This is a genomic window from Clostridium pacaense, assembly GCF_020709765.2.
GTDB lineage: Bacteria > Bacillota > Clostridia > Lachnospirales > Lachnospiraceae > Enterocloster > Enterocloster hominis.
Genome location: NZ_JAJFEB020000009.1, coordinates 57,672 through 173,014, shown reverse-complemented (window position 1 = coordinate 173,014; position 115,343 = coordinate 57,672). Strand labels below are relative to the sequence as shown.

Here is a 115,343-nt window from a genome sequence, read left to right as displayed (position 1 = left end):
AAGGCAGATATATATATCAGAAGCTTTATTGGAGGAAGCTGGCCATGTGGAACAGCCCCAAATGCTTAAATACGTGGGAAGCATGGAATTTGTGGATGGCGGATTTAAGGGCTTTAGGAGGAGGTAAAAATGGGTGCAATTCTGAAAATCGAACATTTGTCCAAGTCATTTGGCGGATTAAAGGCGGTCAGTGATTTTTCCATGGATGTTGAGCAGGCCTCGATTCATTCCCTGATTGGTCCCAACGGCGCCGGGAAAACAACCATTACTAATTTAATTTGCGGGGAAATCCACCAGAATGAAGGCAATATATTTTTTAGGGATGAAGTGATTGATAAGTATAAGGTTTACCAGCGGGCGGGAAAAGGCATTGGCCGGACCTACCAGAATATCAGGCTTTTTGATACCTTGACAGTAATGGAAAATCTGAGCATAGCGGCTAAGGTGACAAATAATTATGGGATGCTTCAAACCATGTTTGTCCCCCGTCTGAACCGGGCGGAACAGAAAGAACGGGATGAGAAGGCTATGGAAACATTGGACTTCATAGGCCTTGGGCATCTTGCAAATGAAAAGGTACACAGTCTTCCTTATGGGAACAGGAAGGTATTGGAAATCGGGCGCGCCCTGGCTACAGACCCTGACCTGATTCTTTTGGATGAACCGGCTGCCGGATTAAACCCATCTGAGCGCAAGGGCCTTACTGATATTATAGGGAAAATTCATGAAAAAGGCATTTCCGTATTTATGATTGAACACAACATGGATGTAATCATGGCAATCAGCAGCAGAATCACAGTCCTTAATTTTGGTAAGAAGATTGCAGAGGGAACCCCGAAGGAAATCAGGGACAATCCTGAGGTCATAAAGGCGTATCTGGGTGATAGGTATAAGGTAAAAGAGGTGTAACCATGCTGGAAATCAGTAATTTGAATGTGTTTTATGGTGAGGTACAGGCCTTAAATGATGTGAGCCTGACAGTGGGGGATGATGAAATCGTGTCCATCATCGGAGCCAACGGAGCAGGAAAATCCTCCCTGATGACAACGATAATGGGAGACAACAGGCCGAAATCAGGGCAGATCATATATAATGGTAAGGATATTACCGGCATGCATACCCACAAGATAGTGGAGGAGGGAATTGTATACGTTCCGGAAGGCAGGAGGATTTTTTATGAGCTGACGGTACAGGAGAACATAGAGATGGGGGCTTATTCCAGAAAGCTGTCATCCAGGCAGCTGAAGGATGAAATGGATGGGGTGCTGGACATATTTCCACGTTTGAGGGAACGGCTGACCCAGGCAGGCGGGACTTTGTCAGGCGGGGAACAGCAGATGCTGGCCATAGCCAGGGGACTGATGTCCAATCCCAGATTACTGATGTTGGATGAGCCGTCCCTGGGACTTGCGCCTATTATTGTGGATGAGGTTTTTGAGGTAATCCAGTCAGTGAACAGCCAGAGGAAAATTCCGGTAATCCTGGTGGAACAGAATGCCTTCATGGCGCTGAATACATCCAGGCGTACGTATATCCTGGAATTGGGACATATTACTGCGTCCGGTTATAGCAGGGAATTGCAGCAGAGCGATGAGGTGAAAAAATCATATTTAGGAGGCTGACATGAGACAGTTACAAAGTATATTCCGCGAGAAAAAACCCATAATCGGCATGGTACATCTGAGACCGCTTCCAGGTTCACCCATGTATGACCCTGCATCCATGGATATGACGAAAATATTGGAAATAGCGGTTGATGAAGCAAAAAAACTACAGGATGCGGGAGTTGACGGGGTTCAGGTGGAAAATATGTGGGATATACCCTATAACCGGCCTGAAGATATTGGTTATGAGACAGCGGCAGCCCTTGCGGTAGGGATTTACGAAGTAGGGAAACATGTTTCCATACCGGTGGGGGCTGAGTGCCATATGAATGGTGCCGAATGTGCCATGGCGAGCGCTGTTGCAGCAGGGGCCAGATGGATCCGGGTGTTTGAATGGTGCAACGCGTTCATTTCCCAGTCAGGGTTTGTGAATGGGGCAGGGGGAAGGGTGTCCAGGATGAGGGACCGGCTGAAAGCGGGGCATATCCTGGCTTTGTGTGATGTGAACGTAAAACATGGGAGCCACTATATCATCCATGACAGGAGTGTAAAGGAACAGGCAATGGATATAGAAGCCCAGGGCGGGGACGCGGTCATTGTTACCGGCTTTGACACAGGAATGCCTCCTACGGTAGATAAAGTCCTGGAATGTAAAGCTGCAATCGGGATTCCGGTCCTTCTTGGAAGCGGTCTGGCAGAGGAGAATATTACGGAATTGCTGTCCGCTGCCGATGGGGCGATTGTGGGCAGTACGTTTAAGGCGCAGGGAAAGTGGCAGAACCCTGTGGATTATTACAGGACAAAAGCATTTATGGACCGGGTGGTAAAACTGAGGGATACATTGTAAACATGACCTAGAATGGGGATGGGGATATATGGCAACAAAGGTTATAAATATAGGAAGCGCGAATATAGACGAAATCATGTCCGTGGAACATTTTCCTCTTGTGGGGGAAACGAAATACACACCATATTTTTGTAAAAAGTTGGGAGGGAAGGGCGCCAACCAGGCGGTTGCGGCGGCCCGGGCAGGCGGTCATTGTTTCTTTCTTGGCAGTGTGGGCATGGACGCGAACGGAGGGATTATCAGAAAGAAACTGTCAGACAATGGTGTGGACATAAACCACCTCCTTTGCATGGAAGGGCAGGAAACAGGCATTGCACAGGTTTGGGCTGACGGTGAAGAAAAGAATATGATTATCTGCTTTCCGGGAGCCAGTCTGGGAAATGAGGCAGAACAGCTGCAAAAACTGGAAGAGATTGCGGGCAATGGGGATATATTCATGATAACGCTGGAATACGGCAAGGCGTTCATTGCATCAGCCATAAAAACTGCCAGGGAAAAGGGTTGCACAGTGGTAGTTGACCCTTCCGGGGATTTAGACATATTAAAGGATAAAGGGATTGCCGGATACATAGATATCGTAAAGCCTAATGAGGTGGAGACAGAACAGCTGACAGGAATTGGGGTAACGGATCAGGAATCGGTTGTGGAAGCCCTGGTGGTATTGGAACACATGGGGTTTAAAATACCAATCATTTCCCTTGGCGCCAGGGGATGCTGTGCCAGAATCCATGGGGAGATTACCTTTTTGGGAACGGATGAGATAAAGGCTGTGGATACTACCGGAGCAGGCGATGCATTCCTGGGGTATCTGGCCGCAATGCTGTCCAAGGGGGAAACACTTGCAGCGGCACTGAAGACAGCTAATAAGGCGGCTGCCATCAGTACCACAAAGCTTGGTGCAGCAGAGTCTGTTCCATATATAAACGAAATCTGCCGGTAAGGCATTGAGTGATTGGAGATTTGAAATGAAGATTACAAGTGTGGATGTAATTAAGGTCGTGAAGGCAAGAGGGACGAATCCATCTGTTTTCACACCTATCTGTGTCAGGATTAATACAGATGAAGGAATAAGCGGCTATGGGGAAGCCGGACTTACATATGGTGATGCGAACCAGGCAGCGTTTGGTATCTGTCAGGATTTCTCCCGGCTGATTATTGGAAAGGACCCGTTTGATACGGAAGCTATTTGGGAAAGTCTGATGCGCCTTACATTCTGGGGAATGGGAGGGGGAAGCGTTATCTGGGCCGGCATCAGTGCCATCGATATTGCACTGTGGGATATCAAGGGTAAAGCATTAGGAGTGCCCTGTCATAAACTGCTGGGAGGGAAAACCAACCGGAAACTTAAATGCTATGCAAGCCAGATCCAGTTTGACTGGAGTCCGGTCAGCAGGGCAATGATTATGCCTGAGGACTATGCCCAGGCAGCATCCAAGGCCATGGAAGAGGGGTATCAGGCTGTAAAGGTTGACCCCATTGGCTACGACCTGGAAGGTAATTGGCTGAAGTCCACCAAGACAGGTTTCCTGTCCTCATCGGAACTGGACCTGGCTTACCAGCGTGTGAAGGCAATCCGGGAAAGGGGCGGAAGGGGGCTGGAAATCATCATAGAACTCCATGCACTGACAGACACAAAGTCGGCTGTCCAGCTCATTGAAAGATTGAGGGACCTGGAATGCAGTTTCGTGGAAGAACCCACCATGCCGCTGAATCCTAAATTAATGAAAAAGATATCGGACCAGACAGCCATGCCATTAGCTGCCGGTGAACGCATTTACACACGCTGGGGGTTCAGGCCGTTTATAGAAGATGCATCCCTACAGGTGTTACAGCCGGATATGGGGAATTCAGGCGGGTTTACGGAGACTAAGAAGATATGTGACATGGCCCATGTATACGATATCGGAGTACAGCTTCACATCTGTGGAGGCCCCCTGGCTACGGCGGCAGCGCTTCAGCTGGAGGCAGCCATACCGAACTTTGTTATCCATGAGCACCATGCGGTGGCGCTGATTGACGACAATATCAAGCTCTGTAAATACGATTACCAGCCAGTTGACGGTTATTTTGATATACCTGAACTGCCTGGAATCGGTCAGGAATTATCAGAGTATGCGCTGGAAACATCTGATATCGTAAGGATTGAGTGAAAATGGTGATATGAATGAAGAAGCGGATTATTTTAGGTGTGGACACGGGCAGTGACGATGCGGTGGCGCTTATGTATGCCTGCATGTCACAGGAGTTTGAGGTTCTGGGGGTAATGGTTTCTTATGGGAATCAGCCCCTTGCATATACGCTTAAGAATACATTGAAAATCAGGGAATTAATCGGCGGTAGTTTTAAGGTTTATAAGGGCAGTGCAGGCCCTCTGGTGGCAGACCTTCTCCCGGGCAGCCGCCTGAACACGGATATACAGTCTTTTGAAGGAATCGTTGATGGGAAGGCCGTGGCTGTGCATCAAAAGGAGTTTGACCTGCCTGAACCGGAAGGAAGGGAAGAAAGGACTCCGGCAGTCATCTGGCTGATTGACACATTGATGAATAGCAGGGAACCGGTTACATTGGTCCCGGTCGGCCCTTTGACGGACATAGCGCTTGCCCTTAAGATTGAACCGGGAATCTGCAATCAGATACAGGAGATTGTCTGTATGGGAGGCGGCGTACATGTGGCCAACATGACACCCTGTGCGGAAATCAACTTCTATAATGATCCGGAGGCAGCCAAGATCGTATTGGAATCAGGAATCAAAACAACTTTGATAACATTGGATGCCACCCACAGTTCCTGGTTTGGCTATGAGGAAGCTGGGAGGATAAGGAAGACCGGGAGCCTGGCCGGTGCATTTGCCGCTGATTTATTGATTAACCGGATTGATGCAGCTAACCGGTTGGGGGCCAGGGCCGTAAAAAAGAGTGCACTCCACGATGTGCTGGCTGTCATGTACGTGAGTCATCCGGAAGTGGTGACGGAAGTGGTGCGCCAGAAGTGTGATGTTGATGTGGGACATGGTTATGCCAGAGGCGGACTGTTTACGGATGACCGGGCGTCAGCGTCAGCAGAAAATCCGGTTTATATCGCGTACCGGGCTGACAGGGACAGGATGTGCAGTCTGCTGGAACAGGCGCTGGTGCGCGCTTGAAAGTCCGGTATGGTTAATGGGTTCAATATGGTTAATGGGTTTAATAAAGACAACCGGCCGGCATTGCTGCCGGCCGGTCAATTATATATAATTATAAAAAAGAAGAGGGAGCATTATTTATTCTGTGCAATCTCGTTTCCCATATCAGCCTTTGAAACAAGACCAACGGACTTCCCGACAATCTGGCCTTTCTTCATATAAAGAAGGGTGGGGACGCTCATTACCTGGAAACGGGATGCCAGGTCAATCTCCTCGTCGATATCAACCTTGTAGAAATGTACTTCCGGATGTGTCTCAGCCATGCTTTCCACAACCGGGGTAAGCATCTTACACGGACCACACCATGTTGCGAAGAAATCAACTACTACCAGATCCTCACCAGCGTTTACTGCCTGATCAAATTCACTTTTAGATAAATGTTTTACTGCCATAATAGAACCTCCTGATTTATATTCATTAATATTATTTCTTATATTGGTTATAGCATACCACATTTTGGCGTATAGTTATGTGACAAAGGTCACGAAACATTCATTCTTAAATCTAATATATTATTATCTGCTGTTAAGCTTGACTTATGAAAATATGGATTTTAGTCCTCTGTCACTGTTTCATAAGGCCAATCCACAATGCCTCCGAAATCATAGACATTCTTATATCCGATTTCCAGCAGCTTATCCGATGCCTGTTTACTGCGGACTCCGGTACGGCAGTGGACCAGAAGGACTGCGTCTAAATCCGGAAGTTCCTCGGGCTGTGTGTCCCTGATTCCTTCATTGGGAACAAGGATGCTGCCTGGTATGTGTCCGGCCGCATATTCGTCTTCCCTGCGTACATCAACCACGGTCACGCCGCCTTTATCCATCATCGCTTTGGCTTCTTCTGCTGAGATTTTATGATAGACGCTTTCGCCCTGTGTGGCCATATTACCCTGGCCTGGTGCTGCGCCGGCACTGTTGGATGTGCTGCAGGCTGTCAATGCCGCGGTACAGAGAAATGCCGCCGCTATGAGATAGGTCCATTTCGTCATTTTACGCCTCCTCTTTCTGTAATTAATTTTGATACAGTTGTTACTGTAACTATAGTATATACAGTTGCATTTGTCAATAGGTAATCCTTAACTTTTTTTGAAAAATATTGTTAGAGGTATAAAAATCCCACATTCTATGCTATACTTATGCCTAAAGTGGAAAAGTATGCAGTATTAGGATGGAGACAGTTATGCCAGATAGAGAAAAGGACAGTGAGTACGCCATTAAGGTCGCGGACGTGACCAAGGTATACAGATTATATGAGAAACCCATTGACCGTCTGAAAGAATCCATGAGCATTTCCCATAAGAATTACCACAGGGATTTTTATGCACTGAACCGGCTTTCCTTCCATGTGAAGAAGGGGGAGACAGTGGGAATCATCGGAACCAACGGTTCCGGCAAGTCCACTATATTGAAAATCATTACCGGGGTATTGACGCCCACCACGGGAGAGGCCAGGGTGGACGGTAAGATATCGGCCCTTCTGGAGCTGGGCGCTGGTTTTAATATGGATTATACAGGAATTGAAAATATATATATGAACGGCACCATGATGGGATACACGAAAAAGGAGATGGACGCCAAGCTTCAGGATATCCTGGACTTTGCGGAAATCGGGGATTTTGTGTACCAGCCGGTCAAGACTTATTCCAGCGGTATGTTTGTACGGCTGGCTTTTGCGTTAGCCATCAATGTGGACCCGGAAATCCTGATTGTGGATGAGGCATTGTCCGTTGGCGATGTTTTTTTCCAGTCCAAGTGTTACCGCAGGATGGAGGAGATACGTAAGAAGGGAACCACCATCCTGATGGTGACCCACGATATGGGCAGTATCATCAAATACTGTGACAAGGTCGTGCTTCTTAATAAAGGGGAATTTGTGTCGGAAGGCGCTCCCGGACATATGGTGGATTTATATAAGAAAATACTGGCTGGCCAGCTGGATTCGCTGAAAGCGGAACTTGAGAAGAAAAACGAAGTGGAAATGTCTGATTTTTCCGGCGGCATGGAGATGGGGCAGGAAGGCGCAGAGGCCGGAGGGAAGCCGGATGGCTCCGGACGGAAAGGGACGGGCGCCCGGCAGGACGGCAGTGCCGCACATGGCAAAGGCCTTATGAAGGACCAGCTGACCATTAATTATGACAGGACGGAATACGGGGACGGCCGGGCTGAGATTTATGACCTGGGCCTGTTTGACGAACGGGGCAATCTTACCAATCTGCTGTTAAAAGGGGAAACCTTCACCATCAGGGAATGCATCCGTTTTAATACGGATATCCAGGCCCCCATTTTCACCTACACCATCAAGGACAAGAAGGGCAGCGACCTGACAGGGACCAATACCATGTTTGAAGGCGCGGATATAAAGCCGGTGAAGCGCGGGGACGAATACACGGTGGAATTTTCCCAGAAAATGACGCTTCAGGGAGGGGAATATCTCCTGAGCATGTCCTGTACGGGCTTTGAGCACGGAGAACATGTGGTCTATCACCGCCTGTACAATGTGACGAATATTACGGTCATCTCCAATAAGAACACGGTGGGTGTCTATGATATGGAATCCCAGGTGAAGGCGGAGAAGAAAAGCTGTGGCGGAGGACATTCATGAAGGATATCAGTTATGAAATCTTAGATCTGTTCAAGACATATGGCAGTACCCGGGAAGGCATGGACCAGGCCCTGGAACAGGATGAACGCCCACAGGTGCTTCACGCCCTTTCGCCAATCCGGGAAAACCTTCTGGAATGGCTGGATCTGACCGGGCAGGAACAGGTCCTGGAGATCGGCTCGGGATACGGCGTGTTTACCGGGCTTCTGGCAGAGCGCTGCGCCCACGTGACCGTGGTGGATGACAGGGATGAGAACCTTTTAGTGAACCGGGAACGGAACCAGGCAAGGGGAAATATAACTTATGGGCTGGAAGCCGGGGAAGGCCTGCCGGACAGAGGAGACCTGCCGGACAGGGGAGACCTGGAAGGCCGGGAGTCATTGTATGACTGGGTTTTCCTTGTGGGACCCGGACGTGAGGAACCGCTTGAGGAAACGGTCCGCAGGGCCGCAGGATATCTGAAGGACGGAGGCAGGCTTGTATTTGCCTGTGAAAATGCAATGGGCCTCAGGTTCCTGGCGGGCGGTGACCATGACGGCGAGGAGGCATCCTATACAAAGGGCCGCCTTTTGTCTGCATTTCATGAAGCCGGTTTTACAAGTATGGAATTTTATTATCCCATGCCGGATTACCGCCTTCCTGTATCCATTTATTCGGACCGGTATCTTCCGGGCAAGGGCGACATCGCCCATATGGACGTATCCTATGACAGGCCCAGATATGCCTGCCTGAATGAGGAAGAAGTTTATGACATGCTTTTGGAAGAGGGGGATTTCCCCAGGTTTTCCAATGGCTTCCTTTTGATTGCGTCAAAGGAAGCGCCTCTCCAGAAGACGGTTTATGTAAAATATAACCGCACCAGGAAGCAGGGCTTTCAGATACGCACCAGCATTCTGGAAGAAAATGGAACACGGTATGTGGAAAAGGCGGCCCTGGACAGCGAGGGAAGCTGGCATATCCTTTCCTTTGCAAAGAAATACGCCCAGCTGAAGGCATTTAACCCGTCGGTCCGTGTACTGGAGCCGCTGCTGGCAGAGGACGGCATGACGGTGCGGTTCCGGTTCCTTCGGGGGATTACCCTGGCAGAGGAGCTGGGCAGCCGGATCAGGAACGGAAAGGCTCCGGTGGAGGATATCCGGGCGGCCATGAAGGTGATTTTTGATGTGGACAAGGACCAGACCATGCCATTTGCCGTGACACCGGAGTTTACGGAGGTCTTTGGGGAAATACCGGATATAGACGACATTTCCTATAAAGTAAGTAATATAGACGGATTGTTCGAGAACCTGATGCTTGTGAAGGGGGATGCGGATGACCGCGGACCGGCTAAACAGGCTGGTCCGGCAGGGGATGAAAGTCTCTGCTGTCTGGACTATGAGTGGGTATTCGATTTCCCGGTCCCGGCCCATTTCGTACAGTACCGCAACCTTGCCTACTTCTATTATAAATACCAGGGGCTGCTTAAGTACCCGGGTCTGGAGGGATTTCTGGAGGAATTTTCCATATCCAGGCAGATGGCGGCGCTGTATGCATCCATGGAAGAAGCCTTCCAGTCCTATGTGCACGGGGATGGCAGCCAGGGATATCTGGCAAGGTACAGCCAGAAGGTTACAGGCCTTAATGAGTTAAAGAAGACAGATGGAGAGCTTACCAAGGCCAGGGACAGGATAAACGCGCTTCAGGCAGAGGTGGAGGAAAAGAATTTCCAGATACGCAAGGAGCAGGAAGTGCAGCGCCTTACCAACAATCATGTTGCCAACCTGGAAGTGATGATTAAGGATTTACGCCATGAGATTGAGGAACTGGGCAAGCTGGCCACTTATTTAAACGGACATGAGGCCCTGATATTCAAGGCGCGCCGCAGGCTGGGCACCCAGGTCAATAAGGCGTTTCCAAAGGGGACGAAAAAGCGCAAGGTCCTGAATTACTGCTTTAATACGGTTAAGCATCCAATCCGCTATGGCAGGCTTTACGCCACCAGCTCAGGGCGCAACCAGATTGACGGGGATTTTAAGATAGGAGAGGACTATCTTAAGTATGGCAGGCTTATATTCCCGCAGGTGCCGGGACAGGGCGGGGAAGGCCCGGATGGCTGGGACGGACCTCTGGTTTCCATTATAATCCCATGCTATAACCAGGTGCATTATACCTATGCGTGCCTTCAGTCCATCCTGGAATTTACAAAGGATGTGACCTATGAGGTGATTATTGCGGACGATGTGTCCACGGATGCCACGGCCCGTCTGGGGCAGTATGTGGAAGGCCTGGTTATCTGCCGCAATGAGACCAATCAGGGCTTTTTGAAAAACTGCAACCAGGCGGCCAGGGCGGCCAGGGGCAGATACCTCATGTTCCTGAACAACGACACCAAGGTGACTGTGGGGTGGCTTTCCTCCCTTGTGGACCTGATTGAATCGGATGACACCATCGGAATGGTGGGATCCAAGCTGGTTTACCCGGACGGGCGTCTCCAGGAGGCGGGCGGGATCATCTGGAGTGACGGTTCCGGCTGGAACTATGGGCGTCTGGATGATCCGGACAAGGCAGAATACAATTATGTAAAAGATGTAGACTATATATCAGGCGCAGCCATCCTTTTGTCCACCGCGCTGTGGAAGCAGATAGGAGGCTTTGACGAACGGTATGCCCCTGCGTACTGTGAGGATTCAGACCTTGCCTTCGAGGTGAGGAAGGCGGGATACCGGGTCGTGTATCAGCCCCTTTCAAAGGTAATCCATTTTGAGGGAGTGTCCAATGGCACGGATGTAAACGGAGCCGGGCTGAAACGCTACCAGGTGGAAAACAGCAGGAAGCTTAAGGAGAAATGGGCGGAGGAATTGAAACAGCAGTGTGTCAATACCGGCAATCCCAACCCCTTCAGGGCAAGGGAGCGCAGCCAGGGAAAGGAAATCATCCTGGTGGTGGACCATTATGTGCCCACGTTTGATAAGGACGCTGGTTCCAAGACCACGTACCAGTACCTGAAAATGTTCCTGAAAAAGGGTTTTGTGGTAAAATTCCTGGGAGACAACTTCCTCCATGAAGAACCATACTCCACCACGCTCCAGCAGATGGGCATAGAGGTTCTGTACGGGGATGGATATGCAGCCGGCATCTGGGACTGGCTTAAGACAAATGGGGACGAGATGGACTATGCATATCTGAACCGACCGCATATTGCCACCAAGTATGTGGATTATATTAAGGATTATACGAAGATGAAGGTCATCTATTACGGACACGACCTTCATTTCCTCAGGCTGGGCAGGGAGTATGGGCTGACCGGGGATATTAACATCAAGCGGGAGGCGGATTACTGGAAATCAGTGGAGCTGACCATGATGCATAAGGCGGCGGTTTCCTACTATCCGTCCTATGTGGAGATAGATGCAATCCATGCCATTGACGGAAGCATCAACGCAAAGGCCATTACCGCATATGTCTATGACACGTTCCTGTCCGGTATACAGGATGACTTTGCTAAGAGGGAAGGCCTTCTGTTTGTGGGTGGCTTTGCCCATCCCCCCAATGCGGATGCGGTTTTATGGTTTGCAAAGGAGATATTCCCTGCCATCCGGGAACGGATCCCGGGCATACGGTTCTATGTGGTAGGCTCGAAGGTGACAGAGGAGATACAGGCGCTTGGCCAGGAAGAGGGGATCATCATAAAGGGCTTTGTCAGCGAGGAAGAGCTGGAGGCGCTTTATTCCACCTGTAAGCTGGTGGTGGTCCCGCTGCGTTACGGCGCAGGGGTCAAGGGCAAGGTGGTGGAAGCCATTTATAACGGCGCCCCCATTGTGACCACATCCACGGGTGCGGAGGGGATACCGTTTGTGGAGACCGTGCTGGAGATTGCGGATGAGCCGGAAGCATTTGCGGACCGGGTTGTGGGGCTTTACAATGATAATGGGCGCTGCCGGGAATTGTGCCGCAGGACCCAGGATTATATTAAGAAGCATTTCAGCATGGACGGCGCCTGGAAGGTGATTGACGAGGACTTCCGGGTGTGATTGTGAGGATGGACCGGTGTGGCTTTCAGTCTGAAAGCCAGGAATCCCATGTTCAGCTGTACAGCTGTACACATCACAGGAAGAAGGAGGAGTATGATGCAGGCAATACTTTTGGCCGGAGGCCTTGGGACACGGCTTCGCAGCGTGGTAAGCGACCGGCCCAAGCCAATGGCCCTGATTGAGGGACGGCCTTTCATGGAATACGTTACCAGGGAACTGGTGCGCAGCGGCATGACGGATATCATATTTGCCGTTGGATACAAAGGAACCATGGTGGAGGAGTATTTTGGGGATGGGGAGCGGTTTGGGTTTCACGCCTCCTATGCCTATGAGGAAACCCTGCTGGGGACGGCGGGCGCAATTAAGAACGCGGGACGCTTTGTCACGGAGGAAAGGTTCTTTGTGCTGAATGCGGATACATTTTACCAGATTGACTATACACGCCTGAAGCGGCTTCAGGACTCGCTGGATCTGGACATGGCCCTGGTGCTGCGGGAGGTGCCGGATGTGTCCAGATACGGCCAGGCCATCCTGGATGGGAAGGGATTCCTGACTGCATTTAACGAGAAAACAGAGGAAACCAGGATGGGCACCATCAACGGCGGCATTTACCTGATGAGGCGCAGCCTTATGGATACCATACCCGAGGGCAAGGTATCGCTGGAAAATGACATGATCCCAAAGTGGTTAACAGAGGGGAAAGGCCTGGGAGGTTTTGTCAATGACGGATACTTCATTGACATCGGGATCCCGGAGGCATACCGCCAGTTCCAGGAGGATGTGAGGAACCAGGTGGTGGTTTAGCCTATGTAATTGCCGGGAAACCCGGTATGTTCATATACGGAAGGTATACGGAAGGAGAAACATATGGTAATCAGAGGAAGGGCGCCTCTCAGGGTAAGCTTTGGCGGAGGCGGGACGGACGTAGCGCCATTCTGCGTGGAGCAGGGAGGCGCCATCATCGGCAGTACAATCAATAAATACGCGTACTGCTCCATTGTTCCCAGGGAGGATGACCAGATTATTGTCAATTCCATTGATTTTGACATGACGGTCAAATATAACACCAATGAGAATTATGTCTATGACGGAAAACTGGACCTTGTGACAGCGGCCCTTAAGGCCATGGATATCAAGCAGGGATGCGAGGTATACCTCCAGTGCGACGCGCCTCCGGGTTCCGGCCTTGGAACCTCATCCACCGTCATGGTGGCCATGCTGATGGCCATGGCCCGGTGGAAGGGAATCATGATGGACGCGTATGCCATGGCTGACCTGGCTTACCAGGTGGAGAGGATTGACCTGGGCATAGACGGCGGATACCAGGACCAGTATGCGGCTGCATTTGGCGGCTTTAATTTCATTGAGTTCCATGGGCGCAATAATGTGGTGGTGAATCCGCTGCGTATCAAGAAGGATATCATCCACGAACTCCAATACAACCTGCTGCTGTGCTACACGGGTAAGATACACGTGTCTGCCAACATCATCAAGGACCAGGTGCAGAACTATGAGAAAAAGGACAGCTTTCAGGCCATGTGCGAGGTAAAGGCCCTGGCCTATGCCCTGAAGGATGAACTTTTAAAGGGCAACCTTCACAGCTTTGGGAAGCTTCTGGACTATGGATGGCAGAGCAAGAAGCGCATGAGCGCCAAGATCACGACGCCCCAGATTGATGAGCTTTACGATGAGGCCCTGAAGGCAGGGGCGCTGGGCGGTAAGCTTCTGGGCGCTGGCGGCGGCGGTTACCTGCTTATGTACTGCCCGTATAACGTGCGCCACAAGGTGGCGGCCAGGATGGAACAGGTGGGCGGTCAGCTGGCTGACTGGAACTTTGAACTGCGGGGCGCCCAGAGCTGGGTCATGGACGATGACAGATGGCAGTATGATCAGGTCAGTGTCCATATGCCGGATGGGGAATATAAGTTTGACATATAAAGGACGGTTAAAAGCCATGGAACGGGTTGTTTTTTTAGACAGGGACGGGACGCTGAACGAAGAGGTCTGCTATCTCTACAAACCGGAGGACCTGCACATACTCCCGGGGGTTAAAGAAGCGCTGAGGATGTTAAAAGCGGCGGGATACCGTCTGGTGGTGGTGACCAATCAGGCGGGTGTGGCCAGGGGTTATTACAGGACGGAGGACGTAGAGAAGCTTCACCTGCATATGAACCAACTGCTGGAGCGGGACGGGGCCGGTATTGATGCATTTTACTACTGCCCCCATCACCCGGTGCATGGAATTGGACCATATAAGATACAGTGCCGGTGCCGCAAACCCGGAACCGGGATGTTTGAGATGGCCGAAGAGCGGTTTGACGTGGATAAGGCCCGCTCCTTCATGGTGGGCGATAAGCTGCTGGACGTGGAGGCGGGGAAGAATTATGGCCTTACATCCATCCTGGTGGGAACCGGATACGGCAGGGAACAGCACGAAAAGGACATGCGCACAGGGGTAAGCCCGGCATATGATTTTTATGCGGAGGACCTGCTGGTTGCTGCCCGGTGGATTGTAGAGAAAGGACAGGTGTGAATCCCATGAGGGAAATGGAATATCTGGAGGAACTGACCGGAAGGTATCCGGTGCTTGATGCGGTGAAGGCGGATGTCCTTGCTGCTTATGAGATGATGAAGGAATGCTATGAGCATGGGGGAAAGGTCCTCATTGCGGGAAATGGTGGAAGCTGTGCTGACAGTGAGCACATCGTGGGGGAGCTGATGAAGGGATTTGTCAAGCGCCGTCCGGTAGCCGGGGAATTTGCTGACGCATTGAGGGCAGCGGACCCGGTGCGGGGCGGGGAACTGGCGGCACATCTTCAGGGAAGCCTTCCGGCCATTGCGCTTACCGGGCATATATCCCTGTCCACTGCATTTTCCAATGATGTGAATGGGGAACTGACCTATGCCCAGCAGCTTTACGGTTACGGCAGGCCCGGGGATGTGTTCATAGGAATCTCCACTTCGGGCAATGCTAAGAATATCATGTATGCATTGGCGGTGGCAAAAGCTGCGGGCATCAGGACAATCGGCCTTACGGGCAAGGACGGGGGAGAGCTTGGCAGGGCCAGCGATGTGTCCATCGTGGTGCCGGAGCAGGAGACATTTAAGATCCAGGAATTACATCTGCCGGTTTACCATACCCTCTGCCTGATGCTGGAGGAACATTTTTATGAAGTATAAGCATGTGTTTTCCATATGCGCTTACAAGGATTCGCCCTATCTGGAACCGTTGATCCGCTCCCTGGTTTCCCAGAGCGTACCCAGCCATATCATACTGTGCACCTCCACCCCCAGCCCATACATAGACGGACTGGCGTGGAAATACGGCATCCAGGTATTCGTAAGGAACGGCGAAAGCAATATAAGGGATGACTGGAACTTTGCATATGAAATGGCGGACGGTGAGCTGGTCACCATTGCCCACCAGGATGACATGTACCATAAGGAATACGTGGAGCGGCTTCTGGCCGCCTACAGGGCATATCCTGACATGACCGTGTTCACCACGGACTATGTGATTGTGAAAAATGGACGGCTGATCACAGGTGACGCCATGCTGTGGGTGAAACGTATCCTCCGCCTTCCGCTGCGGGTTCCGGCCCTGAATGACCGGGCATGGATTAAGAAAATGTCCCTGATTTTCGGCAATCCCATCTGCTGTCCTGCCACAACCTATCAGAAGAAACTGCTGGGCACACCCCTGGTGCGATCGGAATACAGGTTTGCCCTGGACTGGGATAATTTATATCAGCTGGCCTGCGAAAAGGGACGGTTTATCTGTGACGAGCGTCCGCTTCTGTATTACCGGGTCCATGATGAAGCCACCACCAAGGCGTGTATCGTGGGGGGCAGGAGGGCAGAGGAGGAGGAGGCCATGTTCAGGCGGTTCTGGCCCGGGCCGGCTGCCCGGCTGCTGATGCATTTTTATAAAACTGCTTATGGTGAATATGAGTGATGAAAAAAATTAAGGATTCTGAATATGAAGGGTAGCAAAAGGGGGAATCTGCTTCTGGCAGTGCTGTTGGGGCTGACAGGAGCGTTTCTTATCATATCGTATTACAAAGTGATGGCCGGGCCTTTAAGGAGTGTCCTGGAGTCAAAAGCCACATGGATCATGTTTGGGGAGGTTGCGCTTGTATTTGCATGGAACCTGTTCTGGCTCAGGAAGGCTTATGGCGGGAATGGGAAAGCAGGCGGCAAAACGGGTGGGAATGGAAACCCGGTCGATAAAATATCCAGAGCCGGGAATACAGGAAACTCCAGAACCTGCTGGCTTTGTGTGGCTGGCGGCGCGGCGGTTTTTACCTGGTGCCACCAGATCCTGGTGCCGATTGCCGTATCCGGCCTTTATGTGGCGGTCCTGATTCTCTGGGGAAGATGGATCCACCGCTTATTTGCTTGGAAAATCCGGCAGTCATCTGTTGAGGAACTGTCCATGTCCCTGGTGACCGGAAGCGCGTTCTGGATGGTGATTGTGTGTCTCATATCCCTGACAGGCCATGGCGGGATCAAGCTCTGGCGTGTGCTGGCGCTGGTTCTGGGCGGTGCGGCAATTGGGGCGGAGGCGTATCTGGCTGTCCGAAGAGGCCGGATTGGGCAGAAGATGCCGGGAATGCCGGAGGTGCCAGGTATGCCGGAGGTGCCGGGTATGCGGGGGACTTCGGGTATGCCGGGGATGCCAGGGACGCCGGGATGTCTGCGGCGGCAGTCCGGTAAGACCTATCCATGGCTTCTGGCATTTATCATCACCATGGTCCTGATTCAGGCCGGACGTCTGAATATAGAGCTGGATTATGACTCCCTGCATTATGGGCTGCGCTCGGCATTCGTGCTGGACAATGGGAAGGGGATTTATGAAAACCTGGGTATGATTAATCTGGTCTACACCTACAGTAAGGGACTGGAGGTGCTGGCCCTTCCATTGAGCGGCACGCCTACCTATGGATTTGTGCTGGCGTTTTCCCTGTGGATGACAATTGCGGTCCTGGTACTGGCAGCGTCTATGGTAAGGCGCAAAAGGGGGCTGGGAATGGGGCTTTTTGCGGCGGCTGTGCTTTCCTCCATCCCGGGAATCATGAACATGGCTGCCACGGCCAAGAGCGATATCATCACATTGCTGCACCAGCTGATCATATATGACTTCCTGTGCCGTGCATTTGAGAAAAAGGAAAGGACGCCATGGCTTCTCATGGCGGTGGCAACCTATCTGCTGACCCTGGTATATAAGCCCACGGCCCTGGTATTTTCAACCGCCCTTGGGGGAACCGCCCTTATCTGTCTCATGGCCACAGGCAGGTTCAGTCTGGGAGATAAAAAGGGATGGCTTCTGCTTCTTTTTCCAGCAGGCGCCGCAGCCGGGTTATGGTATCGCACATGGCTCATGACCGGGGTTCCGGTGACTTCCATATTTGCCGGCTTTTGTGAGCGCTTGGGATGGAAGGTCAGATACCCCTTCTCCTTCAGCCATGTGATTGGGGACCCGTCCATGCTGACAGCCGGGGAAAAACTGGCCCGCCTGGGCAGGCGTCTTGGGGAAATGCTTACGGCTCCTGTCTCCGTGGACATGGACCATGTGGTCATTGCCTGGGGAACCGGACTTGTGACACTGTTCCTGTTTATATGGAGTGTTTCTGCCATAAGGGGCAGAAAGGCGCGGACGCCCTTGGAAGTATTTGACAGGGTTTTGATGGCTGTCATGACACTGGGATGTATTGCCAGCATTTACACACTGTCCCAGGTGGATGGCAATTATTTCATCCTGTTTTATTCCCTTTTGGTCATCATTTCCATGAGGATGGAAGGAAGCCTGTTGGGCCGTGGTACGGCTCCTGACGGAATGCATGGACTGGGACGTGGGATCGGTATGGCGGTCATCTGTTTCATGATAGTGAATGTCCCGCTTACATGCCTGACCAGCTGGGCCGGGCAGCCTGGTTTTACGCCGGTGCGTTTAAAGCATATGGGATATTATGACCACCGGAGGGAGGCGCGTCAGCGCGACCTGGAAATAGGGTGCATGAACCTTGTATCCGGCTTTTCACCAAGGACAAGGGTGCTGGCGTTCGGGAACCATCCGGATGTCCTGGATATATCCTGCAGTGTACAGAGTTATTACGATGTCACTGGCAGCGGAGGCAATGTATATCTGGTGAAAAGGCTTAAATATTTTGAGGAATTCCTGGAATATGCGGGCACAGAGTATTTTTTTGTGGAAAAAGGATATCTGGCAGCGCAGCCCCGTGCCCTTGAGATGATAGAGGATATGATAGAAGAGGGCAGCCTTACGGACCTTAAATATGAGTGGGGCAATCTGTCGGCCAGGGTCACGCTGCCGCCGGTATTGCCTGCGGATCCGGAGGCGGCGGTAGGGGATTTCCGCAATAATTACAGTTTTTCATCGGACTGAAGTCATGACCATGTTCCGGCGTAGTCCTTTCCGGGCGGCACTGACATGGACACCGGAGAATTTACGCAGAAGGTACTGCAAAGGAGGCATAAGCTGTGGAGACAAAAGAACGGTCAAGAACCAGGATTGGTTTCTCCAGGATGGAGAAGAAATATGAGTGGAAAGACCATGTGATTTTCATGGGAATCCTGTTGGCCATGGCAGTGTGGGTGAACAGGAATATTGAAATCAAAGGGCTTTATATGGATGACCTGTATTTCTGGTCCTGTTATGGCGAGCAGGGCTTTCTCCAGTATGTGTTCCCTTTGGGAAGCACCAGGTTCCGTTTCCTTTACTATCTGGCGGCCTGGCTTGAGATGGCGGTGGTCGGTAACCATGTGAACTGGTTCGTGCCGTTTAACATCCTGTTGAACACGGCTGTTGCCTGGTCGGTCTACCTGATTGGAAGACGGCTTTCGCGCTCCAAGGGAATCGGCTTCCTGTGCGGCTTCATGTATCTCATAAGCCGGATGGCTTATTACCAGATTGGCCAGGTCCTGGGGCTGATGGAAACCATGGCGCTCTGGATGGCCATTGGCATCCTCTGGTACCTGTACCGTTACATGAACGGGGAGGACGGTAGGAAGTATTATTATCTGTCCTGCGCCCTGTATTTCGGCGTGTGCTTTGTACATGAACGGTATATGGTATTGTTTCCGCTCCTGCTCCTTGTACTGCTTATCAAACGGTCTAAGAATCTGGCGGAATGGGCCGCCGGCCTGGTGTCCTTCCTGCTGGTCCAGGTAATCCGCGCATTTACCATCGGAAGCGTCCTGCCTGCGGGCACCGGAGGGACCCTGGTGGCGGATACCTTCAGCCTGGCAGATACGGTCCGCTATGGGCTGAGCCAGATTGCGTATGTGTTCGGCATGAATGCAGGCCCGGAACATCTCAACGGCTGCCCGTGGGGACAGAGCCCCCTGTCAATCAGGATCCTGGTCCTGCTGGCTGACGTGGCCATCGCCGTTATTGTATTGGGCTTCCTTATAAAGGTCATAAAGGATAAGAGGAAGGACGTGAAGGGGAAGGTACTATGTAACCTGGCCCTGTTCCTTTTATTCATCGGGGCCTGTATCGCGTCCTCCAGCGTGACCATCCGGGTGGAGATGCGGTGGGTCTATGTTTCCCTGACAGCAGCCCTTCTGCTTCTGGCGTACATGTACGGGGTCCTGACCGAAGGGGTGAAGCCGGAGCTTTACCTGAAACGTCTGTGGCCATGGGGGGCTGCATTTATCTGTTATGTATTCCTCATGCTTCCGGTGGAGCTGTTTTACCGGGCGCAGTACCCGAACCTGTATCTGTGGCCCAGCCAGCTGCGTTATAATTCGCTGGCGGAGGAAACATACGGACGGTACGGCGACAGCCTGTTCGGAAAGAATATTTATATCATAGGCAACAGCTATGAGATGAGTGATTTTACAGCCCGTACCTTTTTTAAGGTCTTTGACAAGGAACGGACGGCGGAGGGGACCAGCGTGGAATTCATTGACAGTATCCGCGACATCGGGCTGGTGGACGACCGTATGCTTGTGCTGAGGGAGGATCCGGAGCACAATGGTTTCCAGGATATCACCCAGTTCGTAAAGGACCTGAAGCTGAATGTGGAGTATGGATATTATGATGACGGATGGATGGATGAACATGCCAGCCTGACGGTCATGGCAGGTGAGACAGGGATGATTGACCTGGAAATCATATATCCGGGCGTCATGAGCGGAGGCGAGGGCATTAAGATAACAAAGGACCAGGATGATCCGGTCACAATCCCGGTGCGCTCCACCGTGGTGAATGAAACCATTGAAGCTGAACCGTGGCAGATGGTACACCTGACCTTTGACTATAATTTCTATATGCACAATGCCCAGGAACAACGCGGTAAGGACCGTCTGGCTGCAATTGTGCATATGACGGCGAGATAGGCAATGCCCTGCCGGAGCTATATCCGCCCAGGTAAATACACATCAGAAAAGGAGAGGAACCATGGACACATCCAGGTACAGAAAAATCATATACTGGCTTCTGCCCCTTCTTGGCATTGGCTTCTGCCTTTGGTATGTTAAGAATTCCACCTGCGACGTGGTGTATTCCGACTACATCCGTCTGGTCAACAGCTATCTTCCCGATGTGTATGACCCGGCCAGATTCTTTGTGCCGGACGTGCTTACCCGGATTCCCATCAACTATCTGTGCCGGATCATCAATGTGGGATTGTTTGGATTCTCCGTTACCCTGGAACGTGTCCTGGGGGTTATAAGCCTGGGGCTGGCTGGCTGGGTACTTGGGATTTACTGTAAAAACAGAAGGATTGGGATTGGCTGGTTTGCGCTTCTCATGGCAGTGATGTTCAGTCTTAATAAATGGGAAATGCTTACAAACGGCAGCGGCTGGTCCCATTTTTTCGCCTTTGCCTGCTTTTATTACCACGAACTGGTGCTGGACCGGGTATGGGCCGGTGAGGAAAAGAACGGGGACAGGATAAAGCTTCTGGTGCTTCCATGGCTTATCATACTGGGAACGGCAGGCCCTTACTGCGCAATCTACGCAGTGACAATCCTGATGTCCTACTTATTCTGCATGGTCCGGGGCAGGATGCGGGAAAATGAATGGGACATGCGCTACATCGCCTATATGGCCTGTACCTTGATTCCGCTGCTTCTCTACATCCTCAGCAACTCATTTGCAGTGGAGGAACATGCCGGGGCAACCGGGCGTTCCCTGATGGAAATCCTTTCCGACCATCCTGCATTTCCCGTCCGGTTCCTGCTTAAATCCTTTGCCGGTATCCTTGTGGGAGGGGAGGAGCTGCAGGAGCTGGTGAAACAGGGCATGATTACGGACCGCATGATTTATGTCATCGGGCTCTTTGTGGTCTGCGGATACCTGTTTGCGCTTTGGCTTAACCTGAGGTTCCGGTTTTATGAGAAAACACTGCTCCCCATGATGCTCTTGGTGGGAGGCGGACTGAACCATATACTCATATTCATATCCAGGTATATATTTGAGAGCGAGTCATATGCCCTGAGTTCCAGGTACGCCCTGCAGTTCCAGGTAGGGATCCTTGGAATGGTCATCACCTTTGCCCTTGCGTGGAACCAGGGAATGAAGCAGGATGTACAAGGGAACCGGGGAATGAACCGGGATATACAAAGGAAACAAAGAGGAAACCAGTATGTAAATGGAAATCCAGATTCCACAGGAAGGCCCCATACCGTTTGGGTCATATGGCGTCGGTGCCTGATTGCACTATTCTGTCTTGCAATCCTGTCAGGAAATGGTTATACTACTTACCATGAGATCCAGAAGGCACCGTACAGGGAAGAAAACTTTGAAAATATGGCGGCCATGGCCCTTCAGGTACCGGATATGGATGAGGAGGAGCTTAAGGCCATGGACAAGGAACTATCCGACCTGTTTGAGTACAGGAAGGGTGTGGACAAGATACAGGATGCATTGCGGATCCTGAAGGAACATGGATGGAACGTATTCAGATGACGGGCAGCCCCATGGAGGGCTGTTGGGACACAATGGAGGATAAAGATGAAAGTTGTTATTTTAGCAGGCGGACTTGGAACCAGGATCAGTGAGGAAAGCCATTTAAAACCAAAGCCAATGATTGAAATCGGCGGAAGGCCCATCCTGTGGCATATCATGAAATATTACTCTGAGTTTGGTTTCCACGATTTTGTCATCTGCCTTGGATATAAGCAGTATGTGGTAAAGGAATTTTTTGCTGACTATTTCCTTCACACCTCAGATGTAACCTTTGATCTGGCCAATAACAAGATGGAAGTCCACAACAATTATTCCGAGCCATGGAAGGTGACCCTTGTGGACACCGGCCTTAACACCATGACCGGAGGGCGGGTGAAACGGATCCAGCCCTACATCGGCAATGAAACCTTCATGCTGACCTATGGGGACGGTGTGAGCACGGTTGATCTGGATAAGCTGGTACAGTTCCACAGGTCCCATGGCAGGACAGCCACCATCACCACGGTGAACATCGGACAGATGAAGGGGGTATTGGACATTGATGATGACAATACCATCCTTTCCTTCCGCGAGAAGGAGGATAACGACGGCGCCCTGATTAATGGCGGCTTCATGGTGATGGAACCGGAAATCTTCAATTATCTGGAAGACGATACCACTGTGTTTGAAAAGCAGCCCATGCAAAGGCTGGCCATGGAGGGACAGCTTAAATCCTTCTATCACAGCGGCTTCTGGCAGTGCATGGATACCCAGAGGGAGATGAACAAGCTGGAGGAACTGTGGCAGTCGGGGAAGGCGCCGTGGAAGATATGGGGGTAGGGTTGGCGGAGGTCCGCAGGGCTGCGGTATTCCTTCCTGCTGCAACCCGCTCGCGCTTGTTTTCCACGCAGCGGTACTAAGGCGCGTGAAAGACCGCGCCTAAGTGCCGGCGTGAAAAGATGGTTTTAGCAGGAAGGAATACCGCAGCCCTGCTACGCTTTGGCGAACGCCAGGGAGGAAAAAAAGTTGCGGAATGATTGATGGATTGAGTGAGTGAGGTGTTTTTTATGACCATTAAGGAATTGGGAGATTTTTATAAAGGTAAGCGTGTGCTGGTTACCGGACATACTGGGTTTAAGGGGGCTTGGCTTTGCAGGATGCTGGGGCTGGCCGGGGCACAGGTGACGGGGTATGCGCTGGAGCCGCCGACGGATCCGAATCTGTTTGAGATTGCGGGGCTGGAGGATTGTATGGACAGCGTGATTGGGGATATACGGGACCTTAAGCATCTGCGGGAGGTGTTTGACCGGGTCAGGCCAGAGGTTGTGTTCCATCTGGCGGCACAGCCGATTGTCAGGGACTCTTATAAGGAGCCGGTGTATACGTATGAGACCAATGTGATGGGGACCGTGAATGTGCTGGAGTGTGTGCGGCTCACGGAAAGCGTGCGTTCTTTTTTGAATGTGACCACGGATAAGGTGTATGAGAACAGGGAATGGGAGTATGGCTATAGGGAATGCGATCCACTGGATGGGTATGATCCGTATTCTAATAGTAAGTCCTGCTCGGAGCTGGTGACCCATAGCTATCAGAAGTCGTTCCTGGCGGACGGGCGGTGTGCTGTGTCCACCTCCCGGGCGGGTAATGTAATCGGCGGCGGGGATTTTGCCAATGACAGGATCATTCCGGACTGTGTAAGGGCGGCTGCTTCCGGCAAAGATATAATTGTAAGGAATCCGCATTCCACCAGGCCTTATCAGCTGGTGCTGGAACCGTTGGCGGTTTATCTGACCATTGCCATGAGACAGTATGAGGATAGGAAATTCCAGGGATACTATAATGTGGGACCGGATGACAGGGACTGCGTGACCACCGGGAATCTGGTGGATATCTTCTGCCGCGCATGGGGCGGCGGGATGACATGGGTGGACCGGTACGATGGAGGCCCCCATGAGGCTAATTTCCTGAAGCTGGACTGTTCTAAGATTAAGCGTGTGTTTGGATGGCGTCCAAGGTACGGTGTGGAACAGGCTGTTGAAAAAACAGTGGAATGGTCCAAGGCCTATCTGGATGGACAGGAAATGCTGGATGTGATGGACAGGCAGATCATGGAGTTTTTTGAGTAGGCGGCGCCCTAGAGCCTGTTTGAAAATTCATTCCCGCCGTCTGCACGCCCCACTTCGCGGTATATTTGGCCCCGATTCAGTCAGCGTAGCCCGCTACGCCTCCGTCATCGGGACCAAATCTCCCACAAAGTGGGACGCACAGCCGACGGAAAGCAATTTTCAAACACGCCCTACGGCGCTGGGATTTTGAGACAGGAGATGATGATATGAAATTTGATAATATGACGGAAAATGAAGCCCGGGAGCAGATCCTGGGTCTGGTGGAGGAGTACTGTGATACCTTCCATAATAAGAAGGGACCATTTAAGGAGGGGGACAGGATACCGTATGCTTCACGTGTCTATGACCACCACGAGATGGTGAACCTGGTGGACAGCGCCCTGGAGTTCTGGCTTACTTCTGGCAGGTTTACGGATGAGTTTGAGAAAAAGCTTGGGGAATATCTGGGCGTCAGGTTCTGTTCCCTTGTGAATTCCGGTTCTTCGGCAAACCTGGTGGCCTTCATGGCACTTACCTCCCCTCTTTTAGGGGAGCGCCGTGTGAAACGGGGAGATGAAATCATTACGGTTGCATGCGGGTTCCCAACCACGGTCGCGCCTGCAATCCAGTATGGCGCCGTGCCGGTGTTCGTGGATGTGACCATTCCCCAGTATAATATTGACGTGACAAAGCTGGAGGAGGCGCTGTCTGATAAGACAAAGGCAGTGATGATTGCGCACACACTTGGCAACCCCTTTGATTTGAGGGCTGTGAAGGCATTCTGTGAACGCCATGATCTGTGGCTGGTGGAGGATAACTGTGACGCCCTGGGAACTAGGTATACCATGGAAGAGGATGGGAAGGAAGTTGAAAGATTTACCGGGACCATCGGCGATATCGGCACCTCCAGCTTTTACCCGCCCCACCATATGACCATGGGGGAAGGCGGCGCCGTGTACACGGATAATCCGCTGCTGAATAAGATCATCCGCTCCTTCCGGGACTGGGGACGGGACTGCGTATGCCCCTCCGGACGCGATAACATGTGCGGACACAGGTTTGACAGGCAGTTCGGCCAACTGCCCCTGGGGTATGACCATAAGTATGTGTATTCCCATCTCGGATATAATCTGAAAGCGACAGATATGCAGGCAGCCGTGGGCTGCGCCCAGCTGGACAAATTCCCGTCCTTCGTGGAACGCCGCCGCCAGAATTTTGCCCGTTTAAAGGCGGGACTGGCAGGGCTGGAGGACAGGCTGATCCTTCCTGAACCCGCGGAACACTCCACTCCCAGCTGGTTCGGTTTCCTTATTACCTGCAGGGAAGGTGTGGACAGGAACCAGGTGGTGCGGTATGTGGAAGGCAAGGGCGTACAGACCAGGATGCTCTTTGCCGGGAACCTGACCAGACACCCCTGTTTTGATGAGATGAGAAGCAGGGGAGAGGGATACCGGGTTGTTGGCAGCCTTTCAAACACGGACCGGATCATGTCGGATACCTTCTGGGTAGGCGTGTATCCTGGCATGACAGATGATATGATTGATTATATGGCTAAGACAATCCGCCAGGCAGTGGAGGCATAAGGTCCTGACCGGCAGCGCCTCAATAACAATGGATGAAAGGGCCCAAGGCCCTGAAGGAGTGCAGTGGAATGAAACCATCTTATGACATGGGAAAGGTTCATGGGGCTAACCTTAAGATCCTCAAGGAGATTGACAGGATATGCCGCAAATACAATATAAAATATATGCTGGACGCAGGCACGCTGATTGGGGCCGTGCGCCACAATGGATTCATTCCCTGGGATGATGACGCGGATGTGGCATTTACCAGGAACCAGTATGAGGCCTTCATGAAGGTGGTGAGGAGGGAGCTGCCTGAGGGGCTGGAACTGCTGGAACCAAACAGCTTCAGGGGCGGGAAGGGATTCTATGACTTTACGGCCCGCATCATCTATAAGAACAGCCGGTGCCATGAGGACAGCCCGCAGATGGCTTTCTATGAAGGCAAGCTGAACCACCTGTGGGTGGATCTGTTTGTCATTGACAGGCTTCCGGCCGGCAGGGCGGGCGCGGCTGTTACGAAGTTCCTGCACATGGCTGTTTACGGCATGGCCATGGCCCACCGGGATAAGCTGGATTTCAGCAAATACAGCCTGATGAACAAAATCTTCGTGGGCGGCCTTGCCATGGTGGGACGTGTCATCCCCATGAAGGCCATATTTGCCATGCAGAAGGCCCTGGCCCTTAAAGACAGGAACAGCAAGGGACGCCTGCGCTATTACAGCAATTACCAGCCGGATTTCCTGTATGTCACACTGGATAAGGACTGGTGCGATGAGGTGGAGGATATTGATTTTGAGGACACCCGGCTTATGATACCAAAAGGCTGGCACCAGGTCCTTACCCTGGTGTACGGGGAATATATGAAGCTTCCGCCAGAGGAACAGCGGGTTCCCTCCCATTCCAGCCTTGAGATTGAGGTATATGACTAAAGAAAGGACTTAAGACATAGTTCATGGACAGATTGTTATCAGTTGTGGTATCAGTCTACAACGAAGAAAAAGCGCTGGAAGAATTTTACAAAGAAACCACCGGGATATTAAAGGGCATTGACTGGGCCTATGAGCTTATATTTGTCAATGATGGAAGCTCGGATCAGAGCCTTGCCATACTTGACCGTCTGTCTGCTTCTGACAGCGCGGTCAAGGTGGTCAGCTTTTCCCGGAACTTTGGCCATGAGGCGGCCATGATTGCGGGGCTGGATTACAGCAGCGGGGACGGGATCATCTGCATGGACGCAGACCTCCAGCATCCGCCGGAATGTATCCCGGTCATCCTGGAGCGGTTCAAGGAAGGCTATGAGGTCATCAACATGGTCCGCACCAGGAATAAGACGGCCGGGGTTATTAAGAACATAACCTCTTCCGGTTTTTACTGGTTGATTAACCATATTTCAGACGTGCATTTTGAGTCCAACGCCTCAGACTTTTTTGCTATCAGCCGTCATGTGGCCCAGGTCCTTAAGGACAGCTACCGTGAAAAGGTCCGTTTCCTGAGGGGCTATGTACAGAATGTGGGCTTTAAGAAGACCACCATTGAATATGAGGCCAGGGCCAGGGTTGCAGGTGAAAGCAAATACAGCATCAAGAAGCTGTTTGTATTCTCCATCAACACCATCCTGTGTTTTTCCAATATGCCCCTGAAGCTGGGAATCTATGCAGGCATCTTTTCCGCCCTCCTGGGCTTTGCGGTAATGGTCTACACACTCCTGACCCGCAGGGGTGCTCCCAGCGGCTACGCCACCATCGTGGTCCTGCTCTGCTTCATGTTTGCAATGATGTTCATTATTATAGGAATCATCGGTGAATATATTGCCATCCTGTTCACTGAATTGAAAGACAGGCCAATCTATATTGTTGACAGAACTGAGAATTTCGAGGAACGCCCGTAGGGGGTTCCCCGGATTTTTTTTACCTGTTTTTACCTTCCAAACAATAGTTCCCCGGCGCCGGAGTGATTTTTAATGGAAATTTAATGCTTCCTTTCTTGACAATCCATGCCATAAGTGTTTATAATTGGCTTCGTGACAATATGTCACAATGACATTATGTCATTTTAGGGAATATGAGGATACGAATGATAGCAAGGAGGCTGGTTCTATGCCGACACAACGTTTTTTGAAGTTAAAGGAAGAAAAGAAGCAGGTCATACTGGAGGCCGCTGTCCATGAGTTTTCCAGGGTTCCCTATTCATCTGCATCCATTAACCAGATTATCAAGGAAGCTGACATTTCACGGGGAAGCTTCTATACATATTTTGAGGATAAGGATGACCTGATGCGGTATATGCTGCGCGGGTTCAGGGATAACTGCCAGAGGAGGATATTTGAATTCCTGAGGGCAGAGCGGGGCAATCCGTTTGAAGCGGCCATGGGGCTGCTGGGAATCGTGATGGAACAGGGAGAGGATGGCCTGGGGTACAGGATGTACAGGAACATGCTGTCAGATATGAGCCTGGTGAACCAGACCCACCTGTTTGGCATAAAAGGATTCCTGTTCCAGGACAGCACGTACATGGAGTTTGTGGAAAAGGTGCATGAGGCGATTGATGGGGAGCGTTATCCCATTGAGAAGGAAATGCTGGCATATCTGGTGGATATGCTCATGCTCATCGTCATCAGGGCCATAACCATGTATTATAAAAATGTTGCAGGCAAGGACCAGCTTCTGGATGTGGCCAGGAAGGAAATGCAGATTCTGGAAAACGGGGTCTGCCCAGGCACATGTCAGGAAGATATGAAAGGGCATACAGAAAAAAGAGGAGAATCAATATGAGGAATATCAGAGACAGGAAATATGGATACCGGGCAGCAGTCATTCTGGCAGCATCGGCAATTGCCGGAACCACGCCCATGACCGCCTTCGCCACCCTGGCAAGCAAACCCGATGAGAACTTTTCAGTTGCAGAGCCGCCGGCGCCGGATATCAGCAAGGATATCAGCCCGGAATTTGCATATTCCGCCGATAAATGGGCGTCCCTCAGGGACAATGTGATGGAGTACGGGGAACTGGCCGATTTAATCCATGAATACAACCCCACTGTGCGCAGTAACCGCTCCACGCTCAGTGATAAGAAGAATCAGGATCTGACGGAAATCAATGACAAGCTTCTGAGTGACGCCATGGATCTGTGGGATGACGCAGGTTCCACCGACACGGACAGCTATATAGGGAGGATGACCGCAGCCAACCTGGATTTTGCAGGCAATACCCTTGCGCAGACAGCAGACAAGAACTTCATGGACGCGGAAATGTACAAGATTTCATATGACCAGACAGAGGCTAACCTGGTATTCCAGGCCCAGCAACTGATGACCACCTACAAACAGTCCGCCTACACCATGGAGAACCTTAACGCCAGCCGCGCCCTGGCCCAGGCTTCCTATGAAGCCACGGTTGCCCGTCAGGCAGCGGGCCTGGCCACGCAGACCGATGTGCTGACCTCCCTCAAGAGTGTTCAGGACATAGACGCCAACATCCTGTCCACACAGAAATCAACGGACAATGTATACCGTTCCCTTCTGCTTATGCTGGGCTGGAGTGCGGATTCCCAGCCTGAGATACGGGATATTCCTGAGCCGGACCTGGCAAGGATTGGGGCAATGAACCCGGATGCTGACAGGGAGCAGGCCATTGCGAATAACTATGGAATCAAATCCGATGAACATAAACTTAAGAACCTGAAGACCAATGAGCAGGCGGATGCCACCAAGGCGGACCTGGAAGATAAGCGCAACCAGGTATACAGCAGCCTGAAGACCCAGTACAATGCGGTCCTGGATGCAAAGGATGCCCTGGACGCCGCCAATATAAAGCTTCAGCTGGAGACTGTGAACATGAATGCTGCTTCGGCCAAAGCCGCGACAGGCAATATAAGCGCGCTGGAACTGATTCAGCAGCAGACCAGTTACACAACAGCCAAAAACAGCGTGGAAACCGGTAAAATGCAGCTCACCCTTGCCATGGAAAAGTATGACTGGATAAAAAAGGGACTGACATTCAGCTAAAGCCAAGGTAAGACAGTTGCTTAGAAAGGGTAATGATTATGAAGAACAGACACAAAAAGAGCCTGGCTGCAACGTCCCTGGCCCTGGTCATATCGGCATCCGGCGCCGTGACATCCCTGGCGCTTCCACAGGCAGCCCCGGACCAGGAATTCACAGAGGCGTATCAGAGGCTTTATGATAATGAGATGGATTATGATGAGCTTGAGGATCTGGTTAAGAATTTTTATCCGCCCATAAAGAATACATATGACACCTATTATGATACGTATGAGGATGAACAGGCAGGTATCGTGAACTCCATGTTTGAAGCTGCAAGAGAGATGGATGAGGCGGCAGATGACCTGGAGGATGCCATAAATTCAGGAGCGGTTTCAGCAGCTAATGGCATGGCGGATCTGATGAAGGCCAAGGCAACCGCCAAAGGCTACCGTACAGTGGCCCAAAGCATGGGACGTAATATACAGCTGGGGACAAGGGAGGACAACAAGAACCTGAAGCAGATCCAGCGCGGTGTAAACAAAATCGTCTACAGCCTCCAGCAGGCCATGAACGGTTATGAACAGATTATGCTGAACCGGGACGTGGCATCCAAGGGCGTGGAGATTGCAGAAACAGCCAGGAACATACAGCAGACCATGCAGGCCCAGGGCCTGGCCATTGACGCGGATGTAATCAGCGCCGCCTCCGGCCTGACCTCGGCAAGGTCCCAGCTGGCTGCGCTGGATACACAGGCTGAAAGCATTAAAAAGACCTTGTGCACCTTTACCGGCTGGGGGTCGGACGGCAATCCGGTCATCGGGGCAGTCCCAACCTCTGATGTGGCGGCCATTGCGGCCATTGACGTGAATGCGGATAAGGAAAAGGCGGTCAATAACAACTACAGCCTTATATCCATGAGGGGCGCCAAGGGCGGCGGCATGGACCAGATTGAGCAGATCATATCAAAGAACACCACCCAGACCAAGAACAAGGTACGCAACGTCGCCTACAGCGAAGACCTGGTACGCTCCAATATCCAGACCCTTTACGACACCATCCTGGAAAAGAAAGTGGAATATGATTCCGCCACAACCGCGTGGCAGGCGGCCCAGAATACATGGCAGGCAGCCCAGATCCAGTACAGGACAGGCAGCTTAAGCCAGATTGGATATATGCAGCAGGAACTGGCATACCTCCAGGCCAGGGCAGCCTACAGGTCCGCTGACCTGAACCTGCAGCAGGCAATGCAGAATTATACCTGGGCAGTGAAAGGCCTGGATGTAAGTGCATCTTAACACTCCATAAGTGTTTGGTTACAAAAATTTCCTGATTTTACCATTTATTTTGTCTTTTGACAATATGACGTAAAATCAGGATATTTTTTAACTTAATTTTATTAACATTTTACAAAAAATAAACAAGTTTTCCAGATTGTCCCTTGCATTTAAAGGAAAAAAATGTTATTCTTTCAATATAGGGGCATGTATAATTATTCGAGGGAGAGTGGTAACAAGTAGTTGGTTTTGTTTTTGAATTGAGGTGATTCTATGTTAACGAGACAGGTTGACAGTAAGGAGAAGGTATTCAAGGCAATCCCCATCTCCTATTTAATTCAGACAGCAAATCAATTTGACTGCGACATCTATGTGACAAGTGATAAGACCACGGCGAACGTGAAGCGTTATGATGAAGTTAAGAATCTCAGGATGACGGGATTTCTGACTTTTTACTTTAAGGGAAGTGACGAGACGGAAGCCGAGGACAGGATACAGAGTATCCTCTGGGAGGATCAGTAAGGGATAAGGAGAATAACAGCTATGCGGTGTACACACTAAACGAGGGCTGAAAGGGCGGCCCTCGTTTTTGATGCTTTTTTATGGAAGAAAATCTTAAATCTGTTTTTCATTGTCCAGGTAATGCCTGGCATCTTTAAAGAAACTCCATACAATAAGAACAATGATGAACCCAATGGGAAATGCAGCAATGATGGAGACAGTCTGCAGGTTTGCCATGGAATTTTCCGAGAAGATAAGCGCTATGGGCAGCAGCATCAGCATGACGGCCCAGAATAACTTTACAATCTTATCCGGCTCTTCATCCGCGCCCAGGGCCTTATAGGAATAGGAACTGGCAACCATGGTCAGCGCGTCAAAGGAGGTGGCGTAAAATGCAATCATGGTAACGGCCAGGAGCACCAGCCCTGCCTGGGCCAGGGGCATTGTCTCAAACACCGCGATGATTGCCTCATAAAGGCTTCCGGTCTGTTCATACAGCGCCATTAAGTCCAGCTTCCCGTGCATCTGAAGGCCTAACCCGTAGTTGCCCAGTATGATGAAGGAGGTGAAGGTACCTGCCAGACCGAAGAAATACCCTCCAAGCACGGTCTGGCGGATGGTCCTGCCCTTGCTGATCGTACCGATGAAAAACGGGGTTGCCACGCACCATACCATCCAGTATGCCCAATAGAAAATCGTCCATGTCTGGGGAAAGGATGAGGTGCGCATGGCATCGGTCCAGGTTGCCATGCCGATGAAATTCTGGGTCAGGTTGCCGATGGCAGTGATGCCCGTCTCGATGATGTAGCGTGTCTCGCCGCCCAGGAACAGGAAGTAGGCCAGCAGTGCAAAAAACAGATAGACACAGGAAGCCGCCAGCTTTGCAACGCCTTTCATACCAAAGTATACGGCCATGGTATATACCACGCAGATCACAACCAGGATGGCGATGGTCAGCAGGTTGCTTTCACGGATGCCGAACACCCGGCTGAAGGCCATGGAAAGCAGCGGGGTTGCAAGGGAGAATGTGGTGGCGGTTCCTGCCAGCAGTGCAAATACAGCGGTAAGGTCGATAAGCTTCCCCCATATCCCGTCTACCTTTTTTCCAAGGAGAGGGCGGCAGGCTTCAGAGTATTTCTGCTTGCTGCGCTTGCGCACATGGATCATGAACCCAAAGGAAACTGCCAGGATGATATAGAAACTCCAGGGAATGGGGCCCCAGTGGAACAGGGGATAGGTCGAAGCCCAGTCCTGTCTGGCACCCATGTCCGTGATATGGCTTTCATTGGCATAAAGCATCCATTCACAGAGGGAGTAGAACAGGATATCGGCCGCCAGTCCCGCGGTGAACATCATGGAGCCCCACTGGAAGGCAGAGTACTGAGGCTTTTCCAGGTTCCCAAGTTTGATTTTGCCGTATCTGGAAAATGCCATATAAAAGGAACAGATAAGCGCCCCCAGACCGATGATCAGATAATAGCTTCCCAGCTGGTCGCCCAGGAAGAAACGGACCGACTCCAGGATGGACGTGGAGCCTTGGGGAAATGCCATGAACAGGAAGCATAATATGACAATACATATAAAAGGTATGATGGTGGTTATCCAGTCCAGACGTTTTTTCAAGCTGGTGCCTTGGGGTGTGTTTGGTTCCGGTTTCATTCGATGTCCTCCTCAAATGTTCAAAAAATCAAAAATAGAAATTATATTGAACATATTATCACCAGTCCATGGAAAAAGCAAGTAGTATTTGGAAAAATAACAATAATTTTGTAAGAAAAAAGGACTGTTAAATTGTATGGATCTTCGTTATAATAGTACCGTTGACAAAAGGAGGTTTATCATATCATGAAAAAAATTGGAAAATTATCATTGATATTAGCGGCTTTAGTGGCTCTGCTCTGCGGATGTACCCAGAGTAATATTGTATCCCCAACCGGAGGCACCATTGCAGGGGATGGGGTCCCGGATGTGGAAGTGGATAAGAATATCAGCATTGACTGGCCCGAAGTAAGGGAAGATTTAAGGGACAGCTTCCTCGACCCTTACGGTGAGTTTGCCGATTATGTACTGGACATGGACGTGAGATACGACGGGGGCAGCGGCCTGCTTACCGTGCTGCTTCCTGTTACCCATAAGACCACGGGCGAGGTTGCCGTTGTCTATGCGGAGACAGTGCTCAAGGCAGTGGGGTCCTCCATCGCTACCCAGAACTTCTATTATGAAGCGCCGGATGAGGAAGAGGCGGACAAGACCTATTACGGAAGCTATTTTGATGAGCATGATGTGTGCGTTCAGGTGTTCTTCTATGATGAGGAAGGCAAGACCGATACTTATCTGGTTAACGACACCATGAAGGCAGGCGAACAGCGGGCGCTGACAGCCCAGAATTAGTAAGGAGATTATGGGGATGCGAATTGACAGATACTGGAAACAGGCGGCAGCAGGACTGCTTGCCATGATGATGTTCATGACAGCAGGCGGAGGGATGGACAGCTTTGCAATGACGGATTCACAGCCATTCAAGGCCCAGGGACAGGCCCTTACTGCACCGGATAAGATTATCATAAAAGATGACCAGGACCAGGGCCAGTCCGCTCAGTCCGGCCAGACGGCTCCTGTAATCCAGCAGATCCAATCAACCAACGGCCAGGCAGGACAGTCTGGCGGCAGCCAGGCAGCGGGGCAGGCCAACGGCGGTCAGGCTAACGGCGGCCAGACGGCGGGACAGGCTAACGGCGGCCAGGCAGCCGGACAGGCCAACGCAGGCCAGACTGCGGTTTCCAGCCAGGCAGCGGCGGCCAGCCAGCCTGTGATTCAGGCCAAGGCCCAGGTGGCCCAGTTTGGGGAGGTTTCCACACCAAAGACAGACACGTCCTCACTGTTTGGCCAAGGGCGCCTTACCATGCTGGCAAACCACGACACCAATGCACAGCTTCTATCCGTTATCATTGAAAACGGAGAGGGCGGGCTGATTGTTGTGGACGGCGGATGGACCAACAACACGGAGTATCTTTTAAACCAGATTAAACAGAAGGGCGGCCATGTTAAGGCCTGGCTTATCACCCATCCTGATTCAGACCATGCAGGAGCCCTTGCCGATATACTTTACAAGCACAATGGTGAGATAACCATTGACGGAATCTACTATTCCTTCCACGAGGACAGCTGGTATGCTGAAAAGGATGCAGAGGTTGCCAACATGGTTGCTTACCTCAAGGGGGCATTTGCCCTTGTGCCCCAGGACACGCTTCACGGTGACATCGTGTCCGGTCAGGTCATTGATGCAGGTCCTGCCAAGATACAGGTACTGAACAAGGCTTATAAGGCCACCAGTGACTTTGTGAATAACAGCAGTGTGGCATACATGGTAAGCCTTAACGGAACCAATGTGGTGTTCCTGGGGGATCTTGCCAGGGCCGGAGGCGAGATGCTCATGGCGGACCACGACCTGCGCGCCCTCAAGTGCGATGTTGTGCAGCTGGCCCACCATGGACAGAACGGTGTTGATTTTGAAGTTTATAAGGCCCTGAAACCCAGTGTTGCCCTGTGGCCTACCCCTCAGTGGCTGTGGGATAACGACGGAGGCAGCGGTGCAGGCACCGGTCCGTGGCTGACCCAGGAAACCAAGAACTGGATGGTACGTCTGGGGATTAAGACATCCTATTGCATTAAGGATGGGGACCAGGTAATTGAATAAGAGAATGCCAAAATAAAAACATACGGTTTCCCGTGATATATGAGCGGGAAACCGTATGTTTTATTCTGTCTTTGTACTGGCTTCATTCATCAATGCAGGGCAGTCCGCTGTGATAGGAGTAGTTGCCCAGTTCGGATAAAAGCATCTCCAGGCTGCCCGTACGGAGGGGCTGTCCCGTGTCCAGCATGGAATTAATCATATAAAAGATGGTGCTCAGCTTGCCCAGGGACTGTTTGAAAAGGTCCGGGAAGGACGCCTTGGAGGCAATCCGTTTATCCCATGGATTGCACCATGTCTCATGATGCAGGTTCAGGCTCCAGGCCGGATTCTCAACCACATCCGTCACCAGCTTGCTGGAAGCCACCGGATTCTTAAGGAAAATGGACTCAAAAAACTCAATCCGGTCCTTCTTCCTGCTGTTGGGGTCTGATAAGGTACGGCAGCCAAAGCGCAGGGCCAGTATGGATCTGTGGATCATGGGCGCGGTGACCTGGTAGCGGTTCTTATAGCTGAGGGGATAAAATGCCTCATTGATACAGTCGGACAGGAAACGGGAGATGAACTGTGTCTCCATGCCGTTCAGGCAGATGGTTGCAGCCTGGTTGAACTGGGACGGCTTCTTCCTCTTATACTTCTGAAGCAGCAGGGCGTCAATGTCGTTCTCCAGCTTGGCATGGAGTCCGTGGTAGTAAGCGCCCGGATGATGGACATCATACTCAATCCGTCCATAGACATAAGGGTGGCATATGGAATCGCCGATATAGTGGCATATAAAACCGCACATGTAGGCCAGTCCCTCTTCCCGCTGCTGCCGTGAATCAATCCTGGCAAGCTGCAGGAAACAGCAGCGGAAAAAATCATTCACATGGTGTTCGTGCATATGGGAACCCACATTGCGGTGGTCACGGTGGCGCAGGATAGGCAGGTTATAGAAAAACATATCCGGCCCCTGCAATCCCAGCTGATAAAGCCACCGGTACTTGGCAATGATAAACTTCAGATTGTTCTGCGGCATATCATTGTATGCTTTCATGCCTAGAACGTAATGGGTTGTAAAACCTGGCATCGGCATACCTCTTTTCTCATTCATTCTTTTATAATACCTATTCATTATTTTATCATAAACCACTATAAAATGCGAGGTACATCCATAAGAAAATTCCTGGAATTGTCATAGCGCGCCGCTTCCCGGAATAAGACATTTAATAAGAACAGACGCTGGACGGTAGGCAGCAGATGATGGAACGGCTGGAGCAGATCCATGGCATGGTATGGGGGCCATGGACCCTTGTGATATTCCTGGGAGTCGGCATATTTTTTACCCTTAAATGTCATTTTTTCCAGATAAGAGGATTTTCATACTGGTGGAGGAACACGGCAGGACGTATCCTGTCAGGAAAGGTATCGGAGGGGACGGGAGAAGGAAATGGAACTGATTCCGGCAAAAAAAAGGGCATCAGCCAGTTCCAGTCCGTGTGCACGGCCCTGGCGGCAACGGTGGGGACCGGCAACATTGCAGGGGTGGCCACGGCCCTGACCGCAGGCGGTCCCGGCGCCCTGTTCTGGATGTGGGTGTCGGCCCTGATTGGGATGATAACAGCCTACAGCGAGACCATGCTGGGCATCCGGTACCGGTACAAGGACAGCGATGGACATTATGTGTGCGGGCCATTTGTCTATATGGAGCGGGGGCTTGGGATAAAAGGCATGGGAATCCTCTACAGTTTCCTGTGCCTGATGTGCTCCCTGGGTATGGGAAGCATGGTGCAGGCCAACTCAGCCATCAGCACCATGGAATATACATGGAAGGTACCGGCCCTCACAGGAGGACTGGTATTTACAGGAATCCTGATGCTGGTCATCTGCGGGGGCATAAACCGGATTGGCAATGTGGCTGAGAAGCTGATGCCCGCTGCCTCCGGTATTTATATCGTATTTTCGCTGATAGTGATATTTTCCTGCTATGACCGGATTCCCGGCGCCCTGGCATCCATGGTGTCATCCGCCTTTTGTCCGGAGGCAGCCGCGGGAGGGGGAGCAGGTTATGTGGTAAGCCGCAGCATCCGTTACGGTATTTCCAGGGGTGTGTTCTCCAATGAGGCGGGGCTTGGGACCCTGGCCGTGCTTCACGGTCCGGCTGAGGGCACAACGCCACATGAGCAGGGGATGTGGGCCATGTTTGAAGTATTCTTCGACACCGTGATACTGTGTACCCTTACGGCCCTGGTCATCCTGTGCATGACGGATTCGGCCCTGGATGCGGTGCCCTATGAGGGGGCTGCCCTTGCCGCCTGGTGTTTCAGCGGCCGGCTGGGGATTGCAGGGGAATATCTGGTCAGCGGTTCCATGGTTGTGTTTGCATTTGCCACCATCATGGCGTGGTTTTATCTGGGGAAGCAGGCAGCCGCCTATTTCATCAGGGGAACCGGCCTGGGGGAACAGGCGGGAAGATGGTTTGCGGCCAGGGTCTATCCGCTGCTGTTCCTGGGGGCGGTGTTTCTTGGCAGCGAGGCCAGGCTGGACGTTGTGTGGATGTTATCGGATATATGGAACGGGCTTATGGCATTTCCAAACCTGACTGCCCTGTTGTTTTTATATAAGGAGGTAACCCTGCCTGAGGGATTCAGGGCAGGGAAGACGTGAGGATGAACCGGTGCCGGATATATGGGAAAACCTTCCCTTGAAATTACCGGACAGTACAGCTATAATGGACGTACAGCAAAACAAAAGACAGACCGAGGTCCTGCCGGTGCATCTCAGGCAGTGTTGCGAGGCGCCAGGGCCGGAACCCGGAAAGGAGCAGCTATGGAAACAAGAAGGATTTGTCCGAAATGCAGGAAACGGTTCCCGCAGGATGCGATTGTATGTGAGGAATGCGGGGAACAGCTGATTGATGCTGCATCTGATTTTGAGGCCTCTTTCTCAATGGTAAAGGAGCCGGTGCTCCTGTCCAACGGACATGATGTTGACACCGTATACCTGGAAGAAGCGTTAAAGGCCGCCAATGTGCCGTATTATGTGGAGGAAGGCCAGAATACCGTGCCTACCAACAGGTTTAAAGAAGGAATTGTGGAAATCGTTCCGTTTACAAATTATTATGTGGATAAAAGTAACTGGAAAGCAGCCAGGGAAGCGCTTAAGTCTGCCAAAGAGGAGACGAAGAAGGACCAGGAGGCCCCTGTGGTATTTTTGGATATGCCGGAGGAAGGGACTGGGGATGATCATAAGAAGAATGAGACAGACGGATCCGGCAGTGAGTCTGAGGAAGAAGCGAAGGAGGGCCTGTGGGGATGGCTTGCAGACCAGGATGCAGCCATGAAGCTGGTTGTGGGGCTTGTTGTCATCCTGTTCCTTCTGGGACTGGGCAAAATCCTGTTTTTCTGACAGAAGTGAATATGCATACCATGAAAAAACGTACCATCCTGGGGATGATACGTTTTTTAAAAAGTATTATTAAAAGGGAGGAGAGCTGATAATTTCTTATCAGCTCGAGTATTATGAAAAAAATCTTGTAAGCGTTTTTGTGTGGCAGCTATCTCTAACTGTCTATGGTTAAAGTATATAGGGAAAACATGAAGAAATAATGTTGATTGTGTAAAAGGTTTTTGAATGAAATATGAACATAGTGTGAATGCGGGGAACACTGCTGTCTCCTTCCCACCGGCTTTCCGGAATACAACTATAATACCCATGCATATTATACAATTACTCCGGACAAAGGAATACTGAAAATAAGTGATATCGGCGGCGGACAGCTGAAAGCTGACATCACAGCCTTTTGATGAAAGCACGATTGCGCCGTACGCTGCAGGGCCAATCGATATAACAGTGCCGTATGGAGAAGTCATGTATTCATTAAACAGCTGTGGAAAGGAATCAGCTGATATGGATGGAACGGAATAGGCATAGGATTGGTGTGATGGAAAATAAGTAAATAAAATGCCCGCCCTGTCTGAACCACAGGGTGGGCGGTGTCTGTAAGGACATTTAAGTAATCCGCTGGGAGCATCGAGTGGGTGCTTCCTTACTCATGAGGAAAATACTTCACCCAGCACTTTGCTGAGACTTGCCATATCAATGGGTTTTGCCACATGGGCATCCATACCGGCCGCTAAAGCCCTGTTCCTGTCCTCGGAAAAGGCATTGGCGGTCAGGGCTATGATTGGGATTGTCCCTGCGTCCGGCCGGTCCAGGCCGCGGATCCTGGAAGCAGCCTCATATCCATTCATGACCGGCATCTGGACATCCATCAGGATAAGGCCGTAATAACCAGGAGATGATTGCATGAACAGATCCACGGCTTCCTGCCCATTCCCTGCCCTTTCCGTCAGGGCGCCTTCTATGTGCAGTAGCTCGTTTAAAATCTCCGCGTTAATTTCATTATCCTCAACAATCAATATCCTTCTTCCGGTAAAGTCAAAACGTCTGCCCGGGATGGTATCCGGTTCCTTATTTTCTTCCTGGCTTTCCCCGGCATCCCCCATTTCCAGTTCCACATCAACAGTAAAGGTGCTTCCTTTCCCCGGCGCGCTTTCAACATGGATACTTCCACCCATCAAATCCAGCATGCTTTTTGCAATGGCCATGCCAAGTCCGGTTCCCTGGGTATGGTTACCATCTTTTTCCTCCATCCTGGTAAATGGCAGGAAGATGGTTTTTAAAAATTCTTCCGTCATCCCCCGGCCAGTATCCTTTATGATAAAACGGTATCTGGCATATCCCTCTTTGTCCGGCTGGGATTCAGCAATGGAAAATGAGATTTCTCCCTGTTCGGGCGTGTATTTTATGGCGTTGGACAGTATATTTACCAGGATACGGCTGAGGCGGAATTCGTCCCCTATGAGGGAGTCATTTTCAATATGGTTTTTCTCCATGTGGAATGTTAGCTTTTTTTCTTTGATTGGCGCCTGGAACATGGATACGATGCCTTCCAGCATGCAGGACAGTGAGAAGGCCGTATTATCCAGGAGCATTTTCCCGCTTTCAATCCTTGACATGTCAAGCACCTCGTCAATCAGCGACAATAAGTGCTTTGAGGAATAAGAAATCTTCTCCATACAGCCTGTTACTTTTTCAGGGTTCGCTGCATACTGCTTTGCGATGTCTGCCATTCCAAGGATGGCATTCATAGGCGTACGGATGTCGTGGCTCATATTGGAAAGGAAATTACTTTTAGCAATATTAGCGCTGTTGGCAGCGATAAGCGCCTGCTCTAAATCCTCACGCTGCTCCCACTCCTTGGTCATATCGGAAAGATTGGCAATCCATACTTCTTCCGAATCAAGGTGCACGGGATTGACCTGAAGGCGTATACGGCGCAGGTCCCCTGTATTCCGGTTCAGATGTCTGTGTATGGAACCTACAAAATCCCCCTGTCTGTCCCAATTGGCTAATTCATCCTTAATCCCGGCAATATCATCCGCGTCCCCGTCCCCGCCCTCTGAAAACAGCTGCTCTGCTTCCTGCCGGCTCCAGCCCATCACGCTTTCAAGATTAGGGCTTACATACTCCAGGCAGCGTTTTGTTCTGTTGTACATCATGTATACTTCATTTCCCCGGTCAATCAGAAGGTTTAGCATCCGCTCGCGGTTATATACGTCGGCATCCCTTTTTCTGTCTGCAATCTGATTAAGCCTGAAAAATATAAATCCGCTTATGAGGATAAGTAGAAACACAATTACCGCGCATGTAGAAAATACATTCCTGGAAAAATGGTTCATGTTTGCCCCGATGATATCCCCGCCCACAAAGAGAAGCAGGGTCCATTTTCCGTTTTCCAGAGGCGTGTAGCTGATATATTCCTGGTATCCGTCCTTTGTATAGACGGTTACCCCGCTCAAACCGCTGTCCATGGCTGCCTGAATCGCTTCAGCGCTGTTTTTACCATCCCTTGATGCGTACTCCAGATAATTGAAAAGATTATAATCCTTAATGGCCTTGTCAGTCTGGGTGTTGAACAGCCTGCTCCCGTTCTGGTCGATGACATAGCATACCCCTTTCTTTTCAAAGGCCGATATGGTCAGGATGTCCAGAATGGTATCCAGCTTATATTCCAGGGCAATGGCGGAAATGGCTCCGGAGCTGTCCTGCTTCTTCTCCACCGGAATTGCAAAAAACAGTGTGGCATTGCCATTTACATCCCGTCTTAAAAATGAGACATCCGTCTTGTCCTTTAAAAGCGCAATGGAGTTGTCCCTGGATATGAGCCGGCTTTTCTGCCCGTATTCATCCCGGCAGTTTCCTGCATCATCAATGAGATAAATATGGCTGAACTTCCATTCCTTTACCATGTTCTGCCTGTATTCACGGGTATCCATGTCCGGAATCCGGGAAAACAGGCTTAAATCATAATCGATACTATGCAGTAAGGACCAATTCTGATTCAGCTTGGAATTTATATTGTCGGCTACCTGATACGCAATTTCTGATAGATGATATTCATTTTCTTTTCTGGCATTATTTTCCATATTTTTCAGGAAAACGGACATGAGGCAGATAACGCCTGAAATGGCAATCAATGAGCTGATTACTATTGTATTGCGCATATGTTTATATCGGTTGCTATGGTCATACATTCTTTTTTTATTTGGATTCATATGGTTTCCAGCTTTTCATTCGTATTGGCGGGCGGTAATCCCTATGCTTCATTCAGGATGGGACAGATATGTGTTCATTAAATCCAGTGCACGTTCAGCTGACAGATGGTTTTCCAGCATCCCATCCAGGGTCTTTGTGGAAATCCCAAAAAATTCCTCAGAGCCAAGGCGCAGATAAGTGCGGTTGGTTTCCAGATATTTCTGTACCATACTCATGGCGCCGCTGTATTCAAAGGTAATGTCCCTCTTATAAGAAATCAATCCGTCCGTATGTTCATTCAGCACTTCCTGGGCCTGGGAAGATGTCATGGCCATCAGGACCTTCCAGGCCGCCTCCTTTTTCCTGCTGTTTTCTTCCACACCCTTGCTGACGGCCACGTTGAATGTGGGATAGGTCAGCAGGAAGTCCTGCTCCCTGCCAAAGTAGGGGAGGATTTCCAGGTCCTGGCCGGGAAGGATTTTGGAAAAACTTTCGCTGCTGATATTGACCATGGCCTGTGTTCCGTCCATGAATTTATCATAGCAGAGGAGGTCATCTGAATACATCGTATCCTGGTCCAGGATGTTTGACATATTAAGCCGTTCCAGTTTCTTAAAAGCCGGCAACCATACCTTGGTATCCAGCTGGTTTATCGTTCCGTCCTCATAGTCTCTTCTCCAAATAATCCCATCAACGGAGGACAGCTCTTCAATTCCCATACCCTGTAAAAGGTGCAGGGCATTGTAATCCTGGTGCAGATCAAGGGAATATCCGGTGATTCCATGCTTGTCAAACGCCTCACAGGCTGATAGGAAGCTGTCAAAATCCTTAGGGACAGGAATGCCATATTTGTCAAACAGCCTTTTGTTTGCTACAATCCCATCCACCGTGCCGGACATGGGAACCCAGAACACCTTTCCCTCCAGGGTCTTATAATTTTCAAGATAAATATCGTAGTAAGCGGACGCTGCTTCTGTTTTGGTCAGATCCATAAGATAGGGATCCAGGCTGAGGGAGTCCTTCAGGGAAAACTTACGGACCGTTATGATATCGGGGATATTGCCGGTTTCAGCCAGCTGTCTGTAATATCCAAGGTCCCGCTGGCCCTTGACCCACTTAATCCTTACATCAGGAACCAAATCCTGGACCTGCTTCGTGTAATCTTCGTAAACATCCAGGTTCCAAAGCGCCACTTCAATCTCTGGTTCCCTGTCCTGCCTGCATCCCTGGATGCCCATTAAGACAGCTGAAACAACTGCAATACAATTACAGACAAGCAAATGCTTTTTAATTATTTTTTTCATGATATTTCCTCATTGACAGCCTTCAGATCCTGTGCCTTTTTGTCCGGGTTACATATTGACAAAAAGTCTATTATTTTCCATTATAATGTAAAATGCCTGAGAGTACAATAAAAAGCCTTAAATTCTCCTGGAATGTGGGATGCACAGACGCCGGATAGCAGGTTTTAAACACGTCCCTGAAATGAAAATGCCCCCTTCATCAGGCTGAACTGTCTGGTGAAAGGGGGGTTCTATATCCCAAAGAAAAACATATGTCAATGTATTTTTATCATTTATGGTAGTAAAACCGTATCCCTCTCAGCAGCCCGTCCCGTTCCAGACGCTCAAAATCCAGATGCACCGGAAGTCCCGGGACATTGGGCAGATAGAAGCGCCCGTCCTTCATTTCGGATACAAGGCTGAAGTAGGGGACCAGCACTTCGTTGAGGGGCTGGTGGTATTCCAACAGTTCGTCCTCTGAGTAAAGCGCTCCCAGGGCAGCGTTCTGGAAGGTAAATCCCCCGGTGGAGATCCGGCACCCGTGCCGGCGGGCGTATTCCCGGACCCGCATGTTTTCCGCGATGCAGTAAAGGCGGGCGGGCTGCAGGTGGTCCACGCCATGTTCCGCGTAGGCCACATGGGTGTGGTAGCTGCGCACGGATTCGCCCATGGCAATCTCCATGGCAATCCCGGCCTCGTCTAACAGGTCCCGAAGCTCCCTTAAGGCATCCATGTCATAGGCGTGGACCGGCTCCTCCAGCCATGCCACGCCCAAGGGGGCTGCTTCTTTTGCAAAAGCAAAGGCTGTTTTGGCATCCCAGGCCTGGTTGGCATCCACGGCAATCCCAAAACCGTCCCCCAGCGCCTGGCGGGCCTTTTCAAGACGGCGTATATCCTGGGAGAAGTCAGTGCCGCTGCCGCCGATTTTGAATTTCGTGGTTTTATACCCCTCGTCCTTGAAACGCTGCAGGTCCGAAATCAGCGCCTCGTCGCTTAGAAGGACGGAACCGCCCCCTTTATACACGCAGGCCCAGTCCCGGTCAGCTCCCAGGAAGCGGTGCAGGGGCAGCCCTGCGCGGTTGGCCAGAAGGTCTAAAAGCAGCCAGTCCAGGTTGGTCATTTCAGGAATATAGGGGCTTTGATAGCCGAAATTGCGGATTTCCCACCAGAAATATTCCATCCATTCCCCATTGGATTTCCCGGGGGCGTCCAACATCCTGGGAAGGAAGAAGTCGGTCATCAAAGGGCCGGCCGGTCCCTGTCCGCAGAAGCCGTCCTCATCATATATCTTCATCCAGCCTTTGAAAAAGGAGGCATGCCGTACGCCGCCGGTGCCGTCCTTAAACGGCGTGGGCAAGGGGATGGGGGCAATGTCGTAGTACACTGCTTTCTTGATTGTAATGGTTTCGGGGTGACAGAATAACTGGTTCATCGTGGGCCTCCTTGTTATCATTGGTCATGGTTGGAAAAATAAGTTTCAAATGTATCATTCAGCAGCCGGACCAGGTCCTTTACAAAGGCCGGGAGGTTGCGTCCCGGGTGATGGACCAGCAGCAGATAGTAATCCTGCGGTTCCTCAAAGGACCTGCACCGGGACAATGCCTCCTGTCCCAGGGAACGGGCCGGAAGTATGGTGGCGGCGGCACCGCACACGGACAGGGTCCGCAGGATATCCGGCCGGGCCTCGCACACAACCGCTCCAGGCCGTCCGGGCCACTCCCCCAGGAGACGGTCCTGCTCCATGCGAAGGGCGCTGTCCTGAGGCGCGAGCATGATCCGGCGGGGGTGCATGGCCGTGGAAACCGGAATAGGGACCCGGATATCCTGCACCGGGTCGGGGCGTTCCTCTGTCCCAAAACAGCGTACCGGCTCATCCTCTGTCCCAAAACAGCATACCAGCTCATCCTCTGTCCCAAAACAGTACACCAGCTCATCCTCGTCCAGGATCCGGCTGTCCAGGATTGGATGCTCCTCCTCGCAGGAAAAGTAAAGGCCGAAGTCCGCCGATGCATTGAGCAGGGCTTCCTGGGCGGTTTCGCGGCCGCTTTCTATTATGTACAGGTTGACATCCGGATGGAGTTTGCTGAAGCTGTCCGCCACCTGGCTGTGCAGGATGCCGGACAGCCCTGGGTCGCAGTGCAGGTAGATACCGCCTCCATGTCCGGTCTGGTACGCATGGATATGGGCCGTCATCTCAGCCTCAATCTGAAGTATGTTACGGGCGAAGTTGACAAATACCTTACCTGCATTAGTGGGTTTAAGACGGTTATGCACCCGGGTGAATAACTGGGCGCACAGCATGCCCTCCACGTTGTGCAGATGGCGGGACAGGGCTGGCTGGGTAAGGAAGTATTTTTCCGCTGCCCTTGTCAGGCTCTTCTCGTCCACAATGGCGATGACGTACTTGAGAAGCTGGGTGTTCAGGTTAAGCTCCGGGGCAGTATAGTGGGCTGTGTGGGCGCGGATGGCTGCCTGGGACGGGGAAATGACGTCGGCCGCTGGCTGGCTGTCCTGGTCCACCATCCTGAGAAGCTCCTCTGCCCCGGCAGAGGGGATGGCCTTGTAGCGGGAATCGGATAACCGCTCATGGATCAGAAGGCCTGCAAGATAGCGTTCCGGTTCTGTCAGGGTATGCCCCAGGGGATAGCGGATATGAAGGGTCTGGTGGATGGGAGGGTCCAGGGAGCGGTAAACCAGCTCCTCACATGGAAACACATGGGCCTGGGACACCAGCCCCACTCCCACGGCCTGGTGCAGCATGGAGTCCACCAGGATGACGTCGTTGGATTCAAAGGTTACCACCGGACTAAATCCGGCTTCCTGAAAAAGCTCTTCTGCCAGGATACGGATACTGTGCCTGGGCCCCTGTAGTACAAAGGGGGTATCCCTGAGGTCGGACAGGCGGATTTTCTCCGCCGTTGCCAGGGGATGGGAGACCGGAAGGGATACCAGCAGTTCCTCATAGGCAATGGGCAGGTCCGTCACCTTATCGGAATCCCTGCCTGAACCGATGGCCAGGTCAATCTGTCCATGGAGGATGGCCCCCGGCTGGTCCCGGGCATAAAGCTCGGTCAGCGTCAGGGAGATGTCCGGATAACGGTGTGAAAACTGGTTATAGATACGGCTGTAGATAATGGCGCCCCGGTTGGGCGCGGTGGCCAGGCGTATGCGGGCGTGGTTGCTGTCCGTCACGGCGCGGAGCATCTGCAGCATACGGGTCTGCTCGTCCAGGATCTTCTGGGCGCAGTCTATGACGTACCTGCCCACGGAAGTGGGGGTCAGATGGCGGTGATACCGGAGGAATATAAGAAAGCCCAGGGATGCTTCATACTCGGTCAGGAATTTGCTCAGTGCGGGCTGTGAGATCCCCAGCACCTGGGCTGCGCTGGAAAGGCTTCCCAGGTCGGCAATGGTAACAAGGTAATAAAGCTGGCGCGTGGTCATGGCTGCCTCCTTTCGGTCCGTAACGGCATGTGCAGGATTTATTTCCATCATATATGATTTTGGCGGAGTGTCAAGAAGAAAAAGTTTTACTATAACCAAAGTGGTATGAAATCTATAATTAAATCTGCTTTGTAAAATCTTTATAAATACTATATAATACAAAATGTAAACACACGAAGGGTTAAAAACAGACAGATTATACAATATTTCCCTATATATCCAGTTTCTTCCAGGCGGTGTGTTGAGAGTCAGTTCTTAAAATCAGGCGGGATAAGTCTGCCTAAAAAGTGGAATAAAAGGAGAAAAACGTTATGAAAAAGAGTATGTATCGTTTCTTAATGACAGGGGTTATGGCAGCAGCAGTACTGGGAATGACTGCCTGCGGCAGCAAAACCGGCACAGGTGATACCACGGCGGCAGCCACCACGGCGGACGGCGGCGCTGGGAATGAAGCAGCAGCATCAGGAGATGACATCGGATTTCCTAAAAAGGAAACCATTACCCTGGTTGTGCCTGGCAAGGCAGGCGGCGGCTCCGATCTTGGCATCCGTTATTACAGCGAAGGGCTGAACCGGATTTACGGCCTGAAGACAACCGTTACCAACTATGACAGCAACACCATCGGCCATCAGACCGTTGCCACGGCTAAACCGGACGGCACAACCCTGACCGTTGCCACCTCAGCCCTGAACATCCAGTACATAACAGGCAACGCCGAGGTCAACCCGATGAAAGATTTCACCCTGATTGCCTGCCTGCAGGACAATGGCTTCTCAACCCTGGCGGTACCGGCTGACGCCCCATATGATGATTTCGCTGGATTTGTTGAGTATGCAAAGGCACATCCGGGCGAGCTGAACGCAGGTATGCCTGCGGCTGGCGCCAACACCTTCCTCTTTGGTATGCTGACCTCCACCACCGGTATCGAGCTTAATTCCGTTGAGTGTGCATCCGAGTCCGACCGTCTGACCAACCTGGCAGGAGGGTTCATTGACATCGGTGTTGTAGGCGTTGGTAATGCACAGGAATATGAGAAAGCGGGCAAGCTGAAGGTAATCGGCACCGTATCCTCTGACGGGACCACTATTTCCAAGTATCCGGAAGCGCTGCCGGACAACTATAAGACCCTTCAGGAACAGGGCTTTGATGACTGCGTAATGTCCATTTACCACTACCTCCTGGGACCGGCCGGCATGGATGAAACCATGGTTGCAGACATGAACGCCGCCATGAAGGCTGTCTGCGAGGATGAGACTGTAAGCGCCGGTATTGCAGGTATCGGTAACATCCCGGGATGGCATGACCTTGCTGAATCCAAGGAAATCCACGATGGGGAGTATGCCCAGTTTGTGGAGATTGCCAAGGAACTGGATATGTTTGTCCAGGAGTAGGCCTGTCATGTTCAGGCAGTACATAGATACGTAACGATTTACCGGATGTCCTGGGAGAAACCTCCCGGGACATTTTAAAAGAAAGGGGAATTATCCATGAAAATGCGCAGAGATACAGTTACCGGCATTGTGGGCCTTCTGGGGTGTGCGTTCTTCCTGTTAGCAACCCAGTCCATCAAGCAGCCAGCCAAGCTTCTGGAGCCAGGCCCGCGCCTTCTGCCCTATGTGGCAATCGTACTGATTGCAATGAGTTCCATTGCACTGATCATCAAGGGAATTAAGGAACGCGCAAAGGAAGAGAAACCGTATTTTCCAAAGGGCGGCGCCCTGAAGATCACCAAGAGCTACCTGCTTCTGATTGTCTATGCCTTTGCCATGACCTGGCTTGGGTTCCTTATGACAACGCCCTTTGCCACCTTTGCCCTGATTTATGACCTGAAGGGTGTCAGCAAGGTGAAACCCGTTCCCGCAGTCATCATTTCCGTGCTGGTAACCGCAGGCCTTTACGCCATGTTCGTGTTTGGCTTCCAGGTAAAGCTTCCGGCCGGGCGGCTGTTTGAATAAGGAAAAGGAGGAACAGGATAAATGACAGAATATATAAGTGCGTTAATGGTCTGCCTGCAGCCAATCAATCTGCTGCTGATTGTTGCCATGGTTTCCTTGGGAATCGTGTTCGGGGCCATTCCGGGACTTTCCGCGACCTTGGGCATTGCCCTTTTGCTTCCGGTTACCTTTGGCCTTCCCACTGAGACCTCCTTTGTGCTTTTGCTTGCCATCTGGATCGGAGGCGTGTCCGGCACATTCATTTCCGCTGTGCTCATTGGTATCCCGGGGTCGTCATCCGCAATCGCCACCTGCTTTGACGGATTTCCCATGACCAAGAACGGGCAGGCCGGCAAAGCCCTGGGAATCGGTATGACGGCTTCCTTCATCGGAACGGTGGGTTCCGTGGCCCTGGCTACCGTGCTTTCCCCGGTGATTGCCGAGTTTGCCCTGCACCTTGGGCCGTGGGAGTATTTCTCCCTGTGTTTCTGCGCCATCACCCTGGTTGCTTCCTTATCCAAGGGAAATATCTTCAAGGGTATCATGGCGGCAGGAATCGGTCTTCTGATGGGCTGCATCGGCATGGATCCGATTAATGGTTCCAACCGCTTCACCTTTGGCAATGTGTACTTAAGTTCCGGCATCAGTACGGTTGCCCAGATGTTAGGAATGTTTGCAATGTGCCAGATCATCCGTGACTCCGCCAGGGGCGAGGCAAAGATGCCGGAAGCCGACATGGTGGACATGAAGGGGCTGGGAGTGGGCCTGAGGGATATCCTGCAGAATATCAAGACCATTGTATTTGCATTTGTATCCGGCCTGTGGATTGGCTTCCTTCCTGGTATGGGCTCCGGTATCTCCAACATGGTTGCCTATGGCTATGCAAAAAGCATCAGCAAGGACCCGGAGAGCTTCGGAAAAGGAAATCCGGCCGGTGTGTGGGCTTCTGAGACAGCGAACAACGCCTCCCTTGGCGGGGCGCTCATCCCTATGATGGCCCTGGGAATCCCCGGCGACGGCATTACAGCAATGCTGATTGCAGGACTGACCATCCACGGACTTCAGGCAGGCCCCCTGTTCATGACCGAACAGCCTGACCTGGCCATGCTGATCTTTGCCTGCGTCATGGTGTCTGCAATCGTGACTTACATCGTACAGATCATTGGGAAACGGTGGTTCCCTTACATACTGAAGGTTCCCTACCATTACCTGTACACGGTCATCCTGGTCATCTGCTACATCGGCGGATACGGGATTTCCAATACTATGTTTAACATTTACGTGATGCTTGCCCTGTGCCTGCTGGCAATCTTCATGAGCATGTCAGGACTTCCCACTTCCCCGCTGGTGCTGGCCTTCATCCTGTCCAGCAAGCTGGAGCGTTATTTCCGCCAGGGCATCAGCTATGCCCACGGCAGTTATAAGGAGTTTTTCACCCGCCCGATTTCCTGTGCCCTGCTGCTGGTTTCCGTATTCTGCGTTGTATGGCCGCTTCTGTCAGAGCACCTGAAGAAGAAAAAAGCAGGGGCCGCAGTACCTGCTACCGGCAGGAGCGAAGCAAAGGATGACTGATTCAAATAACGGCCTGCCCGCGATGGGACAGTGCTATGGCACCCTTCCCTCCATGCTCAGGAAGTTTGACCGGTATGCCCGCAGGGATTCCTTCAGGGGAAATACCAGGGAGGAGTTTGAGCAGTGGCGGTCCGGGACCAGGTCCCTTCTGCACGGACTTTTGGGGCTTGATAAGATGGAGGACTGCGCCCTGTCCCCGGTTTTGGAGGATGTCCTGATGCTGCCCGGAGGAATCAGGCGGGAACACATAAGGATCCAGGTGGAACCGGATGTATGGATGCCCATGTTCGTGCTGGTGCCGCCGGGAGCCGGACCCTCCTCCCGTCCCTTCCTATGCCCGCCCGGGCATAATGGGGCCGGAAAATATTCAGTGGCCGGACTGGATGGTTATAAGCCAATCCGGGATAAAATCCGGCAGTATAACTATGACTACGGCTATCAGCTTGCCGCGCTTGGGTATGTGGCGGTCTGTCCGGACTGCCGCGGCTTCGGGGAACGGCGCGAGGACCTGGAGGACACCAGGGATGCGGCAGCCGCCATGAAGGGCGACTGTTACCGCCTGGCCCATATGGGGGAGCCGTTGGGAATCCCTGTGGCCGGAATGCTGGCCTGGGATCTGATGCGCGTTGTGGATTACCTTATGGAACGCGGGGAATGGGATACGGAGGCTGTCAGCTGCCTGGGATTTTCAGGCGGAGGGATGCAGACCCTCTGGCTGTCAGCCATGGATGAGCGGGTCAGCCTGGCTGTGATCAGCGGCTACATGTACGGATACCGGGATGCGCTGCTGGCCCTGAACCGGAATTGTTCCTGCAACTATGTGCCCCATCTTTGGGAACACCTGGATATGGGGGACATTGCCAGCCTGATTGCCCCAAGGCCCCTTCTTATCCAGTCCTGCCGGGGCGACAGGCTGAACGGGCCGCGTGGGATTGCCAATGTCACGGAGCAGGTGGACATTATACGGAATGCATACAGGCTGATGGACGCGCCCGGCCGGGTAATCCATGAAATATGCGAAGGACCCCACCAATGGCATGGGGAGGACCTGGCTGTCCACCTTAGACAGTTAACAGACAGCCATGAACAGAATAAAACCAATCAGGAGGTTTTCCATGGATAAATTACAGTTGAGGGAGACAATCCTGAAACAGATAGAAAGACCGGATATTCCTGACCGGGAGTTCCCGGCCTGTTTGTTCGGCGTGGTCCCAGACAGCGGGGCGGTCCAGACACAGGCCCTACAGCAGGCCATAGATACAATCAGCAGGGAAGGCGGAGGCAGGCTCCTGCTTCCCGGCGGCACAATCCGCACCGGGGCGTTGGAGCTGAAAAGCAGGGTGGAGCTTCACCTTCAGGACAGGGAATCCGTGCTGGCCTTTGTCAATGAGGAGCCGGAACTCCACTACCCGGTGGTTTTCTCCCACTGGGAGGCAACGCCCTGTTATAACTTCAGCCCATTGATTTATGCCTGCGATGCCCATGATATTGCTGTTACCGGGGAAGGGACCCTGGATGGGGGCGCGGATTTCGGGCACTGGTGGAACTGGCACCATCAGGTGGAGGATGCATGGTCCGATGATAAGCCTGACCTTCAGCTGGAGGACCGCAAGGCCCTGCGCCGGATGAATGTGGACGGGGTGCCTGTTGAACAGAGGGTCTTTGGCCCCGGCCATTACCTGAGGCCCAATTTCATACAGACCATCCGCTGCAGCCGGGTGCTCCTTCAGGGATTTACCCTGAAAAACAGCCCCATGTGGCAGCTGAACCCGGTGATGTGCCGCAGCCTGACGGTGGACGGCGTCACATTGTACAGCCATGGGGCCAACAATGACGGGTGCGACCCGGAGAGCTGCAATGGCGTACATATCCGCAATTGCCGGTTCGATACCGGGGACGACTGCATCAGCCTGAAATCCGGCAGGGACAGGGACGGCCGCATGGCCGGTATACCCTGTGAGAATGTACTGATAGAAAATAACGAGTTTGCAGACGGACATGGCGGGATTGCCTTGGGCAGTGAGATGAGCGGCGGGATCCGCCGCGTGCTGGCTGTCAATAACCGCTTCAGTAGCCCTAACCTGACCTATGCGCTCCGTTTAAAGACCAATGCCCGCCGCGGAGGCAGGGTGGAGGACGTCATACTGGCGGACAGTGTGATGGACCATGTCCACGGGGCGGCGGTCCACGGCACCATGCTTTATGAAGATGGGAGAAACGGCAGCGACCTGCCGGAATTCCACAATATAACCATTGAAAACATCGTTGCCCACGGAGGGGATTACGGGATTTTCCTGGAGGCATTTGACGAAGTCCCGGTTACCGGCCTGACCTTAAGGAACATCCGCATAGACGGGGTGGCCCGGCCCATGCGCAGCATGAACTGGAAGGAGCCGGTGGTTGACGATGTGGTAATCAACGGAAAAAGCTTCCCGCGCCCCGGCGGTGTCCGCATCCTTGGCATTCCCGTAAATGGGGAGACCGTAAGGGCCGAGGCAAGGACCTGCGGAGGGGATATGGACTTTATGTACGGGTGGCAGACGTCCACTGACGGCATTGCCTGGAATAAGGCTGGGGAAGGGGAACAGTTCCCGGTTCCTGAGACAGCGGCTTTCATACGTGTTACGGTTATGGACCATAAGGGAAATGCCGAAACCAGCCATGTATACCGGGTCCTTCCAAAGGGCATGTCCGGCAGTGGCTGGGATTACGGGTGGCAGCGGCTGTACTGCCGGGGAATGTGGGAGCGTCCGCAAGGCATACCGGAAGACGGAATCATGACCCGGGAACAGCTTGCAGGAATACTGCTGCCATTGGCAGACCCGGCGCTGCGCTGGGAAGGAGAGGACGGGGAAGCGTGCAGCGAGGCGCTGCGGATTGCGGTGGGAAATGGGTTCCTTGCGCCGGAAAAGCGGTCTTGGGAGGATGGGGATATGTCTCAGGGTCAGCCGGATGGCTGTGCATCCCAGCCTCAACCGGATAGCCATGCGTCCCGGCTTCAGCCGGGCGCCCATGTCACCCGCCAGGAGATGGCCACGGTAGCCATGCAGGCCTGCGGCGTGAATTACCGCAATGCCTCCAGCACCATGCCGGTCTGTGCCGATGCGGCATTGGTAAACAATAACTACGGCACCAATGTGGCCCGCGCTTTGTATTTTGGCTTCATGAGCCTGGATCCGGACGGATGTTTTGATCCCCGGCGTCCTGTTACCATTGGAGAGGCTGCCGGGATTTTAAACCGGGTTGCCGATTTTGCAGGTATCTGAGCGGAGGTTTGACGGTTCAGTGAATTTTATAGAGTGTGAAGGAGAATGAAGCAATATGTGGTTAGAGTATTTTTCACAGTACATGGAGACGGCATTTCCGCGTTTCCTCAGTGAACGGCCCTGGAATTATAAGAATGACCTCTGTGTAACAGGAGCAGCCTTCCTGGCGGATGCCACGGGCAATCCGCGCTGGAACCGTTACATCCTGGATGCCGGTAAGTGGCTGGTGGATGAGGACGGCAGGGTTGCCAACTGGGAAGAGGATGAAAATAATATTGATAAGGTCAGCTTTGGCAAGTCCCTGCGGATCCTCCGGGACCTGACCGGGGATGAGAGGTATGGACGCGGGGTCGGGAGGGCATATGCTTTTCTGGAACATTATCCCCGGACAGCCACCGGCAACTTCTGGCATAAGGACATTTACCCCAACCAGGTGTGGCTGGACGGCCTTTACATGGCCATGCCGTTTTACGCAAAATGCCTGGAAGAAAACGGTGAGGAACGGTGGGATGACATCATGGACCAGTTTCAAAGCACCCACCGCCTGCTGTGGGACGAAAAGACAAGGCTATACCTGCACGGCTGTGACGTAAGCCGTAAGGCGGACTGGGCGGACCCGGTGACCGGACGCAGCCCCGGGGTATGGCTCCGGGCGGAGGGATGGTTCCTTATGGCGCTGGCGGATGTATATGAGCTGGCAAAGGATCATACACCGCGGGCAGGGGAACTGGCTTTACTTCTTAAAAATGGTCTGGATGGCCTTTTGCAGTATCAGGACAAGGAGTCCCATATGTTCCTCCAGGCTGTGGACCATGGGGAACTTCCAGGCAATTATCCAGAGACATCGGGAAGCGCCATGGCAGCCTATGCCCTGATGAAGGGCGCCCGCCTTGGGATGCTTGACGGCTCCTATTGGGATAAAGGAAATGAGGTCCTTGAAGGCATCCGCCGTACCTGGCTTAAAAAAGAGGAGGATGGCTGGCATCTCCACGGAATCTGCGCAAGCGCGGGCCTGGGCGCAGGGCCGGACCCCCATAACCGCAAGGACCGCAACGGAACCCCGGAGTACTATATAAGTGAGGCACAGATGACCGACAACCAGCATGGCGCGGCTGCCTGCATGATGGCGGTAAGCGAACAGCTCAGAAGAAAGGGGAATCATCCATGCTCCAATTAGGACTGCGCCTTCATGACGCGGAAAATCTGCCCATGGAAGGACTTCTCCCCATTGTGAGGGAAAAAGGCTATACCTGTGTCCACCTGGCCCTTAGCAAGGCAATGAAGGAATACCCCTGCGGCCCTTCTGCCCTGACACCCGGCTATGCCCATTATCTGAAGCATCTGTTCGAACAGAACCGGATGGATGTGGCTGTCCTTGGCAATTACCTGAATCTGGCCCATCCGGACCAGGAGGTAATCCGCGCGTCCCTGGAAAAATACTACGCCCATATCCGCTTCGCATCCCTTTTGGGCTGCGGCATGGTGGGGACAGAAACAGGTGCCCCCAACCCTGAGTATAAATACTGCCCGGAATGCAGGACGGACGCGGCCCTGTCCACCTTCATAAAGAATATTAAGCCGGTGGTGCGGTGTGCGGAACAGTTCGGGGTAATCCTTGCGCTGGAGCCGGTGGCCCGGCACATCGTGTGGAATCCCAGGCGTGCGCGTACCGTGCTGGATGAGATCGGTTCCCCCAACCTTCAGATCCTGTTCGACCCGGTGAACATGCTGGACCTGGACAATGTGGACCGCAGGGAAGAGGTGTTTGCAGAGGCAATGGAGCTTCTGGGCAGGGATATTGCCATGGTGCATTTTAAGGATTATATCCGCGTGCCCGAAGGCCATGGGCTGAAGGCAGTGGGCGCGGGAACAGGTGAGATGGACTATACATCCATCATGAGGTTCATAAAACAGGAGAAGCCCTTCATTTACGCCACCCTGGAGAACACGGTCCCGGAAAATGCCGCCTGGTGCAGGTCCAGGATGAAAACGCTTTATGATGAAGCTTAAGCGCTGGTTCCGAAAAATGCTGTGAATAGCGGAAAAGTCCTGTTGCCCGGACACGGACCGGATCAGTATAATTAGGTCAGATAAGGAACGCGCGCCTTATAAATGGATGAACCGAACATACTAAAGGAGCAAGTGTCATGAAAAAGAAAATATGGGGAATTTCCCTGGCGGCAGCATTAGCCATAGGGCTTACGGCATGCGGCGGCAGCCAGGAAACAGCAGATACACAGCAGGCAGCGCCATCTACAACGGCTGCTGGGACAACGAAAGAAACAGAGAATGAAACAGAAGCACAGGCTGAGGAAACCGGGGATGAAGGCGGGGAAGGCGGCATGACCTGGGATATGGCAGAAGAGATACTGACCCATATCAGCGACCCAAGGTTCCCGGATTTAACCGTAAATGTACTGGATTACGGCGCTGTTGCGGATGATGATAAGCTGGACACACAAGCCATCCAGAAAGCCATTGACGAGGTATCTGAAAAGGGCGGCGGCAAGGTGGTCATACCAAAGGGCACCTATGACACCGGCGCCATCACGCTGAAGGACAATGTGAACCTGTGCCTGGAGGACAAGGAGACCAAGCTTCAGTTCACACAGGATATCAATCATGACAATTATCCCCTGGTCTATTCCCACTGGGAAGGGCAGCCCATGTATAACTACAGCGCGTTCATCTATGCCAAGGACGCGGTCAATATTGCCCTGACTGGACAGGGAACCCTGGACGGACAGGCTGGCGACGGCACTCCGTGGTGCTGGATGTCCAGGGATTATATGACGGATTACCAGGATGATGACCGTACGGCCCTGATTAATATGAACAATGACCGTGTGCCGGTAGAAGAGCGTATATTCGGCGAGGGGCATTTCTTAAGGCCCAACTTCATCCAGGTCATCGGATGCGAGAATGTACTGGTGGAAGGCGTCACCCTCCTGCGCTCCCCCATGTGGGAGGTCAACCCCGTGCTTTGTACCAATGTGACCGTAAGGGGAATCCATATCAGCACCAAGGCAGCCAACAATGATGGCATTGACCCGGAGAGCAGCAACTATGTGCTGATTGAGGACAACTACTTTGATACAGGGGATGACTGCATTGCCATCAAATCAGGCCGCAATGCAGACGGACGGGCCACCAACACGCCTTCCCAGAACATCATTATCCGCAACAATATATTTGCGGACGGTCATGGCGGCATTACCATCGGCAGCGAGGTCAGCGGAGGCGTCAACAATGTATTCGCGGACAACAACCAGTTCAACAGCCCCAACCTGAAATACGCGCTCAGGTTCAAGACCAACGCCGTGCGCGGGGGCATCATTGAGAATATCTACCTGAGGAATACCACCATCCAGTCTGTTTCCGATGCAGTGGTCCATGCAACCATGCTGTATGAGGAAGGCAGGCATGGGGACTATATGCCTCAGTTCAGGAACATAACCATTGAAAACCTGAAGAGCACGGGCGGGGACTTCGGTATTTTCGTGGAAGCCTTTGAGGATGTCCCTGTAACGGGTCTGGTCATGCGCAATGTGGAATTAAACGAAGTGGAGAATCCCCTGCGCGCAGTAAACTGGGAAAACCCTGTCCTTGAAAATGTGGTCATTAACGGCATGAAATATCCGGCTCCCTCAGACACAAGGATGGACGGCATCCCCTCAGCCGGGCGTGTGGTAAAGGCGGATTCAATCCTTCTGGGAGGAGACCCCGCAAGTCTTAATTATACCTGGCAGGTATCGGATAAAAAGGACGGAACATACGAAACAGCGGGCCAGGGCCAGGAGTGGACCCTGCCGGAAGGCCTGGAAGGCAGGTATTTAAAGGTAACTGCCTCGGATGAGAATGGAAACCAGAATACCAGCATTGCCTACACCATCCTTCCCACAGGTCCCGTGTGCGGTGTGGAGGAAGGAAATGCGCTCAGCGGCAGCGTCATGAGACTGGCGGCCAAGGGTCTTTTAGACCCGGCGGCAACCGTGGACCTGGGTCAGGAAGTGACCCGGTATGATGTTGCAAAGATGTTAGCCGGTATGTGGAACCTGACGCAGCCAAAGGGCGACGTGGAGTTGAAAGACCTGACTGCCAAGGACGGGCAGTACGCCATAGCTGCCGCTGTCATTGAAAAAGGCATGATGGATCTGAAGGACGGGGCATTTGCACCGGAAGACCCGGTTACCAGGCAGGAACTGGCCGATATCGCCATCAAGAGCTGCGGCGCGCCCTATGATGAGACAACCTTCTGGGCAACCCCTACTTATGATGACACGGATGACATTGACGTGTATTACCATACCAATGTGGCGACCTGCGATGACTTTGGATTCATGAAGGCCGCTGAGGGCAATGAATTTGAACCTAAAAAGAATGCTGACTTTGCCATTGTCATTGATGTACTGGATAAAGTGGCGGTATACGCCAGAAGATAGCATATCCTGTTGAAAAGACCGCTGGAAATCCGTATCCGGATATTCCGGCGGCTTTTCCTGTATTGACGGGAGTCCGGAGAATGAATACAATAGAAATCAATTAACATGAGGAAAAGGAAACGTGTTTATGATGAGGAACAGGACAGGACTTCTGGCCGCCGCGGCCATCGCAATCCTGCTTACTGCCTGTGCGGCTGGTGATATGGATGGAAGCGCGGGCGGTGGACAAGGCGTGGCTGTGGGGCAGGGAATGGATGCGGCCGGGGGCCAGGGAGTGGATGCGGCCGGGGGGCAGGGAGTGGATGCGGCCGGGGGGCAGGGAGTGGATGCGGCCGGGGGCCAGGGAATGGGTGCTGCCGGGAGCCAGGGAGTGGGTGCGGCCGGGAACCCGGAAACGGACAGTGCCGTGACCCAGGGAATAGGAAACGCAGGGATACATATCGGGAAGAATACGGTGGGGGATATGGACGGAAGTATTATGTCCTCCGGCAGCCCGGCTTCCAATGCCCAACGTAGCTCTCCTAGCTGGAGTACGGCGGAATCCATATTGGAGCAGATCCACGACCCGGTATTCCCCAATCTGCGGGTGGATGTGACGGATTACGGCGCGGTTCCGGATGACGGTATCCTGGATACAAAGGCAATCCAGGCGGCAATTGACCATGTAAGCGCCCAGGGGGGAGGCATGGTGGTGATACCCAAGGGCAGCTTTGATACAGGAGCCATTGTGCTGAAGGAAAATGTCAACCTGCACCTGGAATCAGAGGACACGGTCCTGTGCTTTACCAGGGACATCATCCCGGAGAATTATCCTTTGGTGCTGGCGTATTACGAGGGAGCGCCCTGTTACAACTGGAGTCCCCTGATATACGCCTATGGGCAGGATAATATAGCCGTGACCGGCAAAGGCAGGCTGGACGGACAGGCGGACCAGGATACATGGTGGAGCTGGTATGGGGATACGTATATCGGACAGGATTACACCAGGCCCTCGTCCTCTGACGTGGGAATCCTGCGCCGCATGGTGGACGATGGCGTGGATGTCAGGAAGCGGGTCTTTGGCGAGGGCCATTTCCTGCGCCCTAATTTCATACAGGTCATTGGATGTGAAAACGTGCTGGTAGAAGGCATTTCCATTAAAAACCCGCCTATGTGGGGCGTGAATCCTGTACTGTGCACCAATGTGACGGTGCGGGGGATTGAGGTGGATGGGAACTTCAACAATAATGACGGCTGCAACCCGGAAAACTGCAATTATGTATTGATTGAGGACTGCCGGTTCCAGGTGGGAGGCGACGGGGTGGCTGTTAAATCCGGCCGCAACCGGGACGGATGGGAGCTTAAGGAGGCTGGCTGGTCTGCCCGGAACATGGTAATCCGGGGAAATGAATTTGCCGGGGGGACCAGCGGTATAGCGTTCGGCAGTGAGATGAGCGGGGATATCAGGGATATCTATGCGGATGACAACCGGTTCGGCACCCAGTCCCTGGACTATGCAATCCGTTTCAAATCCAACGCTGCCAGGGGCGGCGTGGTGGAACGCATCTACATCCGCGGTTCCAGGGCATCCAATATCCGGTATGTATCCATTCACGCCACCATGCTGTACGACGAGGGGTGGATGGGCAGTTATCTGCCGGAATACAGGGATATACGGATTGAGGATTTCACGGCCAATGGCGGTACATACGGGATTTTCATGGAGGCATTTGACCAGGTCCCAATTACCGGGCTGGAGCTGGTGGATGTGGATATCCGGGACGTGGACCACGAGGTCAGGGCCAGGAACTGGAAGGATCCCCTTTTGGAACAGGTACGTATCAATGGGCATACATACCCGCGCCCGGTGGATGTCAGGGCGGAGGGAACTTTCGTGGCAGGAGGGACGGTCCGCGCAGCTGGGGAACTGCTGGGAGCCGGCATGGGCGGTCTGTCCTATGAATGGTATCTTACAGACCAGCCGTGTGGGGCGCAGACGGATGGCCATGGTGCAGACAGCGCGGACACAGGCCAGGCGGGTATACGGGCCGCCTCCTGCGCAGGACGTGGCAGGAGTCTGGAAATCACGGATGACATGCAGGGAAAATACCTGGTGCTGACAGCCAGGGATCCTTACGGGAATCAAGGGCAGAGCATGGCATACCGGGTGCTGACAGGGGACGAACAGGAGAGGTTTAAGGATGGGGCGGTAAGAGGCGCCCTGTCCAGGGGATATGTGGACGCCCGCTGGCTGAAGCCGGATAAACCTGTCACCATGAAGGAATATGCCGGGATCCTGTCCGCTTTCTGGGGACCGGAGGCCGGGAAGATACAATCCGTTCTGGAGGAACAGGGCATACGGATGGACACGGATGATCCGGTGGCCAGGGATGAGATGGGGCGGATTGCCCTTCTGGCCTGCGGGATACCCTATGAAGAACTGATGATTGTGTATCCTGATTATGAGGATGCAGGGGATATCCGGCCTGGCCTGCGCTCCGGCGTGGGGGTCAGTTCCTATCTGGGATTTGTGGGCGCAAAGGAAGGGAAATACTACCGGCCAAGAGATAGGGCCACACAGCAGGAACTGATTGACTGTGTGATGGCAATCTCTGATTTTAACCGCAGATAAGGCCTGTATGGGGGAAAGGACTGGAAATGGGTGATAAAAAGGAAAAAGCAAAATCAATCAAGACAAGGGTCCTGGTATTCCTGGGGGTCATTGTGGCTGTTTTCCTGTTATCCAACCTGTATTCCATAAACAGCAGCCAGAGGTTTGAGAAGCAGCTGGACCGGCTGGTGGAGCGCTATTATACCATCAATGAGTTCATTTCGGTCTATGACAGCAATATGGAGCTGTGGCAGCGATACCTCCGGGACAGGGAAGAAAACAGCTGGAGCATGTTTGTCTCCTCAGGCACCAGGCTTAAGGAACTGCTGGCGCAGATGGTCCGGGATGCAGACGATATGTCGGAGGAAGGCTTCCTGCGGGTACAGTCCATCCGGAACCTGTACCATCATTATGACAGCCTGGCCAGGGCGCCCCTGGAACCGAAGGATGAGATGAAACGGGAACTTCAGCTGTGGGAGATATCGGAGCTGATGAAGCGTTACACAGAAGAACTGCTTCAGGACAACCTTACGTTCGGCAACAGGATCCATGAGGATATCCGCCGTAATGTGGTGATGGGGCAGCAGAATGCCTTCCTGCTCATGACGGCAGTGATGGTGGTATGCATCATTTTTGGGCGCTGCATCACAAAATGGCTTCTGGACCCCATCCTGGCATTGGCGGCCTTTGTGCGTCAGGTGGGGATGGAAAACTTTGACATTAAGGAACTGCCGGTCAGGAGGCGGGATGAGATCGGCCAGCTGAACCTGGCCGTGAACCAGATGAAGGACAGCATGAAGTCGGTCATCACCACCCTCCATGAGAAGCAGGAATTGACGGAACAGCTCTATGAACAGGAAATGGAACTGGAGAAAGCCAGGTTTTCCGCCCTTCAGTCCCAGATTAACCCGCATTTCCTGTTCAACACATTAAATGTGATTAACGGTATGGCGGACATGGAAGGGGCCGGTACCACAGGGGAACTGATACGCAGCCTGTCCAGACTGTTCCGGTACAGTCTGGAGAACCATTCGGACCGGGTACCGCTGTTCCAGGAGCTTACCGTGATAAAGGATTACATTTACATTGAGAAGAAACGTTTTGGGGAGCGTCTTTCCTATGTCCTGAAAGCGGATGTGGACCTGGAATCCTATGAAATCCCATCCTTTACGCTGCAGCCCCTGGTGGAAAACAGTATCCGGCACGGTATCCTTGTAAGGCCCAAAGGCGGTGTGGTGGCCATCCGTATCATGGAGCGGGGGGAAGAACTGGTGATACAGGTCCTGGACAATGGGGCAGGCATGGAAAAAGCCCAGAGGGAAATGCTTCTCGCCGGAAAGGAAATGCAGGACAACCATGCGTCCGGAATCGGGACAGGCAATGTGTTCCGCCGCCTGAGACTTATGTTCCCCGGATGCCGTATCCGGATATCCGGCCGGAAAGGGCGGGGAACCTGTGTGGAAATCCGGATAAATGCAAAGGAGTGCAGGACACATGAGGATTCTGATAGCTGACGATGAGATGATATCAAGGGCAACCATCCAGAGGATGATACGGAATTACTGTCCCTGGGCCGGGCAGGTAAAAGAGGCGTCCGATGGCCGGGAAGCAGTGGAAGAGGCGATGGAACTGGACGCGGATGTGGTGCTTATGGATATAGAAATGCCTGAACTGGACGGTATGGAGGCCGCCCGGCGCCTCAGGCAGTGGAAGGAAGGATGCGTCATCATTTTCCTGACTGCATTTGCTACATTCCAGTATGCCAAACAGGCCATCTCCCTGGGAGCCACGGAATTCCTGGTGAAGCCGGTGGACCCCTGCGAACTGAAAAAGGTCCTGGAGCGTGTGAGGGAGCGTGTGGACGGGACAGCGGGAGGAATGGGACGGACGGCAGAGGACAGGAACCCGGCGTATGGAAACAGGGAATGTGCGGAAGGCGCAGGGGTACGTGCGGAATGTGCAGGGGTACGTGCGGAAGGCGCAGGGGCACGTGTGGAAGGCGCAGGGGTACGTGCGGAATGCTCAGGGGTACATGCGGAAGGCGCAGGGATACATATATCAGACAGCGGGTCACACACATTGGACGAAGCCATAAAATCCTTCGGCGCAAGGGCCGTAAAAATCAGCCAGGAAGGAAAGCAGTACATGGACCTTCACTATATGGATGATATCGGGGTGGATACCATGGCACGCATGTTCCAGGTCTCGGCCAACTATTTCAATAAAATGTTCAAGCAGGCTTACAGCATTTCCAGCAAGGAGTATCTGATTAACATCAGGGTAGGCCATGCCATGGAATATCTGAAAAACCCGGCCCTGACCATACGCGAGGCCGGAATCATGGTGGGGTATGAGGACTCCAATTATTTTACCAGGATATTTAAAAAGAAGACTGGAATGACGCCCATAGAATACAGGAACAAGTGCTTTTTCCAGCCGGACGGCGTACAGGGGGAGCAGATACGATGAAGAAGAAATGGATAGGCATCTGCCTTGCTGCGGCCGGATGCATGGTCCTGCTAACGGCCTGCCGGGATGATGCGGGCCGCGGACCTAAGGACAGCGGGGAAGTGAAGACAGTAAGCTGGAACACGCCCATGGAAAAGGACGGGCGGATATTGCTGCGCCTGGCCAACAACCAGAAGCCGGACCATCCCGCGTCCGAGGCCTGCGACTATTTTGCCCAGCTGGTAAGGGAACGCACGGACAACCGGATACAGATTCAGGTGTACCACTCATCTGTCCTTGGAAATGAAGCCGAAACCGTCAAGGAAGTGGAATATGGCTCCATTGACATGGCCAGGGTATCCATTGCCCTTCTGACCAGTTACAACCAGGAGCTGCTTGCCCTTCAGATGCCTTATCTATACAAGGATGAAGCACATATGTGGCGCGTGCTTAACAGCGGGCTGGGAGATAAGTATCTGGAAAGCATGGAGGAAAAGGGGATTGAGGGGCTGTGCTGGTATGGGGCAGGAGCCAGGAATTTTTATACCTCCTCCAGGGAAATCAGGTCCCCTGCCGACCTAAAGGACATGAGGATCCGGGTCCAGGAGAGCAGCTTCATGATGGATGTCATCGGAACAATGGGTGCCATTCCCGTGGACATGCCCTACGAGGATGTGAGGGAGGCCCTGAAGAACGGCGGGATTGACGGGGCTGAGAACAACTTCCCCAGCTATGCCAGCGCCGGACATTACCACGAAGCCCCCTATATGATTATGGATGAACATGTGAGGATACCGGAGATGGTTATCATGAACCGTCATGTACTGGAACAGCTAAGCCAAAAGGACCAGGACACCATCCGGCAGGCGGCGTATGAATCCTCCTTAAGGCAGAGGGAGCTCTGGACGGAATATGAGCGCGAACAATGGAAGGTGCTGGAAAAGGCTGGGGTGCGCATCCTGTACCCTGAGGATAAAACAGGTTTCCGGGAAATGGTCCGGCCTGTTTACGACATGTACGGCCAGCCTTATGAGGATATCCTCAGTGAGATACGGCAGATGGGAGGACCTGGAGCCTAAAGGCGTGGGGATGGCGGGAATGAATTATCAAACATGCCCTCAGAACCGCTTTTTGGATATCCGGTTCCCTGGGGTATAAAATGAACGTCTTGTTTTGCAATCCCTGCCGTGATAGAATAAAAGGAAGCGTGCGCAGCGGCCTGCTGCGCCAGGCAAGGAGGTTGTATACAAATGATGGATAACCAGAAGACGGTTTTATTTGAGCAGACACCGGTACCAAAGGCGGTCATGCAGCTGGCAGTGCCGACCATCTTAAGCTCGCTGGTCATGGTAATCTATAACCTGGCTGATACTTATTTTGTGGGTATGATGAACGACCCGGTCCAGAACGCGGCTGTAACCCTGGCCGCGCCGGTACTGCTGGCATTCAATGCAGTCAATAACCTGTTCGGCGTGGGAAGCTCCAGCATGATGAGCAGGGCGCTGGGCAGGAAGGACTATGAGTCGGTCCGCCACAGTTCCGCGTTCGGTTTTTACTGTTCCCTGTTCTGCGGGATTATATTTTCCCTTCTGTGCACCATGTTCCAGGGGCCCCTTCTGGGGCTTTTAGGTGCGGACTCCAACACGGTGGCGGCCACGGCGGGATATCTTAAGTGGACCGTGCTCTTTGGAGCAGCCCCTGCCATCCTGAACGTGGTAATGGCTTATATGGTCCGTTCTGAGGGCGCCTCCCTCCACGCCAGCGTGGGAACCATGAGCGGCTGTCTGTTAAATATCATCCTGGATCCCATCTTCATCCTTCCATGGGGACTTAATATGGGAGCGGCAGGAGCAGGACTGGCGACGTTCCTTTCCAACTGTGTTGCCTGCATTTACTTTTTTGTACTGCTGTATGTCAGGAGGAAGACCACCTTTGTCTGCATACTGCCCAGGAAGTTTTCCATGCAGAAGGCAATTGTGCTGGGCGTGTGCGGCGTGGGCGTCCCGGCTGCCATCCAGAACCTGCTGAACGTTACCGGTATGACGATCCTGAACAATTTTACATCTGCCTATGGCGCCCAGGCAGTGGCTGCCATGGGAATCACCCAGAAGATCAACATGGTTCCCCTTCAGATTGCCATTGGATTCTCCCAGGGAATCATGCCGCTTATCAGTTACAATTATGCCAGCGGGAACCATAAGCGCATGAGGGAGACCGTATCCTTTACCATCAAGACCCTGCTTCCCTTCCTGGTGGTGGTGTCCCTGGGCTATTACTTTGGAGCGGGCGTGATGACAAGGGCATTCATGAACAATGACGCCATCGTGGCCTACGGCACAAGGTTCCTGCGGGGCTTCTGCCTGGGACTTCCCTTCATGTGCATGGACTTCCTGGCAGTGGGCGTGTTCCAGGCCATCGGTATGGGCGGCGCGGCCCTGAGCTTTGCTATCCTGCGCAAGATTGTGCTGGAGATTCCCGCCCTTTATCTGTTAAACTGGCTGTTCCCACTGTACGGCCTTGCCTATGCCCAGTTCACGGCAGAGTTCGTGCTGGCGGCTGCGGCCGTTATCATGCTGGCCCGTATTTTCGGGAAAATGCAGAAGGAAGACAGGAAAAAGCAGTCTGCTGGACAAACCGGACAGAATTTGTTATAGTTAGAAAAGAATAGGGCCGGGAATATCCGGTCGGCGACAAAAAGGAGAATGACATTATGACCAATCCAGTAGTTACCATTACCATGGACAATGGGGATGTGATGAAGGCAGAATTATATCCCGAGGTTGCACCGAACACAGTGAATAACTTCATCAGCCTGATTAACAAGGGCTTTTATGACGGTAAGATCTTCCACCGGGTAATCAGTGGATTCATGATTCAGGGCGGATGCCCCAACGGCAATGGCATGGGCGGCCCAGGCTACTGCATCAAGGGTGAATTTTCCCAGAACCGTTTTAAGAATGATTTGAAGCACACCCCGGGCGTCCTGTCCATGGCAAGGGCTATGGCCCCCGACTCAGCGGGTTCCCAGTTCTTCATCATGCACAAGGACTCACCCCATCTGGACGGTTCCTATGCCGCATTCGGCAAGGTTACCGAGGGCATGGATATTGTGGACAGGATTGCGGCAGTGCAGACGGATTACCAGGACCGTCCTTTAAAGGAGCAGAAGATTAAGTCCATGACAGTGGAAACCTTTGGGGAGACATATCCGGAACCGGAGACATGCTGATTCTAGTGCAGAGGCAGAAAGCAGGCCACATATGGTAATGGAATACAATATATCACTGGAGGGCAGGTCCCATCCAGTGGTCATATCAGATGAGCCTGAGGCCCTTCTGGCAGCGAAAGCAGCCGGAAGGGCCATTATTGGCGTTGAGAATGATGGAAATAAATGGAATATCACGTGCGCCCACTACATCATTCCTGATTTCACATCCGCCACCAGGGAACTGGCAGAGCTGGTGCTGCGCCGCCACATAGGGCTTCCATGGATAATCGGGACAACAGAACGGCTGATTATCAGGGAGTTCGTGAAAGACGATGCGGTCCGCATCCCAAGGGAGGAGTACGGAATGGAGGAAAATGTGTTCCGGTCCCCGGAGCTGATGGCCCATTACATTGAAAAGCAGTATGGTTTCTACGAGTATGGCACATGGGCATTGGAGGAGAAGGAAAGCGGTGCGCTGGTGGGCATGGCAGGCGTATCCAACCCGCGGCTGCCCAAAGACCTGGAAGAAATGCTCAGGCGGTTTGAGACTGGGCTTCCCGGGGCTGGGCTTCCTGGGACTGGGCTTCCCGGGGCTGGGCTTCCCGGGACTGGGCTTCCCGGGGCTGGGCTTCCCGGGACTGCATTTTCCGGGAGTGAGGATCCCGGACCGGACAGGGCGGGGCAGAAGCAATGCCTGCCCTGGCTGGAACTGGGGTATCATATTTTCCGGCCCTTCCGCCGTATGGGCTATGCCGGGGAGGCCGTCGCAGCCATCAGGGACTATGCCCATGAGGTACTTGAGGTCCGGCTCTGCGCCATGATCCAGACAAAAAACCAGGCCAGCCGCGCGGTGGCGGAAGGCCTGGGGATGGAATGTATCAGCGGAACAGGTATTCAATCATCTGAAGCACCTCTTCTTTATGCTGAGAGGTGGACATCACGGACAGATAAGGCGGGTTCATGACAATCCCGGTCTGGCTGGCAAAGGAGGTTCCCTCAAGGGAAAGGGCCACGGGCTTAAGGACACCCTGTTCATCCTCTGCGCTGTAGACGGAATCCTTTACCCGGTTGTAGAGTTCAGGGGGAAGGTATTCTTCCAGGTCCTGGAATGCATTGACGGTTTCATAGTGATCCACCGCCTCCTGGTCCCCAATGAATACATCCAGGGATCTGCTGGCAACCAGGGCGGATATCTTGGCAAGGCTGGCGTATTTAAACTGTGACATGCCCTCTTCGCCAAAACGGGCTGTCAGGCCCTCATTTATCTCAATCAGGTCCTTTTTGCCAAACCCAAGGGCTTCCCTCAGGCCGGCTTCCAGGTTGGCCGTGGAACTGGCGTTTCCTGCCCGGTCATTGACAATGGCAATGGACAGCCGTGTGGTGAAGGTCTGTCGGTACAGTATGCCGCCAAGGGTCCACAGTGCCGCAACCGCCAGGATAAGGGCCAGGATATGGAATTTATAGTATTCCCAGATATACCATGCCCTGTCTTTGGGGGGCATGTTCCTTAACTTCTGTTTTTCAGTTTCTGCTTCTTTCCGTATGGACATGGGGATGGTTCCTTCCGCAATAAAAATGTCATTTCCTGTAGTATATCATAGAATATGGGACAGTGTATGAAAATTTTATGAAATGAATCCAGCTCTTTGCATTTTCCTGCTAATATGATAGAATAACACCAGGTTCATTAGGATTTTATCTACAGAAAGAAGAGGACATACTATGTTGCAGGGCTTTTTTAATTACGATAATCCGGTATGGCGGTTCATTGGGAAGCTGGGGGACCTGATCCTTCTTAACATCCTCTGGATTGTCTGTTCAATCCCGGTATTCACCATAGGCGCATCCACCACGGCCGTGTATTATGTGACGCTTAAATTGGTACGGGATGAGGGGGATTCCACCATCCGTTCCTTTTTCCATTCCTTCAAGGGGAATTTCAGACAGGCCACTGCAATCTGGATGATCCTTCTGGCGGCAGGCATTGTGCTGGGCATTGATTTCTGGTTCTTTGCCACGGGACAGATGGGGCTTGGGAGCGTGTTAAGCGTTGTGCTTACAGCGGTTTCCGGGGGCATGTTCTTAATCTATCTGTTCATCGCGTCTTATGCATTTCCATTGCAGGCCAGATTCTATAATCCGGTGAAAAGGACACTGCTCAATGCCTTCTTCATGTCTGCCAGGCATCTCCTGCAGACCCTCGGCATCCTTGCGGCTGACGCTGCAATCGTGGCTGCCTCATACTTCGGCCTGTTTTACCTGCCCCAGATGTCCGTGCTCCTCATGCTTTTTGGAATGCCCCTTCTGGCATTTGTTAATTCCTATATTTTCAACTCCGTCTTTAAACGCTACATACCGGAGGAGAACGAGGAACATACGGACGGGACGCCGATGCTGGGAGAAGAGGACGAGGCCATGAAGCAGGCCATCGAGAGTTTAAAAGGCAGATAATCTGTTAAAACATATATGATTCATAAACATATCCATACCCCATAAATACACCCATACTCCCACGTTTCCTTACAATATAAAAGCGCTGCCCGTAACACCTGCTATGGGCAGCGCTTTTTACATGACAGGGGCTTTTGCAAAAAAACTGCTGTATTTTTCATTTTGTACTTGAAAAAAAGCAAAAAGTATTGTATACAATATAATGTATTATAAAAACAGAGATACAAACAATATACATAAAGAGGAGCACGGGGATGATTACACATTTACGCTTAAAAGCATACGGCAAAATCAATCTGGCCCTGGATGTGCTGGGAAAGCGCCAGGATGGATACCATGAAGTGCGTATGATCATGCAGACCGTTGGGCTTCATGACCGTATTGACCTGTACAGGACCAGTGAACCAGGCATCCGGATAGAGACAAACCTGTTCTACCTGCCCACCAATGAGCAGAACCTGGCGTACAGGGCTGCAAAGCTTCTGATGGATGAATTCCACATCAGGCAGGGCGTTTCCATCCATCTGCGCAAGTTCATCCCTGTGTCAGCCGGCATGGCGGGAGGAAGCACGGATGCTGCTTCCGTGCTGTTCGGGGTGAATAAGATGTTCGGCCTTGGACTGTCTGTCGGTGAGCTGATGAAGCGGGGCGTGACCCTGGGGGCGGATATCCCCTACTGTCTCATGAGAGGGACAGCGCTTTCAGAAGGAATCGGGGAAAAGCTGTCGGAGCTGCCTCCCATGCCCCAGTGCCAGGTGCTGATTGCCAAACCAGGCATCAGCGTGTCCACCAAAACCGTTTACGAAAGCCTGGATGCCATGGATCTGGCGCCGGAAGACCACCCGGACATAGACGGCATGGTGGAAGCCATACGCCGCAGGGACCTGATGGATGTGGCCGGCAAGTTCGGCAATGTGCTGGAACTGGTGACAGGGGAGAAGTATCCCATCATTGACAGGATTGAGGGGGTAATGAAGGATTACGGCGCAATCAATGCCATGATGAGCGGCAGCGGCCCAACGGTATTCGGATTATTTACCAATCCCAAGGCTGCGCAGGACGCATATGAGGCGCTGCGTTTTGGAAAGGAATCAGAGCTTGCCAAACAGGTTTATCTGACTAATTTTTTTAATGTGGGAAGGAATTCATAACTATTATTATAGAAGGAACATGTGGAGCAGTCATACAGAAGATACGTATCAGGCTGTACAGGAAAGGGGATTCACGGAATGGAGAATAATTTTAAGGTTAACATGAATGAGTATCTGCCGCTGCGGGATGTGGTATTTAACACATTGCGCCAGGCCATACTTAAGGGGGAGCTGGCGCCGGGGGAACGCCTGATGGAAATACAGCTGGCTGAGAAGCTGGGGGTCAGCAGGACGCCCATAAGGGAAGCTATCCGCAAGCTGGAACTGGAAGGCCTGGTGCTCATGATTCCAAGGAAAGGCGCGGAGGTTGCCAAGATATCGGAAAAGAGTTTAAGGGACGTGCTGGAGGTGCGCCGTTCCCTGGAGGAGCTTGCCATTGAACTTGCCTGCCAGAGGATGTCAGAGGAGGATATGGATGAACTGGAGCGCGTGCAGGGAAATTTCAGGAATGCAATTGCCAAAGGGGAAGCCATGACCATTGCGGAAACGGATGAGCAGTACCATGATGTGATTTATCAGGGCACGGGTAATGATAAGCTGGTCCAGATGCTTAATAACCTGAGGGAGCAGATGTACCGCTACCGCCTGGAGTATATAAAGGATGAGGATAAGAGGCAGGTGCTGCTGGTGGAGCACGAACATATCTTGAAGGCACTCAGGAGCCGCAATATCGCGGATGCGAAGAATGCCACCAGGGAACATATTGACAACCAGGAAATCACGGTTTCACGCAATATCAAGGAACAGGATACCGTGGTTTCAGGACGGGGGAGGAAATGATGGCAGAAGGCACATTTAAGGAACGGTATCTTGCAGGGGAGATTCCCTTTGAGGAGATAGACCGGTATATAAGCCGCTGGAACAACAGCGACGATCCCCGCACCCTGGCCCAGTACCTGGGCCTGAATGCGGAGGAAGAGGATGTCTGGATTGATGAGAGCGATGATGCGCTCCAGGATATGCTGGACGGGCAGAAGGGATGAGGTGTCTGGTGCAGGCAGTCAGGGCAGTAACCTGGTGCAGGCAGTCAGGGGAGTAACCTGGTGCAGGCAGTCAGGGGAGTAACCTGGTGCAGGCAGTTAGGGGAGTAACCTGGTGCAGGCAGTTAGGGAGTAACCTGGTGCAGGCAGTTAGGGGAGTAACCTGGTGCAGGTAGTCAGGGGAGTAACCTGGTGCAGGCAGTTAGGGCAGTAACCTGGTGCAGGCAGCCGGTACAGGAGCCAGCTGAAGCCAGCCGGACCAGGCACTTAATGCAGCAGATCCAGCAGCCGGAAGCGGACACGGACTTCCGGCTTTTCTGTGCCCTTTTCCTTCCGAGGCAGAAGGGCGCCGTAGTCATCCTGGTCCAGAAGGCAGGAAAGTGTCTGTTTGGAGGACTCGGGGACAACGGCGTGGAGGGAATCCGTATAACAGAGGGAAGGATAGAGGACACACCACCAGTTGTGTCCTTTTCCCTGTCCGATGGTTATGCGCACCGCGTCATAGGTGCCGCAGGGGAACACCATGTCCCCATAGGCCTTTGTGGGGAAATAGTCTTTTGTGACCTCCAGGGTGACCCCATAGGGCGCGCCCTGGTCAGCAAGCCAGTCCTCGGACATGGTTTCAATACTGGTTCTGTTGTTTTCCAGCCACTCTATCAGTCCGTCCTTGCCGGTGCTGTCCGGCACCTGGCTGTGGACATAGTCCAGTACAAGGCCTTTCAGGCCAATCTTCAGTTCCTGGTCATGGGCGCTGTCGCTTTCAGCCAGGATATGGAAACGCAGTATCTCCGGCGCAATGCGGGAGGCCAGGGCTTCCTCGCCCGCTGTGCGGGATGACATGGTGATAAGGAATGCGGTGATAAAGCAAAGAGCGGAAATGCACAGACTGATTTTATGTTTCATATATGGTTCATCCTCCCGGAATCAAAGATTTTCAATAATCTGCAAGCAGATGCCAAATTAATTTCTGTTTGTAATTATTGCCACATATGATATACTATAATCATGAAGCAAACGCATTTTTTTGCGTACATAAAGGAGACTGACATGAGTAAACTAACAGTGGCGGTTATATTTGGCGGCCAGTCATCAGAGCACATCGTGTCCTGCATGTCGGCGGTCAATGTCATAGAACACATAGACAGCACACGTTACAATATCGTACTGGTTGGTATTACAGAAGAAGGCCATTGGATAAAGACGGAATCATTGGAAGATGTGAAAAGCGGTGCGTGGAGGGACGGGAAGGTATGGGCAGTCCTCCCGCCTGATGCAACTAAGAAGTGTATTTTACTAATGGATGGAGACAATGTAGAAGAGGTGAAAGTGGATATCGTGTTCCCCATCCTTCACGGGCTTTACGGCGAGGACGGCACAATCCAGGGACTTCTGGAACTGGCCAGGATCCCCTATGTGGGCTGCGGTGTCCTGGCGTCTGCTGTTTCCATGGATAAACTGTATACCAAGATCATCGTATCAGACCTGGGAATCCGCCAGGCCGAATATGAATCGGTTTACAGGGAAGAGTTAGGGGATATGGAACAGGTGGCGTCCAGGATTGAGAAGCATTTCCCTTACCCCGTGTTCATCAAGCCGTCCAACGCAGGTTCCTCCAGGGGAATCAGCAAGGCTGGGAACAGGCAGGAACTGGAGGCAGGGCTTCTGGAAGCAGCCCGCCATGACCGGAAGATCCTGGTGGAAGAAACCATTGTGGGCCGGGAGGTTGAGTGTGCGGTATTCGGCGGTGGCAGCCACGGGATTGAAGCCTCGGGCGTGGGAGAAATCCTGGCAGCCGCGGAGTTTTATGATTTTGACGCCAAGTATTTTAATGAGGAGTCCAGGACGGTCACGGACCCCGTGCTTCCGGATGGGGCAACGGAAAAGGTACGCCGGGCGGCCATGGACATATTCAGGGCAGTGGACGGATACGGTCTGGCCCGGGTGGATTTTTTTGTAAAGGATAACGGAGAAGTAGTATTCAATGAGATTAATACCATGCCTGGTTTTACAGCCATCAGCATGTACCCCATGCTGTGGGAGGCCAGGGGAATCGGGAAGGACCAGCTGGTAGGGATGTTGCTGTCCCATGGTATGGAACGCTACGCATAATGGAAAGAGGATGAACGATGACAAAAGATGTGCTGATCACAATCAGCGGTATCCAGATGATGGACGAAGAAGACTCCGATGTTGAGATGATAGTAAGAGGAGATTATTATCAGAAGAACGGAAAGCACTATATCCTCTATGAGGAAGTGATGGAGGGCTTTGAGGGCAAGGTAAAGAATGTGATTAAGATATCACAGGTCGGGATGGATATCATCAAAAAGGGCATAGCCAACACCCATATGCAGTTCGAGAAAAACAAGAAGAACCTGTCCTGCTATACCACGCCCCTGGGCGACATGGTGGTGGGCATCCAGGCCAATAAGATCAAGATTAATGAACAGCCCGATAAACTGAAGGTGGATATCGATTATTCCCTGGATATTAATTATGAGCATTTGTCAGACTGCAGCATCCGGCTGGATGTACAGTCATGCCCCCAGTCATATGCATCCATGTAAGGACTGTGACGGACAGGAATCCAACAGGGACATATAAAAAAGAAGCGGTCATGCCGCTTCTTTTTAGTTACTTATTCTTCCTGAATCTTGCGAAGAATCCCTTCTTCTTAGGAGGAGTTGGGATAGCGCCCCCGCGCACGCTCTTAATCTGGGTGATGTAAATCCCGCTGATCACAACCTTGGCCTCTGTCTTGATGGGAAGGGATTCGAATACCCGTCCGTCAGCAATCAGAGTCATGACTTTAGGACCGATTTTGGCTTTTACAACCGGTACCTTGGCCCAGCGCATGTACTTGGGCGTCTGGTCTGTCACTGCCTTTGGAAGTCCGGCCTGTGTGAGCTTCATCTTCTTCTTGTCAATCACCAGGATGGATACGGTCTGAGCTGCCGCGTCCAGGAGCTGCTGCTGTTCCACCTGACGCTTCTGAAGCTTGTTCCCCAGAAAATAGAGAACTGCCAGAACCACCACTGCAATGATTAAGATCACAAGCAGTACGTGCATAATGGTATTTGCCATAAAGGTATACCTCCAAACGTAAATATATTATCATTTGCCCCTGTTACCCTGGCAAAACGAGGGTAAAAAAACTACAACCCCTCAGGAGACATTCTATAATAGTATATCATTTTCATAAACAAATTGCAAGCAAAAAATGCTTGACACCTTGACAAGGCTGTGTTATTATGGAGTGTGCACTATTGTGGTGAGGTGGGCTTTTTGCGCCCTTTGGCCTGTGCCTCTCGCCCAATCACAGAGAACGACAGTGATATTTGTGTTTTTACGGAATGGCGTATGGTGCGTCCATACCGTATGAACGGAATGAAAATATTGCGAACCAAATTAGAAAACAGGGGTGAAACGTCAATGGAGAAAAGCAGAATACGTCCGGTACCGGCCGGGAAAAGCGTAAGAATGAGCTACTCAAGACAGAAAGAAGTTCTTGAGATGCCAAACCTGATTGAGATTCAAAAAGACTCCTACCAGTGGTTCCTCGACGAAGGACTCAGGGAAGCGTTTGATGATATCTCTCCGATAGCAGACTTTGCAGGACATTTAAGTCTGGAATTCGTTGACTTTACATTGTGTAAGGATGATATTAAATATACCATCGAAGAGTGTAAAGAACGGGATGCAACTTACGCCGCACCACTTAAGGTAAAGGTAAGACTGTACAATAAAGATAAAGATGAAATGAACGAACACGAGATATTCATGGGCGACCTGCCCCTGATGACAGATACCGGTTCCTTTGTAATTAACGGTGCTGAGCGTGTTATTGTCAGCCAGCTGGTACGTTCCCCTGGTATCTACTACGGTATTGGCCATGATAAGGTAGGTAAGGAACTGTATACCTGTACCGTCATCCCTAACCGTGGCGCATGGCTGGAGTATGAGACAGATTCCAATGACGTATTTTATGTACGTGTAGACAGGACCCGTAAGGTGCCAGTGACTGTTTTAATCCGTGCCCTGGGATTTGGTACCAACGCAGAAATCCTGGAGCTCTTCGGTGAAGAGTCCAAATTATTAGCCAGCTTTGGCAAGGACACATCCGATAATTACCAGGATGGCCTTTTGGAATTATATAAGAAGATTCGTCCCGGTGAGCCTTTATCTGTTGACAGTGCAGAAAGTCTGCTGAACAGCATGTTTTTTGACCCCAGAAGATATGACCTGGCAAAAGTAGGCCGATATAAATTCAACAAAAAGCTTTCCTTCAAGTACCGTCTGAACGGCCAGATACTTGCAGAGGATGTTGTGGATACCACCACAGGCGAGATTCTTGCAGAGGCAGGAACCAAGCTGGATAAGGAATCCGCCATGAAGATCCAGAACGCGGCTGTTCCTTTTGTGTGGGTTGACGGACCCGACAGGAAGCAGAAGGTCCTCTCCAACATGATGGTTGAGCTTTCCGCACATGTTCCATTTGACCCGGAGGAAGTGGGCGTTACCGAGTTAGTATACTACCCGGCCCTGTCTTCTATCCTGGAAGAAGCTGGCACGGATCCGGAGGCGCTGAAGGAAGCCATCCGCAGGAATATCCACGACCTGATACCAAAGCACATCACAAAGGAAGATATCCTTGCTTCCATTAACTATAATATGCACCTGGAGGGCCAGGTGGGCAATGCGGATGACATTGACCATCTGGGCAACCGCCGTATCCGTGCGGTGGGAGAACTGCTTCAGAACCAGTACCGCATCGGTCTTTCACGTATGGAGCGTGTGGTAAGGGAGCGTATGACCACCCAGGACATGGATGGCATCACCCCCCAGTCCCTGATCAATATCAAGCCCGTGACCGCGGCCGTAAAGGAGTTCTTCGGAAGTTCCCAGCTGTCCCAGTTCATGGACCAGAATAACCCGCTGGCAGAGCTGACCCATAAGCGCCGTCTGTCCGCCCTGGGACCTGGCGGTCTGTCCAGGGACCGTGCCGGATTCGAGGTACGTGACGTACACTATACACATTACGGTCGTATGTGTCCCATCGAGACGCCTGAAGGTCCTAACATCGGTCTGATCAACTCCCTGGCAACCTATGCAAGGGTGAACCAGTACGGCTTCATCGAGGCGCCTTACCGTGTGGTGGATAAGACCACGGACCCTGCCAATCCAAGGGTAACGGATGAGGTTGTATACCTGACCGCGGACGAGGAAGATAACTTCGTGGTGGCCCAGGCCAACGAGGCCCTGGATGAGGAAGGCCATTTCATCCATAATAATGTATCCGGACGTTTCCGCACAGAGACATCCGAGTTCCAGAAAAAGACCATTGACCTGATGGACGTATCCCCTAAGATGGTATTCTCCGTGGCAACGGCCATGATTCCTTTCCTGGAGAACGACGATGCCAACCGTGCCCTCATGGGTTCCAACATGCAGCGTCAGGCAGTGCCCCTTCTGACCACGGAAGCGCCTGCGGTAGGAACCGGTATTGAGTCAAAGGCAGCGGTTGACTCCGGCGTGTGTGTGGTTGCCAGGAATGCGGGCGTTGTAGAGCGTTCTGCTTCCAATGAGATCATCATCAAGAGGGATAAGGACGGCAACCGGGATGTTTACCATCTGACCAAGTTTAAGAGAAGCAACCAGAGTAACTGTTACAACCAGAAGCCAATCGTTTATAAGAACGACCATGTGGAAGCAGGCGAGGTCATTGCGGACGGTCCGTCCACTGATAACGGTGAAATCGCGCTGGGCAAGAACCCCTTAATCGGATTCATGACATGGGAAGGTTACAACTACGAGGATGCTGTCCTTCTTTCTGAGCGTCTGGTTCAGGAAGATGTATATACATCGGTCCACATCGAGGAATACGAGGCGGAAGCCCGTGACACCAAGCTGGGACCGGAAGAAATCACCCGGGATGTTCCCGGTGTGGGTGAGGATGCCCTGAAGGATCTGGACGAGCGCGGAATCATCCGCATCGGTGCAGAGGTCCGCGCAGGAGACATCCTGGTGGGTAAGGTTACTCCTAAGGGAGAGACTGAGCTGACTGCTGAAGAGAGGCTGCTGCGCGCCATCTTCGGTGAGAAGGCAAGGGAAGTGCGTGACACGTCCCTTAAGGTACCCCACGGCGCATACGGCATCATTGTGGATGCAAAGGTATTCACAAGGGAGAATGGAGACGAGCTTTCACCTGGCGTGAATGAAACCGTACGCATCTATATTGCCCAGAAACGTAAGATTTCCGTGGGCGATAAGATGGCCGGACGTCACGGCAACAAGGGTGTTGTGTCCCGTGTGCTTCCTGTTGAGGATATGCCCTTCCTGCCCAATGGCCGTCCCCTTGATATCGTGCTTAACCCTCTGGGCGTGCCGTCACGTATGAACATCGGACAGGTGCTGGAAATCCACTTAAGCCTTGCAGCCAAGGCCCTGGGCTTTAATGTATCCACCCCTATCTTTGACGGTGCAAACGAGAATGACATCATGGATACCCTGGAACTGGCTAACGATTACGTTAACCTGCCATGGGAAGAGTTTGAAGTTAAATATAAAGACCTTATTAAGCCTTCTGTTATGGATTACCTTGGCGCCCACTTAGAGCACCGGGAACTGTGGAAAGGTGTTCCAATCAGCAGGGATGGAAAAGTGCGCCTGCGCGACGGACGTACCGGGGAGTTCTTTGACGGTGCCGTTACCATCGGACACATGCACTACCTGAAACTGCACCATCTGGTTGACGATAAAATCCATGCCCGTTCAACCGGACCATACTCCCTGGTTACACAGCAGCCACTGGGCGGTAAGGCACAGTTCGGCGGACAGCGTTTCGGTGAGATGGAGGTTTGGGCACTGGAGGCATACGGCGCTTCCTATACCCTGCAGGAAATCATGACAGTTAAGTCCGATGACGTTGTAGGCCGTGTAAAGACCTATGAGGCCATCATCAAGGGCGAGAATATACCTGAGCCGGGCGTGCCTGAGTCCTTTAAGGTACTCCTTAAGGAGATGCAGTCCCTTGGCCTGGATGTACAGGTCCTGAGGGATGACGGCACCGAGGTTGAGATGGCGGAAAATATTGATTACGGCGATACTGAGCTGCGCGCCATGTTAGAGGGCGACCGCCGCTTTGGCTCTTCTGAGGAGCCCTATGCTGAGTTCGGATACCAGAAGCAGGAGTTCAAGGATAATGAACTTGTGACAGTGGAGGACGAAGTAGCAGTAGAGGACGATTTGGCCGATGATTACACCGACGATGCGGAGGACGAACTGATTTTGGACGACGCTGTTGACGGTGAAGACGAAGAATAAGAAGGGAGTTAATGCTCATGCCAGAAACTAATGAAACTTATCATCCAATGACATTTGATGCCATTAAGATTGGTCTGGCCTCCCCTGATAAGATTCTGGAGTGGTCCCATGGCGAGGTTAAGAAGCCTGAGACCATCAACTACAGGACATTAAAGCCTGAGAAGGACGGACTGTTCTGTGAGAGAATCTTCGGGCCTAGTAAGGACTGGGAGTGTCATTGCGGTAAATACAAAAAGATTCGTTATAAAGGTGTTATCTGCGACCGGTGCGGCGTGGAAGTTACAAAGGCAAGTGTCCGTAGAGAGCGCATGGGCCACATCAAGCTGGCCGCTCCCGTATCCCATATCTGGTATTTTAAGGGTATTCCCAGCCGTATGGGACTGATTCTGGACATCTCGCCCAGGACACTGGAGAAGGTGCTGTATTTCGCCTCCTACGTTGTGCTGGACGCCGGTTCAACCAGCCTGCAGTATAAGCAGGTCCTGTCCGAGAAGGAATACAGGGAAGAGGTTGAGAAGTACGGCGGCACCGGCGGTTTCCGTGTGGGAATGGGCGCTGAGGCAGTCCAGGAACTGCTCCGCTCCATCGACCTGGAGAAGGATTCCCAGGACCTGCGCAAGGCACTGGCCGATTCCACGGGACAGAAGCGTGCAAGAATCATCAAGAGATTAGAGGTAGTGGAGGCATTCCTGACCTCCGGCAACCGTCCTGAGTGGATGATCATGGATGTGATTCCTGTAATCCCGCCGGATATCCGTCCCATGGTACAGCTGGACGGCGGACGTTTCGCCACCTCTGACCTCAATGACTTATACAGAAGGATCATCAACAGGAACAACCGTCTTGCAAGACTGCTGGAACTGGGCGCTCCGGACATCATTGTCCGCAACGAGAAGCGCATGCTCCAGGAGGCAGTGGACGCCCTGATTGACAACGGCCGCCGCGGCAGGCCTGTAACAGGACCCGGCAACCGCGCCCTTAAGTCACTTTCCGATATGCTGAAAGGTAAGCAGGGACGTTTCCGTCAGAACCTGCTTGGTAAGCGTGTTGACTATTCCGGACGTTCGGTTATCGTGGTTGGACCTGAACTTAAGATTTACCAGTGCGGACTTCCCAAGGAAATGGCCATCGAGCTGTTCAAGCCCTTTGTAATGAAGGAGCTTGTATCCAACGGAACCGCCCACAATATAAAGAATGCCAAGAAGATGGTGGAGAGGCTGCAGCCCGAGGTATGGGATGTGCTGGAGGATGTCATCAAGGAGCATCCTGTCATGCTGAACCGTGCCCCTACGCTCCACAGGCTTGGTATCCAGGCATTTGAACCGATTCTGGTTGAGGGTAAGGCGATTAAGCTGCATCCTCTTGTGTGTACTGCGTTCAACGCCGACTTTGACGGCGACCAGATGGCCGTGCATCTGCCACTGTCCGTAGAGGCCCAGGCAGAGTGCCGTTTCCTCCTGTTAAGCCCTAACAACCTGTTAAAGCCTTCTGACGGCGGCCCGGTTGCGGTTCCTTCACAGGATATGGTGCTTGGTATCTACTACCTGACCCAGGAACGTCCCGGTGCAAAGGGCGAGGGCATGGTATTCAAGAACGTCAACGAGGCAATCCTGGCCTATGAGAACCAGGAGGCAACCCTGCATTCACGTGTGAAGGTAAGGGTTACAAAGACCATGGCCGATGGCACGGTGAAGACAGATATCATTGAATCCACCATCGGACGGTTCATTTTCAATGAAATCATTCCCCAGGACCTGGGATTTGTGGACAGGAGCGTTCCTGGCAATGAATTGAAGCTGGAAGTGGATTTCCATGTTGCCAAGAAGCAGTTAAAGCAGATCCTTGAGAAGGTCATCAATGTCCATGGCGCTACCCAGACAGCCGTGACACTGGACGATATCAAGGCAATCGGTTACAAGTATTCCACCAGGGCAGCCATGACCGTATCGATTTCCGATATGACCGTGCCTGCAAGCAAGCCAAAGCTGATTGAGGATGCCCAGGCAACCGTGGACCAGATTGCCAAGAACTACCGCCGCGGCCTCATCACTGAGGAGGAGCGTTACAAAGAGGTTATCGAGACATGGAAGACCACCGATGACCAGCTGACCCATGACCTGCTGACCGGCCTGGATAAGTACAACAACATCTACATGATGGCTGACTCCGGCGCCCGTGGTTCTGATAAGCAGATTAAACAGCTGGCAGGTATGCGCGGACTGATGGCGGATACCACAGGACACACCATCGAGCTTCCTATCAAGTCCAACTTCCGTGAAGGCCTGGACGTACTGGAGTACTTCATCTCCGCACACGGCGCGCGTAAAGGTCTGTCCGATACGGCCCTGCGTACGGCTGACTCCGGTTACCTGACAAGGCGTCTGGTAGACGTTTCACAGGATCTGATCATCCGTGAAGTGGACTGCTGTGAGGGCAGGGATATCCCGTTTATGGAAATCAAGGCTTTCATGGACGGCAATGAGGTCATCGAGGACCTGGAAGAGAGGATTACAGGACGTTATATTGCCGAGACCATCACTGACCCGGATACAGGCGAGGTCGTGGTTAAGGCTAACCATATGTGCACGCCTAAGCGCGCGGCAGCTGTCATGAAGGTGCTGAATAAGACGGGACGTAAGACCGTCAAGATCCGTACCGTCTTAAGCTGTAAGTCCCATATCGGCGTATGCGCCAAGTGTTACGGCGCCAACATGGCAACAGGCCAGCCCGTACAGGTAGGTGAAGCGGTCGGAATCATTGCGGCACAGTCCATCGGTGAGCCTGGAACACAGCTGACCATGCGTACGTTCCATACGGGCGGCGTGGCCGGCGGTGATATCACACAGGGTCTTCCCCGTGTAGAGGAGCTTTTCGAGGCCCGTAAGCCAAAGGGTCTTGCCATCATCACTGAGTTCGGCGGCGTGGTGCAGATCAAGGACACCAAGAAGAAGCGCGAGATTACGGTGACGGACAACGAGACAGGCAACTCCAAGACCTATCTCATCCCTTATGGTTCCAGGATTAAGGTCCTGGACGGCCAGGTACTGGAAGCCGGCGATGAGCTGACGGAAGGAAGCATCAATCCTCACGACATCTTAAAGATTAAGGGTGTGCGTGCGGTACAGGATTACATGCTTCAGGAAGTCCAGCGTGTATACCGTCTCCAGGGCGTGGAAATCAATGATAAGCATATCGAGATGATTGTCCATCAGATGCTTAAGAAAATCAAGATTGAGGAGAGCGGCGACAGCGATGTGCTGCCGGGCGTATCCATGGATGTCCTTGATTATAATGAGATGAATGAGGCGCTGATTGCAGACGGCAAGACACCGGCAGACGGAAGGCAGGTAATGCTTGGTATCACCAAGGCATCCCTGGCAACCGACTCCTTCCTGTCGGCAGCATCCTTCCAGGAGACCACCAAGGTCCTGACCGAGGCAGCCATCAACGGTAAGATTGACCATCTGATTGGCCTGAAGGAAAATGTAATCATCGGTAAGCCTATCCCGGCTGGTACGGGTATGAAGCGCTACCGCAATGTGAAGCTGGATACGGACGACATGGCTTCGGATGATATCCTGCTGTCAGAGGATGACGAGATCATCCTTTCTTCAGAGGATGACAACGAAATCAACCTGACTGAGGACAATGTTGCGGAGGAAGTCCTGGCATTGGACGATATGGCGGATATTGATGAGGACGATGTTGAAGTGACGGAAGAATAGAATCTGATATGGATATGGAAAAACCATGGGAATCCCGGGAGGGAGGACCATGGTTTTTTTGCGTCGTGGTGAAAAAGTTCTGGTAAAAACAGGATGAAATATCTGGAAGGGGAGCGGCCGGCATATAAGATATGTACACCGCTCCCACATTTTTGATACCCGGACCCTCATCAGACCATTACCAGTTCAATCCCTTTGCCGCGGATAATCTCCGCCCATTCGCCGGAAAGTCCTGTGTCGGTGATGATCATGTCAAGTACATCCATTTTTTCAAAGTATACGGTTTTCACGGTTCCGAATTTGCTGGAATCCGCCACTAATATCTTTTTGAGGGCAGACTTAAGGACGGTCTGTTTCACTGCAACCTCAAAGTCATGTGCGCACGTCATGCCTAAAGCGGTATGTACACCCGATGCAGATAAGAACAGCTTATGTGCGCGGATGGTCCCCAGGAAATTAATGTTCTCCGCTGATTCAAACATCTGGTCACTGGGATGGAAATACCCACCGGCAAAAATAATGTTCATCCTATCCCGGTTAGCCAGTTTGACCAGTATGTTCAGGTTATAGCAGGCCACAGTCAGGTCCATGCCATAGGGGATATAATCAGCAATCCGGTCCGTGGTGGATCCGTTGTCAAGGATTATGACCTCTCCTGGCTCAATCAGGCTGGCCGCATATTTTGCAATGCGGCTTTTCTGTTCGTCCATGGAACCGCTTGCCCATGACAGGCTGTAAATATTCTCAATATTTTCATAAAGGCTATGTGGCGCGTTTTTGCAAAGAACCGCTTTTCCATATGAACGTTCCACGATACCTTCTGCCTGAAGCTCATCTAAATCACGGCGAACCGTCATAAGGGATACCTCCAGACGTTCTGATAACTCACGCACGGTCATAGTGTCCTGGCTACGAAGGATGTCCACCATCTTAGAAAGCCGCTGCCTTTTTTTCTCCATAATTACCTCTTCCTGATGGGCAAATGTCTTGAACCTGCCTGTTTGCCTACGGTATATATTGTTTGCCTGCATGATGAAAACGAACAAACGAACAGGGCATCAACAAGCAGATACAATTACCCCTGTATTCATATTATACAATGTAAAAGAAATTGTCAATCCAAAAAGGGAAGAAAAATGTTTGACTTTTTAAAGTATATGTTTGTTTTGCTCAAAAAGTTTGTGTTATGGACCCTATGGGGAATGCAGGAGTGGCAGCGAAGGGGGGATTAAGAGAGGCTGGGGGTTCAGAGGAAGGGGAAGTATCAGGGCCGTCGGAATGTGTGCTGGAAGATGAGGGAATATGGGTTCATGGAAATAATTGCAGTGCATTCCGGATGATTTTCATAAGTGGACCTAATCATTTGGTATCTGATAAAGAAACGAACAAAAATAAAAAGAATGAAATAAAAATGTTTCAGTTTTGACAAACACACCATGAAATGATTGATATTATGCACAATTTTTATAATAATGGACAATAAAATGTTGACTATAAAAAAACTATGTGCTAATATTGATATAAATCAAACATAAAACGCAAAAAGTAACAAAAAGAAACTAAGAACGAACAAATATTTCGTGGGAGGAAGCTTAATGTCAAAAAAAATTGTCAACCAGGCAGATGATGTTGTAGCGGAGATGATGGAAGGGTTTATTGCTGCTTATAGCCGTTATTATGAGAGGATTGATGATGTGAACGGTGTGCTCTATAAAAAGCACAGGGAAAACCAGGTTGGGCTGGTGATTGGGGGCGGAAGCGGACATGACCCCATGTTTGCCGGTTTTGTGGGACGGGGGCTGGCTGATGCGGCTGCCTGCGGAAATGTGTTTGCCTCCCCGGACCCGGGAACCATCATGGAAGTGGGGCAGGCCGTCCATGGAGGCAAGGGTGTCCTTTTTATCTATGGTAATTATGCGGGAGATAATCTGAACTTTGATATGGCGGAAGAAATGCTTCAGGATGAAGGGATTAAAACCGCCCATGTGCGGACCTGGGATGACTGTGCATCCGCGCCCCCTGACCGTGTGGAGGACAGAAGGGGGATTGCGGGGAACGTGTTCGTCATCAAGATAGCCGGGGCTGCCTGTGATGAGGGCCTTGAATTAGAGGAGGTGGTGCGGGTTACTGAAAAAGCCAGGGCCGCGCTGCGGACCATCGGTGTCGCCACCAGCCCGGGACAGATACCCGGCTCTGAGAAGCCAACGTTCCAGCTGGCGGAGGATGAACTGGAGTATGGAATGGGCATCCACGGTGAACCGGGAATCAAGCGGGCCAAAATGTGCCCGGCCGATGAACTGACCCAGGTTATGTACCAGAACCTGGTAAAGGATATGCCTTTAGCTCCAGGCGATGAGGTCTGTGTACTGGTTAATGGTCTTGGCTCCACCACAATCATGGAGATGAGCATTGTCTACCGCAAGCTTAAGGAACTGTTGGATTCGGACGGCGTCACTGTATATGACGCGGACATTAACAATTATTGTACCTGCATGGAAATGGGAGGATTTTCAATTTCCGTCATGAAAATGGATGATGAACTGAAAAAGTATTATGATGCCCCCTGCCATAGCCCTTATTATACGAGAGAGGATAGGTGAGACAATGCTGGGAACGCTGAATGAACAGAATGTCCGGGAACTGATTACATACATAGCTGACAGGATAATTGAGAACAAGGCGTATTTAACGGAAGTGGACAGCGCCATTGGGGACGGGGACCATGGAATCGGCATGGCCCTGGGGATGCAGAAGGCAAAGGATAAGGTGGCAGCGGCATCGGATTGCGGGAATGCATACGCCTTATTTGAACTGGCCGGGAAAACCATGCTGATGAGCATGGGAGGGGCTTCCGGTGTCATATTCGGAAGTCTTTATCTGGGCGGGGCTAAGAATACAGGGCCTGCGTCTGAGCTTACGGCAAAGGACCTGTACCTGATGCTGGAAAAAAGCCTTGCTGTCATCCAGGAAAGGGGCAAGGCCCAGCTGGGGGACAAAACCATGGTGGATGCCCTGGAACCAGCAGTAAAAGCCATGGGCATGACCTGGGACCAGGGACTGCTTCCCATGCTGGAAGCCGCGGAAAAGGCTGCGGCACAGGGCGTGGAAAACACCAAACAGTATCAGGCCAAATATGGGCGGGCCAAATCCCTGATGGAGCGTTCCGTCGGGCACCAGGATGCAGGAGCCACTTCGGTCTGGATTATCCTGCGGTCCATGCGGGAGTTTGTGGAACAACAATGAATCTTGACAAAACGGAATGGAGGAAACTGACATGACAAGTTGCGTTGTCATAGGCTGTGATAATGCTGCGGTGCCTATGAAGGATATTTTAAAGCGCTCGATTGAGGAGATGGGCATTACTGTGGAGGACATGGGGGTGTCAAGCGAGTCAGACCAGCTGCCCTATGCCCTGACTGCCAAGGCTGTGTGCGATAGGATTATTGACAGCGGTTATGAGAAACGGGGGGTGCTGATATGCGGTACTGGAATCGGTATGTGCATGACAGCCAATAAATTTAAGGGAATCCGGGCAGCCGTGGGACACGATATTTTTTCCGCCCAGCGTTCCGTGCTCAGCAATAACGGCAATGTCATCTGTTTTGGGGCGCGCGTCATTGGGCCGGAGCTGGCAAAAACGATTTTAAAGGAATGGCTGCAACTGGATTATATTGACGGCCCTTCCACTCCCAAAATAAAGGTAATCACGAATTTGGAATCAGCGAATTTCCGCTGAAGAATCCTTTAGAAAGAAGATACGGCAAATGCAGAAAAAACTGTATATCGGCACGAATACGAAGATGTATAAGACCATACGCCAGACCGTTGCGTTCCTGGACGAATTGGGAAGCCTTACCCGGGATATTGACAGGAATCTGCTGGAACTGTTTGTGATTCCTTCCTATACGGCCCTGGATGCAGCGGCAAGGACCGCCCAGGCCCAGGCCATCACCCTGGGGGCACAGAACATGAGCTGGGAGGATGAAGGACAGTTTACCGGAGAGGTGTCGCCTCTTATGCTGGAGGAGACAGGGGTGCGGCTGGTCTGCATCGGACACAGTGAAAGACGGCATATTTTCGGTGAGGACGACGAGGTTGAGAACAAGAAAGTCCTGGCAGCCCTGCGTCATCATTTCACCCCTCTTCTATGCGTGGGGGAAACGGCCAGCCAGAAGGAACTGGGAATCCAGAATGAGGTTTTAAGGAGCCAACTGAAGGTGGGGCTGCATGATACGTCCCCTGAGCAGGCGCGGCATATCTGGATTGCCTACGAGCCGGTCTGGGCCATCGGGGTTGGAGGGACGCCGGCCGGAGTCATGTACGCCAGCCGGATGTATACGGTAATCCGCCAGACGCTGAGGGAGATATATGGCGGGGAGGCCGGGGACAGGATTCCCATCCTTTATGGCGGCAGCGTCAACAACATGAATGCACGGGAATTGATCCAGGCTCCGGATATTGATGGCCTTTTTATTGGCCGGAGCGCCTGGGACGCGGATAACTTCAGCAGGATTATCCATGATTTAGTGGATATTTGCTTAATAAAGTGAAAATGGAGGAAAATTTTATGAGAAGAAAGATCAGTATTGCCCTGTCACTCCTGATGATAGCCAGCACCCTGGGGGCCTGCGGCGGCAAAACAGCAGCAGCACCGGCTGCCAGCAAGAATGCAGATGCGCCAAGCGAAACCGTGGCTGATTCCGGCAAGACCCCGATTAAAATCGCATTTTCCGGTCCCATGACAGGCGACTATGCGGAATACGGCCAGAACTTCTACGCTGCCTGCGAGATAGCGGCGGATGAGATCAACAGTAACGGCGGCCTTTTGGACGGTTCTCCCGTGGAACTGCTGCAGTTTGATGACAAGAACAGCCAGGAAGAGGTAGGAGCCATTGCGGAGATGATTGCGTCCGACGACTCAATTGCGGCGGTTCTGGGACATTTTTCATCGGGCGTTGCCATGACGGCAGCCAATACATATATGGATGCAGGGATACCGCTGTTATCCGCATCCGCGTCACATCCTGATTATTCCGGCATGGGTGAGTACATTTTCCGCAATAATGTACTGATTTCACAGGAGGTTGAGACGGTCCTTCAGATCTGCCAGAACAGCGGCAGCAAACGGGTTGGTGTCCTGGTCCTGAAAAACGACTGGGGACAGGGCGCCCTGCAGGCCATGGAGACTGCCTATGAGCAGGTCAAGGGAAAAGTGGATTTCGAAATCGTGCTTCAGGAAGAGGTCATGGATGGAACCGAGGAGTTCTCAGCCAATATCACCAAGTTCATGGAACAGGACTGCGATACTATTTTCGTGCTGACCATGTACGCCACCTTCGCGCCATTTGCAAACCAGTACCGCACCCTGAATCCTGATATTAAAATGTTCTCGGTTGGTTCCGCCTACTCTACGGAGTTAATTAACCTTGGTGGAAGCGCGGTGGAAGGCGTCCGCATGTGTGCAGGATTCAACCCTGAGAATCCTGACCCGGCAGCCCAGAAGTTCGTGCAGCAGTTCAATGAGAAGACAGGACATGACCCGGACAACATGGCGGTGCAGACCTATGAGAATGTGAATATGATTGCCCAGGCCATCGAACGGGCTGGAAGCGCTGAGCGCTCAGCCATTAAGGATGCACTGTATGATACGGATTATGACGCCATTACAGGACATATCACCTTTGACGAGATTGGCGATGCACAGAAGAACCTGCTGGTATTTGAAGTGAGCGGTGGCAAGTTCGTGGAGTTAAAGGACATGGTAATCCTGCCGTGGAATGAGTTTGTTGCTTCGCTGTAAGGGAAAACGGATTGTTATTTAAATGAATTGACTGGGGGTAAGTACATGTTATTTCAGCAGCTTATTAACGGATTGTCTCTTGGCATGATTTATGCACTGATTGCCGTGGGGTATTCACTGGTATTCGGGATTTTACGTCTGGTCAATATGTCCCACGGCGCAGTATATGCCCTGGGAGCCCATGTGGCGCTGCTGTTTGTGACGCTGGAATGGGGATGGGGACCCGCGCTCATCCTGTCATGTGTCCTGACGGCCATTATAAATGTGGGCTTTGACCGTATTGTGCTGGCTCCCCTGAGGGAAAAGAACACGCCCAGCATTGCGGCGCTTATCAGTACGGTGGGTTTTTCCTATATTGTACAGAATCTTCTGATGATTGCGTTTGGAAGTGAGCGTAAACCATTTCCAAAGATATTCGATTTCGGGGTATGGAATGTGGCCGGAATCCGGCTGAATTCCACACAGGTGGTGATTGCGCTTGTATCCCTTGTGATGCTGTCTGTATTTACCCTCTTGATTTACCGGACAAGCATAGGGCTTTCCATGCGGGGGACGGAACAGAATGTGCGTGCGGCGCAGCTGGTGGGCGTCAATGTGCGCAATGTCATAACATTTACCTTTGCCCTTTCTGGGATTTCAGCGGCCCTTGCAGCGTTTTTGGTTGCAGGCTACTACAACACTGTTTATCCCACGATGGGGGTACAGATTGCGCTTAAGGCGTTTGCCGCAGCTGTTCTTGGCGGAATCGGCGTGCTCCACGGGGCAGTGGTGGGAGGACTGGTGGTGGGGGTTGCAGAGGCCCTTGCCGTCACCTACCTAGGCGGGGCCTACCGGGACGCCACCGCATTCATCATCCTGTTCCTGGTGTTGATCATCCGCCCCAACGGGGTCTTTGGTAAGAAAGTGACGGTGAAGGTGTAGAATGGATACCATGAAGAATATATTCCGCAATCTGAAAGAACTTTACTGGAAATATGACAAAACGGTCCATCTGGCGTTGGCCGTGGTGTTGGTGGCCCTCTATTTCCTCAATGTAAACCAGTATATGTACCGCGTGCTGATTATGATTGGCCTGTATGCCATGCTTGCACTGAGCCTGAATATCATACTTGGGCTGACCGGCATGCTGTCCATGGGACATGCTGCATTTTACTCCATCGGCGCCTATGCATCGGCTATCATGGGCACCCGGTACGGTATGGGCTTCTTTAGTTCCGCAGTCATTGGCGTCCTGTTCTCTGTGGTTCTTGGTATGCTGTTAGGACTGACCACCATGAGGCTTTCCGGTTCTTATCTGGCCATTACCACCATGGGCTTTGCCGAGGTTGTCAGGATGGTCCTGCTCAGCTGGGAGGATGTGACCAACGGGGCATTTGGGATTCAGCAGATCCCCCGTCCCAGGATCATGGGATATGAACTGACAACGGCGAATGGCGGCCTGTATCTGCTGGTGCTGTTTTTCCTCATCCTTTCCATTGCATTCTGCGCGGCTATTGACAATTCAAAACTGGGACGGACCCTGCGGGCAATTAAAAACGACGAGTTGGCCACCGTTCTTATGGGAGTCAGTGTGGAACGCTATAAAGTAACGGCTTTTGCCATTGCAGGGGGACTGGCCGGGCTTGCGGGCGCAACCTTTGCGGCAATGAACCGTTACATTGATCCTAACACATTTAACTTTGACACTTCGATGCTCATTGTCTGCATCTGTATTCTGGGCGGCATGGGCAGTATCAAGGGGCAGATACTTGGAGCGGTACTCTTAGTGGCATTCCCCGAAGTATTGCGGTCATTTGCATTATACCGGTTTGTGGTATACGGACTCATACTTCTCGTCATGATGCGTTTCCGCTCCCAGGGCCTCTTGGGCAACTTATCCGACCGGCCCTACCAATTTCCAAAGGGCGTAACTTTTAAACACAAATCTAGTCCAGGCGGTGACACGGTATGAGTCTTCTTGAAATGAAAAACGTGACCAAAAAGTTTAAGGGCCTTGTGGCTGTCAATGACGTTTCCCTCCATGTGGAACAGGGGGAAATCATCAGCATCATCGGACCCAATGGGGCGGGCAAAACAACACTGTTCAATATGCTGACCGGTGTCTACCAGGTGACATCAGGGGAAATCATATTCAAGGGAAAACCAATCCAGAATAACAGGCCCCAGACGATTGTGGGGGCCGGTATTGCCCGTACCTTCCAGAATATCAGGCTGTTTAAGGAAATGCGTGTCATTGAAAATGTCCTTATAGGCGGCAGTATCAATATCAGGTATTCATTTCCCGACCTGGTGTTTAAGACAGCCAGATACCGCAGGGGTGAAAGGGAAAGCACCCAGAAGGCCATGGACATACTGGAATCCATAGGTCTGGCGGATTATGCCAATGACTATGCCCAGAACCTGCCCTATGGCCTGCAGCGCCGGCTGGAGATTGCCCGTGCCATTGCCACGGACACCTCGGTACTGCTTCTGGATGAGCCGGCTGCCGGCATGAACCCACAGGAGTCCGAGGATCTGTTGGATTTCATAAAAGAACTGCGGGACCAGGGATATACCATCCTGATGATCGAGCACGATATGAACGTGGTCATGAATATCTCGGACCGCATTTATGTGCTGGATTACGGCAAGCTGATAGCTTCCGGACTGCCTAAGGAAATTGCCGCCAATCCCAGGGTCATCGAAGCCTACCTTGGTCAGGAGGAGGATGAGGATGCTTAAAATACGGAATCTGAATACTTATTACGGAGCAATCCACGCGCTGAAGGGTATTGACCTGGATGTGCCGGAGGGGAAGATTGTTACCCTGGTGGGATCCAACGGCGCGGGAAAAAGCACCACGGTCCTTTCCGCCACAGGAATCTTAAAGGTGGCGGAAGGCTCTGTTATCGAACTTAACGGTGAAAATATTGCCAATATGGGGCCTCACAAAATTGTTAAACGGGGCGTCAGCCTTTCACCGGAAGGCCGGGAGGTGTTCCCGTCCCTTACGGTGGAGGAGAACCTGCGCCTGGGCGCATTTCCCGTCAGGAACCAGAAAAAGATGATTAGCGACGGTTATGAGCGGGTCTGCCAGTTATTCCCCAGGCTGAAGGAACGTCTGAAACAGCAGGCGGGCACCCTGTCCGGCGGTGAGCAGCAGATGCTGGCAATCGGCCGCTCCCTGATGAGTAATCCAAAGCTTCTTCTGCTGGATGAGCCTTCCCTTGGCCTGGCACCCAATCTGGTGAAACTGATTTTTGACCTGATCCGCGATATCAACCATCAGGGCGTGACCATCCTGCTGATTGAGCAGAATGCCAATATGGCGCTTAAGGTGGCTGATTACGGATATGTCCTGGAAACAGGAAGGATTTCACTCCACGGACCGGCTAAGGAACTGCGCAGCAATGAAGAGGTAAGGAAGGCATATCTGGGCAATGCCCATTCCTGATTGCTATGGATACGGAATAAAATGTTTTTTGGAGAGGAGTATTTATGAAACAGATCATGATTGGCGGCATGGTGGAATCCTCGGCAGCGGCCCTGGGGTGTATGCGCATCTGCCGTGTTCCCCTGGAGGATGCGAAGAAGGTGGTGCATCAGGCCCTGGACCTGGGCATCCGCCTGTTTGACCATGCGGATGTTTACGGATTTGGGAAAAGTGAGGAGATTTTTGGGGAAATACTGGATCTGAAGACGCCTTCCGTCAGGGAGCGCATCCAAATCCAGTCAAAGTGCACCCTTATCCGCGACCAGGTACAGACCTTGTATAACGACCAGTCAAAGGAGCATATCATCAAGTCTGCGGAGCAAAGCTTAAGGCGCCTGGGAACGGATTATCTGGATCTGTTCCTGCTTCACCACCCGGATACACTGGTGGAACCGGAGGAGGTGGCAGAGGCATTTGATTATCTCCATTCCACCGGAAAGGTGCGGTGCTTCGGCGTTTCCAACCACAAGCCCATGCAGGTGGAACTGCTGAAAACCTGCGTGCGGCAGCCGCTTATCATTAACCAGCTTCAGTTTTCCGTGGCGCATCCCGATTTGGTGGACGCGTCCCAGCCCCTGCGCATGCAGCCCCATGCCCTTGCGGATACCAATGGGGATGTCCTTACCTACAGCCGCATCCATAAAATGACCATCCAGGCATGGAGCCCTTTCCAGTTCGGCTTTTACGGCGGACCTTTTATGGAAAATGAACAGTATCCTGAGCTGAACCAGGTGGCCGGGCGTCTGGCGGAGGAAAGACAGGTTTCCAAATCAGCTATTGCCATTGCCTGGATCCTGCGCCATCCTGCGAAAATCCAGCCCCTTATCGGCACCACCAATGCACAGAGGCTGAAGGATATATGCACGGGCATTGATGTGGAGCTGACCAGGGAAGAGTGGTATGAACTGTACCGGGCGCAGCTGAGGGACGAGGGCAAAAGCGATTTGTCCAGCTCTGTGTCCAAACAAAAGAAGTAGGGGCATTTTATGATACGCACAGTTATAATCGGAAGCGGGAATATTGCCCATACCAGGCATATTCCTAATATAAGGCGGTCGGGTCTGGCGGTCCTTCACGGAATCTATAACCGCAGCCTGGAACACAGCAGGAGGGATGCCGGTGAATTGGGCTGTAAAGCTTATGGGTGTCTGGATGAAATCTGGGCGGACAGCTGCGTGGACGCGGTTATCATCTGTACCCCGGCATCTACCCACTGCAGGTATACGCTGGCTGCACTGGCTGCTGGGAAACATGTCCTGTGTGAAAAGCCAATGAGTGTTACGGCCGGGGAGGCAGCGCTCATGCTGGAGGCTTCGGATATTGCAGAAGCCAAACTGATGGTTTCCCATAACCAGCGTTATTACGGACCCCACATAAAGGCCAGGGAATTACTGGATGCAGGTGTGATTGGTACAGTGCTGAATGTGCGCAGCTGCCTGGGACTGGATCTGCCCATGGATGATGCCTGTCCGGAAGATTACAATGCGGCAAGCGAGGTGCTGAGCCACCGGATTGATTTGATGCATTACCTGCTCTCATCCTCTGTGAGCGGGGTGACGGCGCGTCTGACCCGGGTTGACGCACAGGGGCGCAGCCGCTGCGTGACCAGCGGGGATGACACCGCCATGGCAATCCTCCAGTATGAAAACGGCGTGATTGCCAGTCTGACGGCCAGCCGTGTCAGTTATAACGGCAATGACCGCACCACCCGGATATTTGGCACCAAAGGCAGCATTACCTTATACGGCCAGAAGGCGCCGGTCTGCGTGGAACTGGCGGACGGCCAGACGGAATACTTCTGTCTGGCGGATGTGCCCAGCCAGAGGGAGGTGGAGAAAACCCTTGTGGATGAGGCGTTTTTTCAATGCATCCTTAATGACGGGCCGCCGCCTGTATCCGCCAGGGACGGGCTGCGGGTCATGGAGGTTGTGGACGCGGTTTACCGTTCCAACCGGGAAGGGCGCTATATCGAGATTTAGATTACAGGGAAATGTAAATCATTGGATTACCATATAAATTGAAGAAAGAAGGGCTTATGATGAATCACCGCGAACGTATTATGGCTGCTTTTAACGGGCAGCCGGTTGACCGTGTACCGTTTTCCTTTTGGTTCCATTTTGTAAAGAATGAAGACAAAGCCGATGCAATGGAGAATCCGGAAATCCTGGATGCATTATATGAGGGGCACCGGCGCTATATCAATGAAGTGCAGCCGGATTTTGTGAAGGTCATGTGCGATGGGCTGTTCAGATATCCAAGTGACGGGCTGGTCCATTTTAAGTCCGTGGAGGATTTTGCGGGGATTGAGGCCCTGGACCGGGGACATCCCTGGATCCAGGCACATGTGAAAAGCGCGCGGCGTATTTCACAGCTGCGTGATGAGACGGTTTATATCTATAATGTGTTCTCGCCTTCCATGCTGTTCCGCATACTGCACGGTGAGGAGGTGTTCATGGCTGCGTTCCGGGAAAATCCGGTGAAGATGGGGGATGCCATGAAGCGGATAAGCGAGGGCACCGTGAACCTGGTGCGCGCTTTGATGGAGGACGGCGGCATGGATGGTATTTACTACTGTGTGCAGAACCAGAATGTGGATCTTATCAGCGATGAGGAACATGAAACGTATTTCGGCGAGGCGGACCGGCAGGTGCTGGAGGCGGCCAATGCCATCAATGACTGCTCCATTTTACATGTATGCGGTTATGAGGGAAGGCACAACCATGTGGACCAGTGGACCGGATATAAGTCAAAGGCGGTTAACTGGGCTGTTAATGTGGAAGGGGTTCCTCTGTCAGAAGGTAAGAGGCTGTTTGGAAACCGATGCGTGGTAGGCGGTTTTGCCAATACGGTCCAGGGAATCCTGAATACGGGGAGTGAGGAGGAGATTAAGGCTGCTGCCAAAAAGATTGTTGAGGATGCAGGCCGGGAAGGGCTGGTGGTGGCCGCGGACTGTTCGCTGCCGTTCTCCATTGACTGGAAGCATCTTATATGGGTGCGGGAAGCCCTGGAGTCCATGGGATGATTACATTTAATATAATGAAGTTTGTGTATACAAAGGCCAGGCGCAGTTAATGCGCCTGGCCCTTTCCTATTTAAGGTGCTGGCGCATGGCCTTTATCACATCCAGCACAAAGGTATATTCCTTTTCCGACAATCCGTCCATGGATTCGTTCAGCTGTATCCCATATGCATGATCGGCGCGTTTTGAATAGCGGACCCGTTCTTCCCTTCCCACAAGGGTGTCCAGGGAGATATCGAAAGCATCAGCAATGAGAATGGCGTTTCTGATGGTGGGGCTTTTCCTGCCGCTTATGTATTCGGACATAAGGGAGGTCTGTATGCCGGTCATGCGGCACAGGTCTGCCTGCTTCATTTCTTTCTGTATCAATAACAATCTTAAATTCTCATTAAATCCCATGTTTCCTACCTCCAGGAAGATATTAGCATTTGTGTGTGCCGCAGTCAATATTTTATTGACAAACTAACTAAAGATAGTATAATTGATATATAAAACTAACAAATGATAGCAATATGGAAAGGAGGATGTAAATGAGTAAAGATGATGGAGGGGCAGTAAGAAGAAACTGGCTGGAGCGCTCCATGGGCGCGGTTGAGAAGGTGGGGAACCTGCTGCCCCATCCCTTCTGGCTGTTTGCCAGCCTGGCTCTGGTCACCGTGGTCCTCAGCGCCGTCCTGTACGGGATGGGCTGGTCTGCTTCTTATGAGAATGTGGTGGATGGGGCCATACAGGTTACGTCGGCCCAGGTCACCAACCTGATGACCTTTGATACCCTGGCCTATTACCTTACCAACTTTATCAGCATTTTCGTCAATTATTATCCGCTGGGCATGCTGATATTCATGACGGTGGCTGTTGGTTATGCTGAAAAACTGGGCCTGTTTGACGCCCTGATGCGCAAGGCGGTAATCGGCGCGCCGATTATGATAGTGTTCATTACCATTGCCTTTGTAGGCGTTAATTCCAGTATTGGCTTTGGGGCGGGTGTGGTGTTTACCATGGTCATCGCAGCGGCTGTCTTTAAGTCATTGGGACTGCATCCATGGATTGGCATCATCATGGGCTATGCGGCAGCTAACGGCGGTTACACGGCCTGTCTCATGATTGCGGCCACAGACACCACGCTGGCCGGGATATCGGCCCAGATTGTGGAGGCCAACCACATTGTGGACGCCAGCGGCGCCCTTGCGCCCACCCATGCGGCAATCAACTATTACTATGTGGCGGCAGCTACATTTATCATTACAGCGGCCTGTGTCCTGGTCACTAAGTATGTGACGGTACCCCACCTTAACCGCCAGCACCCGGAGCTGGTCCTTAAGAAGGATGCAGGTGAGCTGGAGAAGATGAGGGTGACAAAGGAGGAGGGGAGAGGGCTTAAGTATGCGGGCTGGGCGGCCTTGGCGTATCTGGCCCTGATCGTCATTGCATGTATCCCTAAGTCGTCATTCATGCGGAGCGCGGACGGAACCCTGATTCCTAATTCCCCGTTCCTGAACATGATCATCCCCCTTCTGTTCTTTTTCTTCATGACAGTGGGAACTGCTTATGGAGTGGGGGTTAAGGCAATCAGGCAGTGGAAGGATATCCCCATCCTGATGGAGAAGTGTCTGGACATGGCGGCTTCCTTCATGATTGTCTGTCTGACAGCCTGCATCTTTGTGGACCTGTTTTCCCGCAGCGGGATTGCCACGGTGCTGGCGGCCAAGGGGGCAAGCCTGTTAATCCGGCTGAATATGGGGAATGTGGGGCTGTTCATACTGATTATCCTGCTCTCCTGTTTCTGCAACCTGTTCATCACCAGCAACAGCGGCAAGTGGGTCATGCTGGCACCCTTCCTGGTGCCTATGCTGGCCATGCTGGATATCAGCCCGGCCATGACCCAGATCCTGTACCGTATCGGCGATTCCTGTTTTAACATCCTTTCGCCGGTGGAGCTGAATGTACCCATTGCCCTGGGACTGCTGGAGTCATATAAGGTGAGCCAGGAGGACAAGGTGGGCATCGGTACCCTTATTTCCATGGAAATCCCCTATGCCCTTGCATATCTGCTGGTGTTCTTCCTTCTGGTACTGGTTTTCTATTTCCTGAATCTGCCCCTTGGACCGGGGGCCGGTATTTTCCTGTGATGACAGGGGACTGATTGGTCAGGGGATTGTGCGGACAGGAATCTGCGCTGGAGGGGGAACTGTGTGGACGGGGAACTGTGTGGACGGGGAACTGTCTCAATGAGGAACCACATGGGCAGGTGTACTGTATGGAAGGCAGGCGGCATATGTGGGACGATGGTTTTGGCAGCATGCTTTAGATAAACAGAGAGGAGAAGGAATATGATATCCATGGATTTAACCAATCAGGTGGCAATGGTCACAGGCGCAGGCGGAGGTATAGGAAGGGCGCTGAGCCTGGACCTGGCGGGACTGGGAGCGGACATGGTCCTGACATGCAGGACTTCCAGGACGCAATGTGAGGAACTGGCCCGTGAGATTGAGGGCATGGGCAGGCGGGTGTGCATACTTCAGGGGGATATCTCAAGTTCACAGGACTGCGCCCGCATGGCGGAGGAGGCGCAGGCATTTTACGGAGGCCCGGTGGGAATCCTGGTGAATAACGCGGGGTATTTCTATGATGTGTCGCCGCTGATACGCATGAGCGATGAGCAGATTAACCACACAATCGATGTTAATTTAAAAGGGACCATGTACATGTCCAGGGAAATCTGCCGCCGTCTGACTGACGCGGGCCTGCCGGGCCGGGTGGTCAACATCACCTCCGGGGCTGCCCATTCCGGCAGGGTGGATTTCAGTAATTACTGCGCCAGTAAGGCCGGCATACTGGGTCTTACAAGGGCAATGGCCCTGGAACTGGCCCCAGCCCATATTAATGTGAACTCAGTGTCCGTAGGATATGTGGAGGTGGGACGCTGGGAAGGCGATGCGGGTAAGGATGCGGTCCGGGCCAATATCATCCCGCGCATCCTTCTGCGGCGGCCTGGGAGTCCCAGGGATATCTCGCGTATGGTATGTTTTCTTGTGAGCGGGTGTGGGGACTGGATTACCGGAAGCGACTTCATCATTGACGGAGGCGAATCCTGCGGCCGGGTGCCATATGAGGACGGATAAACGAAAGACGCTGTGAAGAGATGACACTGTATAGGGATGGAACTGTATAGGAATTGCATTGCATTAGGAATGACTCAATGTAGGGATGGCGCTCTATAGGAATTGCATTGCATAGGAATGGCTCAATGTAGGAAAGGCGCTGTATTGAAAGGGCATTGCGTGCAGGGAACACTGTGTAAGGGACGCCGGATAAAAAGGAGTGCGGCAGATGACAAAAAAGGAATTTGAACATGTATTCCTGGAGGAGATAAGCGCCTCCAGGCTCATGGAACATGCAGGATATATTACCAGCCAGGACAGGGAGTCAGGAAGTCCGGGAGAGAAGAGGGCGGCCGAATATTTCCGTCAGGTCATGGAGGACCTGGGGCTGGATGTGGAAATACACTATGTGGAGAATTATATCAGCCTTCCCGTATCAGCCAGCCTGACGCTGGGCAGCGGCAGGGCGCTTAAGTCCTGTATTACTCACAGTTATGGGGCATCCACGGGATGCGGCGGCCTGGAGGGGGAAGCCGTGTATGTCCGGGATGGACAGGATATTAAGGGGAAGATAGCAGTGATGGAAGGCCTTGCTTCGGCAGTTCCCTGCAAGGCCCTGGAGGACAGGGGAGCCGTGGGCATTATCTGCATCACGGGCGGGGCTTACCCGTACAACATGTCCATCAGTCCCATATGGGGACAGCCGGTCCCATCCACCCTGGACCTTCTGTCCAGGATACCGGTGGTGACAATCAATGCAGAGGATGGCAGTCAGCTGCTGGAATGCCTTGAAAAAGGGGAATCCAGGGTCAGGATAAGGGCGGAGGTTTCCACCCGGTTCAGGACCGTGCCTGTGTGTACGGCAGAACTTAAGGCGTTAAGGCCCACGGACCGGTTTGTCATGTTCGGCGGGCATGTGGATTCGTGGCACAAGGGAGGGACGGATAACGGGGGCTCCAATGCGGTGGTGCTGGAGCTGGCCCGGGTATTCAGCAGACATACGGACAGGATGAACACCAACATCCGGTTTGTCTGGTGGAGCGGCCACAGCAACGGCCGGTACAGCGGCAGCAACTGGTATGCGGACACGTACTGGGAGGACATCCACGACCATGGGGTAATGAACTTTGACATCGATACCGTTGGTACAAAAGGATCCGTGGATTTCTCCCATATCGAGTGCAACCGGCAGTGTTACGCCCTGGGACGCCAGGTGGTCAGGGAGAGGACCGGTCAGGACCCGGATTATATGCGCATCCAGCGCAATGGCGACCAGTCCTTCTGGGGCCACGGCCTTCCCACCCTGTTTGAATGCCTGTCACTGCAGCCTTCCGAAGGACAGGGCCAGGGGACGTTCATGCCGGGCCTTCCCTGGTACTGGCATACCACCCAGGATGTATTCGGACAGCTGGGGGAGGAGGAACTGCGCAGGGACGCGCAGATTTTCGCCCTGGCCATCAGCAGGGCCGTTATGTCCAACGTGTATCCCTTTGCCTATGAGGGACTGGCGGATGAGATGCTGGGGAATCTAAAACAGTATCAGAAGGAGGCTGCCGGGACCTTTGACTTAACAGGAATCATGGAAATGGTACGGCATCTGAAAGAAAAATTCCGGCTTTTGGATGAGCATATCATCCGCCTGAACCAGCTGGACGGGATGGATGAAGCCCTATGCAGGGAAGCGGAGAGGGTGAACCGGCTGTGTATGGATTTAAACAGGATACTCATTCCCGTGCATTACTGTAAAAACGGGGATTTATTCCAGGTGGACCTGGCTGTTCCCATTCCGGCCTTCCCTGAATTTGACCAGATTCCAGAGCTGGCCTCCATGGATAAGGAACAGGATGGGTTTAAGTTCCTGGAGCGTCAGCTGATCCGTGAGCGCAACCGGGTCCATTACTTTTTGAGACAGGCCCTTCTGCGGATGGAAGCAGACGGCCGGTAAACCAAATGGGAGGAAGCAGATGAAATATACACTGATAGGGGCCGGAGGGATTGGCGCTTCCATGGGGGCCTGGCTGTCCAGGGCGGGAACGGATATCCTGTATGTGGATGCGGTTTCGGAACATGTCCGTGCCATGAATGAGCGGGGCCTGACAATCCGGGATCCTGTAAACGGGGATTTCACGGTCCCGGTAAAGGCTGCGCTTATCGATGGGTTAAATGAACCTCTGGAGGCGGTGTTCCTGGCTACAAAGACGCAGCATACAAGAGCCGCCATGGAACGGATAGCCCCGCTGTTAAAGGACAACGGTTATGTGGTCAGCCTGCAGAACGGCATCAACGAATATGTGATTGCGGAATACGTGGGGGAACAAAGGGTCATAGGCGCATTTGTCAACTGGGCTGCGGATTATATTGAGCCTGGTGTCATACAGTTTGGAGGCCACAGCAATTTTGTGATTGGAGAGCTGGATGGCAAGGTGACCGGACGTCTGATGCATCTGCAGGAACTGTGCAGTTCCTTCCAACAAGTGGAGATAAGCAGTCAGATCATGCGCCAACTTTGGAGCAAGCAGGTCAATATATGCGCCATGTTTGCCACCGGCATAACCCACCTGCTGATTCCGGGCGGAATGGAGTACCAACCGGCCCAGGAAACCATTGCCTGTATCGCCCTGGAAGCCATGCAGGTACCAAAAGCCCTGAACATAGAACTGATATCCTTTGATGATTTCCGCCCGGACCTGTACCGTCAGGGCAGGTACAGGGAAGCCCTGAAGGTGACAGCGGACCACTACCGTCCCATGGTGAAGAACTATACCGGCTTATACCGGGACCTGGCGGTGCGCAGGCGCAAAAGCGAGATTGACGGTACAGTAGGGATTGTGGTTCAGATGGGTGAACGCCTGGGTCTTGACCTTCCGCTTAACAGGAGGCTGGTATCCATGGTGAAGGAGATAGAGGAAGGCAGACGTATGATCTGCACGGAGAACCTCCTGGAATTGAAAGCTGAGTATGGGAAAATATATCCGGAGGGATTGAAGCAGTTGTTGTGACATGGAAGATTCAAGGCAGAGGGGACGTGGCTTTAGAGGCTGCGCCCCCTGCTTTTTATTTTATCTACCTCAAATCTTCCTTCATTGCGCGTATGACGTCCATCACGAATGTACATTCATTTTCAGATAATCCATCCATGCATTCGTTCAGCCGGGATACATAGACACTGCTTACAGAATCTGAGTAACGGACGCGTTCCTCCCTGCCGGCCAGGGTGTCCAGGGATATGTCCAGGGCATCGGCCATCTGGATGGCATTGCCGATGGTGGGACTTTTCTTGCCATTGATATACTCGGACATAAGGGATGTCTGGATGTGGGCCAGGCGGCACAGGTCTGCCTGTTTCATGTTTTTTTCAATCAATAACCGTTTCAGGCTTTCATTAAATTCCATATTCTTACCTCCAGAACGATATTAACATTTGAGAGCAGAAGCGTCAATCTTTTATTGACAAACTATCTAAAGCGAGTATAATAAAGCTATGTAACTCACAAAAGTTAGATGATTGAGGAAGGTGGGACCACATGATTTATCCGAATATCCGTATTGAGATGGAACGGGGTGGCTATACGGTCCATCAGATGGCAGCCATCCTGGGACTTCCTTTAAGCGCGTTGGTTTATAAGCTCCATGGAAAGTGTGAATTCACCCTTTATGAGATTGAGTGCCTGGCGGATCTTTTTGACTGTTCCCTGGACTATCTGGTAGGCCACAGGAGGAAGGGGGTTAAGCAGGTCCGTTATGGGGGGATGATTACAATGGAACCATTTGTCAGACAAAAAGAACGGGGCATACCCTGAACCCATGCTGGTTCCGGATTCCCCCCTTCGTTTGGGAAATTCAAGATTTTGTTTTTTTATCGGCTGTTTTCTGCGGCTCTATTTTTTCATATAAGGAATGGATGATGCTTTTCACCAATTCCCTGTCTTTATCATTTAACAGGCTGTATTGTCTTGCCAACTGCTTGACGTCTTCTTCCACGTCCAGGGAGCTGACGGTATCCAGAAATACCGGTTCCCTGCCATCTGTCAGCCATTCCGGGTTTACATTGTATTCCCGGCAGATATCTTTCAGTGTGCGGTCAGTGATGTTCCTTAAGCCCTTTTCCATATTGGTTATGGCTCCGCCGGTCATGTTGATGGATGCGCCAAAAGCACGGGTGGTGAGCCCTAATTGTGTGCGCAGGTACTTTAATCGTTCATGGATATCCACAGTTACACCTCCATGAATGAATTATAGTGCATTTTGTTTTCAAAGTAAACACAAAACCAGGAAAACTATTGACTTTGATTTCAAAGAATGCTAATATGATTTCATTGAAAACAAAAGAAGGGAGGGGTGCTGATGGGAAGTGAAAAAAGAGAGGATGTGAGGGAAATAGCTGTCAAGCTTGGGGCGATTTATATACAGTCTCCAGCTGACTACTACTATCTGAAAGGCTGGATACACTGTCTTATGAAAAAGGAGGGGAAAGCTGATTTAAAGCACCTTTGCAAGCATCCGGCAGGGCGTCCGGCCTAAGTGTTAAGTGGGGTATTTACATTACATATCTGCAAAAACAACATGATTTAAGGAGGAGGAGTAAACATGATTCACAGAACAGACACAGGATTTAAGAGAACGGGCCTGAAAAAGAGGTTTGCCGCCATGATCCTGGCGGCGGCAGTGGCATCGTCCCTGGCAGCCTGCGGTTCCAGTCCAAGCGGGGCCAAACCATCCGATGCCGGAACCACCGCCAAATCCGGTGAGGCAGCCACGGAACCGGCAGGGGATGCGGCAAAGCAGGAGGAGACAACCGGTTCCCAGTACGCAGAGGGACAGTTCCATCTGAGGATTGCCACCGTGGTTACCGGAGACCATGCATGGGTACAGATGGGAGAGTATATGGCGGAACAGTTAAAGGAGCGTTCCGGCGGGGCCATAGAAGCCACTGTTTTCCCGGGCGGACAGCTGGGGAATGACGAGGGGACCATTGATGATATGCGCACGGGGGCGTTGGATATCGTCATTGGATCCACTCAGAACGCAGCTCCATTTGTAAGCCAGTTCCAGATCCTGTCCCTGGCATACCTGTTTCCCAACCGCGATGTATTCGAGGGACTGTTGGACCAGGATGGCCAGCTGTTCCAATATATCCAGGGCCTGTATGATTCCAACGGGCTTGGCCTGGTACTGCTGGGCTTAAGCAACGGCGGACAGAGGGACCTGCATACCAACAAGCCCATTGAGTCGGTGGCTGATCTGAAGAACATTAAGATGAGGACCACATCCTCGGCAACGGAAGCCCTGGTATGGCAGGCGCTTGGGACCATACCCACGGCCATGAGTTTTAATGACATCTATTCCGCGGTCCAGAGCAATACCGTTGCGGCATTTGAGTGCACACTGGCTGCATTTGACACCAATGCGCTGTATGAGGTTGCGAATTACCACATCAAGACAGCCCACCAGTTCACGCCTACCCATATCACCATAGGTGAAATCAGCTATAACAGGCTTCCGGAAGAGTTCCAGGACCTTCTCATGGAAGTGGGCAAGGAAGCCGCTGTGCTTGGAAGCCAGATTGCTGATGAAGCGGATGATACCCTTCTGGATTCCCTGGTAGAGGACCATGGACTGATTGTCTGTGAGCCTGACCCCGCCGAGTTTAAGGCGATTGTTGAAGAACTGTATCCTAAGATTGCTTCTGATTGTGACGGACAGGAGCTCCTGGACCTGATTAACGGCCTCATCCAGTAACAAGGGTTGAAGGTTGGTATTTTTAGTACCTATTCGCAATGGGAAAGGAAAATTTCATATGGATACTATTTCAAAGGCTATAAAAACACTGTCGGATGCCATTGAGAAAATATGCGAGGGTATCGGCATACTGTCAGTTGCCGCTTTCGTTGTTGTCATCTCCCTGCAGGTTGTCTGCCGTAATTTCCTGAAAATCTCCATGGTATGGGCCAATGATATCAGCGTGGTGTGTTTTGTGTGGGCTGTATTCCTCGGAAGCGCCATCGCTGTACGCCACCGCGCCCATTATGTGCTGGCCTTTCTGCCGGAACGTTTTGAAAAGTCAAATTGTTTTCTGGATATCGTAGGCGATATCGCCGGTATCATCTTCTTTTATGTGCTGATCCGTTATGGTTACGATTATACCATAATGGGCCTGAAACGTATGTCCACGGCCATTAATATTCCTCAGGCATATTTCTTCATGTGCATCCCCTTATCAGGGTGTTTCATGATGTGGTATACCATTCTTGACATTGTCAGCGATGTTAAGAAAATGGTTTTATTAGTGAACGGCAAAAAGGAGGTTAACAATGGATAACGGTCAACTGCTATTGATTCTGTTGGCAGGCTTTGCTGTCATGGTCATGGTCAAGATACCCATTGCCTATGCCCTGGGCCTGTCATCCCTGGTGGTGATTGTGAAGATGGGGATTCCTATGACCAGCGCCATCAACAGCATGTATAACTCCGTCAATAATTACTCACTGCTTGCAGTCCCGTTGTTCATGCTGCTGGCCCAGCTTATGGATAAAGGCGGTATCACCGACCGGCTGTTTGTTATCTGCGACGCATTCGTGGGCCATATACGGGGCGGCCTGGGCCATGTGAATGTCTTGATCAGCCTGTTGTTCGGACATCTTTCCGGTTCCGCCCAGGCTGATGCCGCAGGCATCGGCGCCATGATTATCCCGGCCATGAGGAAGTCCGGCTATGACAGTGGATTCTCCGTGGCCATCACCGCCTGCTCATCCACCCTTGGCGTCATCATCCCGCCAAGCGTGCTGCTGGTGGTGTACGGCGCCATGAGCGGGGCTTCCATCGGCGCACTTTTCATCGCTGGTTTTGTACCGGGCTTCCTGATTGCCCTTGCCCAGTGCCTGTATACATACTATATGGCAGTGAAACACAATTATCCCAAGGGTGAGAAATACACCTGGGGGCAGAGGGGCAAGGCGCTTAAGTCAGCCCTTCCGGTTATCTTCCTTCCGCTGATTATCCTGGGCGGAACCACCAGCGGTCTGTTTACAGCTACTGAATCAGCAGCAATATCCTGTTTTTATGCGCTGGTCCTGATGTTTGGCGTATACCGCACCTACAAGGTGAAGGATGTCCCGAAAATCCTGTTAAAGACAGCCATGGACTTTTCACTGAGCATGTTTGCGGTGGCGGCTGCGGGAATCACGGGCTGGCTCATCGCCTACCTGAATGCGCCCCAGATGATTGCGGATGCTATTTTAAGCGTCACCAGCTCCTATCTGGGAGTGTACATGCTTCTGGTGCTGTTCCTGCTGTTTATCGGTACCTTCCTGAGTCCGATTACGGCCATCATCATCTTTCTTCCAGTGATTAAACAGCTGGGGGCCGTGGTTAACATCAACGATATCCATCTGGGGCTGATTGTGGTACTTACATTGTCCCTGGGCATGGTTACGCCGCCCTACGGCACCTGTCTGATGATTACCTCTCAGATTGGCGAAATAACCATCCCGCAGGCATTTAAGGGCGTGGCCCCTATCATCGGTGTGACCCTGCTGATTATTTTCCTGGGCATGGTGTTCCCGGATCTGTTCCTGTTCCTGCCAAAGCTACTGGTTCCAACGGCATTTCCGGCGTAGGGCGGGCAGTGCCAGGATGAGGGTATTGAGACAGTAATTCAGACAATATGAAATGGCAGCTATTTTTATGAATGGTAAGATTACCAGTCCTTCGGCTTTTCAGCCGGAGGATTTTTTTGTATATTGCAATATTTACAAAAAAAACTCCCAAACAGGCCGGAAAAAATATAATTGCCCTAAAAAGAAAGCTATGCTATAATGTCGATTATAGCGTGACAGCATGGCTCTTTTTTGGATTTTTGGCAGCTTATCAAACCTAAAACCAAAAATTTGAAGGAGAGTTTATTATGTGGACTAAGAAGGAACGTGTATTAGCGGTACTCAATGGTGAACTGGCAGACCGTCCTCCGGTTTCGGCGTGGCGTCATTTTATCGAGAAAGAACACAGTGGAGTGGGACTTTTTGCCGAAACCATGCTGGATTGGCATAGGACATATGATTGGGATTATGTCAAGCTGCAGCCCAGGGCATCCTATTATGAGGAGGCATGGGGAGGAGAGTTTGATTTTGAAAACTATGAGGGCGTTCTGCCAAAATGCATAAAAGGACCGGTGGGAAGTGCGGAGGATTTGGATAAAATCACGGTACTGCCCGGAAATAAAGGACCCTTTGCAGAACAGATTGAGGCGGTAAAAGCAATCCAGGAAGGGGTTGCGGACGGCGCCCCTATTTTCCAGACCATGATGTGTCCCACCAGTATCCTGCAAAAGCTGTGCGCGGTAAATCCAATCGGGCGTTACCGTGCAGCCAGCCGGGATGATTTAATGGTTACGCTCATGCATGAGCAGCCGGAGCTGGTACACCGTACTTTAAAGAATATAACTGCTACCATGGCAGATTATTCCAGACAGCTGATTCATAATGGTCTGTTTGGGGTGTTTTATGGTGCAACAGGCCTTTCCCGCTCCACCTATCTGACAAAGGAAGAGTGGGAGGAGTTTGTAAAACCATATGATTTGGAGATGATGGATGCCCTGAAACCCTGCAAGATAATGGTACATGCCTGCGGGCTGGATGTGAATCCTGAATATTTTGCCCATTATCCCATCGATATCCTGCACTGGCCGGAGAGTGCAACCGGCAATCCAGCCTTAGACAGTGCACCTCGTTGGCTGGACAGAACCATCACTCCTATGGGAGGCTGTGACGAACGGCTTTTTGGGCAGCATAAGGCGGATGAGATTGGGGCCATGACCAGAAATACGTTAAAGCGTATGAAGGATATTCCATTCATGCTGGCGCCTGACTGTTCGCTGGCCCTGAATACATATGATGATGAGTTAAGGGCATTTATTATGGCGGCACACGAGAAGAATTGATGATACCAGTACGGCTTTGCTTGGGGTCTGCGGTAATCAGTGGCTGATAGCTGTGGATTTAGGGCATGGCTGTACTGGTTTCCGGCTATTCTGTTGATGTGTGCCGGGCCTGGATATGTCCGGGTGTCCGGATAACAGGACAGATAGTGAGAGAGAGGTAGTCGTAGATGTTGAATGAAGATGATATTTCATATGTTCCTAAATATGTTCAGATACAGAATTACATCCTGCAGAAGATAAAGGATGGCGTATTATCGGAGGGTGACAGGATTCCCTCTGAAGCAGAGCTGTCCAAACAGTTTGATGTCAGCCGGATTACAGTCAGCACGGCAATCAAGGAACTTGCCAATGCAAGGGTGGTGGAACGGATTCGGGGAAAAGGGACATATGTCCTGTCATCGGAGGGAAACACCGACAAGAAGTCAATGGCATTTGCCAGCGAGATTAAGATTGCCCCCTTTGAGCAGTCTGTTTACAGACCGCACAAGCTGATTGAACATGGGATTATCCCGGCAGGTCCGGCGTTATGCGAAAAACTTAATCTGGCTCAGGGGTCATATGTTTATAAAATCGTGCGCTGTGTCTGTCTGGAGGGCCAGCCGAACGAACTGGACTACAACTACCTCCCTCTTTCCGTATGCAGCAATCACACCTTTGACAGCGAGGCGCTTGAGAAGATTTTCCTGCATGAATATATCCGGAAATATTTCCATGAAAAGCCCACCCATATCAAGATATATGTGAATACACAGATTACGGAGGATATGGACATAACTTCCCTCCCGGTGGATAAAGAGGATGATCTGTTTACATGGGATAACTTTGTGTATAAGGGAAATGAAGTCCTGGCGCTGACAACCACGGTTTGTGTGGCGCAGGCGAATAAGCCGTTTATTACGTTGGAGTTTTGAGGTGGGATGATGGGGTTTTATAGGCAGGGGTGTGTGCGGGATAGTACGCAACCTCTGCCTGGTTTGTTTTCGGAGTCAGGGGCGGGAGGCGGACGGGATTGATGTTCCGGGTTCCGGGCGTAAGGGATACTAGTACAGCCTTGCGCAAATACCAGTGAATTCAGCACCCGCTATCTACGCCAGGAGCACGCCTGCAAAGCTAGTCGTAGCGCCCACTACGCCGTCGCTTTGCAGACGCACTCCTGACGCAGATATCAGGCACTGACTTCACCGCTATTTGCGCAAGGCTGTACTAGCCGGGAAAGCCGCCGGTGACAGGGCAACCCGCCAACTACCGGGAAATCTTGATGATTTCCCGTCCGTGGGCGGGCTCCGTTCGGACGCTGAACGCCCTCTCTGCGACCCTGTCCCCGCCGCCTTTCCCGGCAAGTATCCCTAACACCCTCCACAGTCACATCAATCCCGTCCGCCTCCCACCCCAGCCTCCTGGCCAGGGTTATGAAGAGGTTGCTGTCTCATCCGGCCACTGCCTCTAAAAAAACATCAACGGGAAGATGAAGGATATCGGTCTGCCTGTTATGCCCTTTTTGTGGTGAGTCTTTTTCTTTTATATATTGTTTTCAACCTTCTATAGTCTGGTATGACGTGTGTTACATTCTATTTTTTCAATATTCATAGCTATGATTTATTGTCTATCATATCCCGGTTTTTTTCATTCAAGGTCAAGACTTATTGGCTGTTGTCTGTTGTGTTCTGCCCATTCAAGGCCAATACTTATAGGCTGTTGTCTGTTGCATTCTGCCCATTCAAGGCCAAGGCTTATTGGCTGTTATCGGTTGAGTTTTGCCCATTCAAGGTCAAGACTTATTGGCTGTTATCGGTTGAGTTTTGCCTGTTCAAGGCCAAGTCATATTGGCTGTTATCGGTTGAGTTTTGCCCATTTAGGGCCAAGGTTTATTGGCTATTATATGTTGTATTGTGACGTTCAAAGTCAAGGTTTATTAACTGTTATCTGTTGTACGTTTGCCATTCAAGGTCAAGGTTTATTGACTGTTATCTGTTGTATTTTGCCACTCCTGGCCAAGATTCATGGCCTGCTAATCATTGCTTTTTGCCGCTTGTAATCAGGCTTAATTGCCTGTTTTCTATTGTTTTTTTTGCTGTTCATAATCAGAAATCATCACTTGCCATACTCAGTTTTTTGCTTTTTATACTTAGTTTTAACAGCCTGTCACATAGCAGTTTCCTGGCATTTTAGGTCAGGTAATATCGCTTGTCATACTCCTCTTTTTCACTTTTTAATAGTCGGTTATTTCGCTGCTTTCGTTTCTTATCCCTATTTTTTTGTCCGTTATATTTCATCATCCTCATCCTTTTCGACCCAGTTGTCAGCCCCTTTTTTACCTCTTTGAGATTAAATGATACAGAAATAAAGAAATATGGAGGCAGAGAGGGGGCAGGTGGGATGGACTTTGCTTGTATGTGTTTTTGGGGCTTCACTTGGCGCTCTCATCATTTTCACCAAATAAATGCTGCCTATTTGTACAAAATCACAAAAATAAAACTTACCGTTTACTTTTTAGAGGCGAATGTGTATAATAAGCACAGGTTGATAAGTTGCTAATACATATATATGATATGTCATTATGTCATATAGATAAAAAGACAATAAGCGCGCTAAATATAAAAAGGAGGATAATAAAGGGTTTTATGCTGCCGCTGGGGTTTGAGGCAGCGTGCAGTCAGGAGAAAAAGAGGCGGCGCCAACAGGGGTGGGGACCGCTGGATGTAACAGATAAGGCATTAACGAAATAAAACGAATCTGTATTAAAAGGGGGATTTTATTATGTCTTTTGAGGCAATACTGGCGTGTCTGATTTTTGCGGCTACGGTTATTCTTTTAATCAGCCAGAAGATGAATATGGTTATGCTTGGCGCTCTGATTCCTGCGGTTCTGGCAACATTTGGACTGATTAAGCCGGACAGCGCTTATATGGAATTTGGTAATACCACAGTTGTTTTTTTCATGGGGTTAGTGGTTGTAGGGGAAGCGTTTTTTAAGACCGGACTTGCGGGGTACATAGGAGGCAAAATCATAGGTCTTCTGGGGCGGACTGAAAAGGGTCTTATCCTTGGGACGGGAATCGTGGCTGGCGGGCTTTCCGCATTTTTGAATGATACGGGATCCACTGCCTGTCTGATGCCGATTGTAAGTTCCATGGCGGAAAAGGCACATGTGCAGAAGTCAAAGCTCTTGATGGCCCTTGCGTATTTCTGCTCCCTCGGCGGTACCATTACCCTGGTAGGCACCACGCCGCACATTGTCGCCAACGGTATCCTGAAGGAGAACAATCTGCGGGAACTTGGCTTCTTCGAATATACGAAGATTGGTCTTCCCCTTCTGATTGTCGGTATGCTCTACATGTGTTTCGTGGGTATAAAGCTTCTTCCTGCCAAGGACATTGAGATTAAGGGCGGGGACCGGGAGAGCAACAATGATCCTAAAAAGATGATCACGGTAGGCGTCATATTCGTGGGAGTCCTTGTGGCCATGGCAACAAACCTTGTGCCCATGCATGTGGCAGGCGTGTTCGGAGCCATCCTGGTTGTCCTGACCGGATGTATCAGCATGGAAGAGGCCGTTAAGTCATTCCCGGTATCAACCATATTCATCATTGGCGGCATTTTCCCTCTGAGCAAGGCATTGGTAAGCACAGGCGCTGCCGAGTTTCTGGTTACGAAGCTGAGCCCCATGCTGCAGGGAATGCCTCCGGTCATCCTGCTGGGCGGGATTACCTTCCTCATGCTCCTTGCAACACAGTTCTTCATGAACTCTTCGGCAACGGTCTTAATGCTTCCGATTGCCCTGATGCTTTGTGAAGCGGCAGGAATTAATCCGCTTGCAGGAGCAATGGCGGTTTCAGTTTCAGCATCCGGCGTATTTACAACCCCATTTGGAACAGGTCCAAACCTTCTGGTATGGGAAGCGGGCGGATACACGGTCCAGGACTATTTTAAGTGCGGCCTTCCGCTCTGCATCATTTTCGGCATCGTGACAACAATTCTTTGTGCAGTGTTCTATCTGTAAGGATATGTGAAGCCCGGCGCGGCAATTTGAAACAACGGGTATCCATATTGCGGATCAGACTGGATGGGGCACTAGATTAAGCGTGGATTAACAGGATTAGGAGGATGAAAGGAACATGGGAGAGATTAAGAATGTGGCATTACTGATTGATGACCCGCAGGCCAATGTCAACAGGTCGGCGATTGAGCACAGGGCATCCTGGATGGCTTTGATTTATGACGAACTGAAAAAGGACGGTATTAATCCTGAACCGGCAATCAGGAGGGCAATCTGGAAATGTGGAAAAATCCATGGTGAGAACTATAAGGCGGCCTGCGCCAACCCGGAGGACTGCAGGGATTTTGCGGATGTGTTCTTAAATGAACTGGGAAGAAAGACCTTTGAAAAGAAAATCATTGAGATGTCAGAGTCAGAGGTCCTTGTGGATTTCCATTACTGTCCGCTGTTAAGCGCATGGAAGAAGCTGGGCTTTGATGACGAAACCTGCGCATTGTTCTGCGACATTGCCATGGACGGGGACCGGGGTATCGCCGAGGGCATGGGACTGAAGCTGGATCTGACTGAAACCCTGGCTGACGGATGCCCTATATGTAAGCTTCGCTTCTATAGATAATACATCTGTAATTACTTATGTTTATGTTACTGACCGGACGGCTGGTTCCAACCGTGGTTCCGGTGGTCCGGACGGTATCATGATAAATAATATTAACACAATATGAGAGGAGATTAAAAACTATGACTAAGACAGAGAGAATTAAAGCTTTATTGGAGGGCAGGAAACTGGATACACCATCAATGAACCTTTGGAAGCATTTTCCTCCTTATGATGAAGATCCGAAGGAACTGGTCAAGAAGATCATCCAGTTCCAGGACCGTTTTCAGTGGGATTTCGTTAAAGTGACATATCAGGGACTCTTCAGCATCCAGGACTGGGGCTCCACCATCAAATGGCCGGTGCGCGATAATGTATGGCCGGAAACCTGCTCCAGCGTAGGTGTCGTGACAGACTGCAGCATCAAGCATGATGAGGACTGGACAAAGCTGAACGTGCTTCCCATGGACCAGGGTTCCATGGCGGCTACCATTGAAGCTGCAAAGGGCGTGGTTGACCACTATAAGGGAGAGGTCCCTGTTGTCATCACCATCTTTAATCCCCTGACCACGGCCGCCAAGATGAGCGGGGATAAGATGCTGGTACATATGCGCCGCAGCCCTGAGGCGTTCCACAAGGGCCTTGAGATTATCTGCCAGACAACCATCAATCTGGTGAAAGAGATGTCCAAACTGGGGGCAGACGGCATTTTCTTTGCAAGCCAGCTGGGGACTTACGACAAGATGAGCGTGGCTGAGTATGAGGAATTCGGGCGTCCATACGACCTGCGCGTATTGGAGGCGGCACAGGATATGTGGTTCAATATCATGCATATGCATGGAAATGCCCCTATGTTTGAGCTGCTTTCCCAGTATCCGGTACAGGCCCTTAACTGGCATGACCAGCTGGTGGACATTTCCCTGGCCGATGGACGCAGGATGAGCGATAAGCTGTTGATCGGCGGAGTGGAAGAGTTAAAGGTCCTGGCAGAAGCGGATGATGAGCAGTTGAAAGCGCATCTTAAGTCCTCCCTTGAGCAGGTGCCGGATGGCCGCCTTATCCTTGCGCCAGGCTGCTGCGTGCCCTTATATGTTCCGGAAGACCGTCTGGCCAGGGCGCAGGAAGCGCTGGCAGGCATCTGATTTCCAGTAAACAAGGATTGCAGGCCCCTGGCCCCTGTGGGGCAGGGTGTTCCTGCAGTCAGGATAAGAATAAGGAAAGTCCGCGATAAAGAGAATCGTGGAAAAGTAAAGGAGAACGTTCAATGAAGAGAAGTGATATCCAGTATCAGGACTGTATAAAAATCCTGGAAGAGGAACTGCTGCCCGCAATGGGCTGTACGGAGCCGATTGCGGTTGCTTACTGCGCGGCCGTGGCAAGGGAGACATTGGGGGAAGCGCCTGACCGCGTGGTGGTGGAAGCCAGCGGCAATATCATTAAGAATGTAAAGAGTGTCATCGTGCCCAACACCGGGCATCTGCGCGGTATCCCGGCCGCAGCCGCAGCCGGCATTGTTGCCGGGGATGCGGGGAAACAGCTGGAAGTGATTGCTGAAGTCAGCGAAGCACAGCAGGCGGATATCCGCACGTTCATGGAAACAGTTCCGATTCAGGTGGAGATAGCTTCGTCACCTTTGATTTTCGATATCAATGTCATTGTTTACGCAGGTGAGTCCTATGCCAAGGTCCGCATTGCCAACTACCATACCAATATTGTCCTGATTGAGAAGGATGGTGAAGTCCTTCAGTCCAGTGAGATTAAGGATGACAGCGAGTCAGACCTGACGGACCGCTCCTTCCTTTCAGTGGAACTGATATATGATTTTGCTAATACGGTGGAACTTGAGGATGTGAAAAAGGTCCTGGATGTCCAGATTGATTATAATATGGCCATTTCCGAGGAAGGCCTTAAGAGTGATTACGGCGCCAACATAGGTTCCGTTCTTTTAAAGGCCAACAAGGATGTGATGGAACATGGCGGGGAGTCCGCGCTGCGCCTGAAGGCAAGGGCCATGGCAGCTGCGGGCAGCGATGCACGCATGAACGGCTGCGAGCTGCCGGTCATCATTAATTCCGGTTCCGGCAATCAGGGGATTACCGCTTCCGTACCGGTCATCGTATACGCAAGGGCCATGGGCGTAAGCCAGGAAAAGCTGTACCGCGCCCTGGTGCTGTCCAACCTTCTGGGCATCCATCAGAAAACGCCCATCGGACGCCTGAGCGCTTACTGCGGGGCAATCAATGCAGGCGCTGCCGCTGGCTGCGGAATTGCCTACCTCAAAGGCGCTGACCTGGATGGAATCATCCATACGCTGGTCAATGCCCTGGCCATTGCTTCCGGTGTTGTGTGCGACGGAGCCAAGGCATCCTGCGCGGGCAAGATTGCCCTGGCGGTTGACAACGGAATCCTTGGATATGAGATGCATCTGGAAGGACAGCAGTTCGTGGGCGGCGACGGCATTGTCAAGAAGGGCGTGGAGAACATGATTGCCAGCGTGGGACGCCTGGGCCATGACGGCATGGCTGAGACGGACCGGGAAATCCTGAGAATCATGATTTCTGACTAAAGAGAGGAGATAGTTTATGACCAGGGAAGAACGTGTACGCGCGGCTGTGGAAGGCCGGGAACCGGACCGGGTGCCTGTCAGCGTCTGGATGCACATATCTGATAAGGACCAGGATTCCCGCTCACTGGCGGAAGCCATGGTGGAATTTAACGAGAAGTATGATTATGACTTTATTAAAATGATGCCGTTCGGGGCTTATACCATCCCTGACTGGGGCGCCAAGCTGGATATTTACTGTGATAAATACAAAGAGGTGGAGATTGCTGCCTCGGGTATCTCAAGCATTGAAGATTACAGGTACATTGAACCGCTGCCCGCCATCTATGGCACCTGGGGCAAGGTGCTCCAGCTTTCCCAGTGGATGGAGCGGCTGGTTAAGCCTGGAACACCCTATATCCAGACCATTTTCTCGCCTGCCACCACCCTTAAGAAGCTGGCGGGAAACCGTATGCTCCAGGACATGCTGGAAAACCCGGATCTGGTGCACCAGGCCCTGGACGCCATTACGCAGACAACCATTAATTTCGTCAAAGCCAACATCGAGGCAGGGGTAAGCGGCTTCTTTTTTGCCAGCCAGTGCGCCAGCTATGACCTGATGGGCGACACCATGTTTGCCGAGTTCTGCAAGCCATATGATTTACGGGTCATCAACTCCTACAAGGATGTTACCTGGTTCAACGTGCTCCATGTCCATGGCAGCAACATCCGTTTCGATGAAATGTCAAGATATCCCTGCAATGTGCTGAACTGGCATGACCGCCAGAACGGACCGTCCTTAAAAGAAGCCAGGGCGAAGTGTTCGAAGGCATTCCTGGGCGGGCTTTATGAAGGCCCGGCCATTGTGGGAAGCAGTCTGGAGTATGACAGCATCATGTCCAAGCCGGGAACCACGCCGGACATGATAAAGAAACATATACGGGAAGCCATTGACATGGTGGACGGAAAGGGCCTGTTAGTCGGCCCGGGCTGCGTGGCAGACCCGCGTTCCCCTGAGGAGAACCTGCGGGCTGTGCGGGAGGCAGTGGAATTGTAGTCGTACATAGCAGTCAGATAAGGAGTAAAAAGCCATGAGGGAATCGATTCATAAATATTTTCAGGTAGGGACCATCCAGTGGATGAGTTATCCCAGGAGGGAACCCATGGAGTCATTAAAAGCCATATGCAGGGATGATTACTTTGACGCCGTCGAGGTAAAGGGTTTTGGGGTCAACAATGAGGAAGCCAGGGCGCTTTTGGGACAGAGCCACCTGAAGGTATGCTACGGCGCCCAGCCCCGCCTGCTTGGAGGGAACCTGAACCCCAACCACATAGACGAGGAGGAGCGCAGGAAAGCGGAGGCCACCCTGATTGAAGCGGTGGATGAGGCAGAGTACCTGGGCGCCAGGGGGATAGCATTCCTGGCAGGCAAGTGGCAGCCGGAGACAAAGGAACAGGCCTATGCCCAGCTGCTCAAGACAACCCGCGCGGTCTGCGATTATGCGGGCGCCAAGGGCATGTCGGTGGAGCTGGAGGTATTTGACTTTGACATGGACAAGGCCGCGTTAATCGGCCCGGCCCCATATGCGGCCAGATTTGCCGCTGATATGCGCACCACCCACAATAATTTCGGACTTCTGGTGGATTTGAGCCATTTCCCCACCACCTATGAGACAAGCCAGTTTGTAATCCGCCTTCTCAGGCCCTATATTACCCATTTCCACTTTGGCAATGCGGTGGTCAGGAAGGGATTTGACGGGTACGGCGACCTGCATCCACGTTTCGGATATCCAAACAGCGCCAATGATACGCCGGAGCTGATTGACTATCTGAGGGTGATAAAAGAGGAAGGCTTTTTAGACGCCACCAGCCCTTACGTGCTGTCCATGGAGGTCACCCTGCGGCCTGGCGAGGATGAAGAGATTGTCCTGGCCAACACAAAGCGGGTGTTAAACCGCGCATGGGCCATGCTGGAGGATTGATGGGGCACTATTAATTATAGAAAGGATACGTCTATGAAAATTGTGGTTCTGGATGGTTATACGGAAAACCCGGGAGATTTAAGCTGGGGGGAACTGGAGAAACTGGGCCAGGTAACGGTTTATGACCGCACAAGCCTGACCGATGAGGAAGAGGCCATCGCACGCATCGGGGATGCGCAGGTTGTCATTACCAACAAGACGCCCATCACAAAGCGGGTGATT

100 protein-coding genes and 2 pseudogenes (2 of these 102 cut by a window edge) are annotated in these 115,343 nt (G+C 51.9%); 86 read left to right on the top strand and 16 right to left on the bottom strand.

Annotated elements, in window-relative coordinates; genetic code table 11:
• The 7 genes in view from LK536_RS45880 to LK536_RS45850 are tightly spaced (at most 28 nt apart) and all read left to right on the top strand, a layout consistent with a single transcriptional unit that may run on beyond the window.
• On the top strand, positions 1-127 hold the final stretch of the coding sequence (locus LK536_RS45880) for a nickel pincer cofactor-dependent isomerase, group 22 (RefSeq protein WP_227795844.1). Its footprint begins 1,163 nt before the window's first position; the window shows 127 of its 1,290 coding nt (coding positions 1,164-1,290); its start codon lies beyond the left edge, outside the window; its stop codon occupies positions 125-127.
• Positions 128-129: 2 nt separating this feature from the next.
• Positions 130-909, top strand: coding sequence for an ABC transporter ATP-binding protein (locus LK536_RS45875; RefSeq protein ID WP_008719923.1), 780 nt, complete (start codon positions 130-132; stop codon positions 907-909).
• A gap of 2 nt (positions 910-911) precedes the next feature.
• Positions 912-1,622 carry an ABC transporter ATP-binding protein gene (locus tag LK536_RS45870; RefSeq protein ID WP_008719921.1) on the top strand — a complete coding sequence of 237 codons (711 nt, stop codon included), beginning with the start codon at positions 912-914 and terminating at the stop codon, positions 1,620-1,622.
• 1 nt (position 1,623) lies between these two features.
• Positions 1,624-2,451, top strand: coding sequence for a BtpA/SgcQ family protein (locus tag LK536_RS45865; protein ID WP_120055156.1), 828 nt, complete (start codon positions 1,624-1,626; stop codon positions 2,449-2,451).
• Between the two features lie 28 nt (positions 2,452-2,479).
• A complete protein-coding gene (locus tag LK536_RS45860; protein ID WP_227795843.1) occupies positions 2,480-3,391 on the top strand; it encodes a ribokinase in 912 nt (303 codons plus the stop codon).
• Between the two features lie 25 nt (positions 3,392-3,416).
• Positions 3,417-4,601, top strand: coding sequence for a mandelate racemase/muconate lactonizing enzyme family protein (locus LK536_RS45855; protein ID WP_227795842.1), 1,185 nt, complete (start codon positions 3,417-3,419; stop codon positions 4,599-4,601).
• A gap of 14 nt (positions 4,602-4,615) precedes the next feature.
• A complete protein-coding gene (locus tag LK536_RS45850) occupies positions 4,616-5,593 on the top strand; it encodes a nucleoside hydrolase (protein WP_227795841.1) in 978 nt (325 codons plus the stop codon).
• A 113-nt stretch (positions 5,594-5,706) separates the two neighbouring features.
• Here LK536_RS45850 and trxA read toward each other — a convergent pair whose 3' ends face one another.
• Positions 5,707-6,024, bottom strand: a complete 318-nt coding sequence (gene trxA, locus LK536_RS45845) for a thioredoxin (RefSeq protein ID WP_227795840.1) — start codon at positions 6,022-6,024, stop codon at positions 5,707-5,709.
• 161 nt (positions 6,025-6,185) lie between these two features.
• Entirely contained in the window at positions 6,186-6,623 is a 438-nt protein-coding gene (locus LK536_RS45840; RefSeq protein ID WP_227795839.1) for a rhodanese-like domain-containing protein, read from the bottom strand.
• 191 nt (positions 6,624-6,814) lie between these two features.
• Here LK536_RS45840 and LK536_RS45835 point away from each other — a divergent pair, with 191 nt between their 5' ends.
• The 12 genes from LK536_RS45835 (at position 6,815) to rfbG (ending at position 24,288) form a co-directional block, all read left to right on the top strand.
• Positions 6,815-8,236: an ABC transporter ATP-binding protein gene (locus LK536_RS45835; protein ID WP_025485492.1), complete on the top strand. Its 1,422-nt coding sequence runs from the start codon at positions 6,815-6,817 to the stop codon at positions 8,234-8,236.
• On the top strand, positions 8,233-12,246 hold the full coding sequence (locus LK536_RS45830; RefSeq protein WP_227795838.1) for a glycosyltransferase: 4,014 nt from the start codon (positions 8,233-8,235) through the stop codon (positions 12,244-12,246). Before LK536_RS45835 ends, LK536_RS45830 begins: the two co-directional genes overlap by 4 nt.
• A gap of 93 nt (positions 12,247-12,339) precedes the next feature.
• Positions 12,340-13,050, top strand: coding sequence for a nucleotidyltransferase family protein (locus tag LK536_RS45825; RefSeq protein ID WP_331472158.1), 711 nt, complete (start codon positions 12,340-12,342; stop codon positions 13,048-13,050).
• A 63-nt stretch (positions 13,051-13,113) separates the two neighbouring features.
• Positions 13,114-14,184, top strand: a complete 1,071-nt coding sequence (locus tag LK536_RS45820) for a GHMP family kinase ATP-binding protein (RefSeq protein WP_008719911.1) — start codon at positions 13,114-13,116, stop codon at positions 14,182-14,184.
• A gap of 16 nt (positions 14,185-14,200) precedes the next feature.
• On the top strand, positions 14,201-14,779 hold the full coding sequence (locus LK536_RS45815; protein ID WP_227795837.1) for a D-glycero-alpha-D-manno-heptose-1,7-bisphosphate 7-phosphatase: 579 nt from the start codon (positions 14,201-14,203) through the stop codon (positions 14,777-14,779).
• Between the two features lie 14 nt (positions 14,780-14,793).
• Positions 14,794-15,426 (top strand): D-sedoheptulose-7-phosphate isomerase, encoded by a 633-nt coding sequence (locus LK536_RS45810; protein ID WP_474912679.1) that lies wholly within the window; start codon positions 14,794-14,796, stop codon positions 15,424-15,426.
• Positions 15,416-16,201 (top strand): glycosyltransferase, encoded by a 786-nt coding sequence (locus LK536_RS45805; RefSeq protein WP_025485500.1) that lies wholly within the window; start codon positions 15,416-15,418, stop codon positions 16,199-16,201. Before LK536_RS45810 ends, LK536_RS45805 begins: the two co-directional genes overlap by 11 nt.
• A 24-nt stretch (positions 16,202-16,225) precedes the next feature.
• Positions 16,226-18,652, top strand: coding sequence for a glycosyltransferase family protein (locus LK536_RS45800; RefSeq protein ID WP_227795884.1), 2,427 nt, complete (start codon positions 16,226-16,228; stop codon positions 18,650-18,652).
• Positions 18,653-18,747: 95 nt separating this feature from the next.
• A complete protein-coding gene (locus LK536_RS45795) occupies positions 18,748-20,610 on the top strand; it encodes a glycosyltransferase family protein (protein ID WP_227795836.1) in 1,863 nt (620 codons plus the stop codon).
• 61 nt (positions 20,611-20,671) lie between these two features.
• Positions 20,672-22,183, top strand: a complete 1,512-nt coding sequence (locus LK536_RS45790; RefSeq protein ID WP_227795835.1) for a hypothetical protein — start codon at positions 20,672-20,674, stop codon at positions 22,181-22,183.
• Between the two features lie 45 nt (positions 22,184-22,228).
• Positions 22,229-23,002 (top strand): glucose-1-phosphate cytidylyltransferase, encoded by a 774-nt coding sequence (rfbF, locus tag LK536_RS45785; protein WP_025485503.1) that lies wholly within the window; start codon positions 22,229-22,231, stop codon positions 23,000-23,002.
• Between the two features lie 227 nt (positions 23,003-23,229).
• On the top strand, positions 23,230-24,288 hold the full coding sequence (gene rfbG, locus LK536_RS45780) for a CDP-glucose 4,6-dehydratase (RefSeq protein WP_227795834.1): 1,059 nt from the start codon (positions 23,230-23,232) through the stop codon (positions 24,286-24,288).
• On the opposite strand, the pseudogene LK536_RS45775 reads toward rfbG, so the two are convergent.
• Positions 24,269-24,391: pseudogene (locus LK536_RS45775) on the bottom strand (DUF6783 domain-containing protein); the annotation flags it as partial. The gene rfbG and the pseudogene LK536_RS45775 sit on opposite strands and share 20 nt — an antisense overlap.
• Between LK536_RS45775 and LK536_RS45770 the strand changes: the two are divergent.
• The 8 genes and pseudogenes from LK536_RS45770 to LK536_RS45735 all read left to right on the top strand — a co-directional run.
• Positions 24,368-24,478: pseudogene (locus LK536_RS45770) on the top strand (DUF6783 domain-containing protein); the annotation flags it as partial. The pseudogenes LK536_RS45775 and LK536_RS45770 sit on opposite strands and share 24 nt — an antisense overlap.
• A 31-nt stretch (positions 24,479-24,509) precedes the next feature.
• Entirely contained in the window at positions 24,510-25,850 is a 1,341-nt protein-coding gene (rfbH, locus tag LK536_RS45765) for a lipopolysaccharide biosynthesis protein RfbH (protein ID WP_474912677.1), read from the top strand.
• A 68-nt stretch (positions 25,851-25,918) separates the two neighbouring features.
• On the top strand, positions 25,919-26,761 hold the full coding sequence (locus LK536_RS45760) for a LicD family protein (RefSeq protein ID WP_227795833.1): 843 nt from the start codon (positions 25,919-25,921) through the stop codon (positions 26,759-26,761).
• A gap of 23 nt (positions 26,762-26,784) precedes the next feature.
• On the top strand, positions 26,785-27,720 hold the full coding sequence (locus tag LK536_RS45755) for a glycosyltransferase family 2 protein (RefSeq protein ID WP_008719894.1): 936 nt from the start codon (positions 26,785-26,787) through the stop codon (positions 27,718-27,720).
• A 208-nt stretch (positions 27,721-27,928) separates the two neighbouring features.
• Entirely contained in the window at positions 27,929-28,603 is a 675-nt protein-coding gene (locus LK536_RS45750; RefSeq protein WP_008719893.1) for a TetR/AcrR family transcriptional regulator, read from the top strand.
• Positions 28,600-29,835: a TolC family protein gene (locus tag LK536_RS45745; RefSeq protein WP_227795832.1), complete on the top strand. Its 1,236-nt coding sequence runs from the start codon at positions 28,600-28,602 to the stop codon at positions 29,833-29,835. Before LK536_RS45750 ends, LK536_RS45745 begins: the two co-directional genes overlap by 4 nt.
• Before the next feature lie 38 nt (positions 29,836-29,873).
• Positions 29,874-31,109, top strand: coding sequence for a TolC family protein (locus LK536_RS45740; protein ID WP_227795831.1), 1,236 nt, complete (start codon positions 29,874-29,876; stop codon positions 31,107-31,109).
• A gap of 252 nt (positions 31,110-31,361) precedes the next feature.
• The gene (locus LK536_RS45735; RefSeq protein ID WP_008719889.1) at positions 31,362-31,610 is read left to right on the top strand and encodes an HPr family phosphocarrier protein; all 249 of its coding nucleotides are present in this window, start codon (positions 31,362-31,364) and stop codon (positions 31,608-31,610) included.
• 93 nt (positions 31,611-31,703) lie between these two features.
• Here LK536_RS45735 and LK536_RS45730 read toward each other — a convergent pair whose 3' ends face one another.
• Complete coding sequence (locus tag LK536_RS45730; protein ID WP_008719888.1) at positions 31,704-33,248, bottom strand: BCCT family transporter; 1,545 nt, start codon at positions 33,246-33,248, stop codon at positions 31,704-31,706.
• Between the two features lie 186 nt (positions 33,249-33,434).
• On the opposite strand from LK536_RS45730, the gene LK536_RS45725 reads away from it, so the two are divergent.
• Positions 33,435-33,980 (top strand): hypothetical protein, encoded by a 546-nt coding sequence (locus LK536_RS45725; protein WP_025485511.1) that lies wholly within the window; start codon positions 33,435-33,437, stop codon positions 33,978-33,980.
• A gap of 16 nt (positions 33,981-33,996) precedes the next feature.
• Complete coding sequence (locus LK536_RS45720) at positions 33,997-35,286, top strand: ComEC/Rec2 family competence protein (protein WP_227795830.1); 1,290 nt, start codon at positions 33,997-33,999, stop codon at positions 35,284-35,286.
• 82 nt (positions 35,287-35,368) lie between these two features.
• Here the strand turns inward: LK536_RS45720 and LK536_RS45715 are convergent, their stop codons facing one another.
• Positions 35,369-36,352 (bottom strand): zinc dependent phospholipase C family protein, encoded by a 984-nt coding sequence (locus LK536_RS45715; protein WP_025485513.1) that lies wholly within the window; start codon positions 36,350-36,352, stop codon positions 35,369-35,371.
• Positions 36,353-36,522: 170 nt separating this feature from the next.
• On the opposite strand from LK536_RS45715, the gene LK536_RS45710 reads away from it, so the two are divergent.
• Positions 36,523-37,929 (top strand): alanine/glycine:cation symporter family protein, encoded by a 1,407-nt coding sequence (locus LK536_RS45710; RefSeq protein WP_120055174.1) that lies wholly within the window; start codon positions 36,523-36,525, stop codon positions 37,927-37,929.
• A 162-nt stretch (positions 37,930-38,091) separates the two neighbouring features.
• Complete coding sequence (locus LK536_RS45705) at positions 38,092-38,670, top strand: zinc ribbon domain-containing protein (protein WP_227795829.1); 579 nt, start codon at positions 38,092-38,094, stop codon at positions 38,668-38,670.
• A gap of 644 nt (positions 38,671-39,314) precedes the next feature.
• On the opposite strand, the gene LK536_RS45700 is transcribed toward LK536_RS45705, so the two are convergent.
• The 4 genes from LK536_RS45700 to LK536_RS45685 all read right to left on the bottom strand — a co-directional run bounded on the left by LK536_RS45700 (position 39,315) and on the right by LK536_RS45685 (position 46,640).
• On the bottom strand, positions 39,315-41,603 hold the full coding sequence (locus tag LK536_RS45700) for an ATP-binding protein (RefSeq protein ID WP_227795828.1): 2,289 nt from the start codon (positions 41,601-41,603) through the stop codon (positions 39,315-39,317).
• 327 nt (positions 41,604-41,930) lie between these two features.
• Positions 41,931-43,166, bottom strand: coding sequence for an ABC transporter substrate-binding protein (locus LK536_RS45695; RefSeq protein WP_227795827.1), 1,236 nt, complete (start codon positions 43,164-43,166; stop codon positions 41,931-41,933).
• Between the two features lie 268 nt (positions 43,167-43,434).
• Complete coding sequence (locus LK536_RS45690) at positions 43,435-44,577, bottom strand: mandelate racemase/muconate lactonizing enzyme family protein (RefSeq protein ID WP_227795826.1); 1,143 nt, start codon at positions 44,575-44,577, stop codon at positions 43,435-43,437.
• A 17-nt stretch (positions 44,578-44,594) separates the two neighbouring features.
• Positions 44,595-46,640, bottom strand: coding sequence for a LysR substrate-binding domain-containing protein (locus LK536_RS45685; RefSeq protein ID WP_506092172.1), 2,046 nt, complete (start codon positions 46,638-46,640; stop codon positions 44,595-44,597).
• A gap of 260 nt (positions 46,641-46,900) precedes the next feature.
• Here LK536_RS45685 and LK536_RS45680 point away from each other — a divergent pair, with 260 nt between their 5' ends.
• The 15 genes from LK536_RS45680 to LK536_RS45610 all read left to right on the top strand — a co-directional run bounded on the left by LK536_RS45680 (position 46,901) and on the right by LK536_RS45610 (position 67,013).
• Positions 46,901-47,980 carry a tripartite tricarboxylate transporter substrate binding protein gene (locus tag LK536_RS45680; RefSeq protein WP_025485523.1) on the top strand — a complete coding sequence of 360 codons (1,080 nt, stop codon included), beginning with the start codon at positions 46,901-46,903 and terminating at the stop codon, positions 47,978-47,980.
• 96 nt (positions 47,981-48,076) lie between these two features.
• On the top strand, positions 48,077-48,544 hold the full coding sequence (locus LK536_RS45675; RefSeq protein WP_008719865.1) for a tripartite tricarboxylate transporter TctB family protein: 468 nt from the start codon (positions 48,077-48,079) through the stop codon (positions 48,542-48,544).
• 21 nt (positions 48,545-48,565) lie between these two features.
• Entirely contained in the window at positions 48,566-50,095 is a 1,530-nt protein-coding gene (locus LK536_RS45670) for a tripartite tricarboxylate transporter permease (RefSeq protein ID WP_227795824.1), read from the top strand.
• Positions 50,088-51,218, top strand: coding sequence for a dienelactone hydrolase family protein (locus LK536_RS45665; RefSeq protein ID WP_227795823.1), 1,131 nt, complete (start codon positions 50,088-50,090; stop codon positions 51,216-51,218). Before LK536_RS45670 ends, LK536_RS45665 begins: the two co-directional genes overlap by 8 nt.
• Positions 51,211-53,361 (top strand): glycoside hydrolase family 28 protein, encoded by a 2,151-nt coding sequence (locus LK536_RS45660; protein ID WP_227795822.1) that lies wholly within the window; start codon positions 51,211-51,213, stop codon positions 53,359-53,361. The genes LK536_RS45665 and LK536_RS45660 overlap by 8 nt, the downstream gene beginning before the upstream one ends.
• Before the next feature lie 55 nt (positions 53,362-53,416).
• Positions 53,417-54,538: a glycoside hydrolase family 88/105 protein gene (locus LK536_RS45655; RefSeq protein ID WP_227795821.1), complete on the top strand. Its 1,122-nt coding sequence runs from the start codon at positions 53,417-53,419 to the stop codon at positions 54,536-54,538.
• Positions 54,526-55,371, top strand: coding sequence for a sugar phosphate isomerase/epimerase family protein (locus tag LK536_RS45650; RefSeq protein ID WP_227795820.1), 846 nt, complete (start codon positions 54,526-54,528; stop codon positions 55,369-55,371). The genes LK536_RS45655 and LK536_RS45650 overlap by 13 nt, the downstream gene beginning before the upstream one ends.
• 137 nt (positions 55,372-55,508) lie before the next feature.
• Positions 55,509-57,803 carry a glycoside hydrolase family 28 protein gene (locus tag LK536_RS45645; protein WP_083795218.1) on the top strand — a complete coding sequence of 765 codons (2,295 nt, stop codon included), beginning with the start codon at positions 55,509-55,511 and terminating at the stop codon, positions 57,801-57,803.
• 127 nt (positions 57,804-57,930) lie between these two features.
• A complete protein-coding gene (locus LK536_RS45640) occupies positions 57,931-60,414 on the top strand; it encodes a glycoside hydrolase family 28 protein (RefSeq protein WP_227795819.1) in 2,484 nt (827 codons plus the stop codon).
• A 26-nt stretch (positions 60,415-60,440) separates the two neighbouring features.
• Positions 60,441-61,907: a sensor histidine kinase gene (locus LK536_RS45635; protein ID WP_227795818.1), complete on the top strand. Its 1,467-nt coding sequence runs from the start codon at positions 60,441-60,443 to the stop codon at positions 61,905-61,907.
• A complete protein-coding gene (locus LK536_RS45630) occupies positions 61,888-62,862 on the top strand; it encodes a response regulator transcription factor (RefSeq protein ID WP_227795817.1) in 975 nt (324 codons plus the stop codon). Before LK536_RS45635 ends, LK536_RS45630 begins: the two co-directional genes overlap by 20 nt.
• Complete coding sequence (locus LK536_RS45625) at positions 62,859-63,920, top strand: TRAP transporter substrate-binding protein (RefSeq protein ID WP_040380270.1); 1,062 nt, start codon at positions 62,859-62,861, stop codon at positions 63,918-63,920. Before LK536_RS45630 ends, LK536_RS45625 begins: the two co-directional genes overlap by 4 nt.
• A gap of 171 nt (positions 63,921-64,091) precedes the next feature.
• Positions 64,092-65,495, top strand: a complete 1,404-nt coding sequence (locus LK536_RS45620) for an MATE family efflux transporter (protein ID WP_227795816.1) — start codon at positions 64,092-64,094, stop codon at positions 65,493-65,495.
• 56 nt (positions 65,496-65,551) lie between these two features.
• Positions 65,552-66,070, top strand: a complete 519-nt coding sequence (locus LK536_RS45615; protein WP_008719844.1) for a peptidylprolyl isomerase — start codon at positions 65,552-65,554, stop codon at positions 66,068-66,070.
• A gap of 31 nt (positions 66,071-66,101) precedes the next feature.
• On the top strand, positions 66,102-67,013 hold the full coding sequence (locus LK536_RS45610) for a GNAT family N-acetyltransferase (protein ID WP_227795815.1): 912 nt from the start codon (positions 66,102-66,104) through the stop codon (positions 67,011-67,013).
• On the opposite strand, the gene LK536_RS45605 is transcribed toward LK536_RS45610, so the two are convergent.
• Positions 66,928-67,599, bottom strand: coding sequence for a hypothetical protein (locus tag LK536_RS45605; RefSeq protein ID WP_227795814.1), 672 nt, complete (start codon positions 67,597-67,599; stop codon positions 66,928-66,930). The two genes, LK536_RS45610 and LK536_RS45605, sit on opposite strands and share 86 nt — an antisense overlap.
• A 172-nt stretch (positions 67,600-67,771) precedes the next feature.
• Here LK536_RS45605 and LK536_RS45600 point away from each other — a divergent pair, with 172 nt between their 5' ends.
• From LK536_RS45600 to LK536_RS45585, 4 genes are all read left to right on the top strand, one after another.
• A complete protein-coding gene (locus LK536_RS45600) occupies positions 67,772-68,500 on the top strand; it encodes a YesL family protein (RefSeq protein WP_025485541.1) in 729 nt (242 codons plus the stop codon).
• A gap of 254 nt (positions 68,501-68,754) precedes the next feature.
• Positions 68,755-69,651: a 4-(cytidine 5'-diphospho)-2-C-methyl-D-erythritol kinase gene (gene ispE, locus LK536_RS45595; protein WP_227795813.1), complete on the top strand. Its 897-nt coding sequence runs from the start codon at positions 68,755-68,757 to the stop codon at positions 69,649-69,651.
• Positions 69,652-69,729: 78 nt separating this feature from the next.
• Positions 69,730-70,431 (top strand): GntR family transcriptional regulator, encoded by a 702-nt coding sequence (locus tag LK536_RS45590; protein ID WP_008719836.1) that lies wholly within the window; start codon positions 69,730-69,732, stop codon positions 70,429-70,431.
• Entirely contained in the window at positions 70,431-70,634 is a 204-nt protein-coding gene (locus tag LK536_RS45585) for a hypothetical protein (RefSeq protein ID WP_008719834.1), read from the top strand. Before LK536_RS45590 ends, LK536_RS45585 begins: the two co-directional genes overlap by 1 nt.
• Before the next feature lie 264 nt (positions 70,635-70,898).
• Here LK536_RS45585 and spoIIR read toward each other — a convergent pair whose 3' ends face one another.
• Complete coding sequence (gene spoIIR, locus LK536_RS45580) at positions 70,899-71,534, bottom strand: stage II sporulation protein R (RefSeq protein ID WP_227795812.1); 636 nt, start codon at positions 71,532-71,534, stop codon at positions 70,899-70,901.
• Between the two features lie 144 nt (positions 71,535-71,678).
• On the opposite strand from spoIIR, the gene LK536_RS45575 reads away from it, so the two are divergent.
• Together LK536_RS45575 and LK536_RS45570 are read left to right on the top strand one after the other, a co-directional pair.
• Complete coding sequence (locus LK536_RS45575; RefSeq protein WP_025485542.1) at positions 71,679-72,740, top strand: D-alanine--D-alanine ligase family protein; 1,062 nt, start codon at positions 71,679-71,681, stop codon at positions 72,738-72,740.
• A gap of 17 nt (positions 72,741-72,757) precedes the next feature.
• Complete coding sequence (locus LK536_RS45570) at positions 72,758-73,198, top strand: YwiB family protein (protein ID WP_008719828.1); 441 nt, start codon at positions 72,758-72,760, stop codon at positions 73,196-73,198.
• A 67-nt stretch (positions 73,199-73,265) separates the two neighbouring features.
• On the opposite strand, the gene LK536_RS45565 is transcribed toward LK536_RS45570, so the two are convergent.
• On the bottom strand, positions 73,266-73,715 hold the full coding sequence (locus LK536_RS45565) for a hypothetical protein (protein WP_008719826.1): 450 nt from the start codon (positions 73,713-73,715) through the stop codon (positions 73,266-73,268).
• Between the two features lie 348 nt (positions 73,716-74,063).
• Between LK536_RS45565 and rpoB the strand changes: the two genes are divergently transcribed.
• Entirely contained in the window at positions 74,064-77,954 is a 3,891-nt protein-coding gene (gene rpoB / locus LK536_RS45560) for a DNA-directed RNA polymerase subunit beta (RefSeq protein WP_227795811.1), read from the top strand.
• 17 nt (positions 77,955-77,971) lie between these two features.
• Entirely contained in the window at positions 77,972-81,679 is a 3,708-nt protein-coding gene (gene rpoC / locus LK536_RS45555) for a DNA-directed RNA polymerase subunit beta' (protein WP_034577533.1), read from the top strand.
• 170 nt (positions 81,680-81,849) lie between these two features.
• On the opposite strand, the gene LK536_RS45550 is transcribed toward rpoC, so the two are convergent.
• Entirely contained in the window at positions 81,850-82,638 is a 789-nt protein-coding gene (locus LK536_RS45550) for a DeoR/GlpR family DNA-binding transcription regulator (protein ID WP_025485545.1), read from the bottom strand.
• A gap of 236 nt (positions 82,639-82,874) precedes the next feature.
• On the opposite strand from LK536_RS45550, the gene LK536_RS45545 reads away from it, so the two are divergent.
• From LK536_RS45545 to LK536_RS45485, 13 genes are all read left to right on the top strand, one after another.
• The gene (locus LK536_RS45545; protein ID WP_506092171.1) at positions 82,875-83,105 is read left to right on the top strand and encodes a hypothetical protein; all 231 of its coding nucleotides are present in this window, start codon (positions 82,875-82,877) and stop codon (positions 83,103-83,105) included.
• Positions 83,106-83,274: 169 nt separating this feature from the next.
• Entirely contained in the window at positions 83,275-84,279 is a 1,005-nt protein-coding gene (locus LK536_RS45540; RefSeq protein ID WP_025485547.1) for a dihydroxyacetone kinase subunit DhaK, read from the top strand.
• A 4-nt stretch (positions 84,280-84,283) separates the two neighbouring features.
• Positions 84,284-84,922, top strand: a complete 639-nt coding sequence (dhaL, locus tag LK536_RS45535) for a dihydroxyacetone kinase subunit DhaL (protein ID WP_227795810.1) — start codon at positions 84,284-84,286, stop codon at positions 84,920-84,922.
• Between the two features lie 31 nt (positions 84,923-84,953).
• Positions 84,954-85,415: an RpiB/LacA/LacB family sugar-phosphate isomerase gene (locus tag LK536_RS45530; RefSeq protein ID WP_025485548.1), complete on the top strand. Its 462-nt coding sequence runs from the start codon at positions 84,954-84,956 to the stop codon at positions 85,413-85,415.
• Positions 85,416-85,443: 28 nt separating this feature from the next.
• Complete coding sequence (locus LK536_RS45525; protein ID WP_227795809.1) at positions 85,444-86,229, top strand: triose-phosphate isomerase family protein; 786 nt, start codon at positions 85,444-85,446, stop codon at positions 86,227-86,229.
• 17 nt (positions 86,230-86,246) lie between these two features.
• Complete coding sequence (locus tag LK536_RS45520) at positions 86,247-87,479, top strand: ABC transporter substrate-binding protein (protein ID WP_227795808.1); 1,233 nt, start codon at positions 86,247-86,249, stop codon at positions 87,477-87,479.
• Between the two features lie 45 nt (positions 87,480-87,524).
• Positions 87,525-88,400 carry a branched-chain amino acid ABC transporter permease gene (locus tag LK536_RS45515; protein WP_025485551.1) on the top strand — a complete coding sequence of 292 codons (876 nt, stop codon included), beginning with the start codon at positions 87,525-87,527 and terminating at the stop codon, positions 88,398-88,400.
• 1 nt (position 88,401) lies between these two features.
• Entirely contained in the window at positions 88,402-89,430 is a 1,029-nt protein-coding gene (locus tag LK536_RS45510) for a branched-chain amino acid ABC transporter permease (protein WP_227795807.1), read from the top strand.
• Positions 89,427-90,200, top strand: coding sequence for an ABC transporter ATP-binding protein (locus LK536_RS45505; protein WP_227795806.1), 774 nt, complete (start codon positions 89,427-89,429; stop codon positions 90,198-90,200). Before LK536_RS45510 ends, LK536_RS45505 begins: the two co-directional genes overlap by 4 nt.
• Positions 90,193-90,912 carry an ABC transporter ATP-binding protein gene (locus LK536_RS45500; protein ID WP_025485556.1) on the top strand — a complete coding sequence of 240 codons (720 nt, stop codon included), beginning with the start codon at positions 90,193-90,195 and terminating at the stop codon, positions 90,910-90,912. The genes LK536_RS45505 and LK536_RS45500 overlap by 8 nt, the downstream gene beginning before the upstream one ends.
• 44 nt (positions 90,913-90,956) lie before the next feature.
• Positions 90,957-91,928 carry an aldo/keto reductase gene (locus tag LK536_RS45495; RefSeq protein WP_025485557.1) on the top strand — a complete coding sequence of 324 codons (972 nt, stop codon included), beginning with the start codon at positions 90,957-90,959 and terminating at the stop codon, positions 91,926-91,928.
• Positions 91,929-91,937: 9 nt separating this feature from the next.
• Complete coding sequence (locus tag LK536_RS45490) at positions 91,938-92,930, top strand: Gfo/Idh/MocA family protein (RefSeq protein ID WP_227795805.1); 993 nt, start codon at positions 91,938-91,940, stop codon at positions 92,928-92,930.
• Between the two features lie 59 nt (positions 92,931-92,989).
• Positions 92,990-93,973: a uroporphyrinogen decarboxylase family protein gene (locus LK536_RS45485; protein WP_025485560.1), complete on the top strand. Its 984-nt coding sequence runs from the start codon at positions 92,990-92,992 to the stop codon at positions 93,971-93,973.
• Between the two features lie 66 nt (positions 93,974-94,039).
• Here the strand turns inward: LK536_RS45485 and LK536_RS45480 are convergent, their stop codons facing one another.
• Entirely contained in the window at positions 94,040-94,369 is a 330-nt protein-coding gene (locus LK536_RS45480; protein WP_025485561.1) for a helix-turn-helix domain-containing protein, read from the bottom strand.
• 131 nt (positions 94,370-94,500) lie between these two features.
• Between LK536_RS45480 and LK536_RS45475 the strand changes: the two genes are divergently transcribed.
• From LK536_RS45475 to LK536_RS45455, 5 genes are all read left to right on the top strand, one after another.
• Positions 94,501-96,099 carry an AbgT family transporter gene (locus LK536_RS45475; RefSeq protein ID WP_025485563.1) on the top strand — a complete coding sequence of 533 codons (1,599 nt, stop codon included), beginning with the start codon at positions 94,501-94,503 and terminating at the stop codon, positions 96,097-96,099.
• 14 nt (positions 96,100-96,113) lie between these two features.
• Positions 96,114-96,278, top strand: a complete 165-nt coding sequence (locus tag LK536_RS45470; RefSeq protein WP_506092170.1) for a hypothetical protein — start codon at positions 96,114-96,116, stop codon at positions 96,276-96,278.
• A gap of 22 nt (positions 96,279-96,300) precedes the next feature.
• Positions 96,301-97,092 (top strand): SDR family NAD(P)-dependent oxidoreductase, encoded by a 792-nt coding sequence (locus LK536_RS45465; protein ID WP_227795804.1) that lies wholly within the window; start codon positions 96,301-96,303, stop codon positions 97,090-97,092.
• A 208-nt stretch (positions 97,093-97,300) separates the two neighbouring features.
• Positions 97,301-99,016, top strand: a complete 1,716-nt coding sequence (locus LK536_RS45460; RefSeq protein WP_227795803.1) for a M28 family peptidase — start codon at positions 97,301-97,303, stop codon at positions 99,014-99,016.
• A gap of 19 nt (positions 99,017-99,035) precedes the next feature.
• Complete coding sequence (locus tag LK536_RS45455; RefSeq protein ID WP_227795802.1) at positions 99,036-100,070, top strand: ketopantoate reductase family protein; 1,035 nt, start codon at positions 99,036-99,038, stop codon at positions 100,068-100,070.
• 64 nt (positions 100,071-100,134) lie between these two features.
• On the opposite strand, the gene LK536_RS45450 is transcribed toward LK536_RS45455, so the two are convergent.
• Positions 100,135-100,464: a helix-turn-helix domain-containing protein gene (locus tag LK536_RS45450; RefSeq protein WP_008719793.1), complete on the bottom strand. Its 330-nt coding sequence runs from the start codon at positions 100,462-100,464 to the stop codon at positions 100,135-100,137.
• 131 nt (positions 100,465-100,595) lie between these two features.
• On the opposite strand from LK536_RS45450, the gene LK536_RS45445 reads away from it, so the two are divergent.
• Positions 100,596-100,871, top strand: coding sequence for a helix-turn-helix domain-containing protein (locus LK536_RS45445; RefSeq protein ID WP_227795801.1), 276 nt, complete (start codon positions 100,596-100,598; stop codon positions 100,869-100,871).
• A gap of 40 nt (positions 100,872-100,911) precedes the next feature.
• Here the strand turns inward: LK536_RS45445 and LK536_RS45440 are convergent, their stop codons facing one another.
• Positions 100,912-101,283: a helix-turn-helix domain-containing protein gene (locus LK536_RS45440; protein WP_120055265.1), complete on the bottom strand. Its 372-nt coding sequence runs from the start codon at positions 101,281-101,283 to the stop codon at positions 100,912-100,914.
• A gap of 132 nt (positions 101,284-101,415) precedes the next feature.
• Here LK536_RS45440 and LK536_RS45435 point away from each other — a divergent pair, with 132 nt between their 5' ends.
• From LK536_RS45435 to LK536_RS45375, 13 genes are all read left to right on the top strand, one after another.
• A complete protein-coding gene (locus LK536_RS45435) occupies positions 101,416-101,592 on the top strand; it encodes a hypothetical protein (RefSeq protein WP_157045617.1) in 177 nt (58 codons plus the stop codon).
• A 66-nt stretch (positions 101,593-101,658) separates the two neighbouring features.
• Positions 101,659-102,810 (top strand): TRAP transporter substrate-binding protein, encoded by a 1,152-nt coding sequence (locus LK536_RS45430; RefSeq protein ID WP_227795800.1) that lies wholly within the window; start codon positions 101,659-101,661, stop codon positions 102,808-102,810.
• Positions 102,811-102,868: 58 nt separating this feature from the next.
• Positions 102,869-103,390, top strand: a complete 522-nt coding sequence (locus tag LK536_RS45425; protein ID WP_025485573.1) for a TRAP transporter small permease — start codon at positions 102,869-102,871, stop codon at positions 103,388-103,390.
• On the top strand, positions 103,383-104,687 hold the full coding sequence (locus tag LK536_RS45420) for a TRAP transporter large permease (protein WP_025485575.1): 1,305 nt from the start codon (positions 103,383-103,385) through the stop codon (positions 104,685-104,687). The genes LK536_RS45425 and LK536_RS45420 overlap by 8 nt, the downstream gene beginning before the upstream one ends.
• Before the next feature lie 287 nt (positions 104,688-104,974).
• Positions 104,975-106,006, top strand: a complete 1,032-nt coding sequence (locus tag LK536_RS45415) for a uroporphyrinogen decarboxylase family protein (RefSeq protein ID WP_008719777.1) — start codon at positions 104,975-104,977, stop codon at positions 106,004-106,006.
• A 167-nt stretch (positions 106,007-106,173) separates the two neighbouring features.
• The gene (locus LK536_RS45410) at positions 106,174-106,917 is read left to right on the top strand and encodes a GntR family transcriptional regulator (RefSeq protein WP_008719776.1); all 744 of its coding nucleotides are present in this window, start codon (positions 106,174-106,176) and stop codon (positions 106,915-106,917) included.
• A gap of 1,846 nt (positions 106,918-108,763) precedes the next feature.
• Entirely contained in the window at positions 108,764-110,005 is a 1,242-nt protein-coding gene (locus LK536_RS45405) for an SLC13 family permease (RefSeq protein ID WP_025485581.1), read from the top strand.
• Between the two features lie 115 nt (positions 110,006-110,120).
• On the top strand, positions 110,121-110,618 hold the full coding sequence (locus LK536_RS45400) for an L-2-amino-thiazoline-4-carboxylic acid hydrolase (protein ID WP_227795799.1): 498 nt from the start codon (positions 110,121-110,123) through the stop codon (positions 110,616-110,618).
• Between the two features lie 122 nt (positions 110,619-110,740).
• Positions 110,741-111,739, top strand: coding sequence for a uroporphyrinogen decarboxylase family protein (locus LK536_RS45395; RefSeq protein ID WP_008719769.1), 999 nt, complete (start codon positions 110,741-110,743; stop codon positions 111,737-111,739).
• Between the two features lie 122 nt (positions 111,740-111,861).
• Positions 111,862-113,163: an L-cysteine desulfidase family protein gene (locus LK536_RS45390; RefSeq protein ID WP_120055275.1), complete on the top strand. Its 1,302-nt coding sequence runs from the start codon at positions 111,862-111,864 to the stop codon at positions 113,161-113,163.
• A 16-nt stretch (positions 113,164-113,179) separates the two neighbouring features.
• The gene (locus tag LK536_RS45385) at positions 113,180-114,196 is read left to right on the top strand and encodes a uroporphyrinogen decarboxylase family protein (protein WP_227795798.1); all 1,017 of its coding nucleotides are present in this window, start codon (positions 113,180-113,182) and stop codon (positions 114,194-114,196) included.
• A gap of 106 nt (positions 114,197-114,302) precedes the next feature.
• A complete protein-coding gene (locus LK536_RS45380) occupies positions 114,303-115,121 on the top strand; it encodes a TIM barrel protein (RefSeq protein ID WP_506092169.1) in 819 nt (272 codons plus the stop codon).
• Between the two features lie 33 nt (positions 115,122-115,154).
• Positions 115,155-115,343, top strand: the 5' portion of a protein-coding gene (locus tag LK536_RS45375; RefSeq protein WP_008719765.1) for a D-2-hydroxyacid dehydrogenase. The gene runs 777 nt beyond the window's last position; 189 of the gene's 966 nt are visible here — the first part of the coding sequence; its start codon is at positions 115,155-115,157; its stop codon lies off the right edge, out of view.

Bases quoted from the DNA above. Each gene is read 5' to 3' on its own strand.
- LK536_RS45485 (WP_025485560.1), top strand. From the start codon at position 92,990: ATGAATCACCGCGAACGTATTATGGCTGCTTTTAACGGGCAGCCGGTT.
- rpoB (WP_227795811.1), top strand. From the start codon at position 74,064: ATGGAGAAAAGCAGAATACGTCCGGTACCGGCCGGGAAAAGCGTAAGA.
- rfbH (WP_474912677.1), top strand. From the start codon at position 24,510: ATGACGGAAAATGAAGCCCGGGAGCAGATCCTGGGTCTGGTGGAGGAG.
- LK536_RS45520 (WP_227795808.1), top strand. From the start codon at position 86,247: ATGAGAAGAAAGATCAGTATTGCCCTGTCACTCCTGATGATAGCCAGC.
- LK536_RS45600 (WP_025485541.1), top strand. From the start codon at position 67,772: ATGTTGCAGGGCTTTTTTAATTACGATAATCCGGTATGGCGGTTCATT.
- LK536_RS45585 (WP_008719834.1), top strand. From the start codon at position 70,431: ATGGCAGAAGGCACATTTAAGGAACGGTATCTTGCAGGGGAGATTCCC.
- LK536_RS45840 (WP_227795839.1), bottom strand. From the start codon at position 6,623: ATGACGAAATGGACCTATCTCATAGCGGCGGCATTTCTCTGTACCGCG.
- LK536_RS45875 (WP_008719923.1), top strand. From the start codon at position 130: ATGGGTGCAATTCTGAAAATCGAACATTTGTCCAAGTCATTTGGCGGA.
- LK536_RS45860 (WP_227795843.1), top strand. From the start codon at position 2,480: ATGGCAACAAAGGTTATAAATATAGGAAGCGCGAATATAGACGAAATC.
- LK536_RS45570 (WP_008719828.1), top strand. From the start codon at position 72,758: ATGACAAAAGATGTGCTGATCACAATCAGCGGTATCCAGATGATGGAC.
- LK536_RS45480 (WP_025485561.1), bottom strand. From the start codon at position 94,369: ATGGGATTTAATGAGAATTTAAGATTGTTATTGATACAGAAAGAAATG.
- LK536_RS45850 (WP_227795841.1), top strand. From the start codon at position 4,616: ATGAAGAAGCGGATTATTTTAGGTGTGGACACGGGCAGTGACGATGCG.
- LK536_RS45755 (WP_008719894.1), top strand. From the start codon at position 26,785: ATGGACAGATTGTTATCAGTTGTGGTATCAGTCTACAACGAAGAAAAA.
- LK536_RS45820 (WP_008719911.1), top strand. From the start codon at position 13,114: ATGGTAATCAGAGGAAGGGCGCCTCTCAGGGTAAGCTTTGGCGGAGGC.
- LK536_RS45740 (WP_227795831.1), top strand. From the start codon at position 29,874: ATGAAGAACAGACACAAAAAGAGCCTGGCTGCAACGTCCCTGGCCCTG.
- LK536_RS45790 (WP_227795835.1), top strand. From the start codon at position 20,672: ATGGACACATCCAGGTACAGAAAAATCATATACTGGCTTCTGCCCCTT.
- LK536_RS45425 (WP_025485573.1), top strand. From the start codon at position 102,869: ATGGATACTATTTCAAAGGCTATAAAAACACTGTCGGATGCCATTGAG.
- LK536_RS45415 (WP_008719777.1), top strand. From the start codon at position 104,975: ATGTGGACTAAGAAGGAACGTGTATTAGCGGTACTCAATGGTGAACTG.
- LK536_RS45800 (WP_227795884.1), top strand. From the start codon at position 16,226: ATGAAGGGTAGCAAAAGGGGGAATCTGCTTCTGGCAGTGCTGTTGGGG.
- LK536_RS45670 (WP_227795824.1), top strand. From the start codon at position 48,566: ATGACAGAATATATAAGTGCGTTAATGGTCTGCCTGCAGCCAATCAAT.
- LK536_RS45575 (WP_025485542.1), top strand. From the start codon at position 71,679: ATGAGTAAACTAACAGTGGCGGTTATATTTGGCGGCCAGTCATCAGAG.
- LK536_RS45645 (WP_083795218.1), top strand. From the start codon at position 55,509: ATGAAAAAGAAAATATGGGGAATTTCCCTGGCGGCAGCATTAGCCATA.
- LK536_RS45745 (WP_227795832.1), top strand. From the start codon at position 28,600: ATGAGGAATATCAGAGACAGGAAATATGGATACCGGGCAGCAGTCATT.
- LK536_RS45475 (WP_025485563.1), top strand. From the start codon at position 94,501: ATGAGTAAAGATGATGGAGGGGCAGTAAGAAGAAACTGGCTGGAGCGC.
- LK536_RS45810 (WP_474912679.1), top strand. From the start codon at position 14,794: ATGGAATATCTGGAGGAACTGACCGGAAGGTATCCGGTGCTTGATGCG.
- LK536_RS45735 (WP_008719889.1), top strand. From the start codon at position 31,362: ATGTTAACGAGACAGGTTGACAGTAAGGAGAAGGTATTCAAGGCAATC.
- LK536_RS45665 (WP_227795823.1), top strand. From the start codon at position 50,088: ATGACTGATTCAAATAACGGCCTGCCCGCGATGGGACAGTGCTATGGC.
- LK536_RS45715 (WP_025485513.1), bottom strand. From the start codon at position 36,352: ATGCCAGGTTTTACAACCCATTACGTTCTAGGCATGAAAGCATACAAT.
- LK536_RS45835 (WP_025485492.1), top strand. From the start codon at position 6,815: ATGCCAGATAGAGAAAAGGACAGTGAGTACGCCATTAAGGTCGCGGAC.
- LK536_RS45545 (WP_506092171.1), top strand. From the start codon at position 82,875: ATGGGGAATGCAGGAGTGGCAGCGAAGGGGGGATTAAGAGAGGCTGGG.
- LK536_RS45680 (WP_025485523.1), top strand. From the start codon at position 46,901: ATGAAAAAGAGTATGTATCGTTTCTTAATGACAGGGGTTATGGCAGCA.
- rpoC (WP_034577533.1), top strand. From the start codon at position 77,972: ATGCCAGAAACTAATGAAACTTATCATCCAATGACATTTGATGCCATT.
- dhaL (WP_227795810.1), top strand. From the start codon at position 84,284: ATGCTGGGAACGCTGAATGAACAGAATGTCCGGGAACTGATTACATAC.
- LK536_RS45515 (WP_025485551.1), top strand. From the start codon at position 87,525: ATGTTATTTCAGCAGCTTATTAACGGATTGTCTCTTGGCATGATTTAT.
- ispE (WP_227795813.1), top strand. From the start codon at position 68,755: ATGATTACACATTTACGCTTAAAAGCATACGGCAAAATCAATCTGGCC.
- LK536_RS45710 (WP_120055174.1), top strand. From the start codon at position 36,523: ATGATGGAACGGCTGGAGCAGATCCATGGCATGGTATGGGGGCCATGG.
- LK536_RS45855 (WP_227795842.1), top strand. From the start codon at position 3,417: ATGAAGATTACAAGTGTGGATGTAATTAAGGTCGTGAAGGCAAGAGGG.
- LK536_RS45620 (WP_227795816.1), top strand. From the start codon at position 64,092: ATGATGGATAACCAGAAGACGGTTTTATTTGAGCAGACACCGGTACCA.
- LK536_RS45690 (WP_227795826.1), bottom strand. From the start codon at position 44,577: ATGAACCAGTTATTCTGTCACCCCGAAACCATTACAATCAAGAAAGCA.
- LK536_RS45500 (WP_025485556.1), top strand. From the start codon at position 90,193: ATGCTTAAAATACGGAATCTGAATACTTATTACGGAGCAATCCACGCG.
- LK536_RS45490 (WP_227795805.1), top strand. From the start codon at position 91,938: ATGATACGCACAGTTATAATCGGAAGCGGGAATATTGCCCATACCAGG.
- LK536_RS45630 (WP_227795817.1), top strand. From the start codon at position 61,888: ATGAGGATTCTGATAGCTGACGATGAGATGATATCAAGGGCAACCATC.
- LK536_RS45660 (WP_227795822.1), top strand. From the start codon at position 51,211: ATGGATAAATTACAGTTGAGGGAGACAATCCTGAAACAGATAGAAAGA.
- LK536_RS45400 (WP_227795799.1), top strand. From the start codon at position 110,121: ATGGGAGAGATTAAGAATGTGGCATTACTGATTGATGACCCGCAGGCC.
- LK536_RS45720 (WP_227795830.1), top strand. From the start codon at position 33,997: ATGCGAATTGACAGATACTGGAAACAGGCGGCAGCAGGACTGCTTGCC.
- LK536_RS45675 (WP_008719865.1), top strand. From the start codon at position 48,077: ATGAAAATGCGCAGAGATACAGTTACCGGCATTGTGGGCCTTCTGGGG.
- LK536_RS45390 (WP_120055275.1), top strand. From the start codon at position 111,862: ATGAAGAGAAGTGATATCCAGTATCAGGACTGTATAAAAATCCTGGAA.
- LK536_RS45700 (WP_227795828.1), bottom strand. From the start codon at position 41,603: ATGGATACCCGTGAATACAGGCAGAACATGGTAAAGGAATGGAAGTTC.
- LK536_RS45405 (WP_025485581.1), top strand. From the start codon at position 108,764: ATGTCTTTTGAGGCAATACTGGCGTGTCTGATTTTTGCGGCTACGGTT.
- LK536_RS45435 (WP_157045617.1), top strand. From the start codon at position 101,416: ATGGGAAGTGAAAAAAGAGAGGATGTGAGGGAAATAGCTGTCAAGCTT.
- LK536_RS45640 (WP_227795819.1), top strand. From the start codon at position 57,931: ATGATGAGGAACAGGACAGGACTTCTGGCCGCCGCGGCCATCGCAATC.
- LK536_RS45815 (WP_227795837.1), top strand. From the start codon at position 14,201: ATGGAACGGGTTGTTTTTTTAGACAGGGACGGGACGCTGAACGAAGAG.
- trxA (WP_227795840.1), bottom strand. From the start codon at position 6,024: ATGGCAGTAAAACATTTATCTAAAAGTGAATTTGATCAGGCAGTAAAC.
- LK536_RS45685 (WP_506092172.1), bottom strand. From the start codon at position 46,640: ATGATGGAAATAAATCCTGCACATGCCGTTACGGACCGAAAGGAGGCA.
- LK536_RS45830 (WP_227795838.1), top strand. From the start codon at position 8,233: ATGAAGGATATCAGTTATGAAATCTTAGATCTGTTCAAGACATATGGC.
- LK536_RS45510 (WP_227795807.1), top strand. From the start codon at position 88,402: ATGGATACCATGAAGAATATATTCCGCAATCTGAAAGAACTTTACTGG.
- LK536_RS45395 (WP_008719769.1), top strand. From the start codon at position 110,741: ATGACTAAGACAGAGAGAATTAAAGCTTTATTGGAGGGCAGGAAACTG.
- LK536_RS45525 (WP_227795809.1), top strand. From the start codon at position 85,444: ATGCAGAAAAAACTGTATATCGGCACGAATACGAAGATGTATAAGACC.
- LK536_RS45730 (WP_008719888.1), bottom strand. From the start codon at position 33,248: ATGAAACCGGAACCAAACACACCCCAAGGCACCAGCTTGAAAAAACGT.
- LK536_RS45705 (WP_227795829.1), top strand. From the start codon at position 38,092: ATGGAAACAAGAAGGATTTGTCCGAAATGCAGGAAACGGTTCCCGCAG.
- LK536_RS45870 (WP_008719921.1), top strand. From the start codon at position 912: ATGCTGGAAATCAGTAATTTGAATGTGTTTTATGGTGAGGTACAGGCC.
- LK536_RS45650 (WP_227795820.1), top strand. From the start codon at position 54,526: ATGCTCCAATTAGGACTGCGCCTTCATGACGCGGAAAATCTGCCCATG.
- LK536_RS45695 (WP_227795827.1), bottom strand. From the start codon at position 43,166: ATGAAAAAAATAATTAAAAAGCATTTGCTTGTCTGTAATTGTATTGCA.
- spoIIR (WP_227795812.1), bottom strand. From the start codon at position 71,534: ATGAAACATAAAATCAGTCTGTGCATTTCCGCTCTTTGCTTTATCACC.
- LK536_RS45590 (WP_008719836.1), top strand. From the start codon at position 69,730: ATGGAGAATAATTTTAAGGTTAACATGAATGAGTATCTGCCGCTGCGG.
- LK536_RS45565 (WP_008719826.1), bottom strand. From the start codon at position 73,715: ATGGCAAATACCATTATGCACGTACTGCTTGTGATCTTAATCATTGCA.
- LK536_RS45540 (WP_025485547.1), top strand. From the start codon at position 83,275: ATGTCAAAAAAAATTGTCAACCAGGCAGATGATGTTGTAGCGGAGATG.
- LK536_RS45605 (WP_227795814.1), bottom strand. From the start codon at position 67,599: ATGTCCATACGGAAAGAAGCAGAAACTGAAAAACAGAAGTTAAGGAAC.
- rfbG (WP_227795834.1), top strand. From the start codon at position 23,230: ATGACCATTAAGGAATTGGGAGATTTTTATAAAGGTAAGCGTGTGCTG.
- LK536_RS45760 (WP_227795833.1), top strand. From the start codon at position 25,919: ATGAAACCATCTTATGACATGGGAAAGGTTCATGGGGCTAACCTTAAG.
- LK536_RS45610 (WP_227795815.1), top strand. From the start codon at position 66,102: ATGGTAATGGAATACAATATATCACTGGAGGGCAGGTCCCATCCAGTG.
- LK536_RS45625 (WP_040380270.1), top strand. From the start codon at position 62,859: ATGAAGAAGAAATGGATAGGCATCTGCCTTGCTGCGGCCGGATGCATG.
- LK536_RS45805 (WP_025485500.1), top strand. From the start codon at position 15,416: ATGAAGTATAAGCATGTGTTTTCCATATGCGCTTACAAGGATTCGCCC.
- LK536_RS45750 (WP_008719893.1), top strand. From the start codon at position 27,929: ATGCCGACACAACGTTTTTTGAAGTTAAAGGAAGAAAAGAAGCAGGTC.
- LK536_RS45615 (WP_008719844.1), top strand. From the start codon at position 65,552: ATGACCAATCCAGTAGTTACCATTACCATGGACAATGGGGATGTGATG.
- LK536_RS45825 (WP_331472158.1), top strand. From the start codon at position 12,340: ATGATGCAGGCAATACTTTTGGCCGGAGGCCTTGGGACACGGCTTCGC.
- LK536_RS45460 (WP_227795803.1), top strand. From the start codon at position 97,301: ATGACAAAAAAGGAATTTGAACATGTATTCCTGGAGGAGATAAGCGCC.
- LK536_RS45380 (WP_506092169.1), top strand. From the start codon at position 114,303: ATGGAGTCATTAAAAGCCATATGCAGGGATGATTACTTTGACGCCGTC.
- LK536_RS45865 (WP_120055156.1), top strand. From the start codon at position 1,624: ATGAGACAGTTACAAAGTATATTCCGCGAGAAAAAACCCATAATCGGC.
- LK536_RS45725 (WP_025485511.1), top strand. From the start codon at position 33,435: ATGAAAAAAATTGGAAAATTATCATTGATATTAGCGGCTTTAGTGGCT.
- LK536_RS45450 (WP_008719793.1), bottom strand. From the start codon at position 100,464: ATGGAATTTAATGAAAGCCTGAAACGGTTATTGATTGAAAAAAACATG.
- LK536_RS45505 (WP_227795806.1), top strand. From the start codon at position 89,427: ATGAGTCTTCTTGAAATGAAAAACGTGACCAAAAAGTTTAAGGGCCTT.
- LK536_RS45530 (WP_025485548.1), top strand. From the start codon at position 84,954: ATGACAAGTTGCGTTGTCATAGGCTGTGATAATGCTGCGGTGCCTATG.
- LK536_RS45385 (WP_227795798.1), top strand. From the start codon at position 113,180: ATGACCAGGGAAGAACGTGTACGCGCGGCTGTGGAAGGCCGGGAACCG.
- LK536_RS45495 (WP_025485557.1), top strand. From the start codon at position 90,957: ATGAAACAGATCATGATTGGCGGCATGGTGGAATCCTCGGCAGCGGCC.
- LK536_RS45455 (WP_227795802.1), top strand. From the start codon at position 99,036: ATGAAATATACACTGATAGGGGCCGGAGGGATTGGCGCTTCCATGGGG.
- LK536_RS45550 (WP_025485545.1), bottom strand. From the start codon at position 82,638: ATGGAGAAAAAAAGGCAGCGGCTTTCTAAGATGGTGGACATCCTTCGT.
- LK536_RS45430 (WP_227795800.1), top strand. From the start codon at position 101,659: ATGATTCACAGAACAGACACAGGATTTAAGAGAACGGGCCTGAAAAAG.
- rfbF (WP_025485503.1), top strand. From the start codon at position 22,229: ATGAAAGTTGTTATTTTAGCAGGCGGACTTGGAACCAGGATCAGTGAG.
- LK536_RS45465 (WP_227795804.1), top strand. From the start codon at position 96,301: ATGATATCCATGGATTTAACCAATCAGGTGGCAATGGTCACAGGCGCA.
- LK536_RS45445 (WP_227795801.1), top strand. From the start codon at position 100,596: ATGATTTATCCGAATATCCGTATTGAGATGGAACGGGGTGGCTATACG.
- LK536_RS45635 (WP_227795818.1), top strand. From the start codon at position 60,441: ATGGGTGATAAAAAGGAAAAAGCAAAATCAATCAAGACAAGGGTCCTG.
- LK536_RS45420 (WP_025485575.1), top strand. From the start codon at position 103,383: ATGGATAACGGTCAACTGCTATTGATTCTGTTGGCAGGCTTTGCTGTC.
- LK536_RS45655 (WP_227795821.1), top strand. From the start codon at position 53,417: ATGTGGTTAGAGTATTTTTCACAGTACATGGAGACGGCATTTCCGCGT.
- LK536_RS45410 (WP_008719776.1), top strand. From the start codon at position 106,174: ATGTTGAATGAAGATGATATTTCATATGTTCCTAAATATGTTCAGATA.